This window comes from Lysobacter sp. yr284, from assembly GCF_900107375.1.
In the GTDB taxonomy this organism is placed as follows: Bacteria; Pseudomonadota; Gammaproteobacteria; order Xanthomonadales; family Xanthomonadaceae; genus Lysobacter.
In genome coordinates, this window is the sequence record NZ_FNPT01000001.1 from 454631 (window position 1) to 566858 (window position 112228).

General features: G+C 70.5%; 103 protein-coding genes, 7 tRNA genes and 2 pseudogenes (2 of these 112 cut by a window edge). 48 read left to right on the plus strand and 64 right to left on the minus strand.

The features are described from left to right. The 3 genes from BLV01_RS01775 to BLV01_RS01785 all read left to right on the plus strand — a co-directional run. On the plus strand, positions 1–500 hold the 3' portion of the coding sequence (locus tag BLV01_RS01775) for a thioredoxin family protein (RefSeq protein ID WP_091793508.1). The gene continues 73 nt to the left of window position 1, outside the view; the window shows 500 of its 573 coding nt (coding positions 74–573); its start codon lies beyond the left edge, outside the window; it ends in the stop codon at positions 498–500. Positions 501–676: 176 nt separating this feature from the next. Beyond that, a complete protein-coding gene (locus BLV01_RS01780; RefSeq protein WP_091793509.1) occupies positions 677–1417 on the plus strand; it encodes a response regulator in 741 nt (246 codons plus the stop codon). Next, positions 1414–2754: a sensor histidine kinase gene (locus tag BLV01_RS01785; RefSeq protein WP_091793510.1), complete on the plus strand. Its 1341-nt coding sequence runs from the start codon at positions 1414–1416 to the stop codon at positions 2752–2754. The genes BLV01_RS01780 and BLV01_RS01785 overlap by 4 nt, the downstream gene beginning before the upstream one ends. A gap of 30 nt (positions 2755–2784) precedes the next feature. Here the strand turns inward: BLV01_RS01785 and BLV01_RS01790 are convergent, their stop codons facing one another. Continuing rightward, positions 2785–3816 (minus strand): saccharopine dehydrogenase NADP-binding domain-containing protein, encoded by a 1032-nt coding sequence (locus BLV01_RS01790; RefSeq protein WP_091793511.1) that lies wholly within the window; start codon positions 3814–3816, stop codon positions 2785–2787. A 20-nt stretch (positions 3817–3836) separates the two neighbouring features. Between BLV01_RS01790 and BLV01_RS01795 the strand changes: the two genes are divergently transcribed. The 5 genes from BLV01_RS01795 (at position 3837) to BLV01_RS26025 (ending at position 9084) form a co-directional block, all read left to right on the plus strand. Next, positions 3837–4259 carry a hypothetical protein gene (locus BLV01_RS01795; RefSeq protein WP_139178387.1) on the plus strand — a complete coding sequence of 141 codons (423 nt, stop codon included), beginning with the start codon at positions 3837–3839 and terminating at the stop codon, positions 4257–4259. 362 nt (positions 4260–4621) lie between these two features. Beyond that, entirely contained in the window at positions 4622–4969 is a 348-nt protein-coding gene (locus BLV01_RS01800; protein ID WP_139178389.1) for a hypothetical protein, read from the plus strand. Further along, on the plus strand, positions 4966–6549 hold the full coding sequence (locus BLV01_RS01805) for a zeta toxin family protein (RefSeq protein ID WP_091793514.1): 1584 nt from the start codon (positions 4966–4968) through the stop codon (positions 6547–6549). Before BLV01_RS01800 ends, BLV01_RS01805 begins: the two co-directional genes overlap by 4 nt. A 235-nt stretch (positions 6550–6784) precedes the next feature. Then, the gene (locus BLV01_RS26020; RefSeq protein WP_175485734.1) at positions 6785–7642 is read left to right on the plus strand and encodes a lysozyme family protein; all 858 of its coding nucleotides are present in this window, start codon (positions 6785–6787) and stop codon (positions 7640–7642) included. After that, complete coding sequence (locus BLV01_RS26025) at positions 7639–9084, plus strand: caspase family protein (protein ID WP_175485735.1); 1446 nt, start codon at positions 7639–7641, stop codon at positions 9082–9084. The genes BLV01_RS26020 and BLV01_RS26025 overlap by 4 nt, the downstream gene beginning before the upstream one ends. 3 nt (positions 9085–9087) lie before the next feature. On the opposite strand, the gene BLV01_RS01815 is transcribed toward BLV01_RS26025, so the two are convergent. Continuing rightward, positions 9088–9177 (minus strand) — tRNA-Ser (locus BLV01_RS01815). Positions 9178–9267: 90 nt separating this feature from the next. Further along, a complete protein-coding gene (locus BLV01_RS01820; protein ID WP_091793515.1) occupies positions 9268–10290 on the minus strand; it encodes a LysR family transcriptional regulator in 1023 nt (340 codons plus the stop codon). Positions 10291–10413: 123 nt separating this feature from the next. On the opposite strand from BLV01_RS01820, the gene BLV01_RS01825 reads away from it, so the two are divergent. After that, the gene (locus BLV01_RS01825) at positions 10414–10992 is read left to right on the plus strand and encodes an FMN-dependent NADH-azoreductase (RefSeq protein WP_091793516.1); all 579 of its coding nucleotides are present in this window, start codon (positions 10414–10416) and stop codon (positions 10990–10992) included. A 178-nt stretch (positions 10993–11170) separates the two neighbouring features. On the opposite strand, the gene BLV01_RS01830 is transcribed toward BLV01_RS01825, so the two are convergent. Then, a complete protein-coding gene (locus BLV01_RS01830; RefSeq protein ID WP_091793517.1) occupies positions 11171–11572 on the minus strand; it encodes a hypothetical protein in 402 nt (133 codons plus the stop codon). 214 nt (positions 11573–11786) lie between these two features. Then, positions 11787–13079 (minus strand): serine--tRNA ligase, encoded by a 1293-nt coding sequence (serS, locus tag BLV01_RS01835; protein WP_091793518.1) that lies wholly within the window; start codon positions 13077–13079, stop codon positions 11787–11789. A gap of 176 nt (positions 13080–13255) precedes the next feature. Between serS and BLV01_RS01840 the strand changes: the two genes are divergently transcribed. Further along, on the plus strand, positions 13256–13930 hold the full coding sequence (locus BLV01_RS01840; protein ID WP_139178393.1) for an energy transducer TonB: 675 nt from the start codon (positions 13256–13258) through the stop codon (positions 13928–13930). Between the two features lie 179 nt (positions 13931–14109). After that, a complete protein-coding gene (locus tag BLV01_RS25105; RefSeq protein ID WP_139178395.1) occupies positions 14110–14697 on the plus strand; it encodes an energy transducer TonB in 588 nt (195 codons plus the stop codon). 238 nt (positions 14698–14935) lie between these two features. Here BLV01_RS25105 and aroA read toward each other — a convergent pair whose 3' ends face one another. The 4 genes from aroA to serC form a co-directional block, all read right to left on the minus strand. Then, positions 14936–16255 carry a 3-phosphoshikimate 1-carboxyvinyltransferase gene (aroA, locus tag BLV01_RS01850; RefSeq protein WP_091793521.1) on the minus strand — a complete coding sequence of 440 codons (1320 nt, stop codon included), beginning with the start codon at positions 16253–16255 and terminating at the stop codon, positions 14936–14938. After that, positions 16252–17415, minus strand: coding sequence for a histidinol-phosphate transaminase (gene hisC / locus BLV01_RS01855; protein ID WP_091793523.1), 1164 nt, complete (start codon positions 17413–17415; stop codon positions 16252–16254). The genes aroA and hisC overlap by 4 nt, the downstream gene beginning before the upstream one ends. Next, on the minus strand, positions 17412–18662 hold the full coding sequence (pheA, locus tag BLV01_RS01860; RefSeq protein WP_091793525.1) for a prephenate dehydratase: 1251 nt from the start codon (positions 18660–18662) through the stop codon (positions 17412–17414). The genes hisC and pheA overlap by 4 nt, the downstream gene beginning before the upstream one ends. A 65-nt stretch (positions 18663–18727) precedes the next feature. Further along, the gene (gene serC, locus BLV01_RS01865; protein WP_091793527.1) at positions 18728–19813 is read right to left on the minus strand and encodes a 3-phosphoserine/phosphohydroxythreonine transaminase; all 1086 of its coding nucleotides are present in this window, start codon (positions 19811–19813) and stop codon (positions 18728–18730) included. A 196-nt stretch (positions 19814–20009) separates the two neighbouring features. Here serC and msrP point away from each other — a divergent pair, with 196 nt between their 5' ends. Together msrP and msrQ are read left to right on the plus strand one after the other, a co-directional pair. Next, the gene (msrP, locus tag BLV01_RS01870) at positions 20010–20981 is read left to right on the plus strand and encodes a protein-methionine-sulfoxide reductase catalytic subunit MsrP (RefSeq protein WP_091793529.1); all 972 of its coding nucleotides are present in this window, start codon (positions 20010–20012) and stop codon (positions 20979–20981) included. 80 nt (positions 20982–21061) lie between these two features. Then, positions 21062–21667: a protein-methionine-sulfoxide reductase heme-binding subunit MsrQ gene (gene msrQ, locus BLV01_RS01875; RefSeq protein WP_254782506.1), complete on the plus strand. Its 606-nt coding sequence runs from the start codon at positions 21062–21064 to the stop codon at positions 21665–21667. A 626-nt stretch (positions 21668–22293) separates the two neighbouring features. Here msrQ and BLV01_RS01880 read toward each other — a convergent pair. Then, positions 22294–23097 (minus strand): FHA domain-containing protein, encoded by an 804-nt coding sequence (locus BLV01_RS01880; RefSeq protein ID WP_091793533.1) that lies wholly within the window; start codon positions 23095–23097, stop codon positions 22294–22296. Positions 23098–23285: 188 nt separating this feature from the next. Between BLV01_RS01880 and BLV01_RS01885 the strand changes: the two genes are divergently transcribed. Together BLV01_RS01885 and BLV01_RS01890 are read left to right on the plus strand one after the other, a co-directional pair. Beyond that, a complete protein-coding gene (locus tag BLV01_RS01885) occupies positions 23286–23561 on the plus strand; it encodes a polyhydroxyalkanoic acid system family protein (RefSeq protein WP_091793535.1) in 276 nt (91 codons plus the stop codon). Positions 23562–23571: 10 nt separating this feature from the next. Further along, a complete protein-coding gene (locus BLV01_RS01890) occupies positions 23572–23886 on the plus strand; it encodes a hypothetical protein (protein WP_091793537.1) in 315 nt (104 codons plus the stop codon). Between the two features lie 105 nt (positions 23887–23991). On the opposite strand, the gene BLV01_RS01895 is transcribed toward BLV01_RS01890, so the two are convergent. Then, entirely contained in the window at positions 23992–24714 is a 723-nt protein-coding gene (locus BLV01_RS01895; RefSeq protein WP_091793538.1) for a DUF8198 family protein, read from the minus strand. Positions 24715–25079: 365 nt separating this feature from the next. On the opposite strand from BLV01_RS01895, the gene BLV01_RS01900 reads away from it, so the two are divergent. The 3 genes from BLV01_RS01900 to BLV01_RS01910 all read left to right on the plus strand — a co-directional run bounded on the left by BLV01_RS01900 (position 25080) and on the right by BLV01_RS01910 (position 28572). Beyond that, the gene (locus tag BLV01_RS01900) at positions 25080–26417 is read left to right on the plus strand and encodes a patatin-like phospholipase family protein (RefSeq protein WP_091793540.1); all 1338 of its coding nucleotides are present in this window, start codon (positions 25080–25082) and stop codon (positions 26415–26417) included. 164 nt (positions 26418–26581) lie between these two features. After that, positions 26582–27175 (plus strand): phasin family protein, encoded by a 594-nt coding sequence (locus BLV01_RS01905; protein WP_091793542.1) that lies wholly within the window; start codon positions 26582–26584, stop codon positions 27173–27175. Positions 27176–27558: 383 nt separating this feature from the next. After that, positions 27559–28572 (plus strand): restriction endonuclease, encoded by a 1014-nt coding sequence (locus BLV01_RS01910; RefSeq protein ID WP_091793544.1) that lies wholly within the window; start codon positions 27559–27561, stop codon positions 28570–28572. 367 nt (positions 28573–28939) lie between these two features. On the opposite strand, the gene BLV01_RS01915 is transcribed toward BLV01_RS01910, so the two are convergent. After that, complete coding sequence (locus BLV01_RS01915; protein ID WP_091793546.1) at positions 28940–30928, minus strand: SDR family oxidoreductase; 1989 nt, start codon at positions 30926–30928, stop codon at positions 28940–28942. A 155-nt stretch (positions 30929–31083) separates the two neighbouring features. Here BLV01_RS01915 and BLV01_RS01920 point away from each other — a divergent pair, with 155 nt between their 5' ends. The 3 genes from BLV01_RS01920 to BLV01_RS01930 all read left to right on the plus strand — a co-directional run bounded on the left by BLV01_RS01920 (position 31084) and on the right by BLV01_RS01930 (position 32436). After that, positions 31084–31341, plus strand: coding sequence for an acyl-CoA-binding protein (locus BLV01_RS01920; protein ID WP_091793548.1), 258 nt, complete (start codon positions 31084–31086; stop codon positions 31339–31341). 37 nt (positions 31342–31378) lie between these two features. Further along, positions 31379–32005, plus strand: a complete 627-nt coding sequence (locus BLV01_RS01925; protein ID WP_091793550.1) for a TetR/AcrR family transcriptional regulator — start codon at positions 31379–31381, stop codon at positions 32003–32005. A gap of 233 nt (positions 32006–32238) precedes the next feature. Beyond that, the gene (locus BLV01_RS01930) at positions 32239–32436 is read left to right on the plus strand and encodes a hypothetical protein (protein ID WP_091793552.1); all 198 of its coding nucleotides are present in this window, start codon (positions 32239–32241) and stop codon (positions 32434–32436) included. Positions 32437–32517: 81 nt separating this feature from the next. On the opposite strand, the gene BLV01_RS01935 is transcribed toward BLV01_RS01930, so the two are convergent. Further along, on the minus strand, positions 32518–32949 hold the full coding sequence (locus BLV01_RS01935; protein WP_254782478.1) for a hypothetical protein: 432 nt from the start codon (positions 32947–32949) through the stop codon (positions 32518–32520). A gap of 188 nt (positions 32950–33137) precedes the next feature. On the opposite strand from BLV01_RS01935, the gene BLV01_RS01940 reads away from it, so the two are divergent. From BLV01_RS01940 to arsC, 3 genes are all read left to right on the plus strand, one after another. Continuing rightward, complete coding sequence (locus BLV01_RS01940; protein WP_091793554.1) at positions 33138–33992, plus strand: tetratricopeptide repeat protein; 855 nt, start codon at positions 33138–33140, stop codon at positions 33990–33992. A gap of 515 nt (positions 33993–34507) precedes the next feature. Beyond that, positions 34508–34582, plus strand: a tRNA-Val gene (locus BLV01_RS01945). 150 nt (positions 34583–34732) lie between these two features. Continuing rightward, entirely contained in the window at positions 34733–35098 is a 366-nt protein-coding gene (arsC, locus tag BLV01_RS01950; protein WP_091793555.1) for an arsenate reductase (glutaredoxin), read from the plus strand. 208 nt (positions 35099–35306) lie between these two features. Here arsC and BLV01_RS01955 read toward each other — a convergent pair whose 3' ends face one another. The 4 genes from BLV01_RS01955 to BLV01_RS01970 all read right to left on the minus strand — a co-directional run bounded on the left by BLV01_RS01955 (position 35307) and on the right by BLV01_RS01970 (position 40100). Then, entirely contained in the window at positions 35307–36932 is a 1626-nt protein-coding gene (locus BLV01_RS01955; RefSeq protein ID WP_091793557.1) for an FMN-binding glutamate synthase family protein, read from the minus strand. 338 nt (positions 36933–37270) lie between these two features. Next, positions 37271–38560 (minus strand): nucleotide sugar dehydrogenase, encoded by a 1290-nt coding sequence (locus BLV01_RS01960; protein ID WP_091793559.1) that lies wholly within the window; start codon positions 38558–38560, stop codon positions 37271–37273. 116 nt (positions 38561–38676) lie between these two features. Next, a complete protein-coding gene (locus BLV01_RS01965; RefSeq protein ID WP_091793561.1) occupies positions 38677–39036 on the minus strand; it encodes a hypothetical protein in 360 nt (119 codons plus the stop codon). Then, complete coding sequence (locus tag BLV01_RS01970; protein WP_091793563.1) at positions 39033–40100, minus strand: diguanylate cyclase; 1068 nt, start codon at positions 40098–40100, stop codon at positions 39033–39035. The genes BLV01_RS01965 and BLV01_RS01970 overlap by 4 nt, the downstream gene beginning before the upstream one ends. A 497-nt stretch (positions 40101–40597) precedes the next feature. Between BLV01_RS01970 and BLV01_RS01975 the strand changes: the two genes are divergently transcribed. After that, complete coding sequence (locus BLV01_RS01975) at positions 40598–42109, plus strand: S8 family serine peptidase (RefSeq protein WP_091793565.1); 1512 nt, start codon at positions 40598–40600, stop codon at positions 42107–42109. Positions 42110–42290: 181 nt separating this feature from the next. Beyond that, positions 42291–42638 carry a hypothetical protein gene (locus BLV01_RS01980; protein ID WP_091793566.1) on the plus strand — a complete coding sequence of 116 codons (348 nt, stop codon included), beginning with the start codon at positions 42291–42293 and terminating at the stop codon, positions 42636–42638. A 189-nt stretch (positions 42639–42827) separates the two neighbouring features. Here the strand turns inward: BLV01_RS01980 and BLV01_RS01985 are convergent, their stop codons facing one another. The 5 genes from BLV01_RS01985 to BLV01_RS02005 form a co-directional block, all read right to left on the minus strand. Beyond that, entirely contained in the window at positions 42828–43283 is a 456-nt protein-coding gene (locus BLV01_RS01985) for a macro domain-containing protein (RefSeq protein ID WP_091793568.1), read from the minus strand. A 177-nt stretch (positions 43284–43460) separates the two neighbouring features. Then, on the minus strand, positions 43461–44180 hold the full coding sequence (locus BLV01_RS01990; RefSeq protein WP_091793570.1) for an SDR family oxidoreductase: 720 nt from the start codon (positions 44178–44180) through the stop codon (positions 43461–43463). Next, positions 44180–44740 carry a 2-amino-4-hydroxy-6-hydroxymethyldihydropteridine diphosphokinase gene (locus BLV01_RS01995; RefSeq protein WP_091793572.1) on the minus strand — a complete coding sequence of 187 codons (561 nt, stop codon included), beginning with the start codon at positions 44738–44740 and terminating at the stop codon, positions 44180–44182. Before BLV01_RS01995 ends, BLV01_RS01990 begins: the two co-directional genes overlap by 1 nt. 189 nt (positions 44741–44929) lie before the next feature. Then, positions 44930–45913 (minus strand): NAD-dependent epimerase/dehydratase family protein, encoded by a 984-nt coding sequence (locus tag BLV01_RS02000; protein ID WP_091793574.1) that lies wholly within the window; start codon positions 45911–45913, stop codon positions 44930–44932. Between the two features lie 314 nt (positions 45914–46227). After that, the gene (locus BLV01_RS02005) at positions 46228–46407 is read right to left on the minus strand and encodes a hypothetical protein (RefSeq protein ID WP_091793576.1); all 180 of its coding nucleotides are present in this window, start codon (positions 46405–46407) and stop codon (positions 46228–46230) included. A gap of 352 nt (positions 46408–46759) precedes the next feature. Between BLV01_RS02005 and BLV01_RS02010 the strand changes: the two genes are divergently transcribed. The 5 genes from BLV01_RS02010 to BLV01_RS02030 all read left to right on the plus strand — a co-directional run bounded on the left by BLV01_RS02010 (position 46760) and on the right by BLV01_RS02030 (position 52133). After that, complete coding sequence (locus tag BLV01_RS02010) at positions 46760–47887, plus strand: hypothetical protein (protein ID WP_091793577.1); 1128 nt, start codon at positions 46760–46762, stop codon at positions 47885–47887. 12 nt (positions 47888–47899) lie between these two features. Then, positions 47900–49126 (plus strand): toxic anion resistance protein, encoded by a 1227-nt coding sequence (locus BLV01_RS02015; RefSeq protein WP_091793579.1) that lies wholly within the window; start codon positions 47900–47902, stop codon positions 49124–49126. A gap of 232 nt (positions 49127–49358) precedes the next feature. Next, positions 49359–50978: a substrate-binding and vWA domain-containing protein gene (locus BLV01_RS02020; protein WP_091793581.1), complete on the plus strand. Its 1620-nt coding sequence runs from the start codon at positions 49359–49361 to the stop codon at positions 50976–50978. Continuing rightward, on the plus strand, positions 50978–51646 hold the full coding sequence (locus tag BLV01_RS02025) for a hypothetical protein (RefSeq protein WP_091793583.1): 669 nt from the start codon (positions 50978–50980) through the stop codon (positions 51644–51646). Before BLV01_RS02020 ends, BLV01_RS02025 begins: the two co-directional genes overlap by 1 nt. Positions 51647–51656: 10 nt before the next feature. Beyond that, a complete protein-coding gene (locus tag BLV01_RS02030; protein ID WP_091793585.1) occupies positions 51657–52133 on the plus strand; it encodes a DNA-binding protein in 477 nt (158 codons plus the stop codon). A 39-nt stretch (positions 52134–52172) separates the two neighbouring features. Here BLV01_RS02030 and BLV01_RS02035 read toward each other — a convergent pair whose 3' ends face one another. Then, complete coding sequence (locus tag BLV01_RS02035; RefSeq protein ID WP_091793587.1) at positions 52173–53045, minus strand: helix-turn-helix domain-containing protein; 873 nt, start codon at positions 53043–53045, stop codon at positions 52173–52175. Between the two features lie 175 nt (positions 53046–53220). Between BLV01_RS02035 and BLV01_RS02040 the strand changes: the two genes are divergently transcribed. Beyond that, complete coding sequence (locus tag BLV01_RS02040; RefSeq protein ID WP_091793589.1) at positions 53221–54249, plus strand: VOC family protein; 1029 nt, start codon at positions 53221–53223, stop codon at positions 54247–54249. 108 nt (positions 54250–54357) lie between these two features. Continuing rightward, positions 54358–54444: transfer RNA gene (locus BLV01_RS02045), tRNA-Leu, on the plus strand. A 199-nt stretch (positions 54445–54643) separates the two neighbouring features. Here the strand turns inward: BLV01_RS02045 and BLV01_RS25110 are convergent. The 25 genes and pseudogenes from BLV01_RS25110 to BLV01_RS27030 form a co-directional block, all read right to left on the minus strand. Continuing rightward, positions 54644–54853 (minus strand): hypothetical protein, encoded by a 210-nt coding sequence (locus tag BLV01_RS25110; RefSeq protein ID WP_139178397.1) that lies wholly within the window; start codon positions 54851–54853, stop codon positions 54644–54646. A 332-nt stretch (positions 54854–55185) separates the two neighbouring features. After that, on the minus strand, positions 55186–55527 hold the full coding sequence (locus BLV01_RS02050) for a DUF5713 family protein (protein WP_175485736.1): 342 nt from the start codon (positions 55525–55527) through the stop codon (positions 55186–55188). 239 nt (positions 55528–55766) lie between these two features. Continuing rightward, positions 55767–55842: transfer RNA gene (locus BLV01_RS02055), tRNA-Gly, on the minus strand. A gap of 113 nt (positions 55843–55955) precedes the next feature. After that, positions 55956–56031, minus strand: a tRNA-Gly gene (locus BLV01_RS02060). 43 nt (positions 56032–56074) lie between these two features. Next, positions 56075–56148 (minus strand) — tRNA-Cys (locus BLV01_RS02065). A gap of 155 nt (positions 56149–56303) precedes the next feature. Next, positions 56304–56379, minus strand: a tRNA-Gly gene (locus BLV01_RS02070). Between the two features lie 114 nt (positions 56380–56493). Beyond that, positions 56494–57066 (minus strand): CDP-diacylglycerol--glycerol-3-phosphate 3-phosphatidyltransferase, encoded by a 573-nt coding sequence (gene pgsA, locus BLV01_RS02075; RefSeq protein ID WP_091793591.1) that lies wholly within the window; start codon positions 57064–57066, stop codon positions 56494–56496. 134 nt (positions 57067–57200) lie between these two features. Next, positions 57201–59102: pseudogene (gene uvrC, locus BLV01_RS02080) on the minus strand (excinuclease ABC subunit UvrC); the annotation flags it as partial. A gap of 495 nt (positions 59103–59597) precedes the next feature. Further along, a complete protein-coding gene (locus tag BLV01_RS02085) occupies positions 59598–60074 on the minus strand; it encodes a low molecular weight protein-tyrosine-phosphatase (RefSeq protein ID WP_091793595.1) in 477 nt (158 codons plus the stop codon). A gap of 3 nt (positions 60075–60077) precedes the next feature. Then, positions 60078–60878, minus strand: a complete 801-nt coding sequence (kdsB, locus tag BLV01_RS02090) for a 3-deoxy-manno-octulosonate cytidylyltransferase (RefSeq protein ID WP_091793597.1) — start codon at positions 60876–60878, stop codon at positions 60078–60080. A 173-nt stretch (positions 60879–61051) separates the two neighbouring features. Further along, positions 61052–62089 carry a tetraacyldisaccharide 4'-kinase gene (lpxK, locus tag BLV01_RS02095; RefSeq protein WP_091793599.1) on the minus strand — a complete coding sequence of 346 codons (1038 nt, stop codon included), beginning with the start codon at positions 62087–62089 and terminating at the stop codon, positions 61052–61054. Positions 62090–62273: 184 nt separating this feature from the next. Beyond that, entirely contained in the window at positions 62274–64028 is a 1755-nt protein-coding gene (gene msbA / locus BLV01_RS02100; RefSeq protein ID WP_254782479.1) for a lipid A export permease/ATP-binding protein MsbA, read from the minus strand. Next, complete coding sequence (locus tag BLV01_RS02105; protein ID WP_091793601.1) at positions 64025–64486, minus strand: ExbD/TolR family protein; 462 nt, start codon at positions 64484–64486, stop codon at positions 64025–64027. Before BLV01_RS02105 ends, msbA begins: the two co-directional genes overlap by 4 nt. A gap of 12 nt (positions 64487–64498) precedes the next feature. Next, positions 64499–65161, minus strand: a complete 663-nt coding sequence (locus tag BLV01_RS02110) for a MotA/TolQ/ExbB proton channel family protein (protein ID WP_091793603.1) — start codon at positions 65159–65161, stop codon at positions 64499–64501. 27 nt (positions 65162–65188) lie between these two features. Further along, positions 65189–67594: a ComEC/Rec2 family competence protein gene (locus tag BLV01_RS02115; RefSeq protein WP_091793605.1), complete on the minus strand. Its 2406-nt coding sequence runs from the start codon at positions 67592–67594 to the stop codon at positions 65189–65191. 458 nt (positions 67595–68052) lie between these two features. Beyond that, positions 68053–68838, minus strand: a complete 786-nt coding sequence (locus tag BLV01_RS02120) for an ATP-binding cassette domain-containing protein (RefSeq protein ID WP_091794603.1) — start codon at positions 68836–68838, stop codon at positions 68053–68055. A 79-nt stretch (positions 68839–68917) separates the two neighbouring features. Continuing rightward, positions 68918–70162 carry a lipoprotein-releasing ABC transporter permease subunit gene (locus BLV01_RS02125; RefSeq protein ID WP_091793607.1) on the minus strand — a complete coding sequence of 415 codons (1245 nt, stop codon included), beginning with the start codon at positions 70160–70162 and terminating at the stop codon, positions 68918–68920. Between the two features lie 101 nt (positions 70163–70263). Beyond that, the gene (locus BLV01_RS02130) at positions 70264–70770 is read right to left on the minus strand and encodes a hypothetical protein (protein ID WP_254782480.1); all 507 of its coding nucleotides are present in this window, start codon (positions 70768–70770) and stop codon (positions 70264–70266) included. Between the two features lie 70 nt (positions 70771–70840). Then, entirely contained in the window at positions 70841–71113 is a 273-nt protein-coding gene (locus tag BLV01_RS02135; RefSeq protein ID WP_091793609.1) for an FAD assembly factor SdhE, read from the minus strand. A gap of 47 nt (positions 71114–71160) precedes the next feature. Next, positions 71161–71583 (minus strand): MAPEG family protein, encoded by a 423-nt coding sequence (locus BLV01_RS02140; protein ID WP_175485738.1) that lies wholly within the window; start codon positions 71581–71583, stop codon positions 71161–71163. 253 nt (positions 71584–71836) lie between these two features. After that, positions 71837–72625, minus strand: a complete 789-nt coding sequence (locus BLV01_RS02145) for a succinate dehydrogenase iron-sulfur subunit (RefSeq protein WP_091793612.1) — start codon at positions 72623–72625, stop codon at positions 71837–71839. 15 nt (positions 72626–72640) lie between these two features. Further along, entirely contained in the window at positions 72641–74395 is a 1755-nt protein-coding gene (gene sdhA, locus BLV01_RS02150; RefSeq protein WP_217633443.1) for a succinate dehydrogenase flavoprotein subunit, read from the minus strand. Between the two features lie 42 nt (positions 74396–74437). Then, the gene (sdhD, locus tag BLV01_RS02155; RefSeq protein ID WP_091793616.1) at positions 74438–74836 is read right to left on the minus strand and encodes a succinate dehydrogenase, hydrophobic membrane anchor protein; all 399 of its coding nucleotides are present in this window, start codon (positions 74834–74836) and stop codon (positions 74438–74440) included. Then, the gene (sdhC, locus tag BLV01_RS02160; RefSeq protein ID WP_091793618.1) at positions 74833–75228 is read right to left on the minus strand and encodes a succinate dehydrogenase, cytochrome b556 subunit; all 396 of its coding nucleotides are present in this window, start codon (positions 75226–75228) and stop codon (positions 74833–74835) included. The genes sdhD and sdhC overlap by 4 nt, the downstream gene beginning before the upstream one ends. Positions 75229–75340: 112 nt before the next feature. Then, entirely contained in the window at positions 75341–75568 is a 228-nt protein-coding gene (locus BLV01_RS27030) for a DUF1674 domain-containing protein (protein ID WP_175485739.1), read from the minus strand. A gap of 30 nt (positions 75569–75598) precedes the next feature. Here BLV01_RS27030 and BLV01_RS02170 point away from each other — a divergent pair, with 30 nt between their 5' ends. After that, positions 75599–76474 (plus strand): CAF17-like 4Fe-4S cluster assembly/insertion protein YgfZ, encoded by an 876-nt coding sequence (locus tag BLV01_RS02170; RefSeq protein ID WP_091793620.1) that lies wholly within the window; start codon positions 75599–75601, stop codon positions 76472–76474. A gap of 216 nt (positions 76475–76690) precedes the next feature. Here BLV01_RS02170 and asnB read toward each other — a convergent pair whose 3' ends face one another. The 6 genes from asnB to BLV01_RS02200 form a co-directional block, all read right to left on the minus strand. After that, positions 76691–78670 carry an asparagine synthase (glutamine-hydrolyzing) gene (gene asnB, locus BLV01_RS02175; protein ID WP_091793622.1) on the minus strand — a complete coding sequence of 660 codons (1980 nt, stop codon included), beginning with the start codon at positions 78668–78670 and terminating at the stop codon, positions 76691–76693. A gap of 5 nt (positions 78671–78675) precedes the next feature. After that, entirely contained in the window at positions 78676–80970 is a 2295-nt protein-coding gene (locus tag BLV01_RS02180; protein WP_091793624.1) for a thiamine pyrophosphate-dependent enzyme, read from the minus strand. Positions 80971–81051: 81 nt separating this feature from the next. After that, positions 81052–81702, minus strand: a complete 651-nt coding sequence (locus BLV01_RS02185; protein ID WP_091794607.1) for a glutathione S-transferase family protein — start codon at positions 81700–81702, stop codon at positions 81052–81054. Beyond that, on the minus strand, positions 81699–82262 hold the full coding sequence (locus BLV01_RS02190) for a GNAT family N-acetyltransferase (protein WP_091794609.1): 564 nt from the start codon (positions 82260–82262) through the stop codon (positions 81699–81701). Before BLV01_RS02190 ends, BLV01_RS02185 begins: the two co-directional genes overlap by 4 nt. Before the next feature lie 180 nt (positions 82263–82442). Further along, positions 82443–83606 (minus strand): acyl-CoA dehydrogenase family protein, encoded by a 1164-nt coding sequence (locus BLV01_RS02195; protein WP_091793626.1) that lies wholly within the window; start codon positions 83604–83606, stop codon positions 82443–82445. 380 nt (positions 83607–83986) lie between these two features. Then, a complete protein-coding gene (locus BLV01_RS02200; protein ID WP_091793628.1) occupies positions 83987–84826 on the minus strand; it encodes a glycine zipper 2TM domain-containing protein in 840 nt (279 codons plus the stop codon). A 213-nt stretch (positions 84827–85039) separates the two neighbouring features. Between BLV01_RS02200 and BLV01_RS02205 the strand changes: the two genes are divergently transcribed. Both BLV01_RS02205 and BLV01_RS02210 read left to right on the plus strand, forming a co-directional pair. After that, a complete protein-coding gene (locus BLV01_RS02205; protein WP_091793630.1) occupies positions 85040–85267 on the plus strand; it encodes a DUF6116 family protein in 228 nt (75 codons plus the stop codon). A gap of 11 nt (positions 85268–85278) precedes the next feature. Beyond that, the gene (locus BLV01_RS02210; protein ID WP_091794611.1) at positions 85279–86040 is read left to right on the plus strand and encodes a TatD family hydrolase; all 762 of its coding nucleotides are present in this window, start codon (positions 85279–85281) and stop codon (positions 86038–86040) included. Between the two features lie 135 nt (positions 86041–86175). Here the strand turns inward: BLV01_RS02210 and tcdA are convergent, their stop codons facing one another. Beyond that, the gene (gene tcdA, locus BLV01_RS02215; RefSeq protein WP_091793632.1) at positions 86176–87003 is read right to left on the minus strand and encodes a tRNA cyclic N6-threonylcarbamoyladenosine(37) synthase TcdA; all 828 of its coding nucleotides are present in this window, start codon (positions 87001–87003) and stop codon (positions 86176–86178) included. 229 nt (positions 87004–87232) lie between these two features. On the opposite strand from tcdA, the gene BLV01_RS02220 reads away from it, so the two are divergent. The 3 genes from BLV01_RS02220 to BLV01_RS02230 all read left to right on the plus strand — a co-directional run bounded on the left by BLV01_RS02220 (position 87233) and on the right by BLV01_RS02230 (position 89778). Then, entirely contained in the window at positions 87233–87685 is a 453-nt protein-coding gene (locus BLV01_RS02220) for a cytochrome c (protein WP_091793634.1), read from the plus strand. Positions 87686–87922: 237 nt separating this feature from the next. After that, positions 87923–88438, plus strand: coding sequence for a glycine zipper 2TM domain-containing protein (locus BLV01_RS02225; protein WP_091793636.1), 516 nt, complete (start codon positions 87923–87925; stop codon positions 88436–88438). A 233-nt stretch (positions 88439–88671) separates the two neighbouring features. Next, complete coding sequence (locus tag BLV01_RS02230) at positions 88672–89778, plus strand: M35 family metalloendopeptidase (protein ID WP_091793638.1); 1107 nt, start codon at positions 88672–88674, stop codon at positions 89776–89778. Positions 89779–90393: 615 nt separating this feature from the next. Here the strand turns inward: BLV01_RS02230 and BLV01_RS02235 are convergent. Continuing rightward, complete coding sequence (locus tag BLV01_RS02235) at positions 90394–90603, minus strand: cold-shock protein (RefSeq protein ID WP_057948016.1); 210 nt, start codon at positions 90601–90603, stop codon at positions 90394–90396. Positions 90604–90818: 215 nt separating this feature from the next. Here BLV01_RS02235 and BLV01_RS02240 point away from each other — a divergent pair, with 215 nt between their 5' ends. The 3 genes from BLV01_RS02240 (at position 90819) to BLV01_RS02250 (ending at position 93822) form a co-directional block, all read left to right on the plus strand. Beyond that, positions 90819–91304: a DUF456 domain-containing protein gene (locus BLV01_RS02240; RefSeq protein WP_091793640.1), complete on the plus strand. Its 486-nt coding sequence runs from the start codon at positions 90819–90821 to the stop codon at positions 91302–91304. A gap of 122 nt (positions 91305–91426) precedes the next feature. After that, positions 91427–92584 carry a phospholipase A gene (locus tag BLV01_RS02245; RefSeq protein WP_091793642.1) on the plus strand — a complete coding sequence of 386 codons (1158 nt, stop codon included), beginning with the start codon at positions 91427–91429 and terminating at the stop codon, positions 92582–92584. A gap of 239 nt (positions 92585–92823) precedes the next feature. Beyond that, on the plus strand, positions 92824–93822 hold the full coding sequence (locus BLV01_RS02250; RefSeq protein ID WP_091793644.1) for a patatin-like phospholipase family protein: 999 nt from the start codon (positions 92824–92826) through the stop codon (positions 93820–93822). A gap of 209 nt (positions 93823–94031) precedes the next feature. On the opposite strand, the gene BLV01_RS02255 is transcribed toward BLV01_RS02250, so the two are convergent. Next, the gene (locus BLV01_RS02255) at positions 94032–95546 is read right to left on the minus strand and encodes a fumarate hydratase (protein WP_175485740.1); all 1515 of its coding nucleotides are present in this window, start codon (positions 95544–95546) and stop codon (positions 94032–94034) included. A gap of 145 nt (positions 95547–95691) precedes the next feature. Here BLV01_RS02255 and BLV01_RS02260 point away from each other — a divergent pair, with 145 nt between their 5' ends. After that, a complete protein-coding gene (locus BLV01_RS02260; RefSeq protein WP_091793647.1) occupies positions 95692–96054 on the plus strand; it encodes a hypothetical protein in 363 nt (120 codons plus the stop codon). A 63-nt stretch (positions 96055–96117) separates the two neighbouring features. Here BLV01_RS02260 and BLV01_RS02265 read toward each other — a convergent pair whose 3' ends face one another. Together BLV01_RS02265 and BLV01_RS02270 are read right to left on the minus strand one after the other, a co-directional pair. After that, positions 96118–96345, minus strand: a complete 228-nt coding sequence (locus BLV01_RS02265) for a hypothetical protein (RefSeq protein WP_254782481.1) — start codon at positions 96343–96345, stop codon at positions 96118–96120. 73 nt (positions 96346–96418) lie between these two features. Next, a complete protein-coding gene (locus tag BLV01_RS02270) occupies positions 96419–96655 on the minus strand; it encodes a hypothetical protein (protein WP_091793649.1) in 237 nt (78 codons plus the stop codon). 224 nt (positions 96656–96879) lie between these two features. On the opposite strand from BLV01_RS02270, the gene BLV01_RS02275 reads away from it, so the two are divergent. Together BLV01_RS02275 and BLV01_RS02280 are read left to right on the plus strand one after the other, a co-directional pair. Then, positions 96880–98778, plus strand: a complete 1899-nt coding sequence (locus BLV01_RS02275) for an ABC transporter ATP-binding protein (RefSeq protein ID WP_091793651.1) — start codon at positions 96880–96882, stop codon at positions 98776–98778. A gap of 247 nt (positions 98779–99025) precedes the next feature. After that, positions 99026–100222: a PQQ-dependent sugar dehydrogenase gene (locus tag BLV01_RS02280; protein WP_091793653.1), complete on the plus strand. Its 1197-nt coding sequence runs from the start codon at positions 99026–99028 to the stop codon at positions 100220–100222. A 399-nt stretch (positions 100223–100621) separates the two neighbouring features. Here the strand turns inward: BLV01_RS02280 and BLV01_RS02285 are convergent. Continuing rightward, positions 100622–102811, minus strand: a pseudogene (locus BLV01_RS02285) (Tex family protein); the annotation flags it as partial. 267 nt (positions 102812–103078) lie between these two features. Between BLV01_RS02285 and BLV01_RS02290 the strand changes: the two are divergent. Both BLV01_RS02290 and BLV01_RS02295 read left to right on the plus strand, forming a co-directional pair. Then, entirely contained in the window at positions 103079–103888 is an 810-nt protein-coding gene (locus BLV01_RS02290) for a ferredoxin--NADP reductase (RefSeq protein WP_091793655.1), read from the plus strand. Positions 103889–103892: 4 nt separating this feature from the next. Beyond that, positions 103893–104471, plus strand: a complete 579-nt coding sequence (locus BLV01_RS02295) for a TlpA family protein disulfide reductase (RefSeq protein WP_175485741.1) — start codon at positions 103893–103895, stop codon at positions 104469–104471. 36 nt (positions 104472–104507) lie between these two features. Here the strand turns inward: BLV01_RS02295 and BLV01_RS02300 are convergent, their stop codons facing one another. Continuing rightward, positions 104508–105431, minus strand: a complete 924-nt coding sequence (locus BLV01_RS02300; RefSeq protein WP_091794617.1) for a LytTR family DNA-binding domain-containing protein — start codon at positions 105429–105431, stop codon at positions 104508–104510. Between the two features lie 154 nt (positions 105432–105585). On the opposite strand from BLV01_RS02300, the gene BLV01_RS02305 reads away from it, so the two are divergent. Beyond that, positions 105586–106779, plus strand: a complete 1194-nt coding sequence (locus BLV01_RS02305; RefSeq protein ID WP_091793659.1) for an acyltransferase family protein — start codon at positions 105586–105588, stop codon at positions 106777–106779. A gap of 167 nt (positions 106780–106946) precedes the next feature. On the opposite strand, the gene BLV01_RS02310 is transcribed toward BLV01_RS02305, so the two are convergent. The 3 genes from BLV01_RS02310 to BLV01_RS02320 form a co-directional block, all read right to left on the minus strand. Next, complete coding sequence (locus BLV01_RS02310) at positions 106947–107432, minus strand: glutathione peroxidase (protein WP_091793661.1); 486 nt, start codon at positions 107430–107432, stop codon at positions 106947–106949. A gap of 308 nt (positions 107433–107740) precedes the next feature. Then, positions 107741–109879 (minus strand): TonB-dependent receptor, encoded by a 2139-nt coding sequence (locus BLV01_RS02315; RefSeq protein WP_254782508.1) that lies wholly within the window; start codon positions 109877–109879, stop codon positions 107741–107743. A gap of 745 nt (positions 109880–110624) precedes the next feature. Continuing rightward, positions 110625–112228: the 3' portion of an amidohydrolase family protein gene (locus tag BLV01_RS02320; RefSeq protein WP_091793665.1), read on the minus strand. It continues 469 nt past the right edge of the window; only the last 1604 of its 2073 coding nucleotides appear in the window; its start codon lies beyond the right edge, outside the window; the stop codon is at positions 110625–110627.

Sequence of the window (112228 nt, forward strand, 5' to 3'; positions counted from 1 at the left end):
GCGCGGTCGCCTGCACGCCCGGCGCCCAGGCCGAACCCGTGCAGCCCACCGCGCGCCAGCCGGCGCCGCCGGCGCCCGACTTCCAGGGCATCCACCGCTGGATCAACAGCCCGCCGCTGCGCATGAGCCAGTTGCGCGGCCAGGTGGTGCTGGTGGAGTTCTGGACCTACGCCTGCATCAACTGCCTGCACGTGCAGCCGCACATCAACCGTTGGCATGCGCGCTACCGCGACCAAGGCCTGGCCGTGGTCGGCGTGCATACGCCCGAATACGACTACGAGCATCTCACCGGCAACGTCCAGAGCGCGGTGAAGCGCCTGGGCATCGAGTATCCGGTCGCGCAGGACAACGACTACGCCACCTGGAACGCCTACGGCAACCGCTTCTGGCCGGCGCTGTACCTGATCGACCGCGACGGGCGCATCGTCTACCGCCACTACGGCGAGGGCGACTACGAGCAGACCGAGGCGATGATCCGCGAACTGCTGGCGCAGCGTTGAGCCGCGGGCCCGGCCAATGGCGCCCGCGTCGCTCCCTCGCCCTCGTCTTTGACGCCTTCATTGCGGCAAAGCCGGAATGAGGAAATCAATCCCCACGCCACCTGGATTCGCACGCCCCACCCACCTGCCTCCACCGCCCCGTGCATAATCGCCACGCACCGCCCCCTGGACCGGCCATGAAACCCAGCGACCACATCCTGATCGTCGACGACGACCGCGACATCCGCGACATGGTCGCCGACTACCTGCGCAAGAACGGCCTGCGCGCCAGCACCGCCGCCGACGGCCGCGAGATGCGCGCGGCGCTGGAAGCGCAGGACATCGACCTGATCGTGCTCGACCTGATGCTGCCCGGCGACGACGGCCTGGTGCTGTGCCGCAACCTGCGCGCCGGCCCGCACAAGGCGATCCCGGTGCTGATGCTGACCGCGCGCGACGACGCCACCGACCGCATCGTCGGCCTGGAAATGGGCGCCGACGACTACCTGGCCAAGCCGTTCGCGCCGCGCGAGTTGCTGGCGCGGATCAATGCGGTGATCCGGCGCACGCGCATGCTGCCGCCGAACCTGCGGGTCAGCGAGGCGACGCGGTTGATCGCGTTCGGAAGCTGGCGCCTGGACACCACCGCGCGCCACCTGCTCGATCGCGACGGCACCGCCATCGCGCTCAGCGGCGCCGAGTTCCGCCTGCTGCGGGTGTTCCTCGACCATCCCCAGCGCGTGCTCAGCCGCGACCAGTTGCTCAACCTCACCCAGGGCCGCGACGCCGAACACTTCGACCGCTCCATCGACCTGCTGGTCAGCCGCCTGCGCCAGCGCCTGCAGGACGACGCGCGCGACCAGAGCTACATCAAGACCGTGCGCAGCGAGGGCTATGTGTTCTCGCAAGCGGTCACCCTGGTCGGCGAAGACGCATGACCGCCGCCGCCCCCGCCGAAAAGCGCAAGCGCGGCTGGCTGCCGCGCAGCATGGCCTCGCGCCTGTACCTGATCCTGTTCGCCGGGCTGGCGTTGGCGCACGCGCTGTCGTTCTCGCTGCTGTTCTACGAACGCTACGTCACCGCGACCTCGATGATGCTCGGCAACCTCGAGCTCGACGTGCGTACCGCGGTCGCGGTGATCGACCGCCTGCCCGCGGACGAGCGCGCGCAGTGGCTGCCGCAGTTCAAGCGCCGCACCTATCACTATCTGCTCGGCCCGGGCGAACCCGGCCGGCCGCAGCTCAGCGCGCGCGCCCAAGACATCGTCGGCATGGTCGGCGGCGCCCTCGGCGCCCGCTACCCGCTGCGCGCGCAAACCGTCGGCACCCGGCCCGAGCGCTTCCAGATCCACCTGACCCTCAGCGACGGCCGGCCGCTGACGATCGAAGTGATCCCCTCAACCATGCCGATCGCGCAATGGCTGCCGTACGTGCTCGCCGCGCAGTTGGCCTTGCTGCTGCTGTGCGCGTGGCTGGCCGTGCGCCAGGCCGCGCGCCCGCTCGAACGGCTGGCCCAGGCCGCGCAGGCGCTGAGCCCGGCCGGCGACGGCAAGCGCCTGGGCGAGACCGGCCCGACCGAAGTGGCCCAGGCCGCGGCCGCATTCAACGCCATGCAGGACCGCATCGGCGCCTACCTGCGCGAACGCCTGCAGATCCTCGCCGCGATCTCGCACGACCTGCAGACCCCGATCACCCGCATGCGCCTGCGCACCGAAGCGATGGACGACTCGCCCGAACGCACCCGCCTGCTCGAAGACCTCGAACAGATCCAGCACCTGGTGCGCGAAGGCATCGCCTACGCCCGCAGCGCCCACGGCAACGCCGAAAGCGCGATCAAGCTCGATCTAGACGCCTTCCTCGACAGCCTGGTCTGCGACTACCAGGACACCGGCAAAGCCGTATCCCTGAGCGGCCGCGCCGATGCCGCGCTGGTGACCCGCGCGCACGCGCTGCGGCGCGTCGCCACCAACCTCATCGACAACGCGGTGAAGTACGCCGGCGCCGCCGAAGTGCAGGTTTCGCGCGACGCGGACGATGGTTTCCTGATCGAAGTGCTGGACCGCGGGCCGGGGATTCCGGTCGAAGAACTCGATGCGGTGATGCAGCCGTTCTATCGGCTGGAGGCTTCGCGCAATCGCGACACCGGCGGCACCGGGCTGGGCCTGGCCATCGCCCAGCAACTGGCGCTGTCGCTGGGCGGGCGGCTGAGCCTGTCGCAGCGCGAAGGCGGCGGGTTGCGCGCGGCGTTGTGGTTGCCGGCGCAGGGGCGCGACTGAGGGTCCCTCCAGGGCCGCTCGCCGCCGAGGTCAATCCTCGCCCAGATACAGGCGCAACGGCTCCGGCGCCAACGCGGCGAGAAAGTCCGCCGCATCGAAGGCATCGCCCGCGGCGCGCACGCCGGCGCCGCGGCAGCGGCCGTCGAGCACCCGCTCCATCGCTTCCACCAGCAGCGGCGCGGTCGCCGCGTAGATGTCGCGGCCGGACGCGCCGAGCGCGCGGATTTCGCCGCCGCGCCGCACCCGCGCCTCGATCGCGAACACCTGCGCCGAACGGCCGCTGGCATCGGCCGCGACCGGCGCCGGCGTGGCCGGGTCGCGCACATCGCGCAGCGAGCCCTGGTCGAGATAAGCGACCGCGTCGCGCGTGCGCAGATGCCGCGACAGCAAGGCGATCTCGCTCATCGGCACGGCCGCGACCGGCTGCGTCCCGAACGCCGCGCCGAAGGTCCAGTCGCGCGTCGGCGGCGGGCTCGGCGCCTCGATCAGGGCGCCGTTTTCGAGCACCAGGCGCTTGGCGGTATTGCGCTCGCCGGTGATGCGCGTGCCCGCCGTTGGATGCCAAGCGTCCAGCGCCACCGCGATCTCGACCGCATCGGCGCGGTCCCAGTCGCCCATCGCCGCGGTCGCGAGCAGGTCGCCCAGGCCGCCATAGAACGCCATCGCCGGAACCACGGCGATGCCGGCCGCGCGCGCGGCCGCATCGAAGCGCTCGAACGCCGCCAACACCGGTTGCTGTTCGGCCGCGGTGTCGAGGTAGGCGATGCGGGCGCGCAAGGCCGCTTCGATCAGCGGCGCGGCGGTGTCGGAAAACGGCCCGGCGCAGTTGAGCACCGCGGCGCAGCCGGCCAGGGCGGCGTCGAGCGAGGCCGGATCGTCCGCCCGCGCCGCGCACGTTTCGCTGTCGGGCCACGCGGCCGCCGCCTGCGCCAGCCGCGCAGGATCGCGCCCGCACAGGCGCGGCCGCCAGCCGCGCTCGCGCAGGCGCGCGACGACGAAGCGGCCGGTGTGGCCGTATGCGCCGAATACGGCGATCGACAGCGAGGGGGCGATTGCGCTCATGGCTTGCTCCGGGCGATGGGATGCGCGTATTGCACCCGCACCGGCACCGCAGCGCTGTCGAAATCTTTAGCGTCCGCGCTGCGCTATCCTGCGCCGACCCAACTCAGCCGAGCCCGCTCATGGACGCCCCGCTTCCGCCGATTCCGCCGCGCCTGCGCGAAGCGTTCGCCGACCGGCCGCAACGGCTCGAACGCCTGCAGCGCGCATTGGCGGACGCATCGGATTTCGAAGCCGCCAGATCGCGTCTGCAAGACCTGCTCAGCGCCTTCATCGCAGAGGCTCGCGACGCACTCGAAGCCGCGCAGGCGCAGGCCGATCCCGCCGCCATCGCGCGCGCCGAGCGCGATCTGCAAGGCCTGTTCGTGGCGCGCTCGGCGAACGGCGGGCTGGGCGATCTCGACGAACTGTGGCGGCACTTCCACGGCGAATCCGGCGCGCGCTGACGCGCTCGCCCGCATCGCCCCGGCCACGGCCGCGTTGGCCGCGGACGCAGCACCGGCTTAGAAATTACGCCGAAACTCCGGCATTTCGGCCATGCGCCGCCCTGACGACGCACTGCGCGCAGGCAAGCGCGGCCGACTGCAGCGGCAAGTTTCGAATTTGCGACGCACTGCCGCCGCAGGCCGCCATCGGCCTGTCCTGCGGCCTCGATCTTCGGCGTTAGTTCCTGCAACCGGCGCACGGACGGACCCTCGCGCCATGCGCGCAGCGCGCGATGCCGACGCAGGAACGCGTCGCGGCCCCCGCAGGCGGGCGTATTCGACACCGCGTCCGCCTCGTTCCACCCGAACCGAGGAACTTCGCCTTGCACACCTCATCGCCCCCGCTGCCGCAGCGCTTGCGCGATCTGCTGCACGAGCACCCCGATCTGATCGACGCGCTGACCGGCTCGCTGCATAGGGCCGTCAGCCAGTCCTACGGCACACCGCCGTTCGAACGCGCCGCCGCGGCGCTGGAAGACGCGCTCAGCGGCTTCGTCGCCGACGCCCGCGACGCGCGCGACGCGGCCGAGGCCAGCGGCGACGCCGATGCGCTGCTGCGCGCCGACGAACGCCTGCGCCTGATGTTCGCCGCGCGTTCGCGCAACGACGGCCTGCGCGACCTGGACGAATTGTGGGACTACTTCCACGCCGGCCGGCAGGCGCGGTCATGAGCGCGGTCATGTTCGACAGCGAGCGCAACAAGAAGATCTATCAAGCCGAGATCCTGCCGAGCAAGCACCTGGAGGGGCTCAAGTCGCACGACGTCCCCACCGCCATCATCCTGGCCGGACAGCCGGGCGCGGGCAAAGGCGGCGTGGCGCGGCTCAGCCTCAACGATCTGGGCAAGGACGCCTTGATCATCGATCTGGACGAGTTGCGCGATCACTTTCCGGGCGTGAACAAACTGCGCCGCGATCACCCCTACACCTGGGCCGACGCCACCCACCGCGACGCCCAGGAATGGACCACGCAACTGCGCAACGATGCGATCGCGGGCCGCAAGAACGTCATCATCGACGCGACCCTGGGCAACGGCAATCGCGCGGTCGAATTGATCGACAATCTGAAACAGAGCGGCTATCGGGTCGAGGTTCGCGCGGTCGCCGCGCACAAGCTGGAAAGCGAGCTGGGCGTGGACCAGCGCTTCAGCAGTTCGCTCGACAAGAACGGTTTCGGCCGCTACGTACCGCAGGATGTGCGCGACGCGGTCTATGCCAAATTGCCGGCCAACCTCGACCAAGTGCATGCCCAGGCCAAGGTGCCGGTCTGCGTTTACAGCCGCGACGCCGAGTTGGTCTACGACAGCCGGCACGGCGGGCGCACGCCCGGCGAAGCGCTGGCCGCGGCCCGCGAGGCGCGGCTGGCCGACCCGAGAATCGCCGAGGGCCAGCACAAGGGGTGGCACGACAGCGCCGCCTGGCATGGGGCGCTGCCGAAACAACTGCAAGAGCCCGCGCATCCCGCCCATTCCAGCGCCGCGGCGCTGCTGACGCAGCGCGCCGCGCTCAAGATCGAGGCGGGCGTGGCGAACAACGCCGACTTCGCCGCGGCGAACCTCGCGCGGCTGCACGCGCCGGCCCAGGCGCGACCCGAGCCGCTGCCGATGCCCGCGGCGGGCGCGCCCGCTCACTCGCCGCCGGCGGCGGCGAGTTCGACTCAGTCGCCACCGGCGGCCGGCGCGGCTCATTCGCCGCCCGCAGCGGCCAGTTCGACTCAACCGCCACCGACCGCGGCCGGGGCGGCCCACTCGCCGCCGGCCACGGCCAGTTCGACCCCTTCGCCGCCGCCTGCCGCAGCCGCGAATACGCCCGCCCCCACCGCGCACACGCCGCCCGCCTCCGCTGCTGCGCATTCGTCGCCCGCAGCGGCCAGTTCCTCCGGCCCGCCGGCACCGCAAGCAGCCGGGCGGCCCGAACCGATCCTGCCGACGCATCCGCAGTACCCGGTCTACCAGGCGCTGCGCGGCCAGTTGCCCGATCGCATCGGCAACGACAAGGTGCTGGAGCTGGCGGTGCGGGCCTCTACCACCGGCGGCATCCGCGATCCGGGCGACATCGACAAGGTGATGGTGAGCAACGGCAACATCTTCGTCTCCGGTCGCACGCCAGGCCAACTGGCCACGGTCGGCGAAACCACACCCTCGCCCGCGCCGGACGTCCTGCTGCAGCAGTCGGCCGCCTTCCACGAAGGCCAACAGAACCCGCAAGCGCAGGGGCCATCCCAGCACCCGCCCACTGCCGCCAAGCTGTGAATGCATCGCCCTGCGCTGGCGCGTCCGCGCTGGCGCAGGGCGGCGGGAAGCGGCGGCGGACCGGCCGCCGGATTCCCCAGCCTTCACCCGCGCCGCGCTGTCGGACCGCGCGCATTGCCGGGTTCGCCCGGGTCTTGCGTTGATACCGGTAGGCGGCGCTGTGGCCGGCCCCCGCCTTCCCCAGGCAGTCCCGGACAGGGATCGATCGCCGGTGCCGATGCGAAGGACCGATACCATGCACAGCAGACGCGAATTCCTCGCCAGCGCGCTCGCGCTGGGCCTTGCCGCTCTCGTCCCCGATCGCGCCGTACGCGCGCAGGACGCCTCGTTCCGATCGCTGTTGCAGGCCGCCGAGCAGGATCTCGACGCCCTGGATGCGACCCGCGAAGTGCGCGAAGGCCTGCTCAGCCAACGCGCCAGCCGCGCCATCGCGCCGAACCTCAAACCCTCCGATCGCGCGGTGTCGGAAGACGCCATGCGGTTGATCGTGCTGTTCGAGGTCACCAGCCAAACCCGCTACGAGCAGAAATTCCAACGCCCGATCTGGCCGCACGGCGAATCGGGCATCACGGTCGGCGTCGGATACGACGCCGGCTACGTCGATCCGGCCTGGTTGCGCAGCGACTGGCGCGAGTATCTGTCGGAACGCGAACTGGCCTTGCTCGTCCCCGCCTGCGGCCTGACCGGGCAAAAGGCGCGCGACGCGCTGGCGAATTTTCAGGCGCTGTCGATTCCCTGGGCCAAGGCCAACGCCCAGTTCCGCGTGCGGGTGCTGCCGCGATACGTCGCGCAAACGCTCAAGTCCGTGCCCAAGGCGGCCGGGCTGTCCGACGATGCGCTGGGCGCGCTGGTCTCGCTGGTCTACAACCGCGGCGCGAGCTTCCGCAAAAACGGCGACCGCTACAAGGAAATGCGCGAGATCCACCAACTGATCCAGGACGGCCGGCCCGAAGGCGTGCCCGAGCGGATCCGGGCGATGAAGCGCATCTGGGCCGGAAAACCGGAGCTGCGCGGACTGCTGACCCGCCGCGACCTGGAAGCGAAACTGTTCGAACAAGGCCTGCGCGCGGGCGCGCCCGGGGCGACGTCGTGACCCCGCTGCGGCCGCTGTGGATCGCGCTCGCGTCGCTGGCTTGCCTGTGCGCGGCGCCCTGCGCCCTGGCCCAGGACGCGCAGCCGCGGCGGGTCGCCTTGCTGGTGGGGAACTGGGACTACAACGGCAACAGCCAGTTCGACGACGGCCCCAGCGAACCGTTCGCATCCGACTTGAGCAACCCCTGCCGCGACATCGAGCGGCTGCGCCCGGTGCTCGAATACAACCGTTTCCAGGTGCACGAATACTGCAACAACGACCGCAACAAATTCGAGGCGAGCGTGGATGCGTTCTCCCGCGCCACCGCCGACCTGCCCAAGGGATCGATCGTCTTCGTCTACTACGCGGGCCACGGCATCCAGTACCTGGGGCAAGCGTTCGCGCTGCCGGTCCTGATCAAATTCGACCTGCAGACGCTGCAACAAAAACACACCAAGGAACGGCTGAAATTCTTCAAGGACAACGCCAACAGCATCGCGCGCCTGCTGGATCGGCTCAATTCCGACGACGGCATCGCCCTGGTCGTGGCGCTCGACAACTGCCGCAATTCGCCGTTCGAGGAAAGCGCCGACGAGCGCGTCGACGACGAGGCGGTCTACAACAACGCAGTCTCCATCCGCACCCGCCCCAACACGCTCATCCAGTACGCCACGACCGCCGGCGACCGCGCCGGCGATCGCGATCCCGACGACTCCGGCAACAGCCCTTACGCGATGACGCTCAGCCGGGAGTTGGCCAAAGGCGGAGACATCGGCGACGTCATGTCGCGCGTGGACGTGGAGATCTACAAACGCTACGACAGCGGCAAACTCGACGCCTATACCGAGAGCAACGCAGGCCCGGCGTTCATCGCCCTGAAGCACGCGCCCGAGCGCGCGCTGGCGGCGTTCGTCCCGGCCGCGATCGACGCTGGCGTCGCAGCGGCCTCGCCTGCAGGCGGCGCGCCTCCTGCGGCGGCGGCGGCGGTCCGGCCGACGGCCGCAGCCGCGTCTGCGGCGCCGGCCATGGCCGAACCGCGCAGCGCCGGCGCAGCGCCGGTCCGGCGCAAGCAAATAGTGCGCAACGTCTACGACGGGACCAGCCTGGACATCATCTGGTGCGAAGGCCCCGGCGAAGAAGAGCGCTATCGCTTCGCCGCCTGGATCGCCGGCGACCTCGCCGCACGCGCGAAAGAACTGGGCGTCGGCCGCATCCAGGTCAAGCCGTTGGCGCAGGACAAGAACGAGAACGGCCGCTACAACGTCTACCGCAATCTGATGCGTTACGACATCGAACATCCCGACGAGCGCAAGGTCCTGCGCCGCATCGCCGCAGCCTATCCGCAGGGCCACTTCCTGCCCCAACGCGGGATCGGCGTGGGCGGAAAACCGACGCCCAACTATGTATCGGCCTTCGTCTGCGAGCGTTCGGCGACGGCCGTTACCGGCGCGGGCGCTGGGTGAAAGTGGCGGAGAGAGTGGGATTCGAACCCACGGAAGGTTTGACCCTTCGGCGGTTTTCAAGACCGCTGCCTTAAACCACTCGGCCATCTCTCCGTAAAAAACCGCGAACCCGCTGAGTCCGCCGAGCCGCCCTGGAAACGAAGCGGCCATCGCGCCCGGCCTTGCGCCGGGCGCGGCATTGTCTCACGCCTGGGCCGGGACGCCAGCGGCCTTGTCGGCCTTCTTGCCGGCCTTAGCGTCGCGCGCGGCGACGCTGTCCGGGCACGGTTGGCCGCCCTTGATGTCGCTGCACTGCAGGCGCGCGGATTCGACCAGCGACGGCGCTTTCTCGGCGAGGAAGTCGATGAACACCCGCACCGCCGGCAGCAGGCCGCGGCGCGAGGCGAACACGGCGTGGAAGATGCCCTGCGGCAGGCGCCAGTTCGGCAGCACCACTTCCAGCTCGCCGCGGCGCACGGCTTCGGCGCAGACGGTCTCCGGCAACAGGGTGATGCCGACGCCCTGTTCGGCCAGCGCCATCAGCATCGGGAAGTCGAAGCCCATGACCCGCGGCTTGAGTTCGACCTTGCGCACTTCGCCGTCGGGGCCGTGCAGTTCCCAGCGCTGGCGCGCGTCGTCTTCGCTGATGCTCAGGGTGACGTGCTCGGACAGTTCGTCGGGATTGCTCGGCCGGCCCATGCGGTTGAGGTACTTGGGGCTGGCGACCAGCAGCTCCTGGATCTGGCCGAAGCTGCGCATCACTAGGCTGCCGTCGTCGTCGAGCTTGGAGCGCACGCGCAAGGCCACGTCGACGCCTTCGTTGATGATGTCGACGCGGCGGTTGCTGACGTTGAGCTGCACCCGCACCTGCGGGTACTTGGCCAGGAATTCCGGCAGCAGCTTGGGAATCTGCTGCTGGGCCAGGCCGACCGGAACGCTGACCCGGATCACGCCGCGCGGTTCGGCGCTGAGGCGGTCGACCACTTCGCGCGCGGCCTGGGCCTCGGCCAGCATCGACTGGGCGTGGCGATACACGCTGTTGCCGACTTCGGTGACGGCGAAGCGGCGGGTCGAGCGCTGCAGCAGGCGCACGCCCAGGTCGGTCTCCAGTTGGCTGATGCGCCGGCTCAGGCGCGACTTGGGAATGCCCAGCGCGCGCTCGGCGGCGGCGAAACCGGCGTGGTCCACGACCATCGCGAAGTAGTACAGGTCATTCAAATCGTGCATGACGATAGTTCCAAGATTAGAACAGCGAGTGATATTGAACCAACTTTATCCCATGGCCGCAACGATCCAGACTTTGCTCCAACGCGGCAAGGCCCGCATAGAACGACCCGATGAGGTCCCGACATGAAGCTTCTGCACATCGATTCAAGCGCCATGGGCGCAAATTCCGTGACTCGCGAGCTGTCTGCGGCGGTCGCGGCGCGCTGGCAGGACGATCTGGCGGGCCTGGCTGTGGAATACCTCGACCTCGACGCCGATCCGATCCCCCATCTTACCGGCCGTTCCCTGGCGAAGGACGATCCGGCCGAAAACGACCGATCCGAGCGCATCCTGCAACAATTCCTGCAAGCCGACGTGATCGTGATCGGCGCGCCGATGTACAACTTCGGCATCCCTTCGACGCTGAAAGCGTGGATCGACCGCATCGCGGTGGCCGGCAAAACCTTCCGCTACACCGCCGAAGGGCCGGAAGGCCTGGCCAAGGGCAAGAAGGCGATCGTGGTCAGCGGCCGCGGCGGCCTGCACAGCGGCCAGCCCAGCGATTTCCAGGAGACCTATCTGCGTCACGTCCTGGGCTTCATCGGCGTGACCGATGTCGAGTTCGTGCGTGCCGAGGGTGTGTCCTACTCGCCCCAGCACCGTGCCGACGCGCTTGCCGCCGCGCACGCTTCGATTCCGCGGCCGCAGCGTCTGGCGGCCTGAACCCGGAGGTCGCCGGCGGCATGGCCGGCCGACTCCGCGCAGTCCTCCGGCGCTCCCTCCCCCGCGCCGGGATTGGCCGGGCCCCGACGGGCCCGGTTTTTTTATTGTGTCGCCTGCGGCGGGGGGCCGATGCCGAAGACTCGGCCTGCGGCGGCTTTGCCGGCCGCGATCGCGATGCTTACGCCTCGCCGGCCGTGTCCGCGGCGGGTTCGGCCACAGGCCCCGGCGCCGGCTCGGCCCCGGGCTGCGCGCGCAGCACCCAGCGGCGGGCCAGCCGGAACCCGCAGAAGATCGCCGCCGCCAAACCGGCCGGCAGCGACAGCAGGATCACCAAGAAGCCCGCATCGCTGACCCGGTCGCCGGTCGAGAGCATCGCGCCCGCGATCACCACGATCAAGGCCGAGCCCAGCGCGGCGCCTGCGAGGACGCCCAGCAGCGCGCGCCAGAGCAGGCCCGCGTTCGCCAGCGGCTGCGCGCGGCGGCGATTGGCCGGGCCGAGCGCGGCGTACTGCACCGCCGTCCACAGCGCCAGCGCCAGCAGTACCTTGCCTCCGACCGTGATCAGCAAGAACGAATCCATACCACCGCCCTCCGTGGTTGTCGCTGCGCTGGCGACCATCGCGCCGGCCGCGCAGCGCCGGGCCCGATCTATCGGCGTCGGCCGGTCAAGCGCCGGCTAATCCGGTTCCAGCCGCTCCGGCCTCGGCCGGCCCGTCCCAATCGTTCCAGCCCCGCTCGGTCCAACGCCGGGCGCTTCAGCCGCGCCCGCTCCAGTGGGCGCGAAGACGTCGCGCTCAGGCCAGGACGTCGATCCCGCCCATGTAGCGCCGCAGCGCCTCGGGTACCGCGATCGAGCCGTCGGCGTTCTGGTAGTTCTCCATCACCGCGATCATGGCCCGGCCGATGGCCACGCCGGAACCGTTGAGGGTGTGCACCGGCTCGGGCTTGCCGGTCGCCGGGTTGCGCCAGCGCGCCTGCATGCGCCGGGCCTGGAAGGCTTCGCAGTTGGAGCACGAGGAGATCTCGCGGTAGCGGTTCTCGCTCGGCAGCCACACTTCCAGGTCGTAGGTCTTGGCCGCGGCGAAACCCATGTCGCCGGTGCACAGCAGCATGCGCCGGTACGGCAGGCCGAGGGTTTCCAGCACCACTTCGGCGCAGCGGGTCATGCGCTCGTGCTCGGCGTAGCTCTCCTGCGGGCGGGCGATCGCGACCAGCTCGACCTTCTCGAACTGGTGCTGGCGGATCATGCCGCGGGTGTCGCGGCCGGCGCTGCCGGCCTCGGCGCGGAAGCACATCGAGTGCGCGGTCATGCGCAGCGGCAGCGCGGCGTCCTCGACGATTTCCTCGCGCACCACGTTGGTCAGCGGCACTTCCGAGGTCGGGATCAGGTAGCGCTTGCTCGCCGCCTCGCCCTCGCCGACCACGGTCGCGAACAGGTCGTCCTCGAACTTGGGCAACTGGCCGGTGCCGCGCATCGAGTCGGCGTTGACCAGCAGCGGCACGCTGGTTTCCTGGTATTCGTGCTGTTCGACGTGCAGGTCCAGCATGAACTGGGCCAGCGCGCGGTGCAGCCGGGCCAGGCCGCCGCGCAGCACGGTGAAGCGCGCGCCCGACAGCTTGGCCGCGGTCTCGGCATCGAGCCAGCCGTGGCGGGCGCCGAGTTCGACGTGGTCCTTGACCGCGAAATCGAATTCGCGCGGCGTGCCCCAGCGGTGCTGTTCGACGTTGCCGGCCTCGTCGGCGCCCACCGGCACCGAGTCGTGCGGCAGGTTCGGGATCGCCAGGGCGACGGCCTCGATCTCGGCCTTGATCTCGTCCAGGCGCGCCTCGCCGCGCTTTTGCTCGTCGCCGGACGCGGACACCTGGGCCATCAGCTCGGCCACGTCCTCGCCCTTGCTCTTGCGCTTGCCGATCTCGCCGGACAGCTTGTTGCGCTGCGCCTGCAGTTCCTGGGTGCGCACCTGCACCATCTTGCGTTCGGCCTCCAGCGACGCCAGCGCGTCGGCGTCCAGGGCGAAACCGCGGGCGGTGTGCAGGCGGGCGGCGACTTCGGCGGGCTGCTGGCGCAGCAAATTCGGATCGAGCATGGTGTGCCGGTATCGGGATGCGTGGCGGAAGAACCGCAGATTATCGCGTCGCGCGGGCTTTTTCGCGAATCGCGCGCGCGCCGGCGCCGCCGCCGTGCGCGATCGGGCCGGCGCGGCGCGGCGTTTCGTTGCAGAATGCACGCCATCACGCATTGGACTTGCGAGCCTGCCGCCCTATGTCGACGCCCTCTCCCGCACCGCGCCGTTCCCTCAACCTCGCCGCTTGGCTCCCTTCGGGCAAGGCCTGGCTGTGGGTGGCGGGCGCGTTCGCGATCGGGCTGGCGCTGTTCGCCTGGGTCTGGCAGAGCAACCGCGGCAGCGGCGACGGCTTCTATCGCGCCCAAGGCACGCCGCCGACCAGCGAGCAGCCGTTCTACGCGCCGCTGCCGGCGCCCGCCCCGGCCGACGGCAGCGCGGCCCCGGCCCCGGCGCCGCAGCAGCAATTGCCCGAAGCGGCCCAGCCGGGCGGCGACGAGCGCCCGCAACTGCTCGAGAACCCCAGCCCGCCGCCCCCGCCGCAGGCCTCGCCGAACGCGCCTGCGCCGGCGCAGGCCCCGGCCGCGCCGACCGGCGCCTACGTCGCCGCCGCGCCGCTGTCGGCCAATCGCGCCCCGCAGTATCCGCCCGCCTCGCTGCGCCGCGGCGAAGGCGGCACGGTGCGGGTGCAGGTGCGGGTCGGCGAGCAGGGCGAGGTCGAAGACGCCGAAGTGGTCCAGGGCAGCGGCGTGCGCGCGCTGGACCGCGCCGCCCTCGGCGCCGTGCGCGCCTGGCGCTTCCGCCCCGCCACCCGCGGCGGCCGCCCGGCGGTGGATACGGTGATCGTGCCGATCACCTTCAATCCGAATCAGTGAAGCGATAAGCCCGCGCACAACGCCGATGCGGCGGCCAAGCGGCGCCCGCCAGCGTTGCTGCGCAGGCTTCTAAATCCGTGCTGAACCGAATCCACGCGCCGTTCACCCACGGGTAACGCCGCCGCTCGGAAGCTCGCCCTCCGCGAACCATCCCCCGGGTTCGCCGAAAGGAGGCCAGCATGAGCACTGCATCACATTCCATCGATCCCGCGGCGCGCCAACACGAGGCGCCCGCCATCGCCACCGGCGAATCTCCGGGCCGTACCGGCCTGTGGTTGTTGCTGATCCTGCTCGGCGCGGCGTTCCTGGGTTGGTACTTCTACGGCAAGCGCCCGGTGCAGCAGGCGCCCGCGCCGCTGGCGCCGGTGTTGGCGCTGCCGCCGGTCGAGCGCACGCCCGGCACCGCCGCGGACCTCGACAAGGCCCAGGCCGCCGCGGCCAAGGCCGTGGCCAAGGGCGCGCGAGAGAAGCCCGCCGCGGCCAAGCCGCGCGCGACCGATGCGCGCGCGCTGGCGCGCAATCCGCAACCGCAGTACCCGACCGCGGCGCTGCGTCGCGGCGAAGGCGGCACGGTGGTGTTGCGGGTCAACGTCGGCGCCGACGGCAAGGCCGACCAGGTCGCCCTCGCCCGCCGCAGCGGCTCGCGCGATCTCGACCGCGCGGCGATGGTCGCGGTGCGCGATTGGCGCTTCAAGCCGGCCACGCGCAACGGGCGCGAGGTGGCGTCGGTGGTGGAGCAGCCGGTCGAGTTCCGGCCGATGCAGTGAGGTTCGAGGCGAACTGAGCGCAAGGCGTCGGGACTGAAGTCCCTCCCACAAGAGCGGTCGCTTCTCCCATAACAGCGATTCTGCTTTCGCAGCCATCGGCTGTTGTGGGAGGGCCTTCAGGCCCGACGCTTTCCGGTCGGATCGCCGCAAACTGCAACCAAAGCATCGGGCCTGAAGGCCCTCCCACGAAAAAGGCGGCCCGCGGGCCGCCTTTTTCGTTCGCATCGCCGATGCCGGCTCAGGCCGTGCCGACCCGCATCCCCGCTGTCGCCGCCAGCGCTTCGAAGCCCGGGAACGAGGTCGCCACATTGGCCACGTCGCCGATCCGCACCTCGCCCGCCGCCAGCTGCGCGGCCACCGCGAAACTCATCGCGATGCGATGGTCGCCGTGGCTTTCCACCGCGCCGCCGCGCAGGCCGCCGCCGTCGATGATCGCGCCGTCGGGCGTTTCCTCGATGGCGACGCCGAGCGCGCGCAGGCCGACGGCCATGGTCGCGATGCGGTCGGATTCCTTGACCCGCAGCTCGGCCGCGCCGCTGACCACGGTGCGGCCCTGCGCCACCGCCGCGGCGACGAACAGCGCCGGGAACTCGTCGATCATGTCCGGCACCAACGCCTGCGGCACGTCGACGCCGCGCAGGCGGGCGTGGCGCACGCGCAGGTCGGCGACCGGTTCGCCGCCTTCGCTGCGCGGGTTTTCCTCGACGATGTCCGCGCCCATCAACCGCAGCGCCGACAACAGGCCGGTGCGGCGCGGGTTCATGCCGACCGCTTCGAGCAGCAGCTCCGACCCCGGAATCACGCTGGCGGCGACCAGGAAGAACGCGGCCGAGGAGAAGTCGGCCGGCACCGCGACGTCGGTCGCGCGCAGCGCATGGCCGCCGCTCAGGCGCGCATGGCCGGGCGAGAACTCGATCGGCCAGCCGAACGCGGCGAGCATGCGCTCGGTGTAGTCGCGGGTCGGGTGCGGTTCGCGCACCACGGTCTCGCCGTGCGCGTACAGGCCGGCCAGCAGCAGCGCCGATTTCACCTGCGCGCTGGCGACCGGCAGGGTGTATTCGATCCCGCGCAGTTCGCGGCCGCCGTGGATGCGCAGCGGCGGCAGGCCGCCGTCGATGCTGTCGATGCGCGCGCCCATCGCCGCCAGCGGCTCGGTCACGCGACGCATCGGCCGTTTCGACAGCGAGGCGTCGCCGACCAGCACGCTGTCGAACGCCTGCCCCGCCAGCGCGCCGGCGAGCAGGCGCATGCCGGTGCCGGCGTTGCCGCAGTCCAGCGCCGCATCGCTGGCGCGCAGGCCGCGCAGGCCGACGCCGTGGACGATGCGCTCGCTCGCGCTCGGCGTCTCGATGCGCACGCCGAGCTGTTCGAACACCCGCGCGGTGGCGCGGGTGTCCTCGCCTTCGAGGAAGCCGGTGACCCGGGTGACGCCTTCGGCCAGCGCGCCGAGCATCACCGCGCGGTGCGAAACCGACTTATCGCCGGGCACGCGGATCGAACCGCGCAACGGCGCGCCCGGACCGGCGGTCCAGGCCTGGGAAGATTCGCTCTCGCTCATGCCAGCACTTCGTCCAATGCCGCCAGCAGGCGGCGGTTCTCGTCGGCCGAGCCGACGCTGATGCGGATGCAGTCGGCCAGGCCGTAGCCGCCCATCGGCCGCAGGATCACCCCGCGTTCGACCAGCGCGGCCTCGACCTGCGGCGTGCGCGCGCCGAATTCGGCCAACACGAAGTTGGTCTGCGACGGGAACGCGCGCAGGCCGCGCCGGGCCAGGGCCTCGGCCAGGGCGCTGCGTTGTTCGGCGTTGCGCGCGCAGGCCCAGCGCAGGTGGTCTTCGTCGCCGAGCGCGGCCTCGCACGCGGCCAGCGCCGGGCCGTTGACGTTGAAGCTTTCGCGCAAGCGGTCCATCACCGCGATCAGCCCCGGCTGCGCGATCAGGTAACCCACGCGCAGCCCGGCCAGGCCATAGGCCTTGCTGAAGGTGCGCGTCACCGCGAGGTTGGGATAGCGATCCAGCACGCTCAGCGCGCTGGCGTAGTCCGGCGCGTCGGCCATCTCGGCGTAGGCCTCGTCCATGACCACGATGACGTGGGCCGGGATCTTGTCGAGGAACGCGACCAGCGCGTCGCGGCCGAACCAGGTGCCGGTCGGGTTGTTCGGGTTGGCGACGTACACCAGCTTGGTGTCCGCGCCGACCGCCGCCGCGATCGCGTCGAGGTCGTGCCCGCACGGCATCGCCGCCTCGCGCGGCAGCGCCTCGACGATGCGCATGCGCGCGCCGGCCGCCTGGGTCGACAGCGCGAACACGGCGAAGCCGTAGCGCGAGAACACCACTTCCTCGCCGGGCCCGGCGAACACCTGGCCGAGCTGCATCAACAGTTCGTGCGAGCCGTTGCCGAGCAGGATCTGCTTGACGTCGACGCCGTGCTTGCGCGCCAGCGCGCGCTTGAGGTCGCCGCCGAGCGGATCGGGATAGCGGTGCAGCGCGTGCAGCGAATCCAGGATCGCCGCGCGCGCGGCCGGCGACGGGCCGTACGGATTTTCGTTGGAGCCCAGCTCGACCAGATGCGCCTCGCCGTATTGGCGGCGCAGCGCGACCAGGTCGTGGCCCGGGTCGTAGGCCTTGAGCCGCTGCACGCCCGGCTGGGCGCGCGCGGCGAACCAGGCTTCGTCGAACGCGGGCACGGGCGAGAGCGGCTGCATCGCCGGCTGGCTCATGCGATCGCCACCGGGTAGGAACCGAGCACCTTGACCTCGTGGGCCAGTTCCTCGAGTTCCTCCAGCGCCTCGCGCATCGCGTCTTCCTGCACGTGGCCGCCGATGTCGACGAAGAACGCGTACTGCCAGCGGCCGGTGTGGCCGGGGCGCGACTCGATCCGGTTCATGCTCAGCCCGCGCTTGGCGAACGGCGAGAGCACGTTGTACAGCGCGCCGGGCTGGTCCTTGATGAAGATCAGCAGCGAGGTGCGGTCGTTGCCCGACGGCGAGAACAGTTCGCGGCCGACGACCAGGAAGCGGGTCGTATTGTCCGGCCGGTCCTCGATCGGCCCGGCCACGCTGCGCAGCCCGTACACGTTGGCCGCGGCGACGCCGGCGATGGCCGCGGCGTCGTCGGCGTTGCGCGCGCGGCGCGCGGCCTCGGCGTTGCTCGACACCGGGATCTTCTCGGCCTTGGGCAGGTACTGGCGCAGCCAGGCCTTGCACTGGGCGAAGGACTGCGGGTGCGAGTAGACCCGCTCGATGTCCTCGATCCGGCCGCTGCGCGAGAGCAGGTGCTGGTGCACGCGCAGCTCGACTTCGCCGCTGATCTTGAGCTTGGAGGTCAGGAACATGTCCAGCGTGGACTGGATCGTGCCCTGGGTGGAGTTCTCCACCGGCACCACGCCGAAGTCGGCGTTGCCGGCTTCCACTTCCTGGAACACTTCCTCGATGCTCGACAGCGGCAGGCCGTGGATCGAGTGGCCGAAGTGCTTGTACACGGCCTGCTGCGAATGGGTGCCTTCCGGGCCGAGGAAGCCGATCTTCAACGGCTCCTGCTGGGCCAGGCAGGCCGACATGATTTCGCGGAACAGCCGCACCAGCACTTCGTCGTTGAGCGGGCCGTCGTTGCGGTCCACCACCCGGCGCAGCACCTGCGCCTCGCGCTCGGGGCGGTAGTAGTCCACCGCCGCGGCCAGCTTGCCCTTGGCCTTGCCGACCTGGTTGGCGAACTGGGCGCGCTCGGCGATGAGCTGCTGGATGTGGCGGTCGATGCCGTCGATGCGGGTGCGCAGCGTGGCGAGGTCGGGGACGCCGGCGGCGGGCGCGGCAGCGGCGGGAGCGACCGCTTCGGCGGCGGTTTCGGCCTTAGCAGCGGCCTTCTTCTTGCCGGCGGGCTTGTCGGCGGCGGTCTTCGCGGCGGTCTTGGTCTTCGCCGCGACCGGCGAGGTCTTGCCGGGCTTGGTCTTGCTGGATTTGGTGGTCATTGCCTTGGGTCTTGTCTACGGCGACCGCGGCCGGCGCCCGCGCGGGCACCGGCCGGCGCGGTCGCTCAGCCGTGTCTTTGTTGGAAATCGCGCATGAACGAGGCCAGGGCCTGCACCCCCGCCTCCGGCATCGCGTTGTAGATCGACGCGCGCATGCCGCCGAGGGCGCGGTGGCCCTTCAGCGAGATCAGCCCGGCCGCTTCGGCTTCCTTCAGGAAGGGCTTGTCCAGCGCTTCGTCCTTGAGGAAGAACGGCACGTTCATGCGCGAGCGCGCGGCGACGGCGACTTCGTTGCGGTAATAGCCGCCGGAATTGTCGATCACCTCGTACAGCAGGCCGGCCTTGCGCGCGTTGCGCCGGGCGAACTCTTCCACGCCGCCTTCGGCCAGCATCCACTTGAACACCAGCCCGGCCAGATACCAGTTCCAGGTCGGCGGGGTGTTGAGCATGGACTCGCCCTTGACGTGCGAGCGGTAGTCGAAGATGTCCGCGCGCGGCTGACCGGCGCGTTCGAGCAGGTCGCGGCGCACGATGACCACGCTGACGCCGACCGGGCCGAGGTTCTTCTGCGCGCCGGCGTAGATCACCCCGAACTTCGACACGTCCACCGGCTCGGCGGCGATCGATGAGGAAAAATCGGCCACCAGCGGCACGTCGCCGACGTCCGGGATGTCGCGGAACTCGACGCCGTGGATGGTCTCGTTGGCGGTGTAGTGGACGTAGGCGGCGTCCTTGGACAGGTTCCAGTCCGCACGCGCCGGGATGTCGCGGAAGCCGCCGGCCTCGCCGTTGGCGGCCACGTTCGCGCTGACGTAAGGCTTGACCTGCTTCAATGCGGTCTTGCCCCAGTGGCCGGTGACCACGTAGTCCACGGCCTGGCCCGGGTTGGCGAAGTTGAGCGCGATCAGCGCCTGCTGCGCGGTCGCGCCGCCCTGCAGGAACAGCACGGCGTAGTCGTCCGGGATCGCCATCAGCGCGCGCAGGTCGCGCTCGGCTTCGGCGGCGACCTGGATGAACTCGGGGCCGCGGTGGCTGAGTTCGACGATCGAGGCCCCGGCGTTGTTCCACTCCAGAAGTTCCGACTGCGCCTGCAGCAGGACCGGTTCGGGCAGGGTCGCGGGACCGGCACTAAAGTTGAAAGCGCGGGACATCGGTAGCTCCGTGGCAGTTGGGGGGTGGCCCCTGAGTATGCCGCAGTGCAGCACCGTGTGTACGTGTCGTTACCCGCGCAACTTTTGCCGCGCTGGCTGCCTCTAGGGAATGAAACGGTCCGTAATGCGTCATACGACCGTAGCCCCCTGCGCGCCCCCGTCGCGCCGCCCCGCTGGACCCGTCCGGAGCCGTCCCATGTCGTTGCGCCAAGCCTTCACCCTTCCCGCCTCGCAAATCACCGACGAGGCCGTCTACCGCGAACGCCGGCGCCTGCTGGCGGCGCTGGCGATGAGCCCGGCCCTGGGCCTGGCCGGCTGCGCCGGCGCCGAGGCGCCGCCGCCCTCGGCGGCCCGGCCGGCCAGCCCGGAACAGATCAAGGCCGGCCTGCGCACCAACGAGCCGCTGACCACCTACGCCGACGTCACCGGCTACAACAACTTCTACGAGTTCGGCACCGGCAAGGGCGACCCGTCGGCGGCCGCCAAGACTCTGCGTCTGAGCCCGTGGACGGTGGCGGTCGGCGGCGAATGCGCCAAGCCCGGCAAGCTCTCGCTGGAAGACCTGATCAAGGGCCTGGCGCCGCAGGAGCGGGTCTACCGGCTGCGCTGCGTGGAAGGCTGGTCGATGGTGATCCCGTGGCTGGGGGTGCCGCTGGCGGACGTGCTCAAGCGCTTCGAGCCGAGCGCCAAGGCCAAGTACGTCGCCTTCACCACCCTGGCCGACCGCAAGCAGATGCCCGGCATCGCCTACCCCTCGATCAGCTGGCCGTATCGCGAGGGCCTGCGCATCGACGAGGCCATGCACCCGCTGACCCTGCTCGCCACCGGCCTGTACGGCAAGCCGCTGCCGCAGCAGAACGGCGCGCCGCTGCGGCTGGTGGTGCCGTGGAAGTACGGCTTCAAGAGCATCAAGTCGATCGTCGCGATCACCTTCGTCGAGCGCCGCCCGGCGACCGCCTGGAACTCGTTGCAGCCCGACGAGTACGGCTTCTTCTCCAACGTCAATCCGGACGTGGACCACCCGCGCTGGAGCCAGAAGACCGAGCGCCGCATCGCCGGCAGCGGCAGCAAGCTGTTCGCCGAGCGCATCCCGACCCGGCTGTTCAACGGCTACGGCGAGCAGGTCGCGAGCCTGTACGCGGGCATGAACCTGAAGACCTGGTTCTGACGATGAGCGAAGCCGTCCCCGCCGCGGCCGCGGCGCCCGCCGCGCGCCGCACCGCGAGCCCGCGCAAGACCCCGCCGGGCGTGATCGCGGCCAAGGCCGTGGCCCACCTGCTGGCGCTGACCCCGGCCGCGATCCTGGGCTGGCAGGTCTGGCAGGAATTCAGCACCGGCCAGGGCGGCCTCGGCGCCGACCCGGTGGCCGAGATCGAACACCGCCTGGGCCTGTGGGCGCTGCGTTTTTTGATGATCGCGCTGGCGGTCACGCCGCTGCGCCAGCTCAGCGGCCAGCCGGTGCTGCTGCGCTTCCGCCGCCTGCTCGGGCTGTACGCCTTCTTCTACGCCAGCGCGCACCTGGCCGCCTACCTGGTGCTGGACCTGCGCGGCTACTGGACCCAGATCTTCGAGGAGATCGCCAAGCGCCCGTACATCACCGTCGGCTTCCTCGCCTGGCTGGGGCTGGTGCCGCTGGCGATCACCTCCACCCAGGGCATGATGCGGCGGCTGGGACGGCTGTGGGGCCGCCTGCACCAGTTGGTCTACGCCATCGCCGTGCTGGCGGTGCTGCATTTCTGGTGGCTGGTGAAGTCGGACATCCGCGAGCCGGCGCTGTACGCCGGCATCCTCGCGGTGTTGCTGGGCTGGCGGGTGTGGAAACGCCTGGGCAAGCGGCGGCCGAAGCCCGCTTAGGGGCGGGGCTGGCTGCGGCTGCGGGGTAGCTGGGCGCGCCGCAAGCGCACTGTCGCGGTCGCGGCTTGCGCCGCTCCTACAGGGAGCGATCCAGATCGCGACGCGTCGGGGCGGAGCCGCTGTAGGAGCGGCGCGAGCCGCGACTGCGGGGTAGCAGGTGGCGTCGCAAGCGCACTGTCGCGGTCGCGGCTTGCGCCGCTCCTACAGGGAGCGATCCAGATCGCGACGCGTCGGGGCGGAGCCGCTGTAGGAGCGGCGCGAGCCGCGACTGCGGGGTAGCAGGTGGCGTCGCAAGCGCACTGTCGCGGTCGCGGCTTGCGCCGCTCCTACAGGGAGCGACCCAGATCGCGACGCGTCGGGGCGAAGCCGCTGTAGGAGCGGCGCGAGCCGCGACTGCGGGGTAGCAGGTGGCGTCGCAAGCGCAATGTCGCGGTCGCGGCTTGCGCCGCTCCTACAAGGAGCGATCCAGGTCGCGACGCGTCGGGGCGAAGCCGCTGTAGGAGCGGCGCGAGCCGCGACTGCGGGGCAGCGGGTCGCGTCGCAGGCGTGGTGACGCGGTCGCGGCTCGCGCCGCTCCCGCAAGGGCAATCCGGCCGACGCCGCGGCAGGGGCGGAGCGATCGAGCCTCAGCGCGCGCCGTAGAGCAGCAGCAGGCCGAGCAAGCCGGCCATCACGACCGCCGCCAGCAACAGCCACGGCATGCGCCGCACCGAGGACGGCAGCGCCGACGGCGGCGTCGGCCGGTCCTCGTTGGCGGCCTGTTCCTGCGCCAGTTGCGCCTGCAGCGCGTCGGCGGCGCTGAGCCGGCGGGTCGGCGCCTCGATCACGAAGCGGTGCTGGCCGTCGAGCAGCAACTGGTCGCCCGGCTTGAGCAGCGCATGCCGCACCGGCTGGCCGTTCACCACGCTGCCGTCGACCGAGCCGACATCGCGCAGCACCACGCCGTCGGCGTGCGCTTCCAGCCGCGCGTGGCGGTCGGCGAAGGCCGGCTCGTTGATGCGGATGTCGCAGTCGCCGGCGCGGCCGATCACTTTGGGCTGCTCCAGCGTGTAGCAGCGGCCGTGGTGGACGCCGCCGACCCCGCGCACGACCATGCGCGAATCGGCCGGGATCTCGACCCCGAACGGCGGCGCCGGCTCGGGCTTGTCGGCCACCAGCAGCAGCTCGACCCCGTCGATGAAGATCGCGTCCCCGGGCCGCAGCATCGCCATGCGTTTGACCGGGCGGCCGTTGACGTGCAGCCCGTGCAGGCTGTCGCGCACCTGCAGCCAGACCCCGCGGCGGTCGACGCTGAATTGCGCGATCGCGGCGTCGGCGTCGTCGACCAGCACGGTGCGGCCGGCCGCGTCGCGGCCGATGGCATGCACGCCCGGCTTCAGCGCCAGGTCGCCATGCTCGCGGTTGGGGTATCGCAGTTTAAGGGCGCTCACCCGGCGGGAATCTAGCAGGTTGCAGCGCCAGGCACACCCGGCTGCGTCCGGCGGCGCATGAACGACAGCAACGACGCCGAGACGGATGCGCGCGGCGCGCGTCCGCGCCGGCGCCGGCGCCCGCGCCCGCAGGCTTGGATGCGCCCGCCCCTGCCCGCACAATAGCCGGCTTCCAGGGAGACCCAGACATGCCCAGCATCGACATCCGCCACCCGCACTCGCTGGCTCCGGCCAAGGCCCGCAAGGCGGTCGAGGACGTGGCCAAGAAGCTCGCCGAACGCTTCGACGTCCAATACGAATGGGACGGCGACGTGCTCAACTTCGCCCGCAGCGGCGTCGACGGCAAGATCGCGGTCGCGCCCGAACACCTGCGCGTGACCGCCCAGCTCGGCTTCCTGCTCGGCGCGATGAAGGGCCCGATCGAAGCCGAGATCCGCCGCGTGCTGGAAGAGAAGTTCAAGTAAGCCGCCGCGCGTGACCCGGGCCCGGCTGACCGAGCTCAAGCACGCCCTCGAACGCGACGGCTGGCGGATCGAGGGCGAGTCCGGCGCGGACGCGCTGTTCCATGTCGAACGCGAGCGCATCGTCTGGCGGCTGCGCCGCGGCGATGCGCGCGAGCGGCTCGATTTCCAGTTGTTCGCGCCGCTCGGCGGCCCGACCGAACGGCTGGCCGACCTGTCCCACGTCGACGCGCAGCGCAGCGGGCGCCGGCTGTATTTCGACAAGATCGCGAGCGCGCAGTGGCGCGCGAACCTGCCGGCGTTCGTAAGCGCGCTGGCCTCGCTGTAGCAGCGGCGCGAGCCGCGGCTGCAGGGTTTCCAAGTCGCCCCGCCATCGTGCGGTTCCGCGGTCGCGACTCGCGCCGCTGCTGCAAGGGGCGGACGAAACGACGCCTCAGTCGAGGCCGGGAAACGGATCGCCGTCTTCGTCGAACAGCCGCTGCGCCACATCGCGCTCGTCCGCGCCGATCTCGGCGATGAACTCGCGCACATCGCCCAGCTGCGCGAACGCGGCGAAACCGCGCTCCAGGAAGCCCTGCAACTCCGACAGCCCCGCCGCCTTGGCCGGGCCGCGCGAGAGCTTGAGCAAGGTCAGGATCCCCGGCATCCGCACTGCCTTGCCCAGGCCCAGGCCGACCGCCTCGATCAGCTCGATCTGATGCTCGCGCAGCCGCGGCAGGCCGCAGGCGCGATACGCCTGCGCGTACAGCGGCCCGTCGAGCCGGCGCCGGCGCGGCGCCAACACGTGCAGCCGCTCGCTCATGCGCAGGTCGAAGGCCTGGGTCAGCAGCCCCAGCTCGATCGCGTCGGCCACCGTCGCCAGCAACGGGCCGGGCAGCAGCTTCTGCATCATCGGCAGGACCCGGGCGATGTCGCCGTCGCGGCGGCTGAAATCGCGGTCGTTGTAGACGTCGCTGAGGAAGAACTGCGCCGCCGGCCGCCGGCGCGGGTCGCGCAGGAAACGGTCGAAACTCGCCTCCAGCCGCCGCGCCTGCCACTGGCGCAACTCCGGCAGCCAGCGCAACTGGTTGCGCGGCTCGCGCGCGGGATCGTGCAGGGCCTGGTGGCGGGCCAGCAGGCAGGCCATGCGGCGGCTGAGGTCGGCGGTCCTGGACATCGGGGTCGATGATCGCGGCGCCTGCGCGCGGCCGCAAGAGCGGCGCGCCCACGAGCCGCACGCGCGCGACGAGGCGCGACGAGGCGCTGGGTACGCGGACGCTCCAGCAGGGCTCGCCCCACCACAGCCCCATCAACAACAGCGCCCCACGAACCGCACGCGCGAGGAAGCATCGGGGCCGGGGACGCTGCGGCGGGACTTGCCAAAGGCCCGGCCCGCCGCAGCGTCCCCGGCCCCGGTGCGCCCCACCTACCTGGACTCCGGTCGCCCCCCCGCCCCCTTCGACCTTCGTACACCCCCGCTGGACGCCCCGCCCCGCTCGGCTACACTCGGCCGACTACCGTCAGGGGCGTGCCGCCGATCACATGCTGTCACTCCATTCCGCCCGCCACCGGGCGAGCCGCAAGCCGGCGGCGAAAGGAAGCAAGAACACCGGCGCCCGGAAAAACGCCCCCAAGCGCAACGGCGCCGCCGCGGCCGCCGCCCAGCGCGACCCGGCCGCGGCCCCGCGCATCGGCCTGGCCATCGCCGGCGGCGGCCCGATCGGCGGCATGTACGAACTCGGCGCCCTGCGCGCCCTGGACGAAGCCATCGACGGCCTCGACCTGACCCGGCTGGACTGCTACGTCGGCGTCAGCAGCGGCGCCTTCCTCGCCGCCGGCCTGGCCAACCGCATGGACACCGCCGAGATGTGCCGGATCTTCATCACCGGCGACAGCGGCGACGTCGAATTCCGGCCCGAGACCTTCATGCGTCCGGCCTTCGTCGAATACCTCAAGCGCGCCGCCAGCTTCCCGCGCCTGGCCACCGAGTGGTGGCGCGAACTGCTGTTCTCGCCGCTGGAGGCGCGCTGGTCCGACCTGATCACCCGCTTCGGCGGCCTGATCCCCAACGGCCTGTTCGACAACAGCGAAGTCGAACGCTTCCTGCGCGAAGTGTTCACCCGCCGCGGCCGCAGCAACGACTTCCGCGAACTCGACGCCAAGCTGTACGTGGTCGCCGTCGACATCGACAGCGGCGACGCCGTGCGCTTCGGCGGCGAAGGCTGGGACGACGTGCCGATCTCCAAGGCCGTGCAGGCCAGCGCCGCCCTGCCCGGCCTGTACCCGCCGGTGAACATCGAAGGCCGCCACTTCGTCGACGGCGCCCTGCGCCGGACCATGCACGCCTCGGTGGTGCTCGAACGAGGCATCGACCTGCTGATCGGCCTCAACCCGCTGGTGCCGTTCAACCACAGCCACGGCGCCGCGGTGGCCGAGGACAACAGCCTCGCCGCCGGCGGCCTGCCGGCGGTGCTGTCGCAGACCTTCCGCACCCTGCTGCAATCGCGCATGCAGGTCGGCCTGGCCCGCTACGCCCAGCAGTATCCCGACATCGACCAACTGGTGTTCGAGCCCAACGCCGAAGACCGCGAACTGTTCTTCACCAACGCCTTCAGCTTCTCCGCGCGCCGGCGCATCTGCGAGATCGCCTACCGCAACACCCTGGCCGACCTGCGCGCGCGCGCCGATCAGCTGGGGCCGATCCTGGCCGCGCACGGCCTGCGCTTGCGCGAGGACGTGCTCGCCGACCCCGAGCGCTCGATCCTCGACGGCCTCGCCCCGCCCGCGCGCGACAGCGAGACCACCGCGCGGCTGCGGCGCGCGCTGGACGATGTCGACCGCCTCGTCGCCCAGCGCAGGCCGCGGCGCCCGGCCGCCTGAGCGGCTGAAGAAACAACGCGGGAGGAACGCGCGACGAGCGGCCTGGCGAGGCCGGCGCGTTGCGGGTTCCTCCTTTCTCGTTTCTGCGCCCTGGCTGGTGTGAATACTCTAGACAGCGAGGCCATCGTGACGGCACAGCACTAACCCCAATCCACAGGACGTCCATGGCCGCCAAGTTCAAGAAGACCGCGAAGAAGACCTCGGGCAAGACCCGCTCCACCGGCGCCGCCGGCAAGGGCGCGGGTGCGCAGGAGCAGGCCGAGCGCCTGTCCAAGAGCCTGAGCGAATCGGCGCAGCAGATCTGGCTGGCCGGCGTCGGCGCGTTTGGCCGCGCCCAGGCCGAAGGCACCAAGCTGTTCGAAGGGCTGGTCAAGGAAGGCCTGACCCTGGAACAGGCCACGCGCAAGTTCACCGGCGGCCAGGCCGGCGCCCTGCGCGACGCGGTCGAGTCCAAGGTCGGCCAGGCGCGCGAACGCGCCGCCGACACCTGGGACCGCCTGGAGAAGGTGTTCGAAGAACGCGTGCAGCGCGCCCTGGTCAAGCTCGGCGTGCCGGGCCGCGAGGACCTCGCCGAACTCAGCGAGCGCGTCGACGCGCTGACCGCCGAGCTGCGCCGCCAGGGCGGCGCCGCGCCGGCGCGCAAGAGCGCCGCGCGCGCCGCCAAGCCCAAGGCCGCCAAGGCCGCCGCGGACAAGCCGGCCAAGGCCAAGGCGCCGCGCAAGGCCGTGGCCAAGCCGAAACCGCCGGTCGCGCCGTAATCCGGTTTCACGCGCCGGTCGCGCCAGCGTCCTAACCGCTGACACGAACCGGCGCTATCGATACACGTTCCAGGCTTCACCGTTGCATCGCATCGCGCCGCCAGGCCGCGACGCCCGTTTAAGCCCGCCAGTCCGCGCTTCCGTATGCTCCCCTCCCCTTACGGTTTCGGACTGGCGGGCTTTCTTGTTCCGGCAGCGAACGCTGCCCGCGCAGCGCGCCAGCGCTAGCGCTCCCGACGCCTTTCACAACCGCGCCGCGGTCGCGTTTGCTCGTGAACGGCAGATTCCACACACATCGATTCCGTGAATTGCGTCGCAATTCTTGTGGAATTCATGTGTCTGAAGCCGTATATCCTCAGCGTCTTTTATGGGCTTAGCGTTACATGTCGAGTTTCTCCCTGTGGGCCGCCGCCGCCGTTGCGCTGACGGTCGGGCTGGGGTCCACCGCTTACCTGTGGTCGTACCGTCGCCATCGCACTGAAGTCGCCACCGGCATCGCCGGGCTGGCCAAGATGCGCTGGCGCGAGTTCGCGCGCCTGATCGTCGAGGCGCTGCGCGAGCGCGGGTTCGAGGCCGAATCGGTGGAGGAATCGCTCGCCCGCGGTACCCAGGCCGAACTGCGCCTGGTGCGCGCCGGCAAGCCCTGGCTGTTGTCGTGCAAGCTCGGCGACGGCGACTACAAGGTGCCGGCCGCGACCGTGGCCGAACTGGCCGACGCGGTGCGCTTCCACGGCGCCGCCGGCGGCCTGCTGGTCACCACCGGCCGCTTCGACGCCAATTCCGAACGCGTCGCCGACGGCCTGGACCTGTACAGCGGCGAATCGCTGTGGGAACTGGTCGAGCCGCAGCTGCCGGCCTCGACCCGGCACGAAATCATCGCCGCGGCGCAGAAGCGCAGCGTCCAGACCATCGTCGGCGCCTGGGGCGCGGCGATCGCGCTGGCGCTGATCGCCGGCTTCGCCGTGCCCGCGCTGCTGCCGCAGCCGGCGCCCGCGAACGACAGCGGCAAGGACCCGGCCGGCACCGATATCGCCGCCGCGCCCACGGCACCCGCCGCCGCGCCGCCGGCCGCGGTTCCGGCGCCGGCCCCGCCGGCCCCGCCCGCGCCGGCCCCGCACGTGGCCGCGCCGGTGCCGTCGGCCTCCAGCAGCGACGCCGACGCCGACCGCGCCGAGGTGATCCGCACCGTCGGCGCGCTGTCGGGCACCGAACGCGCCGCCTGGTCGACCGCCTCGAACCTGCTGATCTACCGCCACACCGACGCGCAGAAACCCGACGTCGACGCGATCTGCCAGGTGCTCGAGCGCTATCCCGAACTGCGTTCCTCGCGCGTGCAGTTGCAGCCGCCGGCGGGCAGCAGCAGCCGGGTGCGGTTCTTCCAGTGCAAGGCCTACTGAATTAGCGGCAAGCCGTTGCAGGAGCGGCGCTAGGCGCGAGCGCGGGGGTGCCGGGTTGCGCCACAGGCCCAGTGTCGTGGTCGCGGCTTGCGCCGCTCCTACAGGAAGCCCGGGCGGAATTGGCAGGGTCCGCAACGACGAAGCCCGGCCATGCCGGGCTTTGGGCGCAGGACGCAACGATACGGCCGCAAGCCGCTGTAGGAGCGGCGCGAGCCGCGACCGCGGGGTTGCCCGGTTGCGCTGCAGGCGTGGTGTCGCGGTCGCGGCTTGCGCCGCTCCTACAGGGAGCTCCGGCGGAATTTGCACAACCCCCAACGACGAAGCCCGGCGAGTGCCGGGCTTCGTGCGTGTGCGGGCGCGACCGGATTTACCAGTGCACGCCGCGCATCAGCGCCGCGAACGCGATCTGTTCGTTGCTGGCGTGCTCGTCCTTGAGCCCCTTGCGGTCGCCCTTGGCCGCGGCCGAGTCGGGGAACAGTTCGAACGCGGTGCTCATCACCACCTCGTAGGCCTTCGGCGCGAGCGCGTTGACCACCGAGGCGAAGATGCCCAGGCGCGTGGCGATGCGGCTGGGCCGCTCGATGATGCCCTTGACCACCAGGTCGGCGGCCTCGTCCGGGCTCAGCGTCGGGATGCTGTCGTACATCTTGGTCGGCGCGATCATCGGCGTCTTCACCAACGGCATGTTGATGGTGGTGAAGCTGATGCCCTTGCCCGACAGCTCGCCCTGGGCGCAGCGGCTGAACGCGTCCAGCGCGGCCTTCGACGCCACGTAGGCCGAGAACCGCGGCGAATTGGCCAGCACGCCGATCGAGGAGATGTTGATGATGTGGCCCTTGCGGCGCTCGGTCATCTTCGGCATGAAGCCCATGATCAGGCGCAGGCTGCCGAAGTAGTTCAGCTGCATGGTCCGCTCGAAATCGTGGAAGCGGTCGTAGCTGAGCTCGATCGAGCGGCGGATCGAGCGGCCGGCGTTGTTGACCAGGATGTCGACGTGGCCGTGCTCGGCCAGGATGGTCTTCACCAGCCGGTCGCAGTCGGCCATGTCGGCCAGGTCGGCGGTGTAGGCGAACACCTTGCCGCCGCCGGCCTTCATCGCGTCGCGCGCCTTGAACAGTTCTTCCTCGCCGCGCGCGACGATGATCGTGACCGCGCCCGCCGCCGCCACCTTCTCCGCGGTCGCAAGGCCGATGCCCGAGGAGCCGCCGGTGATCACCACGACCTTGTTGCGGACCTTGCCCTTGAGGGTGCGGTCGACGAACAGGTCCGGATCGAGGTGGCGCTCCCAGTAATCCCACAGGCGCCAGGCGTAGCTGTCCAGGTGCGGCACCTTGATCCCGCTGCCGCGCAGCGCGCGTTCGGTCTCGCGGTTGTCGAAGCGGGTCGGATAGGTGATGAACTTCATCACCTCCTTGGGGATCTTGAAGTCGCGCAGCAGCATGCCGATGAAGCGCTTGACCGGCGGCAGGTTGCTGACCGCGCCGCGGATGCCGGCCGGCACGAACGCAAACATGCGCGCGTCGATGCGCATGGTCATCTCCGGCGTGTGGCCGGCGCGGGCGAAGGTGTTGAGCACCTCGCCGACGCGCTGCGGCTCCGGGTCGGTCAGGTGGAAGCAATGCCCGTCGAGCTTGGGCTTGTGCGCGATGTGGTCCATCGCATCGACCACGTAGTCGACCGGGATGATGTTGATGCGGCCGCCTTCCAGGCCCAGCATCGGCATCCACGGCGGCAGCATCTCGCGCAGCTTCTTGAGGAAGGTGAAGAAGTAGTACGGGCCGTCGATCTTGTCCATCTCGCCGGTCTGCGAATGGCCGACGACCATGCCCGGGCGGTAGATCCGCCACTTGATCCGCTTCTCGGCGCGGACCAGGCCTTCGGAATCGTGCTTGGTGCGCAGGTAGGGATCGTCCAGGCCCTCGGCCTCGTCGAACATGTCCTCGCGGAACACGCCCGGGTACATGCCCGCCGCGGCGATGGAGCTGGTGTGGTGGAAGCAGCCGGCATTGATCGCCGCGGCCAGGTCCAGCGCGTGCTGGGTGCCGTCGATGTTGGCCGCGCGCTGCGCCTGGGCGCTGGCGGTCAGGTCGTAGATCGCGCCGAGATGGAAGAAATGCTTGATCTTCCCGCTCAATGCGCGGATCTGCGCGGCGCTCAGCCCGCACTTGGGCTGGGTCATGTCGCCCGCCACGGGGATCACCCGCTTGAGGTCCCAGCCCATCTTCTTGGCCGTGGCCTCGAACTTCTTCTGCGAATCCTTGCGCACCAGCACGTGGATCGTGCCCTTGCGTTTCAGCAGGTTGCTGACGAGGAAGCGACCGATGAAACCCGTCGCGCCGGTGACGAAATAGCTCATACCCCTCTCCTGGATGGCCCCGATCGGCCGCCGTTGCGGCGGCATGACGCTACGGTGCCAGAGCGCGGGCGCGGTAACAATTCCTTTCCGTATTGACCCACCCGGGTACGCATGGTGTGATGCCGCCTCAGCTAGGCGCCCAGGAGAGGCCCGCCGTGTCCGACATCCAAGCCGCATTCGAACAAGCCGCCAAGGACGTCCAGTCCCTGCCCGACCGCCCCGACAACGACACGCTGCTGCGCCTGTACGCGCTGTACAAGCAGGGCTCGGAAGGCGACGTCAACGGCCCCAAGCCCGGCTTCTTCGACTTCGTCGGCACGGCCAAGTACGAGGCCTGGGAGAAGATCAAGGGCACCGACCAGACCGAGGCCAAGAAGAAGTACGTGGACCTCGTCAAGAAACTGCGCGGCTGACGCCGCGTCCCGGCCCCGTCCCCCGCCCGGCCGCACGATGGCGAAGCAGACCCGACAGCGCATCCTCGATGCCGCGTTGATCATGTTCAACGCGCAAGGCGAGCCCAACGTCACCACCAACCACATCGCCGACGAGCTGGAGATCAGCCCCGGCAATCTGTACTACCACTTCCGCAACAAGGACGACATCATCGAGCAGCTGTTCGCTCGGTTCGAGGAGCGCATGGATGCCGCCCTGGCCGCGCCGCAGGGCCGCCTGCCGGGGCTGGAGGACATCTGGCTGCAGCTGCACCTGGTGTTCGAGTGCATCTGGGACTACCGCTTCCTGTACCGCGACCTGGTCGAGATCCTCAGCCGCAACCGCCGCCTGCGCCTGCGCTTCGCCCGCATCCTCAAGCGCGCCGACGAGCAGGCCCACCTGGTCATGCGCGGGCTGTCGCAGGCCGGGGTCATGCGCGCCTCCGGCGACGAACTCGCCGCCACCGCGACCAACGTGCTGGTGATCGCGACGTTCTGGCTCAACTACGCCGCCGCGCGCGGCGACAAGGACGAGCACGCGGCGATCCGCGACGGCATCGTCCAGGTCATGATGCTGCTGTCGCCGTTCCTGCGCGACGCCGAGCGCATGCACCTGAACACGCTGATCCGCGCCTACCTCGACTGAGGCGACCGCCGCCGCGTGGCGGCCGCCGCACCGCGCTGAATGCGGGCGCCTGCCCCGCCGCGCGGCCGGCCTGAAGTCACGGTCGCCCCGCCTGCGTCACAGATCGGCGGCGCGGCGCCGCGCCCGGCGCCGGTTCTGTCCTAGCCTGCGCGAACCGGCCGCACCGCGGCCGGGCCGCGGTCCGCGCGTCCGGCGCGGGCCGCGCCATCACCGCGCCACCAGGAGGGAAGCGCATGAACGCCATCGTCAACAAACTGCCGCTGCTGGCCGTACTGGCCATTAGCCTGGGCTACGCGTCGATCGTCGACGCCGCCTGCAAGCCCGATTACTGCATGCAGGTCTACCGCTACTGCAACGACCAGGGCCTGCCGGCAACGATTTGCGAGGCCCGGCTGCGCAAGTGCGAACAGATGTGCGGCTTCGGCGGCTGACGCCGCGGCCCGCGGCAACGCGGGCGGAGCGGAAACGAAACAGGGCGCCGCGCGGCGCCCTGTTTCGTTGTTGCGCGGGCCTCAGGCCTTGCGCGCGCGGCGCGCGGCCGGCTTGCGCGGGGCCCGGCGCGCGGCCGGCGCCTTGGCTTTCGCCGCCGGCTTGCGGCCCTTGCGCTGCGCGCGCGGCGCGCGCTGGCCCTTCAGGCCGAGCTTGTCGAGCACCGGCGCCAGCCGCGCCTCGACCTCGGCGCTGAACTGCACCACCTTCGGCTCGACCTGGCCGCGCACGTTCTCGATCCCGTCGACGACGTTGCCGCGCGCGTCCGAGGCGGCTTCGCGCACGCGCCGCTGCAGCGCTTCGACCTGCCCGGCCGCGCGGCCGGCGCCGGTCAGCGCCTCGCGGCGCGCGATCGCCGCCAGGCCCAGACCCGCCAGCCACAGGTGCCGCAGCGTCGTGGTCGGGGTGGTGGCCGGCTTCGCCGCCGCCGGCTTGTTGCGTTTGCCCACTGCCATGATTCCGCTCCGTCGACCGCCCGGAATGGACGGTTTCGCCCGCGCACTATCGCCAGCGCCCATCGAGCAATGGCACTAGCCGCTTCAGCCTGCGCACAGCGCGCGCGGCCGGCCCGTCCCTCTTGCCAGCGCCGCGCCGCGGCGGGATGCTGCCGCTTCGATTCCCTTCCGCTCGACAAGGACAGTACATGGCCGCCAAGACCGCCTGGGCCGCGTTTCCGCACGATGCCAAGGCCTTCGCCTACGCCGGCGACGCCCTCAAGAAAGCCTGGCCCAAGCTGCACGCCGGCGATGCCGAGCCCTTCCCCGACGCCAAGCGCGCGGCCGCGCTGATCAAGGCCGCCGGCAAGGCCGCGCCCAAGGGCGTGGACGCCGACGCCCTGGCGCAGGCGCTGCAAGAGGCCTGGCGCGCGTTCCACCGCGGCGACTTCAAGGCCGCCTTCGACGCCGGCGAGAAACTCGGCCCGGTCGGCGCATCGGTCGCGGTGAAAGCGCTGGGCATCCACGCGACCTATCTGGTCGAGGACGAGGCCGAGCAGCTCAAGCGCTACCAGCAGGCGGCCAAGCTGGGCGAGGACGCGGTCGCGGCGCTGCCGGAGGAGGCCAACAGCCACTACCGCTACGCCTTCGCCCTGGGCCGCTACAGCCAGGGCCTGAGCATCGCCAAGGCGCTCAAGGACGGCATCGCCGGCAAGGTGCGCGCGGCGCTGGACGCGACCCTGGAACGCGAGCCCAAGCACGCCGAAGCGCATACCGCGATGGCGCTGTACCACGCCGAGATCATCAACAAGATCGGCGGCATGATCGGCGGCCTCACCTACGGCGCCAAGGCCGGCGAATCGGAAAAACACATCAAGACCGCGCTCAAGCTGACCCCGGATTCGCCGATCGCCCACATCGAGCACGGCAACGTGCTGATGCTGCTGCACGGCGACAAGCAGGAAGACGCGGCCGCGGCGGCGTACGAGAAGGCGGCCAAGCTCAAGCCGGCCGACGCGATGGAAGCGCTGGACGCGGCCTACGCCAAGGCGCAGCTGGAGTAAGCGCGGCCGCGGGCTTCGCGCGGGGCGTTTGCGCGGGCGCGCTTGAGCGGGCGCGTTTGCGCGGCCGTGCTTGCGCGGGAACGTTTTGGCGAGCGCATTCGAGCCGGCGTGCACGCGCCGGCCGCTGGATCCGTCCCGGTCGGTGCCGGTTCGAGCGCCGCGAATTCGCTCGCCCCACCCCGTCGCGGACGACGCCGAACCTGCCGCAGCAGGCGCCCCCGGGCAGGCTGGAGCCGGTGCGCGGGTTTGGCGACGATGCGCGCCCGCTTCGCCGCCTCCACGGTCGAACGCGCCCATCGCCGCCCCGCCGGGGGCGCGTCGGGCACGCGGTTCGCACCGGAGGGCGCGATCCGGCAGGGCCGGCCCGCTCGCAAGGGCCGGCCCGCAGTGCCGCGAATCCCTGCGCCACTGGTGTTTTCGCGCGAAAACCGGCGGCCGGAGGCCCGGAAAATTGATGGCCGCAAAGGCTTGTCAGTTCCGGATCGCGCGATTACAATTTGCGACCCGATTACATCGGGCGGTTAGCTCAGCGGTAGAGCATCGCCTTCACACGGCGAGGGTCGCAGGTTCGAACCCTGCACCGCCCACCAGTTGCAAGAAACGAGCCGGCGCAAGCCGGCTTTTTTCGTTGTGCGGCGCGCGCCGCGGCGTGGCCGCGTACGCATCCGGCGCCGCCGCGTTGGCGATACGCTGCGTCCGCGCCGATCCGGCCCGCGCCGTCCCGTTCCAGGAGCCCGCCCATGTCCGACGCCCATCGCGCCCCTACCCGCCTCTACCACAACCCACGCTGCTCCAAGTCGCGCGGCGCGCTGGAGTTGCTGCGCGAACGCGGCATCGAGCCGGTCGTGGTCGCCTACCTGGAAACGCCGCCCGACGCGACGGAACTGCGCGAACTGCTGGGCCTGCTCGGCGTCGGTGCGCGCGAACTGCTGCGCAGCGGCGAGGACGAATACAAGCAACTCGGCCTGGACGACGCCTCGCTCGGCGACGACGCGCTGATCGCGGCGATGGCGGCGCATCCGCGGCTGATCGAGCGGCCGGTGTTCGTGCATGGCGGACGCGCGGTAATCGGGCGCCCGCCGGAGCGGGTGCTGGAGTTGCTGTAAGGCCACGGGCGTGGCGCGTTGCTGCACCGCCGAAGCTGCAAAAAGCGAAAGTCGAAATGGATTGCGGCTTTCGCCGCAATGACGGGATCCGGAAGGCTGCGCAACTCCCCGCCCGTCATTGCGGCGAAAGCCGCAACCCATTTCGATCTTGCTTGTGCGGATCGATCTTGCTTGTGCGACCGCCGCGACCCGCCGCGCGCCGCAACGCTCAGAACGACTTGCTCGCCCGCATCGCCAGCACCCGTTCCGGCGCGGCGAAGGAATCGCTGCGCGCGCCCGCCCAGAACGACTGGAACACCGCGTGCGCCGGAATCTTGCCGAGCAGGTCGCCCGGAGCGAGGAAGTTGTACAGCGCGCCGAGCGAACGCACTTCGGTCGGCGTCACCCGGCGCAGGATGTGCTCGGGCCCGATCTGCGAGGTATGCCGCAACCCGGCCGCGCACAGCAGGTCGCGCAACGCCTTGAGCGTGTTCTCGTGGAAGTGGAACACGCGCGCGGACTTGTCCGGCACGTCGAGCTTGTTCCAGCGGTTCGGATCCTGAGTCGCGATGCCGGTCGGGCAGCGGTCGGTGTGGCAGCTCTGCGCCTGGATGCAGCCCAGCGCGAACATGTAGCCGCGCGCGGCGTTGCACCAGTCCGCGCCCATCGCCAGGGTGCGGGCGATGTCGAAGGCGCTGGTGATGCGGCCGGCCGCGCCGATCCGGATCTTGTCGCGCAGGTCCAGGCCGACCAGGGTGTTGTGCACCAGCATCAGCGCCTCGTGCATCGGCACGCCGACGTGGTCGATGAACTCCGCCGGCGCCGCGCCGGTGCCGCCTTCGGCGCCGTCGACGACGATGAAATCCGGCAGCAGCCCGCTTTCGTGCATGGCCTTGGCGATGCCGAACCACTCCCACGGGTGGCCGATGGCGAGCTTGAAACCGACCGGCTTGCCGCCGGACAGTTCGCGCAGCCGCGCGACGAACTGGAGCAGCCCGATCGGCGAATCGAAGGCGGTGTGGGCGGCCGGCGAGACGCAGTCCTGGCCCATCGGCACGCCGCGCGTGGCGGAGATTTCCGCGCTGACCTTGGCCGCCGGCAACACCCCGCCGTGGCCGGGCTTGGCGCCTTGCGAGAGCTTGATCTCGATCATCTTCACCTGCGCGTCGCCGGCGTTGGCGACGAAACGCTCTTCGCTGAAGAACCCGCGCTCGTCGCGGCAACCGAAATAGCCCGAGCCGATTTCCCAGACCAGGTCGCCGCCGTTTTCGCGGTGGTAGGGCGAGATCGAGCCTTCGCCGGTGTCGTGGTAGAAGCCGCCGAGCTTGGCGCCCTTGTTGAGCGCGCGGATGGCGTTGGCCGACAGCGAACCGAAGCTCATCGCCGAGATGTTGAACACGCTGGCCGCGTACGGGTGGGCGGTGTTCTCGCCGATGGTCACGCGGAAATCGTGGGCGACGTGCGCGGTCGGCGCCAGCGAATGGTTGATCCATTCGTAGTCGAGACCGTACACATCGACTTGGCTGCCGAACGGACGCACGTCGTTGACCGACTTGGAGCGCTGGTAGACCAGCGCGCGCTGTTGCCGCGAGAACGGGACCTCGGCGGTGTCGGCCTCGATGAAGTACTGGCGCATTTCCGGGCCGATCGACTCCAGGCCGTAGCGGAAGTGGGCCAGCACCGGATAGTTGCGGCGCAGGGTGCTGCGGGTCTGCAGCAGGTCGGCCGTGCCCAGCGCGGCGATCGCGCCGAACGCGGCCAGGCCCCAGAGCCAGTACGGGTGGTGCAGGACGACCAGGATCGCGCAGACCAGGGTCAGGACCAGGCTGGCGACGTAGGCGGCATAACGCATCATGGCGATCGGAAGGTTCACGGGCTGGGGTCGAGCATACCCGCGGCCGCGTGCAAGGTCTGTACGGGCGCGGGCGGATCGCTGCGCCGCGAGGCCGGGGGCGGTGTTGTGGGAGGGCTTCGGCCCGGAGGCTTTCCGTTCCGCCGCTGCGCGCCGACCGGGTCGAACGGCGTCGGGCCTGAGGGCCCTCCCACAACAGCGCATCGCGGCACAGCGAAGGCTAAAGCCGGCGGCGTTTGTGGGAGGGGCTTCCGCCCCGATGCTTTGCTTTCCGACACCGCGCCGCGACCGGATCGGAAAACATCGGGCCCGAAGGCCCTGCCGCTACAAAGGCCCAACCACTACAGCCGCGCGTCGACGTCTTCGCGCGGGTACAGGCTCTTGATGTCGTACAGCAAGGCGCCGGGCTTGCCGTAGGCGCGCGCGCCGGCGGCGCCGAGGGCGCGGAACTGTTCGTGCGCGACCGCGATCACCACCGCGTCGTAAGTGCCGGGCTCGGGCGCCTCGACCATGTCCAGGCCGTATTCGCGCCGCGCTTCCTCGGCGTTGGCCCAAGGGTCGCAGATCTCGACCCGCGCGCGGTATTCGCCGAACTCGCGCGCCAGGTCGATCACCCGGGTGTTGCGCAGGTCGGCGCAGTTTTCCTTGAAGGTCAGGCCGAGGATCAGGATGCGCGAGCCGGCGATGGCGACGCCGCGCTGGATCATGCGCTTGATCACCTCCGCCGCGACGAAGCCGCCCATCGCGTCGTTGATGCGCCGGCAGGCCAGCAGGATGTCGGGGTAGTAGCCCGCGCTCTGCGCCTTTTGGATCAGGTAGTACGGGTCCACGCCGATGCAGTGGCCGCCGACCAGGCCGGGGCGGAACGGCAGGAAGTTCCACTTGGTCCCGGCCGCTTCCAGCACTTCGGTGGTGTCGATGCCCAGGCGCTGGAAGATCAGCGCGAACTCGTTGACCAGGGCGATGTTGGCGTCGCGCTGGGTGTTCTCGATGACCTTCGAGGCCTCGGCCACGCGCAGGCTGGAGGCGCGGTGGGTGCCGGCGGGAATGATGCTGCGGTAGAGCGCGTCGACGCGCTCGGCGGCGGCGGGACTGGAACCGGAGGTGACCTTGGGAATATCGACCAGGCGGCGCTGGCGGTCGCCCGGATTGATCCGCTCGGGGCTGTAGCCGACGAAGAAATCCAGATTGCAGCGCAGCCCGGACACGCGTTCCAGCTCGGGGATGCAGATCTCCTCGGTCGCGCCGGGGTAGACCGTGGATTCGTAGATCACCGTGCCGCCGGCCTTGAGCACGCCGCCGAGCGCGCGGCTGGCCAGGATCAGCGGGGTGAAGTCGGGCCGCTTGTGCTCGTCCACCGGCGTGGGCACGGTCACCACGAACACGTCGCGGTCGCCCAGGTCCTCCAGCGCGGCGCTGAAGCGCAGGCGCAAGGCTGCGCGGATCTCGTCGGCGCCGTGCTCGTGGTGGCGGTCCTCGCCGGTGCTGAGCTGGGCCACGCGCACCGGGTCGATGTCGTAACCGACGGTGTCGTAGCGCTTGCCGAACTCCAGCGCCAGCGGCAGGCCGACGTAGCCCAGGCCGATCACGCCGATGCGCGCTTGCGCGACGCTGTTGTCGTTGTCTGCCATACCCTGCCTTGGTGATAACCGCTGCGCCGGTGCGGCCCGATCCGGCAGTGCGGGGATTCTAGAGAGCGGGCTCGCGCGCTGGCAAATACCGGCGCCGCGGTCGCCGGCGGCCGCGCCTAGCCGGTGTCGGCGGTGGGCGTTCGCGGGGTCAGGCCGAACGATGCGGCGATTGCGAGCAGATGCCGCAGCGCGCCGCCGCTGCCGCTGGTCTGCAACTCGGCGAGGCGGTCGCCGCAATAGCCGATCAGGATCGCGCTGCCGTCGGCGCAGCACTCCCACACGGTCAGGTGCTGGCTGAAGTTCATGCAATGCCACTGCCCGCCGGCTTCCGACAGGTCCTCGCAGAGCGCGCTCCACAACGCGGCTTGGTCGGCGTATCCGGCCCATCCGCCGGCCGGCGCCCAGTCGGTCCAGGTCGCGGCCTCGCTGTCGTACGGCTCGCCCGGTGGCGGCCCTGCGCGCTTCGCCTCGCTCATTCCGGCGCCACCTCCACCGCGTTGCGGCCCGACTGCTTGGCACGGTACAACGCCGCGTCGGCATGGCGCATCCACATCGCCGCGGTCACGGTGCGGGCGCCGGTGGCGGCCACGCCGATGCTGACCGTGCAGCGCAGTTCCGGCGCCTCGTCGAAGCGCGCGTCGGCGACCGCGCAGCGCAGGCGCTCGGCGATCGCGCAGGCGCCGGCGCCGTCGATGTCCATCACGATCAGGGCGAACTCGTCGCCGCCGATGCGGCTGGCGGTGTCGGTCATGCGCGCGGTGCGGTGCAGCACGTCGGCGATCCGGCGCAGCACCGCGTCGCCGACCTGGTGGCCGTGGTAGTCGTTGATCTCCTTGAACCGGTCCACGTCGATCAACACCAGCGCGGCGCGCTTGCCGCTGCGCGCGCAGTGGGTCATGGTCGCGCTGGCCGAGTCGTCCCAGTGCAGGCGGTTCTGCAGCCCGGTGAGCGGGTCGGTGCGGCTGAGGTGGGCGAGCTGGCGGTTCTGCCGCACCACCTTGCGCGCCAGGCCATAGGCGGCGCTGCTGATCGCCATCGGGTAGACGAACATGAAAGGCAGGCAGGCCAGGATCACCATCATCGAGCTGTCCGGTGCGAAGCCGAAGCCGAGCGCGGCCCAGGCCACCGCGCAGGCCAGGGCCTGGACCGCGGCGGTGCGCAGCAGGAAGCGCCAGCCGCCGACGCCGATCTTGTCGGCCGAGAGCATCACCGCCAGCAGCGCGCTGGGCACCACGTTGAACTGCATCGCCGCGATCCACACGCCGCCGACCGCCGAGTCGATCAGCAGGTTGCGGTACTCGGCGTATTCGGGATCGCGGCTGCGCGAGGCGATCAGGTACGCCGCCGACGGCCACAGGAAGCCGTTGCCGAACAGCGCCGCCCACGCCCACCACGCCGCGCCGTGTTCGTAGAGCACGCCGGCGACGGCGAAGAAGCCGACCCCCAGGCCGAGGCTGCGCATGCGGTAGATGCGGCCGACGAAGCGCAAGTGTTCGCTGGCGCGGCCCGATTCGTAGGCGCTGGGGTCGGTTGCCGTCACGCGCGCTCCATGGTGGCCCGGCAGCGGCGCCGCGCGGGGCGGCGTGGGTGCCGCGCATCGCGCGGCGATGCCGCCTACCCTGAGCCTTGCCCCGGCACGGCGCAATATGCGCCGCGCAAACGCATCCGGCGCGAATGCTTGCGCGGCGATCCGGCCTGCCGCGCGCGGCCGGGGGCGCCGCCGCGCGCGCCGCGCACGGCTGCGCGCAACCGAAACGTGGCCGCAGCGTCCAACGGTGCGCGCGATCACTGATTGCGCTTGTTTTCAGGCGGTTTTTGCGAGTCCCGGCACGACCGGGCGCCTACAGTGGGATCGGGCCGCGCCCTGCGGCCGCGCCGATCCGCCGCCTGCGCAGCGCGCTGCGCCGCGGCCGCCGACCGGCGTGCGCGGCCGGTCTTGCCGGCCCGACGCCGGGCCGACCGCCCCGGCCGGACGCCCACCGCGCCCGGCCCCTCCCCGCCGCCGCCCGCGGCCCAGCCAACGTGAGGACTTCGCCGATGTCGTACCCGACCCTGCAACGCCTCCTCCCCGCCTCTTCGCCCCGCCCCGGCCTGCGCCCGCTCGCCGTGGCCACCGCCGCGCTGCTGGCCGCGGTCTGCGCCGCGCCCGCCGCAGCCGCCACGGTCAACCTCGCCGGGCTGCAGGCCGGCGGCAGCTACGACCAGTTCATCGTCAAGTACCGCGCCGGCAGCAGCGCCCGCGCCAGCGCCGCCGGCTTCGACGCCGCGCTGGGCCGCGCCGCAGCCGCCCTGCCGGCGGCCAAGGGCCAGCCGCGCCCGGGTTTGTCGCACCTGCGCCGGATGGCGATGGGCGCCGACGTGATCCGCAGCGACCGCGGCCTCGACCGCGCCGAGGCGACGGCGCTGATGAAGCGCATCGCCGCCAATCCCGAGGTCGAGTACGTCGAGCCCGACCTGCTGATGAGCGCCCTGCTCACCCCCAACGACACCCGCTTCAACGAGCAGTGGCATTACGCCGACAGCGCGGTCGGCATCAACGGCCCCAGCGCCTGGGACAAGGCCGACGGCGCCGGCGTGGTGGTCGCGGTGGTCGACAGCGGCTATCTCTCGCACACCGACCTCAACGCCAACCTGCTGCCGGGCTACGACTTCGTGACCTCGGTCAACGGCCTGGGCCTGGCCTGCCTGTTCGCCGGGCTGCCGTCGAACTGCGGCGGCGGCAACGACGGCAACGGCCGCGACAACAACGCCACCGACTCGTCCAACATCAAGCACGGCACCCACGTCTCCGGCACGGTCGCGGCGGTCACCAACAACGGCGCCGGCGTGGCCGGAGTCGCGCGCAACGCCAAGATCCTGCCGGTGCGCGTGCTCGGCAACAGCGGCGTGGGCGCCACCTCCGACATCGCCGACGGCATCGTCTGGGCTTCCGGCGGCACGGTCGCCGGCATTCCGGCCAATCCCAATCCGGCCGACGTGATCAACCTCTCGCTCGGCGGCGCCCAGGCCTGCAGCCAGACCCTGGCCTATCGCGATGCGATCAACGCCGCCACCGCCAACGGCGCGATCGTGGTGGTCGCCGCGGGCAACAGCAACAACGACGTGTCGGGTTTCACTCCGGCCAGCTGCCCGAACACGATCACGGTCGCCGCCAGCGACATCAACGGCAACCGCGCCTGGTACTCGAACTACGGCACCGGCATCGACATCGCCGCGCCGGGCGGCGAGACCTGCTCGCCGGCCGCCGAGTTCCTGGCGCTGGGCGAATCGGTCAGCGGCAAGTGCACGCAGAACCATCCGACCCGCGGCGTGCTCTCCACCGTCGATGCCAACGGCTACGACTTCTACCAGGGCACGTCGATGGCGGCGCCGCACGTGGCCGGCGTGGTGGCGCTGATCAAGTCGGTCAAGCCGGCGCTGAACACCGCCCAGGTGCAGGCGATCCTGAGCAACACCGCGCGCCCGATCGCCGTGGCCAAGTGCCCCGGCGGTTGCGGGCCGGGCTTGATCGACGCCAACGCGGCGGTGACCGCGGCGCAGGGCCCGTAACGGCCGGGCGCCCGCTGCGCAATGCCTCGCCCGGCCGGACTTGTCCCGGCCGGGCGGTTGCGTGCAGCAAATCGTTGCCCCATTCACAATTCACGCAACGCGAATCATTCGTAACGGACAACTAACGTCACCGTGGGCTAAGTTTGCGCGCACAGGGGGTTCCCGAAGCGGAGCCAGAGCGATGACGACCACCCTGCAAGGCCGCCCCACTCCGACCACGCCCGGGCTGAGCTATTGGGCCAGCCACTATCGCGAGGCGGAGTTCTATCGCGAAGGACTGCATTTCAGCGACTACGCACCGGCGTTCTACGTCGGCATCTCGGTGCAGCTCGAACATCCCGGCCGCGATTTCGACGACCCGGCGCTGGACCTGCGCGGGCGTTACCAGCGCATCCGCCTGGGTTCGGCGCTGAGCTGGGAACAGGCCCGCGGCGCCGCGCGCGCATCGTGGGAACGCGCGCGCGACAACGCCGAGGCCGGGCGCCGGCGCATCGCCCAGCACATGGCGGAGTTGGCGGCGCAGGTTTGAACCGGCCGGGCTTGGACCGGCGTGCGCTGTCGCAAGAATCCCGCGGTGCCCCACACCGCGGGAGATCGCGGCGAACCGAATGAAAAGCATCGGGCCTGAAGGCCCTCCCACAAGCGCCAAAGCCGGGCCCGTTCTTGTGCGAGGGCCTTCAGGCCCGACGCCTTTCGACCCGATCGCCGCGCGCCTTCCTCAACCGGCGAATTCGACCAGGGTGTGGTCCTCGCCGGCCAGCGCCTCTTCGATGATCGGCGCGATGACGTTCCAATCGCCCTTGGCCAAGCCCGCGCCGATCAGCGGATAACCGATGCGCTTGCCGTGGAACTCGCGCGCGATCGAGCGCATCGCCCGGCCGATGGCCTCGTAGTCGGCCAGCACGCCCGCGCCTTTCCAGTGGAACTGGGTGTAGGCGTTGACCACGACGAAGCGGTGGCCGTTCTCCTCCACCGATGCCTGGCTGTAGCCGCCGAGCTTGCCGCGCTCGGCCGGCACCGTGCGCTGGTCGGCCTGCCAGGCCGCGGGGAAGCGTTCGCGGATGCTCAGGGCGATGCCGCGGCCCATCCGGCACTGGCAGTTGCAGCCGTGCACGATGACGTCGAAACGGCCTTCGGCGGCCAGTTGCAGCAGGTCGCCGCAGATGATGTTCATGGTCTTCTTCGATTCGTGAGGGTGATGCGCAAGCGCACGGACGGTCGGCGCCCGAAGCGCCGCGCCCTGTGCAGGAGCGGCGCGAGCCGCGATCGCGACAACGCCACTACGTCGAAGCGTTCGCAACGGCTGCGTTGTCGCGGTCGCGGCTCGCGTCGCTCCTACAGAGCGGGATTTCTAGAGTTTGAAGCGGCCGCCGTCGACGCGCAGGATTTCGCCGGTGACGTAGGCCGCGTCGCGCAGGTACATCGCGGCGTCGACCACGTCGTCGACCGCGCCGATGCGCCCGAGCAGGGTCCGCGCCTTGATCGCGTCTTCCTGTTCGGCGCGCTGGGCCGGGTCGCGCACCGACGGCAGCACCGTGCCCGGCGCGACCGCGTTAACCCGGCACGGCGCCAGTTCCGTCGCCAGCGCGCGCACCAGCCCGGCGCCGGCGGCGCGGCTGACCTGGTAGGCGGCATGGCCCGCGAACGAACGGTCCAGGTAGGTATCGAGCAGCATCGTCACCGAGCGCAGCGGCCGCCGCGCGTTGAGCCGCACCGCCAGTTCCCACGGCGCCAACAGGTTGACCTGCAGGTGGCGGGCGAAGCGCTCGCGTTCCTCGGCGCTGGCGCTGCCGGCGCCGCCGTCGGCCGACAGCGCGTTCCAGGTGTGGCCGCGCTCGAACAGCGAGGCGCTGAGGATCAGGTGGTCGATGTCCTGCGCCGGCAACGCGTCCAGCGGCTGCTGCATGTCCCAGCACCACGCGTCCACCGGCGCGGCGAACGGCGCCGGCACCGCATCGGCGCTGCGCCGGTGCGCGACCACGCGTTCGCCGCGCGCCAGGCAGGCTTCAGCCAGGGCGCGGCCGATCCGGCGCGAGGCGCCGGTGACCAAGGTGGTGGTGGCCTGGCTCATCAACCGGCCTCCCGTTGCCCGGCATCGCGCAGTTGCGCGGCGCGCTCGAGCAGGTAGCGGCGCACGAAGCCGGCGCCGGCATAGGGATAGAAGCCGTGCGCGTTGTCCTCGCCACGGAAACCGCGCTGGCGCTGCAGTGCGTCCAGCGCGGCCTGCAGCGGCGCCAGCGGCAGTTGGCTCAAGCCGTGGAACAGGTAGCCGCGGCCGGGATCGTAGCGCGACTGCCACTGCGGGCCATCGGCGTCCAGCGCGCCGAGCAGGTCGATGTCCAGCGGCACCGGCATGCGCCGGCGCGGGTCGCGTTGGCGGCCGAAGCCGGCTTCGATGCGCTTGAAGCGCCGTTCCAGCGCCTGCGGCTGCGGCGGGTCGCGCCAGTCCAGCGCCAGCACCAGGTTCAAGGTGGCGTCGCCGGTGTGCAGGTAGTGGCGGTCGCCGTACAGCCCGGACACCGCCGCTAACGCGGTGCCGGGTTCGGCCAGCAACTGCGCGCCGGCTTCGAGCAGGTTCTCCGCGCGCGGGCCGGCGCTGGCGCCCAGGCAGATCAGCGCGGTCGCGCTCATGCGCGTACTCGCGCGGCGGGCGGAGTGTGTGCGGATTCGGACATGGCGGCGCTCCCTGGCATCGGCGGCTGCGGCGCCGCGGAAACGGCGGCGCGCCCGGGCATTGTAGCCAGCCCTGCCCTCGCCGCCCGCCGCGACCGTCGCCGCCGTGCGTTGCCCGCGCCGGCCGCGGCCCGCGCCGACGCAGCTTCACGCCACCGGGTAAGGCATGTCCTCGAAGCGCTGCGCGTGATAGCCCTTGACCCCGACGTCGTGCGCCAGCGCGCTGCGGAAATCCAGTCCGCGCTCCAGGCAATCGAGCACGTAGTCGAAGCCGTAGCGCGGCTCCCAGCCCAGGTCGCGGCGTGCGGCGTCGTTGACGTAGACCCGGTCCAGGCGCGGGAACAGGTTCCAGCCCTTGGCCGCATACAGCCCGCCGCAGCGCGGGAACAACCGCCGCACCACCGCCGCCGCATCGACGCCGAGTTCGGCCAGGTGCTCGCGCCGGAACGGCGTGGTCGCCGAGACGATGTAGCGGCCGAAGCCCAGCGCCGGCGCGCGCTCGATCGCGCACAGGTGGGCCTGGGCGACATCGTCGATGTCGGCGCGGCGGTACAGCAGTTCGTTGGCCTGGCTGTTGGCGGTGTCGTACTCGGCGCGGCGCGCCGCATCGTCGTCGTCCTCGGGGAAGAAGCGCGAGGTGCGCAGCACCAGCACCGGCAGCCGGTGGCGGCGGTGGAACAGCTCGCACAGGCCCTCGGCGGCGACCTTGGTGGTGCCGTAGATGTTCTTCGGAATCGGCGCCACGTCTTCGTCGATCCATCTCGCCGGCTCGCCCGGCGCCGGCGTCAGGGCCGCGCCGAACGCGCTGGTGGTGCTGGTGAACACGAACGAGCGCACGCCGCGTTCGTGCGCGGCCTGCAGCAGGTTCAGCGTGCCGGAGACGTTGGTGTCGACGAAGTCCTGGTAGCGGTGGGTGGCCACGTGCGGCTTGTGCAGGGTCGCGGCGTGGATCACCGCATCCACGCCCTGCATCGCCTCGGCGACGAACGCGGGATCGGCGATGGAACCGGCGAAGTCGGTGAACGCCGAGGGCTTGAGGTCGATGCCGCGCGCCGCGCGGCCCTGTGCGCGCAACAGGCGCATCAGCCCTTCGCCGAGGTGGCCGGCGCTGCCGGTGACGAGAACGCTCATGCGATGCAACCTGCGCTGGGAGGGAAAAACGCCGGCGCGCCGGCGTTGCGGGCAACCTCGGCGCGGTCGATGGCGGGTGGCGCCAGGGTACAAGCGCTCTGGCCCTGCGGCCACCGACGAATGTCACACCGCGCTGTGCGCCCGGCGCGAGACGAATGGCTTGGTCCGTTGGGGGTGCGCGATGTCGGGCTGGCGAATCCGGATCGGGCTTGCGGCTGCCGGAACGCGTTGGGCGTCGGAACCGGAGCGGGGAATCGGGCGGCCGCGATTCGCGGCGAAGGCGGGCGCCTATCGCGAGGGCTGCGCCTGCGCAGTCAGGCTTCGATCCAGGCGCGTTCGCCCTGTTCCTGCGGCGCGGCGGCCGCAACGGCCGGCTCGTCGTGCGCAGCGCGCGCGGCGGCGACGATGGCCTCGGCCAGCGCCTGCGGGTCGCGGATGCGCGAGAGCTCGACGGCCAGGCGGTCGTAGCGGCGCGGATCCTGCGGCTGGCTCATGCGCGTGGCGTCCTCGGGCGGGTGGCGGGCGGCTTGGGCTGGGACGATGCTGCGCCGGGGGATGTTGGACCAATGTCGGAACCGCGTCGGCGGGCGCGGCCGGGGTTCAGTGTGCGGGCGGTGGATGACAGGGGCGTGGCGCCTGTTCAGGCGGCGGGTCGGCCGCGTCGGAGCCGAAAGCGTCGGGCCTGAAGGCCCTCCCACAAGAGCGGGTCCAACCTCGGCTCTTGTGGGAGGGCCTTCAGGCCCGACGCTTTTCCCTCCGCCACCGCGCTCCCCCCACCCGGCCCCGGACTGTCAAACATAGGTCATACATAGCCCATACGCTGCCGGTGAATAAGGAGGTTCGCCAATGAGGAAGATCCTCGGCCCCGCGATCGCGGTGGTGCTGCTGCTCGGCGTCGTCGCCGGCATCGTGATGTCCTTCAACGGCAAGCGCGCCGACGACCGCGCCGCCGCCGAAACGCGCAAACAGCAGGCCGACACGGCCGCGCGGATCACCGTGCGCGTGCTCACCGGTTCGGAGAAGCTCGATTTCCTGCGCGATCCCGAGCTGGCCCAGGTCCTGCTCGCCGACAACATCGTGCTCGACGTGCAGAAGGCCGGTTCGCGCGAGATCGCCACCCGCCCGGACCTCAAGAGCTTCGACGCCGCCTACCCCGCCGGCACCGCCGCGGCGCGCAAGATCGCCGACGCCACCGGATCGCGCCGCATCTACAACGGCTTCTACACGCCGATGACGGTGGCCAGCTGGAAGCCGCTGCTGCCGACGCTGGAAGCCAACGGCATCGTCGGCAAGCGCGGCAACGCCTACTTCATCGTCGACATGCGCAAGCTGGTGGCGCTGATGGAGAGCGGCGCGCGCTGGAAGGACCTGCAGCCCAACCCGAACTACGCGGTCGGCAAATCGGTGCTGATCACCAGCACCGACGTGCGCACCAGCAATTCGGCGGCGATGTACCTGGCCCTGGCCAGCTACCTGGCCAACAACGACGACGTGGTCGCCAGCGACGCCGCCGCCGACCAGGTCGCCGACCGGCTGGTGCACCTGTTCTCCAAGCAGGGCTACCAGGAATCGAGCTCGTCGGGGCCGTTCGAAGACTACGTCACCATGAAGATGGGCAAGTCGCCGCTGGTGATGATCTACGAGCAGCAATTCCTGGAGTACGCGTTCAAGCACCCGCGCGTGGACCCGGACATGCTGCTGCTGTATCCGCAACCGACCGTGCTGACCAAGCACACCATCGTCGCCCTCAACGACAAGGGCGCGCGTTTCGCCGAGGCCTTCGAGCGCAACCCCAAGGTGCGCGCGATCGCCGCGCGCTACGGGTTGCGCGGGCCCGACAACGCGACGCTGTTCGCCGACGCCGGCAAGCGCGGCATCGACATGCCGCAACAACTGGTCGACGTGGTCGATCCGCCGACCTACGACCTCCTCGAACGCATGATCGGCCGCATCGAATCGCGGCTGGGCCACTGAAGGAACGACGCCATGAGCACGCCCCAGACTCCCGCCGCGCCCACCACCCTCGCCGAGCCCATCGCCCCGCTGACCCTGGACATGCCCGAGCCGGCGATGCCCGTCGCCGGGCCCGACCAGGCCGCGGCGATGATCCCGTTCAAGGACGAGACCCGCATCCAGGTGTTGAGCCAGGCCGACCAGTTCATCGCCGACCTGCTCGCGCTGGACCCGCACTCGGAGGATTTCCGCAGCCGCGTGGACAGCGCGTTCCGCCTCGGCCGCAAGGAGATCGGCGACAGCACCTTGCTCACCAACAAGTTCCTCGACCGCAACTTCGTCGCCGACGCCGACAGCCCGGCGTTCAAGGTGATGAGCGAAATGCGCATCCTGTTCGAGGACCTCAACCCGTCCAAGGAAGGCGACCTGCTGGCCGCGCACAAGCTGCTCGGGCTGATCCCGTTCGGCAACAAGCTGCGCGCCTACCTGCAGCGCTTCGACTCGGCCGGCGACTCGATCCGCAAGACCATCGACAGCCTCTACGCCGTGCAGGACGAACTGGCGCGCGACGACCAGGCGCTGTACGCGACCATGCAGAAGCTGCTGGAGGCGCTGACCCGGCTCAAGGCCGCCGACGTGTTCGCCGAGCAGCTCGACGGCAAGCTCAGCGCGGCGCTGGAGTCGCTCAAGGCCGCCGACCCGGCGCGGGCCAAGGCGGTCGAGCAGGAAGTGCTGTTCTACGTGCGCCAGGCCAGCGTCGACATCAAGACCCAGATCCTGGTGTGCATCAACGGCTACAAGATGCTCGAAGGCCTGCGCAAGACCGGGCGCGAGCTGCGCAACGGCTGCGACCGCATGGCCACCATCGGCATGTCCAGCCTGTCGATCGCCGCGACCCTGGCGCGTGCGCAGGGCTACCAGTTGCAGGTGATGGACGCGCTGAAGTCGTCCTCGCGCGCGATCGAGGGGCTGATCGCCTCGACCTCGTCCCAGTTCGGCCAGCACGTCGACCGCGTCGCCGAGTTCCAGAGCAACCCGCTGATCGGCGTGCAGACCCTGCAGAACGCGTTCGACACCACCTTCGCCGCACTCGACCGCATGGACGAGTTCCGCAGCAAGGCGATCGGCGCGATGGGCAGCAACATCGAGCAGTTGCGCGGCCTGATCGCCAAGGGCGAGGCGCGCATGAACCGCGAGCGCGAGGCGGTGGCCGCGGTGCGCCACAGCATCGCCGCGCCGGCCGGGCCGGTGTCGCTGTAACCCGGCCGCGGCCCGCCCTTACCCCGATGAACCCGCGCCGTACCCGCCCCGTCGTTGCGGCGAACGCCGGAATCCATTTCGATCTTGCCGTTGCTTTTGCCTTGGCGCGTGCGGAAAAGAGCAACGTCAAAACGGATTCCGGCGTTCGCCGCAATGACGGGGTGAAGCCTTGGACGCCGCCTGTTCCCACTGATCGATCTCCCGTAACGCTCCGCCACAGGAAGGCCCAGCCATGACCCGATTCGCGCACCGCGCTTTGCTCGCCTTCGCCGCGCTGCTGCTCGCGTCCTGCGGCGGCGGCAACGGTTCCGGCGACACCGCCGGCGACGGCGGCGCCGCCCGCACCGACGATGCCCCGGCCTTCACCGTGCTGGCCGGCTCCGAACTCAAGGACATCGACGCCCAGCTCGGCGACGAGATCGCCCAGGCCACCGGCGTGCGCCTGCGCTTCACCTACGCCGGCACCCTCGACGCGATCGACCGCCTCGCCGCGGGCGAGAAGTTCGACGCGGTCTGGGTCAGCCACGGCAAATACCTGGCGATGAATCCGGCGCTCAAGCAGCGCCTGCTCGCGCAGGAAAAAATCATGCTGTCGCCGGTGGTGCTGGGGGTGAAGACCTCCAAGGCGCGCGAACTGGGCTGGGACAAGGCCGACCCGACCTGGAAGGACATCGCCGAGGCTTCGCGCGCGGGCCGCTTCAGCTTCGGCATGACCAACCCGACCTCGAGCAACACCGGCTTCACCGCGCTGATCGGCATCGCCTCCGCGCTGGCCGCGAACCCCGACGCGCTGACCGAGGCCGACGTCGCCAATCCCGCGCTCAAGGCCTTCTTCCAGGGCCAACGCATGACCGCCGGCTCGTCGGGCTGGCTGGCCGACACCTATGCGCGCGAACAGGGCAAGGTCGACGGGCTGATCAACTACGAATCGGTGCTGCTGAGCCTCAACCGCGACGGCCGCCTGGGCGAGCCGCTGACCCTGGTCTATCCGAAGGAAGGCATCGTCACCGCCGACTATCCGCTGATGCTGCTCGACGCCGGCAAGCGCGCCGGCTACGACAAGCTGGTCGCGTTCCTGCGTTCGCCCGCGTTCCAGACGCGCCTGTCGCAGACCACCCTGCGCCGTCCGGTCAATCCCGAGGCGCAGGCCGCCGCCAGCATCCCGCAGCGCACCCTGATCGAGCTGCCCTTCCCCGGCCAGCCGCAGGTGATCGACAGCCTGCTGCAGGGCTTCCTCGCCGACGTGCGCATCCCGGCCAGCTCGCGCTACGTGCTCGACCTGTCCGGCTCGATGGGCAACGACGGCCGCATCGAGGCGATGAAGGCGGCGATGGACACCCTCGCCGGCGGCAACGCCGCTTCGCTGACCGACCGCTACGCGCGCTTCCAGAACCGCGAGCGCATCGGCGTGCTGACCTTCTCCAGCCGGCCCGAGCGCACCCGCCTGTTCGACATGGGCCGCGACGCCGCCGGCAACGCCGCCGCCTTGCGGGCGATCCGCGCCGAGATCGCGCCGCTGCAGCCCGGCGGCGGCACCGCGATCTTCGACAGCGTGCGCCAGGCGCTGACCGAACTGGCCGCCGACAAGCGCGCCGCGCGCGAGCCGCGCTACTACACGGTGGTGCTGATGAGCGACGGCGAGAACACCGAAGGCAGCGACCTGCGCGCGTTCCTGGGCTGGTACGCCGCCCAGGACGAAGCGCTGCGCTCGATCCGGGTGTTCCCGATCCTGTTCGGCGACGCCGACCCGGACGAGATGAAGTCGCTCGCGCAGGCCACCGGCGGCCAGGTCTTCGACGCCAAGAGCAAGTCGCTGACCCTGGTGTTCAAGGACATCCGCGGGTACCAGTGATGACGCTGCCGGTCGCGCCGCCGCCGACGACGCCGACGCTGGGCCAGCGCCTGCGTTTGTACCTCTACAGCAACCGCAACATCGCCGGCTGCGCGCTCGGCCTGGTCGGGCTGGGCCTGCTGTTCGCCGGGGTGATCGCGACCGGTTGGCCGCTGATCGTGCTCGGCCTGTACGGCGTCGGCGCGCTGGCGTGGCCGCGCGACCGGCTCGGCGAGCGCGTGGCCGAAGCCGAACTGCCGGTGGAGGCGCTGATCGAACACCTCGACCGCCTGGTCGGCGAAGTGGCCAAGCGGGTGCCGGCCGAGGCGCTGGCGAGCCTGCGCAACATCCAGCAGACCCTGGGCGAACTGCTGCCGCGGCTGCACGAGCTGCGCGGCTCCGGCGCGCTGTCGGCCTCGGCCGCGTTCGCGGTGCAGGAAAGCCTGCGCCGCTACCTGCCGGACATGCTCGGCGGCTACCTCAAGCTGCCGCCGGTGTTCGCCCGCACCCAACCGCTCAAGGACGGCCGCACCGCCGCGCAGACGCTGTCGCAGCAACTTGAGCTGCTCGACCAGTCGCTGCAGCGCATCTCGCGCGAGGCCTTCGCCGGCGACGCCGAATCGCTGCTGCTGAGCGAACGCTTCCTCAAGGAAAAGTTCGACGCCGCTGCCGCGTTCGAACTGGCCTAGGCGCGCGACGATGGCGACCGACCAGGACGCGCTGTGGCAGATCCGCCAGTCGTTGGCCGAGGAAGGCCGCCTGGGCGGCAAGCGCGGGCCGCAGGAGCGCGTGCCGCTGGACCAGGGCCAGCTCGAGGACATCGCCTGGCGCATGCTCCGCGCCGGGGTCCAGCCGACCGTGGAAGCCATCCGCGCGGTCTACGGCAGCGGCTCGCCCAATCGCCTGCATCCGATGTTGCGGCGCTTCTACGCCGGGCTGGCCACGCGCCTGCAACTGGCGCCGCTGGCCGACGACGTGCCCGCGCCGCTGCGCCAGCTGTGGTTGCAGGCGCTGGATCTTGCCAGCGACGCGGTGCGCGAGCGCCACGACGCCCAGGCCGAAGCCCTGCGCCAGCGCGTGGCGGAACTGGAGAAGCGCGAGGCCGCGCTGGAACGCAAGCTCAAGCGGCTGCGGCGCGACGGCGCGGCGCCGCGCGCGGACGGCGCGGCCGAATAGCCGGCGATCGCCGCACGCGCAGCGGCCTCGCGGCCGCCGTCAGCCGCGCGCCTGGCGCAGTTGCAACGGACTCACCCCGAGCAATCGGCGCATGCAGCGCGCCATGTGGCTGGCATCGGCGAAGCCGGTGTCCAGCGCGATCTCGCTCAATCCCGCCGCGCCGTCCAGCACCCGCTGGCGCGCGCGCTCGACCCGCCGCTGCAGCACGAAGCGGTGCGCCGGCAGGCCGGTCGCGCGTTTGAACAGCGGCTTGAAGTGCGACACGCTGAAACCGGCGACGGCGGCGAGTTCGGCCAGCGACAGGTCCGCCTCCAGGTGCGCCTCGATGTAGTCGATCACCCGCGCCAGCCGCCACCCCGGCAGCGCCCGCGCCGTCGCCGCGGGCGCGCGCGCGAAGCGGTGCAGCGCCAGCAGGCGCGCGGCCAGCGCATCGGCCAGGGCATCGACGAACAAGCGCCCGCTGGGGTAACGCTCGCGGTCCTCGGCCTGCATCATCCAGCCGATGCGCTCGATCTGCGCGTCGCGCAGGTGCGCGGCCGGCGCCAGTTCGACCGCGCCGCCGCCCGAGCCCATCGCCTGCGCGGTCTCGTCGATCAGTTCCGGCGCCATCCGCAACAACAGCGAGGTCGCCGGCCCCGACATCGTCCAACGGGTGCTGGCGTTGGCCGGCGACACGCAATACTGGCCCTGCAGGCGCACGCCGCGCCGCTCATGGCGGCCTTCGCGATAGCTCACCGGCACCGCCCCGCCCTGGTGCAGGCACAGCACGTGGCGGCGGTCGAACGGGGTGTCGAACAGGCCTGGCGGCACCGGCACGGTCAGCACGTCCAGGCGCGGTGCGGCGGCCACGGCGTGCTCGCGCGGCCGCGCCGCCGCAGGCAGTTCGGGATAGCACGCAGGACGGTCGGCCATGGCGCGATGCTCGGCGCCGGCCGGCGCCGCCGGCAGAGGCGAAAGTCATCCTTTCGTACTGACGGCCGGCCGTTCCTGCGCGCGCGGCGGCGACGGCGGCGCCAGCCTGTACGGGTCCGCGGCGTTGCGGCGCGATGCCGCCCGCCGATTCCATCCGCCCTTCCGAGCCGCCCGCATGCGCCTGTTTCCCCGCCTCGCCGCCGCCGTCGCGACCCTGTCGCTGTCCGCCCTCGCCCTCGCCGCTCCCACGCCGCGCCCAAGCGCCGGCGAGCGCCTCGACCACGCCCTGCTGTGGGGCCGTAGCCTCGACCAGATCACCGCGGCGATGACCGTCAAGCTCGGCTTCCAGGTCGCGCCCGGCCGGCCGCAAGGCGCGCTGGCCAACCGCTACGTGCGCCTGGACGGCGAGCGCTTCATCGAACTGCTGGGCCTGACCGGCGCCGACGCGCCGCTCGACCCCGGCGCGCAGGCCGACCAGGCCGCGCTGCACGGCGCCGCCGGCGCGCGCACCTTGGTCCTGCACAGCGACGCGCTCGACGCCGCGCGCGCCGCGCTGCTCGCCCGCGGCCTCGCCGCCACGCCGGTGTTCTCCGCCGCGCCCGACGATCCCGACGGCACCGGCCCCGGCACGCCGCCGCGCTGGAGCCTGTTCGCGGTCGATCCCTCGCCGCTGTCGAGCCGGCTGTTCTACATCCGCTACGCGCCGGTGCGTCCCGACATCGCCGCCGACCGCCGCAGCGCGCGCGAGCACCCCAACGGCGCGCGCGAACTCAGCGCGCTGTGGCTGCTCTCGGCCGACGCCGAAGCCGACCGCGCGCAACTGGCCAGGCTCGGCTACGACCGCGCCACGCCGGTGCGGCTGGCGCAGATCGGCGCGCGCGGCTATTGCGTGGCGATCGGCGCCAGCGCGTTGCTGGCGCTGCAGCCCGACGGCGCCGGCGCCGCGGCCGACGCGCTGGCCCAGGGCGGCGCGCAGATCGCCGGAATCAGCATCGGCGTAGCCGACCTCGAACGCGCCCGGCACCTAGTCGGACGCGGCTACGAACGCACGCTGGAGCGCTATCGCGGGCTCGCCGGCGCGTCGTTCCTGGCGCCGAGCCGCGACGACCTCGGGCTGTGGATCGAGTTCCATGCGCGCGACCGCGCAACCGGCCCCTGCGGCGCGGCCGCGGCCGGCGCCGCCAGCGCGAACGCCGGGCGCTGAACCGCAACGCCCGCGCACGCTCGGCTGCGCCGCGCGACGGCGGCTCGCCTCGCCGCGCGAGCCAGCCGCGCGAGCGGATCGGCTAGACTAGCCGCGTCACCGCATCCTGCCCGGATGGCGAAATCGGTAGACGCAGCGGACTTAAAATCCGCCACCCGCGAGGGTATGCCGGTTCGAGTCCGGCTCCGGGCACCACGGCTTGCAGCGATTCGGACGAACGCGAATCCCGGACCGTGCCGACGCCGCTGCGCAGTTCCGTCCGGCGCTGCATCGGCCGCATTCGCCGCCTCCCACGCCTCCACCCGCCTGTGTCCACGCGCGCGTCCGCCGCGCGCGCCGACAGCGAGCCGATCGCACGCAGCCTGCGCGCGCGTTCGCGCTTGCGCACGACGACTCAATGGCGCGAACGCGGCTGCGTGATCGGCCCGTCACAACCCAACCGCGGACATCGTTCGCACCCATCGCCGCGAAATTTTTCGCGCATGCGCAGGTCGCACGCATGCAGCGCGAACGTTGCCACCGCCGATGCCGCATCGCCGCTGCCTTTCTCAAGATGCCCGGCGATTTGAAAGAAGCGCCTTTTTCCTGCGGTCGTTCCCAGCAACGCGGAACTCCGGGCTCCATCGCGACATGGCGCTGAAGTCTATGGATCCCCGCCTTCGCGGGGATGACGGTCTGCGAGAGGCGCGGAGAAACCTGGCTACCGTCGTTCCTGCAAAAGCGGGAACCCAGGCTTCATCGCGACATGACGCTGAAATCTCTGGATCCCCGCCTTCGCGGGGATGACGGCCTGTGAGAAGCGCGGCGATACCCAGCTATCGTCGTTCCCGCGAACGCAGGAACCCAAGGCTTCATCGCGGCATGACGCTCACAACCCTGACCCCCGACGTTCCCGCGAATCCAGGATCGCAAGCGTTGCGGGAAACCCCGCATCCCTCACCAATCGCGCGGCGCGATCAGTTCCTCGACATCCGCCGAGTCGAAGCCGTACGCGTGGGCGATGACCTCGAAGTCGCCGCCGATGTTTTCGCGCGCGGCGGTTTCGATCTCGCTGTCGTGGCGTTCGAACTCTGCGGCGAGCCGGTTGAATTCCTCGGTCGCGGCATGGGTCAGCAGGTACAGCGCATCCAGCGACGGCGGCGGCTCCGCTTCGATGGCCTCGCACAGGCGGATCAGGATCTGCCGTCCCTTCGCCACCAGAAACGGCGGGAAATAGGCGTCGCTCTGCATGTCGGCGAGAAAGTCGTACTGCTGCAACTGCGGGTTGGCGATGCTCACTGGGGCGCTCCTTGCGCCGGGTCGATCCTGCGATGGTACGTCACCGAAATCGCGTGCCCCAACACTTGCGCTGCGGCGCGCGTGCGCCAGCGCCGCCGGCGTACGCGGATTCGCAGTGCGCTGCAAAACCACTTGGCCACCCTGTCCCGGCTCCGGCCTCGAGCGCGCAAAGAAAAAACGGCCGGCTTGCGCCGACCGCTTGGTTCGCTGCTGTGCGCCGCCATCGCGTCGCATCGGTTTGGAGCGGGAAACGAGACTCGAACTCGCGACATCTACCTTGGCAAGGTAGTGCTCTACCAACTGAGCTATTCCCGCTGATTTTTAGCTGCCGCCCCGGCGCGCCGAAGCGGGCCGGGGAAACAAAAGGCGGCCGGCTCGGCCGGACGCCTTGGATGCCGCGGATGCGTCGCCGGGGCGAGGCATCGATCTGGAGCGGGAAACGAGACTCGAACTCGCGACATCTACCTTGGCAAGGTAGTGCTCTACCAACTGAGCTATTCCCGCTGATTTTTTCGACTCCGGCGATGCAGCTGCCGAGGTCGCGAATTGGAGGCCGAGGTCGGAATTGAACCGGCGTACGCGGATTTGCAGTCCGCTGCATAACCACTCTGCCACCCGGCCGGTGACGTCGATACATGTTGCCTTAACACTACGATCGCTGGCAATCCCGAATGTCGCTGGGCGCCGGCTCCCGTCCTAAAAAAACAAACCCCCGCGAGGGGGTTTGATTTCAAGGCGTTCCGTCGCCGGAAACCGGACCGGAACGCCTAAGAATCTGGAGCGGGAAACGAGACTCGAACTCGCGACATCTACCTTGGCAAGGTAGTGCTCTACCAACTGAGCTATTCCCGCTGAGGGAACCGATATTTTAGGCATGGAAAGAAAACTGTCAACTGCTTTCTTAACGGGGCTGCGGTGCCCTGCCCCGCCGCGGTTGCCGCCGCGAACCGCCCCCGGCGCGGCGCCTCAGCGCGGCCCGCCGGTGTCGGCGCGCATGATCGGCCAGGCCGCGCGCAGGTAGGAGAACCCCGACCACAGCGTCAGCAACGCCGCCGCCGCCAGCAGCCATTCGCCGATCTGGAACACCGGCAGGCCGAAGATGCGCTCCTGGTACAGCAGGCACACCAGCGCGACCATCTGCACGATGGTCTTGATCTTGCCGATCGCGGCGACCTTGACCGCCGCGCGCTGGCCCAGCTCGGCCATCCACTCGCGCAGCGCCGAGACCGCGATCTCGCGGCCGACGATGACCGCGGCCCACAGCGTCATCCACACGGTCGGGTGCTTCTGCACGATCAGCAGCAGCGCCACCGCGACCATGAGCTTGTCGGCGACCGGGTCGAGGAAGGCGCCGAAGGCCGAATACTGGTTGTAGCGGCGGGCGATCCAGCCGTCGAGCCAGTCGGTGACCGAGGCGAAGGCGAAGATGAACGCGGCCGCGAGGTTGGTCCACGGGTAATCGAGGAAGAACACCACCACCAGCACCGGGATCAGCACGATCCGCGCCAGGGTCAGCATGGTGGGTATGGTCAACTTCATCCTTCGCTCCGCTTCGGGTCCGGCTCGGCGGCCGCACGTTGCTTCTTGGCCTTCGACGCCTTTGGGGCGGCATCCGTTCCCGGCGCGAGCGCCCCCGGACCGGCCGCGACCGGCCCGGCGCCCGGCGCCGCCGCGGCCTCTTCCGGCGCATCCAGCCCGTGCAGGGCGGCGTAGATGCGCTCGGCCAAGGCCTCGTTGACGCCTTCGACCCGGGAAATCTCTTCGATCCCGGCGGCCTTGAGCCCGCCCAATCCGCCGAAATGCCGCAACAGATTAGCGCGTCGGCGCGGGCCGATGCCGGGAATGTCTTCCAGCCTACTGCTGTTGCGGGTCTTCTGGCGCCGCCCGCGGTGGCCGGTGATGGCGAAACGGTGCGCCTCGTCGCGGACCTGCTGGACCAACTGCAGCGCCGGCGACTCGGCGCCGGGGTGCACGGTGCGCCCGTCGGGCAGCAGCAGTTCCTCGTCGCCGGGGCGCCGCGCCGGGCCCTTGGCCACGCCGACCAGGAGCACGCCCTCCACCCCCAGCTCGCTCAGCGCGGCGCGCGCCTGCGCGACCTGGCCGGCGCCGCCGTCGATCAGCAGCACGTCGGGCATGACCCCGTCTTCCTCCACCGCGCGGCGGAAGCGCCGGGCGATGGCCTGGTTCATCGCCGCATAGTCGTCGCCCTCGACGATCCCGGCGATGTTGTAGCGGCGGTACTGGCCGCGCACCGGGCCTTGCGAATCGAACACCACGCACGAGGCCACGGTGGCCTCGCCCATGGTGTGGCTGATGTCGAAGCACTCGATGCGTTGCGGCAGCGCCGGCATCTTCAGCAGGTCGCGCAGCGCTTCGGCGCGGGCCAGCTGGGCGGCGTGGCTGGTCATCTCGGTGGCCAGCGCCATCTCGGCGTTGCGCCGGGCCAGATCGACATAGCCGGCGCGCTCGCCGCGCACGCTGCTCTTGATCTGCACGCGGCGCTCGCCGGCGGCGGAGAAGGCCTGTTCGAACAGTTCGCGGTCGGGCAGGTCGCGGTCGAGCACGATCTCGCGCGGCGGGGTCTGCTCGCCGTAGTACTGCGAGATGAAGGCGGTCAGCACTTCCTCGGGGTTGTCGCTGCCACGGGTCTGCGGGAAGAACGCGCGGGTGCCGAGGTTGCGGCCGTCGCGGAAGGCCAGCAGCAGCACGCAGGCGGCGGCGCCGGACATCGCCAGCGCCAGCACGTCCAGGTCGGCGGCGCGGCCGTCCACGTACTGGCGCGCCTGCAGGCTGCGGATGCCGGCGATCAGGTCGCGCAGGCGCGCGGCGTCCTCGAAGTCCAGGCGCGCGCTGGAGGCTTCCATGTCGCGGCCGAGTTCGTCGGTGAGCTCGTCGCTGCGGCCCTCCAGGAACAGGCCGGCGCGGCGCACGCTCTCGGAATAGTCGCGCGCCGGCACCAGGCCGACGCAGGGCGCGCTGCAGCGGCCGATCTGGTGCTGCAGGCACGGCCGCGAGCGGTTGCGGAACACGCTGTCCTCGCAGCTGCGCAGGCGGAACAGCTTGTGCATGAGGTTGAGCGTGTCGCGCACCGCGCCGACGCTGGCATAGGGGCCGAAGTAGCGCCCGGCGACCGCGCGCGGGCCGCGGTGCATGGCGATGCGCGGCCACGCCTCGCCGGTCATCAGCACGTAGGGATAGCTCTTGTCGTCGCGCAGCAGCACGTTGTAGCGCGGCTTGAGCGACTTGATCAGCTGGTTCTCCAGGATCAGCGCTTCGGCCTCGGTGCGGGTGACCGTGACTTCCATGCGCACGGTCTGCGCCAGCATCGACATGATCCGCGCCGACTTGGGCGTGGCGTTGAAATAGCTGGAGACGCGGTTCTTCAGCGCGCCGGCCTTGCCGACGTACAGCGGCTTGTCGTCGGCGCCGATCATGCGGTAGACGCCGGGCGCGGTGCTGAGCCGCTTGACGAAGGCCTTGCCGTCGAAAGCGGCGGGCTTGGCGGGCGCCAGCGGTTGCGCCGGCTCGGCGGATGCGGGCGTGGCGTTCGCGGCGGGCCGGTCAGCGGCGCTCATGCGCGCGCGCTCCCCGACGCCGTCGCGCAGGCAGCGAGGCCCGCGCCCACGCCGGCGCGGCGGGACGAAGCAAGCAAGGCGGTGGCGGGCGTCGCGGGTGGCAGCATCGGCGGCGGCTGGCGGCCGGCCCGGCGGCCGGCGAATCGGGGCAGGAACTGAATTGGGTCGATTATGCGCGAGCGCAAGGGGCGGCGATGGGATGGGCGGCTGAATGCGCTGGGGCGGCAAGGCGTCGGAGGCGTTTTGGGGTCGGTGCGGTGGGGCGACCGGATCGGAAGGCGTCGGGCCTGAAGGCCCCGCCACAGAAGCGCCGGCATCGAAGGTTTTGCGCCACGACGGCGTGGCGCCGCAGCACCGCAGCGGCGACGGCTGTTGTGGGAGGGGCTTCAGCCCCGACGCTGTTCGATCAGTCCCCGCAATGCGACCGCAGAGCGTCGGGCCTGAAGGCCCTGCCACGAAAGCGCCGGCAGCTTGGCCCGAAGCCGCACCGCGCGCTCAGCGCTGCTGCAATTCGCGGCGCAAGCGCGCGATCGCCCCGTCGGCGGCGCGGTCGAGCAGTTGGAACACATGCTCGAACTGGGCCGCGCCGCCGGTGTAAGGGTCGGGAATCTCGCCTTCGTTCTCGGTCCCGCACCAATCCAGCAGCAGCGCGCTTCGCGCGGTCGCGTCCTTGGGCGCGCGGGCGCGCACGTCGCGCAGATTCGCGCGGTCGGCGCACAGCAGCCAGTCGCATTCGCGGTAGTCGGCGGCCGCCAGCTGGCGCGCGCGCAGGCCGGAAATGTCGACGCCGTGCTGCGCGGCATTGGCGATCGAACGCCGGTCCGGCGGCTCGCCGACGTGCCAGTCGCCGGTGCCGGCCGAATCCAGTTCGATCAGCCCGCGCAGCGAGGACGCCTCGATGCGCGCGCGCAGCACACCCTCGGCCACCGGCGAGCGGCAGATGTTGCCCAGACATACCACCAGCAGGCGCACGGCTTACCCGTCCTTGCCGGCTGCGCCCTCGCCCGCCGCGCCCTGCGCGGCCAGGAAGGCCTCGGCGCGGGCCAGGTCCTCGGGCGTGTCGACGCCGGGCGGGAAGGCTTCCGGGGTAATGCCCACGGCGATGCGGTAGCCGGCTTCCAGCGCGCGCAGTTGCTCCAGCGATTCGATCTGCTCCAGCCGGCCGGGGCGCATCTTGGCGAACTTGCGCAGGAAACCGGCGCGGTAGCCGTAGATGCCGATGTGGCGCAGCCAGTCGCCGCCGCCGGGCATGCGCTCGCGGTCCTTGGCGAAGGCGTCGCGCGGCCACGGGATCGGCGCGCGGCTGAAGTACAGCGCATCGCCGTTGCCCGCGCGCACCAGCTTGACCGCGTTGGGATCGAACAGGGTCTCGACCTCGGTCACCGCGACCGCCAGGGTCGACATCTCCGCGCCGCTGTCGCGCAGCGCGTCGGCGACGGCGACGATGCCGGCGGCCGGCGCGAACGGCTCGTCGCCCTGCAGGTTGACCACCACGGTGTCGTCGCGCCAGCCGGCGATGTCGGCGCACTCGGCCAGCCGGTCGGTGCCGGAGGCGTGGTCGGGCGAGGTCATCGCCACCTGCACGCCGCAGTCCTTGAGCGCATCGGCGATGCGCGCGTCGTCGGTGGCGATCCACACCTCGCGCGCGCCCGCGGCCAGCGCGCGGCGGGCGACGTGCAGCACCAGCGGCTCGCCGGCAAGTTCGCGCAACGGCTTGCCGGGCAGGCGCGAGGCGGCGTAGCGGGCGGGGATGGCGACGACGAAGTCCTGGCTCATGGTTGGCTCCGGAACGGTGGGGCGCGATGCGTACGGCGAGTATCGGGGAGGCGGCGTGATGGCGGCGCGCGATGGCGGTGGCGGCGTCGCGAGCGTTGGGTCGCGGTCGCAGCTTGCGCATCTCCTACAGGCAGCCCATGCGGGAGCCGCGAGCGCGTAAGGCGGCTATGGCGTCACTTGCGCTTGAACGCCTGCAGCTTGTCCAGCAACGACACCCAGAACGCCTCGGGCAATTCCGCCCGCACCGGCACGCTGTAGTACGTTTCCGGATCGAAGCCGCCCTGCCCGTCCAGCGGGATCTTGACCGCGTCCTTCTCGGTCAGCAGCACCGGCAGCTTGCTGCCGAAGGCGAAGTCGGCGGCGTGGTAGCGGTGGTGGTCGGGAAAGGCGTGCGGGACGATGGCGATGCCCAGCGCGCGCAGCATGGCGAAGTAGCGCTCCGGGTCGCCGATGCCGGCGACCGCGTGCACGCGCTGGCCGGCGAAGGCCTCGAGCTTGAGCGGACGCGCGCCCAGCAAGGGCTGGGCCTGGTCGGCGACCAGACGCATCGGCCATTCGCCGAAACCCGCGCCGGGCGCGGCGTCGCCGCCGGCGGACTGGGGCAGGTTGATCACCCGGAAATCGCAGCGCGCGCCGCGCTCGGGCGGCTCGCGCAAGGGGCCGGCCGGCAGCAGTTGGCCGTTGCCGTAGCGGCGGCGGCCGTCGACCACTTCGATCTCGATGTCGCGCGCCAGCCGGTAGTGCTGCAGGCCGTCGTCGCAGACCACGATGTCGCAACCGGCCTCGGCCAGCGCGCGCGCGGCGCTGGCGCGGTCGCGGTCGGCGCGGACCTTGGCGCCGGTGCGGCGCGCGATCAGCACCGGCTCGTCGCCGCCCAGGCGCGTATCGGTGTTGCGTTCGACCCACAGCGCGGTGGCGGCGTCGTCGCGGCCGTAACCGCGGGTGGCCACGCCCGGGTTCCAGCCTTCCTGCTTCAGCCGCTGGACCAGGGCGATGGTCAGCGGGGTCTTGCCGGCGCCGCCGGCGGTGATGTTGCCGACCACGATCACCGGCACGCCGGGATGGCGGCGGCGCTTGAGGCCGCGGCGGTAGAGGCTGCGGCGCAGGCCGGTGACCGCGGCGTACAGCGCCGCGAGCAGGCGCGCGTGCGCCGGCACCGCGCTGTCGTCGTACCAATAGGCGGGCGGGCCGCCGCGACGCTCGCCGCTCATCGCGCGCTCCGGGCAGTCGGGGCAGCGGTTGCGGCCGCGCGTGCGCGGGCCGTGCGCGCCGGCTTGACGACGCCCGCTACGCGTGCGGCCCCGACGTCCGCCGCGCATGGCAGCGCGCAGCGCGGCGCCGCGCTGTTCATGGCGCCGGGATTCGCGAGGCCGGGCATCGGTCGTGGCGCCACGTTCACTCGGCCTCGCGGAACTGCATGCGGTGCAGATGCGCGTACAGCCCGCCCTGGGCGAGCAGTTCGCTGTGCGACCCGCGTTCGACGATGCGGCCCTGGTCCATCACCAGCACCTGATCGGCGTGTTCGATGGTCGACAGGCGGTGGGCGATGACCAGCGTGGTGCGGTCGGGCATCAGCCGCTCCAGCGCGTCCTGCACCAAGCGTTCGGATTCGGTGTCGAGCGCGGCGGTGGCCTCGTCGAGGATCAGGATCGGCGCGTCCTTGAGCATGGCGCGGGCGATCGCCAGGCGCTGGCGCTGGCCGCCGGAGAGCTTGCCGCCCTTGGCGCCGATCGCGGTGTCCAGGCCCGCGGGCAACTGGTCGACGAACTCGGCCGCGTTGGCGCCCTGGATCGCGCGCGCCAGCGCGTCGGCGCCGGCGTCCTGCATCTCGCCGTAGGCCACGTTGGCGGCGATGGTGCCGTCGAACAGCATTACCTGCTGGCCGACCAGGGCGATCTGCCGGCGCAGGTCGGCGAGCTTGTAGTCGGCCAGGTCGTGGCCGTCGAGCAGGATCTGCCCGGCCTCGGGATCGTAGAAGCGCGGGATCAGCTTGATCAGGCTCGACTTGCCGCTGCCGGAACGGCCGACGATGGCGGTGACCGTGCCCGGCCGGGCGAGGAAGCTGACATCGGCCAGCGCCGGACGCTCCTGGCCCGGATAGCGCGCGGTGACGCCACGGAACTCGATCAGGCCCTGGCTGCGCGCGAGCGCGCGCTCGCCGCTGTCGGGCTCTTCGGCCGCGTCGAGCACCTCGAACAGGCGCTCGGCCGAAGCCACGCCGCGCTGGAGCATGTTCTGCACGTTGGTGAGCTGGCGCAGGTTCGGGATGATCGCCATCATCGACACCATCAGCGTGACGAAACCGCCGGCGTCCAGGCGCCCGGCGAAGGCCTCGCGCCCGGCCACGAACAGCAGCAGCGCCAGGCCGACCGAACCCATCAGCTGGACCATGCCCGAGGCAATGGAACGGGTGGATTCGACCTTGAGGCTGAGCTTGAGGTAGTGGTCGGCGATCTCGCCGTAGCGGTCGAGCTCGGACTTCTGCGCGCCGTAGACCTTCACTTCCTGCTGGTTCGACAGCGCCTGGTCGGCGGCGAGCAGCAGTTGCGCCCCGCTCTCCTGGATGCGGTGGCTGATGCGGCGATAGCGGCGGCCGACCTTGTCCATGACCCAGGCCAGCGGCGGCGCCATCAGGAACACCGCGACGGTGACCTGCCAGCTCGTCCACAGCATCACCACCAGCAACGCCAGCGCCTGGGTCGATTGCTGCACCATCACCTTCATCGCATCGACCGAGGCCTGCGCGACCTGGTCGCTGTCCGAGCCCAGCCGCACCAGCATCGACGGCACCGGCTCGGTGTCGAATCGCGAGCCCGGCAGGCGCAGGTACTTGCCCAGCACCTGCACGCGCAGGTCGCGGGCGACGCCGCGGCCGGACTTGGCCATGTAATAGTCGGTGACGTAACCGGCGATGCCGCGCAGCACGAACAGGCCGACGATCGCCGCCGGCAGCCACATCGCCACCGACGTGTTCTTGGCGATGAAGGTCTGGTTGATGATCGGGTCCATCAACTTGGTGAAGCCCGCGCCGGCGACGGCTTCGATCAGCATGCCGATCCCCGCCAGCCACAGCAGGCCGCGGTAGGGCAGCGCGAAGCGCAGCAGCCGGCGGTAGGTCTGCCACGGCGAGGCGTCGGAATGCGCCGTCACCGGGCCGTCCCTGCCGGCGCCGCGGCCGGCTTGGCGGCGGCGCCCGGCGGCGGCGCGGTCGCGCTCATGATCTTGCGAAAGCCGAGCTGGCCGAGCGCGTCGTAGACGGTGACCACCGCCTGGTACGGCGTGCGCGCGTCGGCGCGCAGCATCACGGTGCGGTCGCGGTCGTCGCCGGCGATTTCGGCGATGGTGGTCTTGAGCGATTCCAGATCGTCGCGCAGCACTTCGCGGTCGCCGACGAAATAACGGCCTTCGGCGTTGACCAGCACCACCAGCGCCTGGCTGGCGTCGCCGGACGGCTCGCCGGTGGCGCGCGGCAGCTCGAGCTTGAGCACCGAGCGCGCGTCGAAGGTGGCGGTGACCACGAAGAAGATGATCAACACAAGGATCACGTCGATCAACGGGACCAGGTTGATCTCCGGCTCGTCGTCGGCGCGGCGGTCGCGGATGCGCATGCCGGCGGCGCCTCAGCCCTGGCCGCCGGCCAGGCGCACCGGACGAGGCTCGCCGCTGGCGCGGCCTTCGCCGGGGTGCTGCTGCAGCACGTCGACCAAGGCGATGGCTTCGTGCTCCATCGCCACGATGTATTCGGAGATGCGGCCGCGGAACCAGCGGTGCGCCATCAGCGCCGGGATCGCCACGATCATGCCGGTGGCGGTGCACACCAGCGCCTTGCCGATGCCGCCGGCGAGCTGGTTGACGTCGCCGATGCCGTGGTCGTTGATGACCAGGAACATCTGGATCATGCCGACCACGGTGCCGAACAGGCCCAGCAGCGGGCCGGCCGCGGCGATGGTGCCGAGCGTGTTCAGGTAACGCTCCATGCGGTGGACCAGATGCCGGCCGACGTCCTCGATGCGTTCGCGGATTTCCTCGCGCGGACGGCCGCGCACGTCGAGCGCGGCCGCCAGCAGCGCGCCCAGCGGCGCGGTCACGCGCAGCGATTCGATGTGGGCCGGGTCGAGCTTGCCGCCGGCGGCCCAGGCGCGCACTTCCTGGCCCAGGTTCGGCGGCAGCACCGCGCGCCGGCGCAGGGTCCACAGCCGCTCGATGATGATCGCCAGGGCCAGCGCCGACAGGATCAACAACGGAATCATCGGCCAACCGCCGGCCTTCACCAGTTCCAGCACTCGCGAACCCCCGGCCCATGGCCGACTTCAATCCGGGCGATAGGATAGCCCAGGCGCGCGCCGGGCCGCGTCCCACAGCCGCGGGTGTGTCTGGCGTCGCGATTCCAGGGCCGGGCCCGCCGCGCTCGCGCGCCCCTGCGGCGGCGCGCCCAGCCTGATCCGCAGGGCGCCGTCCGCGGCGGTGTCGGCGATCGTCGCGCCGGCCTGGCGCCAGCGCCGCAGCACGTCCGCGCGCGGATGCCCGAAACGGTTGCCGTGGCCGCTGGAGACCACGGCGTAACGGGCGCCGGTGGCGCGCACGAACGCCGGATCGGAGGATTCGGCGCTGCCGTGGTGGGCGATCACAACCACATCGGCGCGCACGCTGTCGGCCGCGGACAGGGCCGCGCGCCGGACCAGATCGCGCTCGACCACCTCGCCGATATCGCCGGTCAGCAGCGCGCTGCCGTGTTCGCCGTCGATGCGCAGCACGCAGCTGGACTCGTTGCGCAGATAAGGAAAGTGCGCGGGCGGATGCAGGAAGCGCAGGCGCACGCCGTCCCAGCGCCATTCGCGGCCGGCCTCGCAGGCCTGCAGGCGCAGGCCGCGCAGCGCCTCGCCTTCGACCTCCGGCGGCGCCCACCGCAGCGGCGCGGGAAACGCGCGCAGCACCGCGGCCAGGCCGCCGGCATGATCCTGGTCGCCGTGGCTGGCGACCGCCGCGTCGAGCCGACGCACGCCCAGCGCGCGCAGCGCCGGCACCACCGCGCGTTCGCCGGCGTCGAAGCCGTCGCGCACCGCCGGGCCGGCATCGAACAGCAGGCTGTGGTTGGCGGTGCGCACCAGCACCGCCAGCCCCTGCCCTACGTCGATCACCACCAGTTCGGCCTCGCCCGGCGCGGGCAGGCGCCGGTCCGGCCAGAGCAGCGGCAGCCACAGCAAGACCGCCAGCGCCTTGCCCGGAGTGCCGCGCGGCAGCAGCAACCAGAACGCGCCGAGCAACGCCAGCGGCAAGGCGAACCCGCGCGGCTCCGGCAGCCACCACAGCGCCAGACCGCTGCCGGCCAGGGCCTGGAACCCTGGCCAGCCGGGTTCGAAACACGCCGCGGCCCAGCGCCAGGCGAATTCGCCGGCGCCCGCGCGCAGGGTTTCCAGGCCGGTGCCGAGCAGGGCCAGCGGCACCACCAGCAGGCTCCACCACGGCACCGCGATCAGGTTCGCCAACGGCCCGGCCAGCGAGGCCTGGCCGAACAGCGCCACGCACACCGGCAGCAAGCCCAGGCTAGCCACGCCCTGGGCGGAAACGAATCCGCCCAGGCGCTGGCGCCAGCCGCCCTCGCCCATCGCCGGCAGGCACCACAACAGCCAGGCCACGCCGAGGAAGCTGAGCCAGAATCCGGCGCCGAGCACGGCCAGGGGATCGGCCAGCACCACCGCGATCGCGGCCAGCGCCAACCCATCGACGCCGTGACCGCCGCGGCGCGCCAAGCGCAACCCGGCCACCACCGCGATCATTAGCCAGGTGCGCACGGTCGGCAGGGCGAAGCCGGCCGCGGCCGCGTACAACAAGCCGCCGAGCATCGCCGCGACCGCCGCCGCGGCCACTGCCGGCACGCGCCGGCCCAGGCCCGGCCACAGCCACCACAGGCCGCGCACGACCAGGGCGAAGAAGCCGGCGACCAGACCGACATGGAAACCGGAGATCGCGATCAGGTGGGTCAGGCCGTTGCCGCGCAGCACCTCCCAGTCGGCGTCGTCGAGGCCGCGGGTGTCGCCGAGCGCGAGCGCGCGCACGAAGCGCGAACCCGGCGTGGCCACCGCCGCGGCGATGCGCCCGCACATCGCTTCGCGCCAGGCGTCCAGGCCGGCCGCCGGCGCCAACAGGCGCGCCTGCGTCGCCGGATCGCGCAGGTAGCCGTTCGCGCCCAGGCGCTGCGCCAACGCGTATTTCTCCGCATCCGGGCCGCCCGGGTTGCGCAATCCGCGCGGCGCCCGCACCCGCGCCTGCAGTCGCCAGCGCTGGCCGGCCTTCAGCGCCGCGCGCGGTTGCGGGTCGTCGTCGTACCACGCCAGCCGCAGCAGGCGCCCGCGCAGCGGTGGCGGCTGCGTCGCGTCGTCGTCGACGCGGAAGCGGAACTGAGTGCGGCGCGCCTCGTGCGTGGGCAGGTCGACGATGCGGCCGCTCACGACGACGTCGCGCTTTTCCCAGTCCGGCGGCAATTGCAGCGCCAGCGCGTGGGCCGCATGCAGGCTCGCCAACGCGAAGCCGAACGCGAACGCGGCCGGCGCGCGGGCGCGCCGCAACCGCCACCAAGCCGCCGTCGCCGCAGGCAACAACAGCGCCATCGCCTGCCAGGGAAGCAGCCGCGGCGAGGCCAGCGCCGCGCCGATGCCGGCGAGCAGCGCGACCGCGACGAACTTCCCCAATGGCGGCGTCCTTGCCGCGTCGAACATGGCATCGCTCCTTCGCCGTTTGGACTACGCCGCTACGCGTTGCAACCCGCGTGCGCGGCCGCGGACTGCGTCAGTCGGCGTGGGGAACCTTAGCCTTGCGGCGAAGGCGAGCGCATCGCCTGAAGTCCGGAGCGGGTGTAGGCGGTCGGCTCGGCGGCGGGTCGGAAAACGGCGATGAAGGTTGGGCCGGAGATACCGGCACGGCATCGCTGCAAGCCGGTGGCCGGCGCTCGCATCGGGGCGTTCGTCGTCGCGCCGTTGTCGCGGTCGCGGCTTGCGCCGCTCCTACCGTCGGATTGCGAGGCCAGCGCGAGACAAGTCATCGCGCAAGGACTCTAAGCAGTGCTCGCAACGATTGGGACCGACACGGCCACTGCGGCGCTCGCCGTCGTTCTGTAGCCGCGGTCGCGGCCAGCGCCGCGCCTACCGCCCGATCGCGCCCGCCGCGCGGGCGCGGATCAGACCTCGCCCGGCGGCAACTGCCGCAGCTTGCCTTCGTGCAATTCCATCACCCGGTCCAGGCGCCGGGCCAGGCGGCGGTCGTGGGTGACCATGACCAGGCTGGTGCCTTGGTCGCGGTTGAGCGCGAGCATCAGCTCGAACACGGTCGCGGCGGTCTTCTCGTCGAGGTTGCCGGTGGGTTCGTCGCCGAGCACGCAGGCCGGGCGGTTGACCAGGGCGCGCGCGACCGCGGCGCGCTGGCGCTCGCCGCCGGACAGTTCGCCGGGCTTGTGATTGAGGCGATGGCCCAGGCCCACCGATTCGAGCAGGCTGCGCGCGCGTTCGCGCGCTGCTTCCACTTCGGAGTACGAACGCGTCAGGTAACGCGGCAGGTCGTAGAACAGGAAACCGGGGATGCCGAGCAGGATCGCCCCTACTCCCGCGGCTCCGGTGCGCCCCCCGAACCACCAGTCGCGCAATCGCAACGGCTGGCCGCTGAGCAGGATCGGCAGCATCACGTTCTCGAGCGCGGTGAACTCCGGCAACAGATGGTGGAACTGATAGACGAAGCCCAGCGACTCGTTGCGCAATATGCCGCGCGAGCGATCCGACAACGTGCTCATCCGGTGGCCACAGACGTAGACCTCGCCGTCGGTAGGCTTGTCCAGTCCGCCGAGCAGATGCAGCAACGTGCTCTTGCCGGCGCCGGATGCGCCCAGGATCGCGACGGTCTCGCCGCGCCGCACCGACAGTTGCAGGCCGTCGAACACCGGCGTGTGCAGCTTGCCTTCCGAATAGGTCATCGCCAGTCCTTCGCAGGACAGCACGATGTCGTCGGCCGTCGGGGCCGCGGCCGGCGCGTTTGCCGACTGGATGCGCTCGTCACTCATAACGCAGCGCCTCGGCCGGGGCCGTGCGCGCGGCGCGCCAGGCGGGATAGATGGTGGCCAGGAACGCCATCGCCAGGGCGACGCAGGCGATGACGGTCACGTCGCTCGTGCGCAGGTCGGTCGGCAGGCCGGTGATGTAGTAGACGTCCTCCGGCAGCAGCTGCACGCCGAGCACGGCCTCGATGGCCTTGAGGATGTGTTCCAGGTTCAGGGTCAGCACGATGCCGCCGATCACCCCGAGCACGGTGCCGATGATGCCGATCAGGGTGCCCTGGACGACGAAGATGCGCATCACGCTCATCGGGGTGAGCCCGAGGGTGCGCTGGATCGCGATGTCGGCCTGCTTGTCGGTCACCAGCATCACCTGCGAGGACACCAGGTTGAACGCGCCCATCGCGATGATCAGCGACAGCAGGATCGCCATCACCGTCTTCTCCATCTTCAGCGCGCGGAACATGTTGGCGTTGTCGCTGCTCCAATCGGTGACCCGGTACGGGCCGCCGAGGTTGACCGCGAGGTCGCGCGCCACATCCCAGGCCTGGTCCATGTCGTGCAGCTTCAGGCGCACGCCGGTGACACCCTCGCCCATGCGCAGCACCCGCTGCATGTCGTGCATGTTGGCGACCGCCATGCCCTTGTCGTATTCGTTGTAGCCGGCCTCGAAGATGCCGCTGACGGTGAAGCGCTTGAGCTGCGGCATCGCCCCCATCGGCGTGCTGCGGCCGTCGGCGGTCATCACCACCACGCTGTCGCCGACCTGGGCGCCCATCCACAGCGCCAGTTCCTTGCCGAGCACGATGTTGAAGCTGCCCGGCTCGAGCGAATCGAGCTTGCCCTGGACCATCTTGTCGGCCAGCACCGAGACCCGCCCTTCCAGGGCCGGATCGACGCCGCGCACGATCGCCGGCTGCTGGCGCGCGGCCGAGAGCAACGCCTCTTTCTCGACATACGGCGCGGCGCCGGCGACGCGCTTGTCGGCGCTCGCCATCTCGACCGCGTGGCGCCAGTCCTGCAAGGGTTCGCCGTAGGCGCTGACGGTGGCGTGCGCGGCCATCTGCAGCATGCGGTCGCGGATCTCGCGCTGGAAGCCGCTCATCACCGCCAGGGTGGTAATCAGCGCGGTCACGCCCAGGGCGATGCCGGCGATGGAGGCGAGCGAGATGAAGGAGATGAAGCCGTTGCGGCGCTTGGCGCGCAGGTAGCGCAAGCCGATGGCGACTGAGATGGGTTTGAACATGTAGCCAGGAGTGGGGATTAGGGATTGGGGATTGGGCGGAACTCCGGGGCCGGCGCGGCTGGCCGCGTGGCGATCCCGGGACCTGGACCCCTAATCCCCGCTCATGGTGCCACCGAACGCGGTGCGGGCGTATCGATTGCGACCGCGGCGGCCAGCCGGAGTTCACGCCGGCCCTGGGCGTCGAGGCTGTCGGGCCACCACAGCAGGCGCCCGCGGCGGCCCTGGGCGTCGCGGAACTCCAGCCGCGCCAACGGTCCGCGCCAGTACAGGCGGGCCTGCGCGATCGGCGCATCGTCCAGCCACGCGCGGGCACCGGCCAGGCGCAGGCGGCGCGGCGGGCGGCGCAGTTCGAGCCGGGCCAGGGCCGCGCCCCACCCCGCCGCCAGCGCGGCCACCGGCCAGGCCAGGCGCGCCGGCGCTTCGCTGGCGAGCGTAGCGGCGCCGGCCAGCACGCCGAGCGCGGCCAGCGCGACGGCCAACAGCCGCGAGGCCCGCCAATCGACACAGCCGGGCGCGGACCCGGCGACCGGCATCGGGACGAACGCCGCGGCGAGGCCCGCCCGCAGCGATCCGGCCAGCCGTCCGCCGGCCTGGGCGATGGTTCGCATCGCGGCGCCGACAGCCGCGCCGCCGCGCGCGCGATCCGATGCCGGCTTCGACTGCGGCCGCGATCGCGCCTCAGACCGGCAGGTTGCGGATCTTCTCCACCAATGCCTGCAGTTGCGCATCCTGCGCTTCCTCGTGGCCCATGAACCAATGCCAGAGCTTATCGTCCTCGGTTTCCAGCAGGCGTAGGAAAATCCCGCGTTCGTCCGCGGGCGATTGCCGCCACGCGCGGTCGAGATAGCGGCCGAACAACTGGTCGAGTTCGCGCATGCCGCGGCGGCAACGCCAGCGCAGCCGGCGCAGTTCGAGTTCGTCGCCGTCGTCGGCGGATGGGGTGTCGCTCATTGGACTCTCCTACCGGGTGTTTCGCCTGCGGCCGCCGCGTGCGCGGCTCACTGCGCCAGCAGGCCGGCGCCGATCCGCGCCCACAGCAGCCACAGCGCCGCGCCGCCGCCGGCATAGGCGTAGAAGCGGTGCATGACCTTGTTGTAGCTGCACTGGATCGCGCTGTGGGCGATGCGCAAGGCGACGAACAGCCAGGCCAGGACCAGGGTCGCGGTGTCGTGGAAGCCGTTGAACGCGGCCACCGTCAAGGCCACGTAGAACAGCACCGGCAACTCGAACAGGTTGCGGAAATTGTCCGCGGCGCGCGATTCGGTCAGCTTCGCCACCGCCTGCGCCGAGGTCGCCACCGCCTGCGGGTGGATGCGCTCGCGCTTCATCTGGCCGATGCGCACGTAGAACATGCGCAGCCACACCAGGCAGGTCAGCGCGGCCATCGCCAGCGCGGGAAGGAAGATCGCTTTCGTGTCCATCGGTCGGTCGCTCCCTGGAGGGCCGCGCGCGGCGCGGCGATGGCGGCGTTCAAGACGATGCCGCAGACGGCGCGACCCGGCCGCGCCAGCGCGCATCCTCCGCCAAACGCGGCGGCGCCGCCACTGGACCTGCGGCCGATGCGGCGCGCCCGCACGGCCGCGGCCGCAGCGCGCGCACGAAAACCGCGGGCGAAAAAACGCCGCCGCCCGCAAGCGGACGGCGGCGTGGGTTCGCTGCCTTGGGACGGGCCGGTCAGACCCGGCGCTGCAGCATCAGCTTCTTGATCTCGCCGATGGCCTGGGCCGGGTTCAAGCCCTTCGGGCAGGTCCGCGCGCAGTTCATGATGGTGTGGCAGCGATAGAGCTTGAACGGGTCTTCCAGATCGTCCAGGCGCCCGCCGGTGTCCTCATCGCGCGAATCGATGATCCAGCGATAGGCCTGCAGCAGGATCGCCGGGCCGAGGTAGCGGTCGCCGTTCCACCAATAGCTCGGGCAGCTGGTCGAGCAGCACGCGCACAGGATGCACTCGTACAGGCCGTCGAGCTTCTCGCGGTCGGCCGGCGACTGCAGGCGCTCGCGGTCCGACGGGGTCGGGCTCTGGGTGCGCAGCCACGGCCGGATCGAGGCGTACTGGGCGTAGAAGTGGGTCAGGTCCGGAACCAGGTCCTTGACCACGTCCATGTGCGGCAGCGGGTACACCGGCACGTCGCTCTTGGCGTCGCCGCAGTCGGCGATGGCGCGGGTGCACGCCAGGGTGTTGGTGCCGTCGATGTTCATCGCGCACGAACCGCAGATGCCCTCGCGGCAGGAGCGGCGGAAGGTCAGGGTCGGGTCGATCTCGTTCTTGATCTTGATCAGCGCGTCCAGAACCATCGGCCCGCACGTAGCCAGATCGACTTCGTACGTATCGACGCGCGGATTCATGCCGTCGTCGGGGTTCCAGCGGTAGACCTTGAAGGTGCGCGGCTGCTTGGCGCCCGGTGTCGCCCAGTGGCGGCCCTTCTGGATCTTGGAGTTCTTAGGCAGTGAAAATTGGGCCATGTCGGCGGCTCCTGATCAGTAGACGCGCTTGGCCGGCGGGATCGATTCGACATCCCCCGACATCGGCTGCATGTGGACGGGGCGATAGTCGATGCGGGTATTGCCCTGCTCGTCCACCCAGCACAGCGTGTGCTTCTGCCAGTGCGCGTCGTCGCGCTCGGGGAAGTCCTCGTGGGCGTGCGCGCCGCGCGATTCCTTGCGGTTCTCGGCGGACACGATCGTCACCAGCGCCTGGTCGAGCAGGTTGGCCAGCTCGAAGGTCTCGATCAGGTCCGAGTTCCACACCATCGAACGGTCGGTGACCTTGACGTCGGCGAACGAGGCATGGATCTCGCGCATCTTGGCCACGCCCTCGGCGAGGGTCTGGCTGGTGCGGAACACCGCCGCGTCGGCCTGCATGGTGCGCTGCATCTTGTCGCGGATGACCGAGGTCGGGGTGCTGCCGCTGGCGTTGCGCAGCTTGTCCAGGCGCGCCAGGGCGATGTCGCAGGCGTCCGCGGCGAGCGGCGCCTGCTTGGCGTCGGGCGTGATCGTCTCGGCGCAGCGGTTGGCGACCGCACGGCCGAACACCACCAGGTCGAGCAGCGAGTTGGAACCCAGGCGGTTGGCGCCGTGCACCGACACGCAGGCGGCTTCGCCGATCGCGTACAGGCCCGGCACGACCGCGTCGGGGTTGCCGTCGCGCAGCTGCACCACTTCGCCGTGGTAGTTGGTCGGGATGCCGCCCATGTTGTAGTGCACGGTCGGGATCACCGGGATCGGCTGCTTCTCCACGTCCACGCCGGCGAAGATGCGCGCCGATTCGGCGATGCCGGGCAGCTTCTTGTGGATCACTTCGGGGCCGAGGTGGGTAAGGTCGAGCAGGATGTGGTCCTTGTGCTCGCCGACGCCGCGGCCGTCGCGGATTTCCATGGTCATCGCGCGGCTGACCATGTCGCGCGGGGCGAGGTCCTTCACGCTCGGCGCGTAGCGCTCCATGAAGCGCTCGCCGCTGCTGTTGCGCAGGATGCCGCCTTCGCCGCGCACGCCTTCGGTGATCAGGCAGCCGGCGCCGTAGATGCCGGTCGGGTGGAACTGCACGAACTCCATGTCCTGCATGCCCAGGCCGGCGCGCAGGGCCATGCCGCCGCCGTCGCCGGTGCAGGTATGGGCCGAGGTGGCGCTGAAGTAGGCGCGGCCGTAGCCGCCGGTGGCCAGCACCGTGCCCTGCGCCTTGAACAGGTGCAGGGTGCCTTCGGCCATGTCCAGCGCGAGCACGCCGCGGCAGGCGCCGTGCTCGTCCATAATCAGGTCGAGGGCGAAGTACTCGATGAAGAACTGCGCGTCGTGCGCCAGCGACTGCTGGTACAGCGTGTGCAGGATCGCGTGGCCGGTGCGGTCGGCCGCGGCGCAGGTGCGCTGCGCCGGCGGGCCCTTGCCGAACTTGGTGGTCATGCCGCCGAACGGACGCTGGTAGATCTTGCCGTCGTCGGTGCGCGAGAACGGCACGCCGTAGTGTTCGAGTTCGATGATGGCCGGAATCGCCTCGCGGCACATGTACTCGATGGCGTCCTGGTCGCCGAGCCAGTCCGAGCCCTTGACGGTGTCGTAGAAGTGGTACTTCCAGTTGTCGTCGCCCATGTTGGCCAGCGCCGCGGCCACGCCGCCCTGCGCCGCCACGGTGTGCGAACGGGTCGGGAACACCTTGGTGATGCAGGCGGTCTTCAGGCCCTTCTGGGCCAGGCCGAAGGTGGCGCGCAGGCCGGCGCCGCCGGCGCCGACCACGACCATGTCGAAGGTGTGTTCTTGGATCTTGTAGGCAGAGGCCACGGATCAGGCTCCCAGCGCGATGCGGATGATGGCGAGCACGCTGGCCAGGGCCGCGAGTGCGCAAACGAAAACGACGGCGATCTGCGAGGCCATCGCCAACAAGGGGGCGTGGACGTAGTCCTCGATGACCACCTGCAGGCCCAACCGCGCATGCCAGAACATCGCGATCACGAACGCGCTCAGCAGCACCGCGTTGCAGGGATTGGCGACGCTGGCGCGGACGCTGGCGTAGTCGCCGCCGATCCACGACACGATCAGGCCGATGGTGTACAGGCTCAGGAAGATCAGCGCGATCGCGGTGACGCGCTGGACCACGAAGTGGTGGCTGCCGTACTTGGCCGAGCCCAGGCCGCGCGCGGACTTGAGCGCGGTGCGCGCTTCCTTCTGGGTGAAGATGCTCATGCGCCACCTCGCGACATCATGGCGACGATCCAGATCAGCGCGGTCAGCACCAGGCTGCCGACGATGCTGACCCAGCTGTTGCGGATGAAGGTCTGGACCTTGAAGCCGAAGCCGGCGTCCTGGACCAAGTGGCGGATGCCGTTGAGCAGGTGGTAGGCGAAGGCCCAGGTCCAGCCGAACAGGATCAGGAAGCCCAGCGGCGAGCGGGCGCAGGCGATGAAGCTCGCCCATGCGTCCGGCCCGGCGGCCAGGGCGGTGAGGCCCCAGGCGATCAGCAGGGCGCCGATGGAAAGGATGACACCGGTCGCGCGGTGCAGGATCGAGGTCACCATCTGTACCTGCCAGCGGTAAACCTGCAGGTGTGGCGACAAAGGTCGTTCGCGGTTCGCCATGAGGGTATGGCAATCTCGGCTGGGCGGCGGCGCCGCGTGGCGGGAAGCGTGCGGACACGCCGGTGTGGGGGTGGGGACGGTGCTTGAAAAGCGAACGAGGCGGACCGATCGACTAGAAATCGATGCAGCGTCCGTTCTTTTCCCAGTCGCCGTAGCGGGTCGGTTCGAGACCGTCGCGACCACCGTGCTCCTTGGGCGGCTGCGTTTTCGCAGCGGGCTCAACCGGAGCGTCCTTGGCGGAAGGCGATGCGCCTCCCGTCTCGGCCGCGCCGGACACGGGGGTCGCCGGGGTCTCGGACGCGTCGTCCGAACGTGCTTCCGGGGTGGTTTCGCCTATCATCACAGCGTTAAATATTAATTCCCGCCCCCCATGCCTGACAACCCGCACGCCTTGCCCGGACAGGTCTTCGCCCTGCCCGGCCAACGCCTCATCGCCCTGGAAGGCCGCGACGCCGCGGTCTTCGCCCAGGCGCAATTCATGAACGACGTCAAGGCCCTGGCCGACGGCCACTGGCAATGGAGCGGCTGGCTGACGCCCAAAGGCCGGGCGATCGCCCTGTTCGCGCTGCTGCGCCTGTCCGACCAACGGGTCTGGCTGGCCATGCCCGACGCCGACGCCGACGCGCTGGTCGAGGCGCTCAAGCGCTTCGTGTTCCGCAGCAAGCTCGCCCTGTGCGTGCGTGAAGACCTTGTGATCGAAGGCCGCTTCGGCGCGCCCGAGCGCGCGGCCGGTCCGGCGATCGGCGGCGATGCCGACGGCATCGTCGAGCTCGACCTGAGCGGCGATGGCGACGCGCGGACTTTGCGGATCGTGCCGGCAACGCAGGCCGCCGCGGCCGACGAAGCCCTGGCCGCGCGCTGGGCGCTGGCCGACCTGCGCCACGGCCTGCCGCGCCTGCCCGCCTCGCAGGCCGGGCAATGGACCCCACAGCAACTGTCGCTGGACCGGCTGCGCGGCTACAGCGTCAAGAAGGGCTGCTACCCGGGCCAGGAAATCGTCGCCCGCACCCACTTCCTCGGCAAGGCCAAGCGCGGGCTGGCCTTGTTCGCCACCGCCGCGCCGGTCGCGGCCGGCACGGAGGTACGCGGCGAAAGCGCGGCGCTGGGCACCGTGGCGGCCAGCGCCAGCGACGGCGCGACCCATCTGGCGCTGGCGGTGCTGCCGCTGGAGCGCGCCGAGGGCAGCGCCTGGATCGATGGCCAACCGGCGCAAGAGATCGCGTTGCTGGACGGTCTGGCGCGCTGAGCGGGCTTGCTGCAGCAGCGGCGCGCATCGCCGCTTCGGCCGCTTTCTGTAGGAGCGGCGCAAGCCGCGACCGCGCCAATGCGGCTACGGCGCAAGTTTCCTAGCCAGATCGTTGGGTCGCCCGCGACGGCATCGGCCGTTCCGTCGTAATCGCATTGCCGCGGTCGCGGCTTGCGCCGCTCCTACAGAAAGCGGCGCAAGCCGCGATGCGCTCGGCTACAAGCCGCCCTCGCCGCTCGTCGCCTGGATCAGCGCCGTTCCGGCCTGGTTGCGCTGGGCGCGCCAGTGTTCGTGCCAGGCCTGGAACATCAGCACGTTCCACAGATGCGTGTGCCAGCGCTTCTCGCCGTCGATGAAGGCGCGCCACAGGCCGTGGACCAGGTCGGCGTCGAAATAGCCCTGCGCGCGCAGCCGGTCCGGGTCGAGCAAGGCCTGCGCCCACTCGCGCAGGTCGCCGCGCAGCCATTGCGAGACCGGCGCGCCGAAGCCGCGCTTGCCGCGGTCGACCATCGCGTCGGGCAGGTAGCGCTTGAGCACGCGCTTGAGCAGGCGCTTGCTGTCGCCGTCCGCGTCGCGCTTGTATTGCAGCGGCAGCGACCAAGCGAACTCGGCGACCTGGGTGTCCAGCAGCGGCGCGCGCGCTTCCAACCCGACCGCCATGCTGGCGCGGTCGACCTTGCACAGCAGATCGTCGGGCAGGTAGACGCTGTAGTCGGCCAGCATCATCGCGTCGGCCGCGGTGCCGCGGCCGTCGAGCGGTTCGGCCAAGTCGTACAGGGTCGGCGGCAGTTGCGCGCCGGGCACCGCGGCCTGCGGGAAGCGCCAGCGCACGATGCGGTTGCGGTAGACGTCGCCGATCCCACGCGCGCCCATCTCGGCCGCGAACGCGGCGAAGCCGCCGGCGCGCGAGGCTTCGCCGTGGTCCTGGGCGCGCCCGGCCAGCCAGCGCCGCAGCGGCGCCGGCACCCGGTGCAGCAGGCTCAGGTTGCGCAAGGCGCGCTCGTAGCGCTTGTAGCCGAAGAACAGTTCGTCGCCGCCGTCGCCCGACAGCGCCACCGTGACCAGGTCGCGAGCGAGCTTGCACACCAGCGCGGTCGGCACCTGCGAGGCGTCGGCGAAGGGTTCGTCGAACATCGCCGGCAATCGCGGCACCACCGCCAGGGCGTCGCCGCCGCTGACGTACAGCTCGGTATGCGCGGTGCCCAGGTGCCGCGCCACTTCCAGCGCCAGCGGCGCCTCGTCGTGGTGCGAGCCCTCGAAGCCGATGGTGAAGCTCTGCACCGGCTTGGCGCTGAGCGCCTGCATCAGCGAAGTCACCACCGACGAATCGGTACCGCCGGACAGGAACACCCCGACCGGCACGTCGGCGACCATGCGCAGGCCGACCGCCTCGCGCAGCAGTTCGTCGAGGCGGTCCTCGGCGGCATCGATGTCGCCTTCGAACGGATCGGCGATCGCCGCGCGCATGCGCTCGGTGGCGTTCCAGTAGCGTTGCTGGTCGCGCGCCGGATCGTGCGCGCCGGGGCCGCGGGCGATGGCCGCGGCGTCCAGGCGCAGCAGCGCGCCCGGCGCCAGCTTCCAGGTATCGGCGTGGATGCAGTACGGCGAGGGCACGTAGTCGTAGCGCAGCAGCAGCGCCAGCGCGTCGCGGTCGACGCCGTTGTCGAACTGCGGATGCCGCCACAGCGCCTTGAGTTCGGAGCCGAACACCAGGGTGTCGCCGGCCCAGCCGTAGTACAGCGGCTTCTTGCCGACCCGGTCGCGCGCCAGCCACAGTTCGCCGCGCTCGCGGTCCCACAGGGCGATGGCGAACATGCCGTTGCAGCGCGCGATCGCCGCCTCCACGCCCCATTGCGACACCGCCGCCAGCAGCACTTCGGTGTCGGAATGGCCGCGGAAGCCGTGGCCCAGGCCGAGCAGTTGCTCGCGCAGTTCGGCGAAGTTGTAGACCTCGCCGTTGTAGGCGATCACGTAGCGCCCGTCGGCCGAGGCCATCGGCTGATGGCCCAGCGGCGACAGGTCGAGGATGCTCAGCCGGCGATGCGCGAGCGCGATGCCGGCCTGCGGGTCGGCCCAGACGCCGCCGTCGTCGGGGCCGCGGTGGTGCAGCGCCTCGCCCATCGAAGCGGCGAGCGCGCCCAGGTGCTCCTGGTCGAGATCGTTGCGCGGACGCAGCAGTCCGGCCAGGCCGCACATCGGCGTCAGCCCTTCGCCAACGCGTCCGCGGCGCGGACGATGTCGTCGTCGCCCGGGATCACCAGGAACGCCGCGCCGGCCAGCGGCGTGTAGGTGTCCACGCCGACCACGCGCTGCAGCGGCACCCCGCCGAAACCGGCCTCGGCCAGCGCGGTGATCACGCCCTCGCCCACGCCGGCGCTGCGGCGGCCTTCGTCGACCACGATCGCGCGCTTGGCGCCGCGGGCCTGCTGCGCGATGTAGGCGTCGTTGAGCGGCACCAGCCAGCGCAGGTCGACCACGCGCGCCTTCCAGCCGTGCGCCTGCTCGATCCGGCGCGCGGCGCGCAGGCTCATCGGAACGCCGTTGCCGTAGGTGAAGATCACCAGGTCGTCGCCTTCGCTGCCGTCGTCGGGCGCATACACCCTGCCCTCGCCCAGCGTCATGGCCTGGTCCGGCGACGGATACGTCGTCAGCCACTTGCCGTCGCCGGCCTCGTACAGGTCCTTGGTCATGTACAACGCGATCGGCTCCAGGAACACGGCCACGCGGCCGTCGACCTTGGCCAGCGCGGTCAGGGTGCGCAGCATGGTCGCCGCGTCGTCGCCGCGCGAGGGGCAGCCGACCACCAGGCCGGGAATGTCGCGCAGCGCGGCGATCGAGTTGTCGTTGTGGAAGTGGCCGCCGAAGCCGCGCTGGTAGCCCAGGCCGGCGATGCGCACCACCATCGGGTTGCGGTACTGGTCGTTGCTGAAGAACTGCAGCGACGCCGCCTCGCCGCGCAGCTGGTCGCAGGCGTTGTGGAAGTAGGCCAGGTACTGGATTTCCGGGATCGGCAGCAGGCCGACGTTGGCGAAGCCCTGGGCCAGGCCGAGGATCATGGTCTCGTCGAGCAGGGTGTTGAACACCCGGCGCGGGCCGAACGCCTTCTGCAGGCCCTTGGTGACGGTGTAGACGCCGCCCTTCTGGGCCACGTCCTCGCCGAACAGCAAGGTCTCGGGGTACTTGGCGAACAGGTCGTGCAGGGCGTTGTTGATCTGGATCGCCAGGTGCCGCGGCGGCTGCGCCTCGGGCAGCTTGGCCTCGCTGCCGAAGGCCTGCAGGCGGCGCTCGGCGTAATCGGCGCGGGTGGCCTCGGCCTGGACCGCGGCCGGCGTGTACGGCGCCAGCGGCGCGATCACGTGTTCCAGCGTCTCGATCTTGGGCCGGCGGTCGGCGTCCTCGGCCGCGGCGAAGCAGCGCCGGCGCGTGGCCTCGTACAGCGCGAGCACTTCGTCCTTCGACATCAGCCCCGATTCCAGCGCGATCGCCGCCGAGCGCAACAACGGGTCGCTGGCCTCGACCGCGCACAGTTCCTCGACCGAACGCCACTCGATCTCGAAGTCGGTGCCGGCGTGGCCCATGATGCGGGTGGTGCGCAGGTGCAGGAAAGTCGGCCGGCGGGTGCGGCGGCAATGCTCGACCGCGCGCTGCACGTCGGCGTAGCCGCTGGCGAGGTCGAGGCCGTCGGCGGCGAAATAATCCAGCCCGTCCATGGTGCGGAAGCGGTTGCCGATCCAGCCGCCCGGGGTCTTCACCGAGATGCCGATGCCGTTGTCCTCGCACACGAACAGCACCGGCGCCGGCAGCTTCTGGTAGGCGGTCCAGGCGGCGGCGTTGAACGCGGTCTGGGCGGTGGCGTGGTTGGCGGAGGCGTCGCCGAACGAACAGATGGCGATGCTGTCGTCGGGGATCGGCAACGCGTGGCCGAGGCGGCGCGCGGTCTCGATGGCGACGGCGGTGCCCAGCGCCTTGGGCAGGTGCGAGGCGATGGTCGAGGTCTGCGGCAGCACCCACAACGGCTTGCTGCCCCACACCTTGTGGCGGCCGCCGGAAGCGGGGTCCTCGGCGCTGGCGGCGAACGACAGCGCCGAATCCATCACCGGGTCCATGCCCGGCAACTTGCGGAAGCGTTCGGCCATGAAGCCGCCGCTGCGGTAGTGCAGGAACGCCGGATCGGTGTGGCGGGTCGCGCGGGCGACCATCGCATTGCCTTCGTGGCCGCTGGAACCGATGGTGTAGAAGACCTTGTTCTGCACCCGCAGCACCCGCGCCATCAGGTCCAGGTGGCGGCTGATCAGCTGCGATTCGAACAACTCGCGAAAGCCGCGCGCGTCCAGCGCGCTGCCGTCGAGCACGGCTTCGCCGGGCGCCGGGCGCGCGTCGCTGCGGCCGTTCCAGGCCTTCACGAACTCGACGAAATTGAGGTCGCAGATCTCGGCCCGGTTGAGGCCCTTCATGCGCGCCGGGATCGGGCTCGCGACCGGGTTGAAGTTCGGCATCTGGCTGAAGATCGAAGACTGCGGTTGCGCTGACATCAGGGACTCCGCCGCCCTGTCCGGGCCGGCTCGACTAGGGGGAATTCAGGAGGAGCGATTGCTTTCGGCGATCCGCTGCGCGGCCTGCGCGTCGGGTTCGGGCAAGGCCACGAAGCGCGGCGTGGCGCGCACCCGCGCCAGCCACGAGGCGATCGCGGGATAGCCGTCCAGGCCGATGCCGCCGTGCGCGGCGACGTCGGTGTAGGCGAACAGGGCGATGTCGGCGATGCCGTAGCGCTCGCCGGTGAACCAGGCCGTACCCTGCAGGTGGCGCTCCATCACCGCCAGCGCCTGGTGTCCGCGCTCGCGCAGCGCCGGCAGGTCGGCGCGGCGCGGCGAATCCAGCGGCGTCCAGCCGGCGATGAAGCGGGCCACGGCGATGCTCGGCTCGTGGCTGTACTGCTCGAAGTTCATCCAGCTCAGCGCCTGCGCGCGCTGCCACAGATCGGCCGGCAGGAAATCGCTGCCGTCGGCCAGGTAGTAGAGGATCGCGTTGGATTCGCTGAGCGTGCGGCCGTCGCCGAAATCCACCACCGGCACCTTGCCGTTGGGATTGAGCGCGAGGAACTGCGCGGTGCGGGTCTCGCCGCGGCTGCTGTCGACTTCGACCCAGCGATAGCGTTCGCCGAGCTGCTCCAGCAGCAGGCGCAGCTTGTGGCAGTTGCCGGAGGGCGAGAAACCGTGGACGGTGATCATGCCGGCCCGGCTCCGCCCGCCTTGCGCCGCGCGCGCCATTCCTCGCGGCTCTGGCCCCAGACCTCCACTTCTTTCTCGTGGAAGGGTTCGGGCAGGCGGTCCTGGCGCAGGTAGCGCGAGCCGAGTTTGCGCGCCACGCCCTTGGAAGCGAGGTTGCCGGCGTCGATGGTGTGGATCACCTCGCTCCAGCCCAGGTGGTCGAAGGCCCAGTCGATGCTCGCGGCCGCGCCTTCGCTGGCGTAGCCCTGCCCGCCCGCGCTCTCGACGATGCCCCAGCCGACCTCGGTGCCCGGCCAGCCGTCCGGCTGCCACGGGCCGAGCCGGCCGATCCAGCGGCCCGAGGACTTTTCGAACACCGAGAAGAAACCGTAGCCGAGCGCGGCCCAGGAGCCGATCACCGACATCAGCCCGCGCCAAGCCACCGGCCGCGGCTGCGGGCCGCCGATGTACTGCAGGTAGTCGCCGGCGCTCATGAACTGCGCCCAGGCGTCGAAATCCTCCAGCCGCGGCGGGCGCAGGAGCAGGCGCGGGGTTTCCAGTTCGATGTCGGCGATCGTCATCATGGATCGGTTCCCCAGGAGCTCGCTTGGCGTTACTAAGCCCCGCTCCCGCTTGCGGGAGAGGGGTTGGGGTGAGGGCGCGCCAGCGCGCCGCGCGCCCTCATCCGGCCCTTCGGGCCGCCTTCTCGCGCAGGCGGGAGAAGGAAAAACCGCAATGCTCCCGCGTGCGGGAACGGTGCTTCAGAACGCGTTGATCCCGGTCAGCTCGCGGCCCACGACCAGCTGGTGCACGGTCTCGGTGCCCTCGTAGGTGATGACCGATTCCAGGTTCAGCGCGTGGCGGATCGCGCCGTGCTCGGTGGTGATGCCGGCGCCGCCGAGCAGGTCGCGGCACTCGCGCGCGATGTCGATGGCCATGCGGCAGTTGTTCCACTTCGCCAGGGAGACCTGGGTCGGCTGCATGTTGCCGGCGTCCTTCAGACGCCCCAACTGCACGACCAGCAGCTGCGCCATGGTGATGCGGCGCGCCATCTCGGCCATCTTGATCTGCGCCGACTGGGTCGCCGCGACCGGACGGCCGAACAGGATGCGCTCCTTGGTGTAGCCCAGCACTTCGTCGAGGCAGGCGATGGCCGCGCCGACCGGGCCCCAGGTGATGCCGTAGCGGGCCTGGGTCAGGCAGCCCAGCGGGCCCTTGAGGCCCTTGACGTTGGGCAGGCGGTTGGCGTCGGGCACGCGCACGTTGTCGAAGAACAGCGACGAGGTCACCGACGCGCGCAGGCTCATCTTGTGCTTGATCTCCTGGGCGGCGAAACCGGGCATGCCCTTCTCGACCACGAAGCCCTGGATGCCGTCCTCGGTCTGCGCCCAGACGATGGCGATGTCGGCGAGGTTGCCGTTGGTGATCCACATCTTGGAGCCGTTGAGGATCCAGTCCGCGCCGTCCTTCTTCGCGTTGGTCTTCATGTTGGCCGGGTCGGAACCGCCGTGCGGCTCGGTCAGGCCGAAGCAGCCGATGATCTCGCCCTTGGCCATGCCCGGCAGCCAGCGCATGCGCTGCTCTTCGCTGCCGTAGGCGTAGATCGGGTACATGCACAGCGAGGACTGCACGCTGACGAAGCTGCGGATGCCGCTGTCGCCGCGCTCGAGTTCCTGGCAGATCAGGCCGTAGCTGACCGCGTTGAGGCCGGCGCAGCCGTACTGCTCCGGCAGCGAGGAACCCAGCAGGCCGAGCTCGGCGATTTCCGGAACCAGCTCCTTGGGAAAGCGGCCCTGGTCGAAGGCGTCGCCGATGATCGGGATCACGCGTTCGTCGGTGAAGCGCGCCACGGTGTCCTGTACGGCGCGCTCCTCTTCGCTGAGCAGGGAACGGACGTCGTAGAGATCGTAGGGATGCAGGGCCATGGCGCGCCGGAGACCTGTTTTGGGCAGAAAGACGGCCATTGTAATGGTCGGGCGAAGCCGGGGTAAGGCCAGGGCTGGCGAATGGCCGGGCGCGACGCGCATGCGCCGGCGCACGTAAGCGGTTTCCGCGCGCGCCGGCGCACTCCGCGCCGACGCGCGGCGACGCTGTTTTCAAGGGGTTTTCGCCACACTCGCGAGCCGCCGCGAAATCGCGCCGACGCCCTGGCGCGGACCGCGCCGCGGTGCCGAAACGCATACCGCGGCGCCCTGCCGCGCAGAAAATTCATTCTTTCTCGAGGCCCTTGGCGCAAAAAAAAACGAGGCCGGTCGAGCCGGCCCCGTATTTGCGCGTTGGCTGCCGCGTCTTGCGCGGGCTTCGCTCAGCCGCGGCCCGGCGCCGCCAGCGCGGCGGTCTGGGTCACGACCTGACCGTTGACCACCGGCAGGCGCTGGGTCGGGCGCTCGTCCATGCGGACGGTCTGCTCCTGGCCCTGGTAGCGATAGGTCACGTTGTAGCCGACCACCTTGTTCTCCGAGCCCAGCGAAATGCGGCTGCCCGGCTTGGATTCGGTGCGCATGGTGCCGGTGGTGCCGTCGGGATTGCGGTAGGTCACGTTGTAGGCGACGACCTTGCTCGCCTGCGAGGTGTCGGACACGGTGTGGCACTGGCGCTCGGTGCGGTTGACCACGCGGCCGCCGACATGGTTGCGGTCGACGCGGTTGCCGATGAAGCCGCCGGCCACCGCGCCCGCAGCGGTCGCGGCCTTGCGGCCGTTGCCCTTGCCGACCTGGTTGCCGAGCAGGCCGCCGACCACCGCGCCGACCACGGTGCCGCCGACGTTGCCGTCGCGCTCGGGCAGACGTTCTTGCACCACTACGTCCTCGCATACTTCGCGCGGGGTCGAGACGGTGTTGGTCTCGCGCACCGGATCGGTGCCGATCACGGTCGCGTACAGCTTTTCCTTCTGGTTGATCGGCTTGACGTTGACTACGTCGGCGTAATCGACCTGCGGCTGGGTGTTGATCGCGCCGCTGGCGGCGAGGTCGCCGGCCGGGGTCGCGCCGTTGACGGCGTTCGGCATCTCCTGGCCCGGCGCGGGGGCCGGGGTCAGCGCCGCGACAGGAGCGGCGGCGGGCCCGCGGAAGCTCTGGAAAGCCGCGACCGCCACGCCGCCGACCAGCAGCGACGCGATAGCGACAGCAATCATGTTCTTGTTCATTTGGAGCCTCCTGCAGCGGGGGAACCGCGGTGGTCGTCGGTACGATCCTTACCGAATGTAAAGATCGCGTTGGGCTGGGTCATTCCACCACCGGAAAGCTGAACCGGTGCCTATTGAATCGAGTCTTTTTAGCGCCAATCTGTCCCCCGTATGAACCCTTCCGCCGGCACGTGCTAGCGTGTTTGCCAACTGCATCACAACCCGTTCACCGCCATGGCCAATCCGCTGCTCGCTCCCCTGATGGGTTTCCTCGGCCGCCTGAGCTATCCGCGGCTGTTCGTGCTGACCGCGACGCTGTTCGCGGTCGACCTGGTCGTTCCCGACTTCATCCCCTTCGTCGACGAACTCCTGCTCGGCCTGGGCACCCTGCTGCTGGCCAACTGGAAGAACCGCAAGCAGCCGCAGGCCGGCCGCATCGAGCCGCCGCCGGCGCCGCGCTGAGCGCCGCGGTGCTGATCGACAGCCACTGCCACCTCGACGCGCCCGAATTCGATCCGGACCGCGCCGAGGTGGTCGCGCGCGCCCGCGCCGCCGGCGTGGACGCGCAGGTGGTGCCGGCGATCGACGCGGCCGGCTGGCCGAAGCTGCGCGAAGTCTGCGCGGCCGCGCCGGGGCTGCATCCGGCCTACGGCCTGCATCCGATGTTCCTGGACTCGCACCGCCCCGAGCACCTGCCGCTGCTGGGCGAATGGCTGCAGCGCGAGCGCCCGTGCGCGGTCGGCGAATGCGGGCTGGACTACTACATCGAAGGGCTCGACCGCGAAACGCAGTCGCGGTACTTCGACGGCCAACTGGAACTCGCGCGCGAGTTCGACCTGCCGGTGATCGTGCATGCGCGCCACGCGGTCGACGCCACCCTCGCCGCGATCCGCCGGGTCGGCGGGCTGCGCGGCGTAGTGCACAGCTATTCGGGCAGCCAGGAGCAGGCGCAGCAGTTGTGGAAGCTCGGCTTCCTGCTCGGGCTCGGCGGCCCGGTCACCTACGAACGCGCGCAGCGGCTGCGGCGGATCGCCGCGACGATGCCGCTGGAATTCCTGCTGCTGGAGACCGACGCGCCGGACCAGCCCGATGCGGACATCCGCGGGCAGCGCAACGAGCCGGCGCGGCTGGCGGGGATTTGCGACACCATCGCGCAACTGCGCGCGGTGCCGGCCGACGAGATTGCGCGGGCGACGTCGGACAATGCGCGGCGGTTGTTCGGGCTGGATTCGTAAGCGCTCAAAGAAAAGCATCGGGACTGAGGTCCCTGCCACAAGAGCGAGCGACAGGCCCAAGCTCTTGTGGCAGGGACTTCAGTCCCGACGCCTTGCGCTCCGCTCGCCGCGAATCGAGCCGGAATCGAGCAGGAATCAGGCCGCCTGCGCCTTCGGCTTCAACAGGATCTCCAGCGCCCGCCCCACCGCCGCGAACGCGAACACCCCGGTGATGTGCGTCGCCGCGCCCAGCCCCGCGCCGCAGTCGAGCTTGAGCGCGGCATCGCCGTCGAGCTTGGGCCGCAGCCCGCACACCGTGCCGTCGGGCTGCGGGTACTTGACGTTCTCCAGCGAATAGATCGCCGACACGCCGAAGTAGCGGCTGGCGTTCTTGGGGAAGTTGAACTCGCTGCGCAGCTTCTTGCGGATCAGCGCCAGCATCGCGTCGTGCTCGGTGCGCGAGAGGTCGCGCACTCGGATCAGGGTCGGGTCGGTGCGGCCGCCGGCCGAGCCGACCGCGATCACCGGCAGCTTGCGCCGCCGGCACCAGGCGATCAGCTCGACCTTGCTGCGGAAGCTGTCGCAGGCGTCCAGCACAAGGTCGAAGCCGCGGTCGAGCAGTTCCGACAGGTTGGACGGGGTCAGGAAACTCTGCACCGCATCGACCTCGATCCCGGGATTGATCGCGCGGCAGCGCTCGGCCATCGCCTCGACCTTGGCCCGGCCGTACTGGCCGGCCAGCGCCGGCAACTGGCGATTGGTGTTGGACACGCACAGGTCGTCGGCGTCGATCAGGGTCAGGTGGCCGATGCCGGTGCGCGCCAGCGCCTCCACCGCCCACGAGCCGACCCCGCCCATGCCGACCACGGCCACCCGGCACTGGCGGAAGCGGGCGACGGCGCCCTGGCCGTAGAGGCGGTCGATGCCGGAGAAGCGTTCTTGCCAGAGGGTGTCGGCGGCGGATTCGGAAGCGATGGCGTTCATCGCGCCATTGTAAAGGCCGCGGCCACGCGCGCCCGCCGCGGCGGCGGAAAGCAGCGAGCCATCGGCGCGGCCGCTGGCGCCGCTTCGCGCCGCGCGCGCCGGCGCCCCGCCCGCCCGCAGGCCTGCGCCGACGCCGGCCGCCGCGGGCGCGCAGCGCCGCGCGCCCGTGTGATCGGAAGCTCACATCCGCGCGTGCTATCGTGCCGCGATCTTGGATGGAGGCCAGGCAATGAGCGACACCCAGCCCACCGCCGCCGCGCCGAAGCGCAAAGGCAATGGTTCGAAGTATCTGTTCCTGTTCCTGATCGGCCTGGTCGGCGGCGTCATCGCCACGGTCATGGCGATGCGCGCGCTCGACCAGCGCAAGGACCATTTCCCCGACAGCGTCATGCACGTGCAGGCCTGGCACCTGGGCGAGCTCAGCGGCAAGGTCAAGCAGAACCGCTGCGCGGCCACCGACACGCTGCCGCACATCAAGGCGCTGCGCACGATGGCCGACGACCTCGATCCGGCCTTCCCCTCGCTCAAGGACGACCAGCGCTTCTCCCAGCATTCGGCCAAGATGCGCGCCGCGCTCGACAACGCGCTGGCCAATCCGCCGGTCAGCTGCGCCGGCGTGACCACGGTGGCCGAGCAGATCGGCGAAGCCTGCAAGGCCTGCCATCAGGATTTCCGCGGCTGAGCCGGGCGCGCATCCGCGATTGAACCGGTAGCGACGAACGGCGCGGCCCTTGCGGGTCGCGCCGTTCGCTTGTGCGTCCGCGCGGCGTTGCGCCGCCGCCCCGCTTCAAGCTGAACGCGCACTCAAACCGGTGCTCGCGGGGCGCCGAAATTGAACACCTGTTCACGCAACGACTTATAGCTTGGCAAGCGCGTGGCGACGGTCGCCACATCGCATGCACAAGCGCAGGAGCCTGGAATGAATACCAAGAACATCCGTTTGTTGGGCGTCGCGGCTGCGGCTTCGCTCGCCCTCGCCGGTTGCGCGACTTCGCCGGGCTATGGTGGTGGCGGTTACGGCGGCGGCGGCGGCGGTTACAACAACTATCCGCAGCAGCCGCAGCCCGGTTACGGCGACCAGAACCGCTGCTACGACTGCGGCGTGGTCACCCGGATCGAACAGATCAGCACCCAGGGCACCGCGCCCAGCGCCACCGGCGCCGTGCTCGGCGGCCTGGTCGGCGCCGTGGCCGGCCGCAAGATCGCCGACGACCACACCGACAGCAAGGGCCGCAAGAACAGCGCCACCGTGGCCGGCGCGGTCGCCGGCGCGGTCGCCGGCAACGCGATCCAGAACCGGGTCGGCGCGCCGAGCTACAACGTCTATGTGCGCATGGACGACGGCCGCACCCAGGTGGTCACCCAGAAGGACCTCGACGGCATCCGCGAGAACACCTACGTGCGCGTCGCCAACGGCCGCGCCTACATCCGCTGAGCCGCGCGCCTGCGCGGCGCGCGATGAAACAATGTAACGAAGAAAAACGGCCCGCATCACGGGCCGTTTTTCTTGTGCGTCCGCGAAGTTTCCGGTTCACGAAGGCCATCACGATTGGCCGCGGAACTAATGCACCAAACGCCGTGCGCCCCCGATTGCGCCTGCGCTAGCGTCGTGCGGTCCGCGCCGCGGGCCCAGCCAACGCAAGTCAACGCAACACCGGGAGAGTCGCAATGAAACTTCGCATCGTGCATGTGGTTTCCGTGGGCGCCGTGTTGTCCGGCGCGATCGCCGCCGCCGTCGCCACGCCGCCGTCGGCGACGCAGAACAATCCGCTGCGCATCGGCATGGTCGCGGTGACCGGCAACGCCGACGACTTCCTGGGCGCGGTCGAGGTCAGCGTGACCAACACCAGCAAGAAGGCGGTACGCCTGCCCAAGTGGCAGCTGCCGTCGGACGAGTTCGACGCCAAGCTGTTCTCGATCAGCTACAACGGCGCGCCGGTCGCCTATGAAGGCCGGATGGTCAAGCGCGGCCTGCCGACCGCGGCGGACTTCGCGATCCTGCAGCCGGGCGAGACCGTGCGCCGCATCGTCGACCTCTCGGCCGGCTACGACCTCTCGCGCACCGGCCAGTACGTGGTGACCTTCCGCGCGCCGCTGCAGCACGCCTCCACCTCCGACCGGGTCATGCTGCAGCAGGCCAACGGCCTGCCGATGAGCGCGCAGAGCGCGCCGCTGCAGCTGTGGGTGGACGGCATCGACCAACTCGGCGGGGCCAAGGTCGCCGCGGCGAAGAAGCCGGTCGGCCCGACCGCGGTCGTCAACGGCGTCAACTACGTCGGCTGCACCACCGCGCGCACCAGTTCGGCCGGCCAGGCCGTGGTGCAGGCGCGCGCCTACGCCGAGAACGCCAAGGGCTATCTCAACGGCGGCACCGTCGGCCCGCGCTACACCACCTGGTTCGGCGCCTACACCTCCAGCCGCTACTCGACCGCGCGCTCGCACTTCCAGGCCATCGACACCGCGCTGGACCAGAACAACGGCCAGATCACCATCAACTGCGGCTGCACCAGCAGCGCCTACGCCTACGTGTATGCGAACCAGCCGTACCAGATCTACGTGTGCAACGCGTTCTGGAACGCGCCGCTGACCGGCACCGACTCCAAGGCCGGCACCCTGGTCCACGAGATGAGCCACTTCACCGTCGTCGCCGGCACCGACGATCACGCCTACGGCCAGGCCGCGGCCAAGAGCCTGGCGACCAGCAACCCGACCAACGCGCTCGACAACGCCGACAACCACGAGTACTTCGCCGAGAACACCCCCTTCCAGAACTGAGTCGTCCCCACAAGCCACGCGCGACCGGCGGCCGATGCCGTCCGCCGCATCCAGGCTGCCAGCGGCCCGCCGTGTGCGGGCCGCTTTTTTTGTGCCTGGCCTCAACCCCACTGCGCAGTACTGGACGTTGGATTTCCACGAGCCGACGCAGGGATGCGCACAGTCCGCAGGAGGCGGCGGGAACGACGCGGGAAACGAGGCCCGCGACGTGCCCGCAGACAGGCTCGGCGTGCAAGCGAGGGCACGCAGCGATACCGGTGCGGGGCGAGGACGGGTCGCCGGGATCGCATTGAGCGGCACAGGGAAGGTGCTGGCGGCCATGGACGGCCGCTGCGGCCGCCGGGGACCAGGACGGTCCCCGGCGCTTTTGTCTCTACGGTGCGCACCGACCGATACGACCCACGCCGGCGGCCGTTCGCAGCACGGGCGAGAGAGACGTCGGCGGCGGCCGATGCCGCTTCGCGAACGCGGCAACAGCGCCGCGAGCGCCGGCCGCGAAATCCGCATTTGTGATAGCGATCAAGAGTATACGAAAAGAAAAACCCGGCCGAAGCCGGGTTTCCCTAAGTTGCGCGCCGAACGTGCGGCAGCGCAGCATCGCACCGATGGTGCGTCTTACATCGGCTCGACCGCGTCGGCCTGCAGGCCCTTCTGGCCCTGGACCACGGTGAACGAGACCTTCTGGCCTTCCTTCAGGCTCTTGAAGCCCTGGGACTGGATCGCGCGGAAATGGACGAACACATCTTCGCCGTTTTCGCGGCTGATGAAGCCGAAACCCTTGGCGTCGTTGAACCACTTGACGGTTCCGATCTCTTTACCGGACATCGCTACTCTCTCCTTGATACGTGGTGTTGTTGGCGCGAACGCGCGCGTGCTGGTTGCAAGGAGGAAGCGAGGTGCAACGATGTAGCGGATCGGTGGATCAACCGCATCGGGCCACGATTCACGGTGACCCTTGGCAAACGCAGCGCCCGCAACGTACCCCGACATGGGCCAAAATGCAAACCACTTCGGACCGCCTGTCCGCTTAGGGATTACGCATGAATTTGGATGGCTTTTATTACATTCTCGCCGCGTTTCTGGTGCTGGTCGGCATCGCCGGGACGGTCCTGCCGGCACTGCCCGGCCTGCCCCTGGTGTTCGTCGGGATGCTGCTGGCTTCGTGGGTGTCCAAGTTCGAAAAAGTGGGCTGGATCACATTGACGATCCTGGGCCTGCTGACGGTGCTGTCGATGGTGGTCGACTTCGCCGCCACCGCGATGGGGGCCAAGCGGGTCGGGGCCAGCAAGCTGGCGATCGTCGGCTCGGTGATCGGCACGTTCGCCGGCTTGTTCTTCGGCCTGATCGGGGTGTTCGTCGGCCCGTTCGTGGGCGCGCTGGTCGGCGAGTGGATCCACACCCGCCAGCTCGACCAGGCCACCAAGGTCGGCATCGGCACCTGGGTCGGGATCATCGTCGGCACCGTGTTCAAGCTCGGGCTGGCCTTCGCCATGGTCGGCGCGTTCGCCATCGCCTGGTTCGTGTGAGCGCGGCCCGCGCCGCCGATCCGCATTAACGGTTCACACCGCATTCGCGCGGCAGTGCAAGACTCCTGCTCCGCAGGCCGAGCGCCTGCGTTCGAACGCCTCTTCACCGGACGCCCCACCCCATGCGCTATTCCCGCTCCTTCCTGACGACCGCGCTGGCCGCCGCGCCGCTGCTGGCGCCGGCGCAGACCGCGCCGCAACCGGCCACCGCGCAGGCCTGCGTGGCGATCACCGTCGACGCCGACCGCCTGGCCTGCTACGACGCGGCGCTGGGCCGGCAAGGCGGCGACGTGCGCAACGCCGACATCGCCGCGCGCGAAGCCAAGGCGATCCAGCGCAATCTCGAACTCGGCGACGAACTCGCCGGCCAGCCCAAGCCCGGCGTGGTCGAGCGCGCGCGCCAGGCCGCCGCCGGCGGCGTGTTCGCGCACGACGCGCCGCTCGCCGACGCCATCGCCAACGCCGGCAAGGGCGGCCTGCTCGACAGCCGCTGGGAACTGGCCAAGGACTCCAAGCTGGGCCTGTTCAATTTCCGCGCCTACAAGCCGGTGTACCTGCTGCCGGTGTTCTGGAACGACAACCCGAACACGCGGCCGCACTCGCCCAACCCGCGCAACACGGTGAGCGAGCCGCAGTCGCTGGACAGCGTCGAGACCAAGTTCCAGATCAGCTTCAAGACCAAGGCGGTGGAGAACCTGTTCGGCGACAACGGCGACGTGTGGATGGGCTACACCCAGTCCTCGCGCTGGCAGGTCTACAACGCCGAGGACTCGCGTCCGTTCCGCGAGACCAACTACGAGCCGGAAGTGTTGCTGGTGTTCCGCAACAACTACCGCATCGGCGACTGGAAGGGGCGCATGTTCGCGGTCGGCCTGAACCACCAGTCCAACGGCCGCGCCGACCCGCTCTCGCGCAGCTGGAACCGGGTGATGTTCAACATCGGCCTGGACCGCGAGGACTGGGCGCTGACGCTGCGGCCGTGGTACCGCATCTCCGACGGCAACGACGACGACAATCCCGACATCGAGGACTACATGGGTCGCGGCGACCTGACCCTGGTCCATCGCCGCGGCGGCCACGAGTTCTCGCTGATGGCGCGGCATTCGCTGCGCGGCGGCGACCGCTCGCACGGCGCGCTGCAGTTCGACTGGGGCTTCCCGATCCACAACCAGCTGCGCGGGCACCTGCAGGTCTTCGACGGCTATGGCGAGAGCCTGATCGACTACAACCACAAGGCCACTTACATCGGCCTGGGCATCTCGTTGCTCGAGTGGTACTGAACCGGCCGTAGTCCCCTGTAGGAGCGGCGCGAGCCGCGACCGCGACAACGCAGCTGCGACGAACGTTGCGGCGTGGTTGCATTGTCGCGGTCGCGGCTCGCGCCGCTGCTACAGGGGCGCGTCCGTCGACGCCGGCGAAACGATCGCCGCCGCGCGGACAAAACACAGGAACTGCGACACCGTCGGCCCTGCCGCGCAGGTAGCCCGCGCTACCCTGCCCCGCCCTGACGGAGATCCCGATGAAGATGCGGCGCATCCTCTGCCTGGACGGCGGCGGCATCCGCGGTCTGGTGAGCTGCCACTGGCTGGCCGGCGTCGAGCAGGCGCTGGCGCAGGCGGGAAAGGCGCAGGCCGCGCAGACCGGCGAGCGCGCCGGCGGCCGCCGCCACGGCCTGCTCGACCGCTTCGACCTCCTCGCCGGCAGCTCCACCGGCGCGCTGGTGGCCTGCGGGCTGGCGGCCGGCTTCTCCCCCGACGCGCTGGCGCAGCTGTACCGCGACCAGCGCCATACGATCTTTCCCAATCTCGCCGGGCGGTTGTGGTCGCGCGCCAACCGCCTGGTCAGCGACGGCTTCTCGGCGCCGCGCTACGACGGCACCGGGATCGAACAGGTGCTGCGCAAGGTGTTCGGCAAGACCACGCTGGGCCAGCTCAAGGCGCCGGTGCTGGTGACCAGCTACGACACGATCTCGCGCACGCCGGTGATCTTCAAGAGCTTCGACCCCAAGCACCGCGACCTGCCGGTGTGGGAGGTCTGCCGCGCCTCGACCGCGGCGCCGACCTATTTCCCGGCGCACCCGATGAAGGTGGAAGGCCGGCACTGCGCGCTGATCGACGGCGGCGTGGTCGCCAACAATCCCACCGCCTGCGCGATCGCCGAAGCGCTGCGCAAGGACGCCAAGGTCGACAACAGCCGCGATCTGGTGGTGCTGTCGGTCGGCACCGGCGAGCGCACCCGCAGCATCAGCCTGGAGTCGGCGCGGACCTGGGGCGCGCTGGAATGGGCGGTGCCGATCATCGACGTGCTGTTCGACGGCAACACCGACTCGGTGGATTACATCGCCCGGCAGTTGGTCGGCGATGGGTACTACCGGATGCAGGCCGAGCTGCTGGTCGGGCTGGACGATCTGGACGACACCAGCGAGACCAATGTGCTGGCGTTGGAGACGTTGGCGAAGGAGTACCTGACCCGGCCGGCGACGAAGAAGATGTTGGCGCAGTTGGCGAAGAAGCTTTAGCCGTCGCGCAGGCGCCGCTTCAATCGGTGGTCCGCGGTGGTTGGATTGGCGCGGTCGCGGCTTGCGCCGCTCCTGCATGGCCTACCTGTAGGAGCGGCGCAAGCCGCGACCGCGAATCGGCAACTGCTGCGAGACCGGCTTCTTGCGCCGAAACGACGACACCCGGCCTAGGCCGGGCGTCTGGCAATCGCATCGCGGTACGGTCGAACTTACTCGACCACCACCGGAATCTTGCCGATCCGCGCCTGCCACTCCTTCGGCCCGGTCTTGTGCACCGATTCGCCGGTGCTGTCGACCGCGACCGTCACCGGCATGTCCTGCACGGTGAATTCGTAGATCGCTTCCATGCCCAGGTCGGCGAAGCCGACCACGCGCGAGGCCTTGATCGCCTTCGACACCAGGTACGCCGCGCCGCCGACCGCCATCAGATACACCGAGCGATGCTTCTTGATCGCATCGATGCCGGCCGGGCCGCGTTCGGCCTTGCCGACCATGCCGAGCAATCCGGTCTGCGCCAGCACCTGTTCGGTGAACTTGTCCATGCGCGTGGCCGTGGTCGGGCCGGCCGGGCCGACCACTTCGTCGCGCACCGGATCGACCGGGCCGACGTAATAGATGAAGCGGCCCTTGAAATCGACCGGCAGCGCTTCGCCCTTGTTGAGCATGTCGACCATGCGCTTGTGCGCGGCGTCGCGGCCGGTCAGCAGCTTGCCGTTGAGCAACAGCACTTCGCCGGGCTTCCAGCTTGCGACGTCGTCCGGGGTCACCGTGTCGAGGTCGACGCGACGGCCCTTGGACGCGTCGTAGGTCAGCGTCGGCCAGTCTTCCAGCGACGGCGGGTCGAGCATCACCGGGCCGCTGCCGTCGAGGGTGAAGTGCGCGTGGCGGGTGGCCGCGCAGTTCGGGATCATCGCCACCGGCAGGTTGGCGGCGTGGGTCGGGTAGTCCTTGACCTTGATGTCGAGCACCGTGGTCAGGCCGCCCAGGCCCTGCGCGCCGATGCCGAGCGCGTTGACCTTTTCGTACAACTCCAGGCGCAGTTCCTCGGCGCGATTGCTCGCGCCGCGGGCCTGCAGCTCGACGATGTCGATCGGCTCCATCAGCGCTTCCTTGGCCAGCAGCATCGCCTTCTCGGCGGTGCCGCCGATGCCGATGCCGAGCATGCCCGGCGGGCACCAGCCCGCGCCCATGGTCGGCACGGTCTTGAGCACCCAGTCGACGATGGAATCGGATGGGTTGAGCATCGCGAACTTCGACTTCGCCTCCGAACCGCCGCCCTTGGCCGCGACGATGACGTCGACGGTGTTGCCCGGCACGACCTTGACGTTGACGACCGCCGGCGTGTTGTCGCGGGTGTTGGCGCGCTTGCCGGCCGGATCGGCCAGCACACTCGCGCGCAGCTTGTTGTCGGGGTGGTTGTAGGCGCGGCGCACGCCCTCGTTGACCATGTCCTCCACGCCCATGGTCGCGCCGTCCCAGCGCACGTCCATGCCGATTTCCAGGAACACGGTGACGATGCCGGTGTCCTGGCAGATCGGCCGGTGGCCCTCGGCGCACATGCGCGAGTTGATCAGGATCTGGGCGATGGCGTCCTTGGCCGCCACGCTTTCCTCGCGCTCGTAGGCGGCGGCGAGGTTCTTGATGTAGTCGACCGGGTGGTAGTAGCTGATGTACTGCAGGGCATCGGCGACGGACTGGATCAGGTCGTCCTGGCGGACGACCACGGGGCCGCGGGAAGCGGTCGAAGACGAAGGTGCGGTCACGGCGGGCGTAAGGCTGGCGGTGGGGACGGCTATTCTACCCGTCCGGCCTTGCCGGCGGCCCCGGCCGCCTGATTTGGGCCCAGCCCTCTGCGGAAAACAACGTCCCATGAGCTATCAGCCGCCGAAATCGCCGACCTCCGCGCCGGCCCAGTCCCCGTTCAACCCGGCCTGGCTGCTGGCCGGGCTGGTCGCCAGTTCCATCGCCGGCGTCGGCTCGCTGCTGCTGGTGCCGCAGTTCAGCCAGGTCTGGGCTTCGTTCGGCGCCGAGTTGCCGGCGCTGACCGCCTGCTTGCAGGCTTACCCCTGGGCGCCGTGCCTGTTGCCGGTGGCGGTGCTGGCGGTCTGGGTCGCCGCGCCACGCGCGCGGCGCGACCGCTGGGCCTGCGCGTTCGGCGTTTTCGCGGGCATGGCGGCGATCGCGCTGATGCTGGTGGCGCTGTATCTGCCGATCTTCGTGCTCGCCTCATAGATCTGAGCCGCGTCGATCCAGCCAGGAAGCGGCCCGCCCCGACCGGAGCGGGCCGCGCCGGCATCACTGCGGGCAGGCGTCGAGCACGCAGGAACGCCACTGCAGTTCGCAGTAGTACGCGCCGGCGCCGTGTTCCTGCTCGCACTCGCGCTGCATGTCGTAGCAGTACACGCCGCCGGCGCAGACGATCAGGTCGCGCGGCGCGGCGGTCGCGCCGAAGGCGAACGCGAAGGCGAACAGGGCCAGGGCGAGGCCGGCGCGGCGGGTCTTGAGCATGGCGAACGATTTCATTCGAACTCTCCTTTTCGATGACGGTTGCGGTGCGGTATGGGCCGGCCTCGGGCGCGGCCCCGGCGCTGCGGGTTTACTGCGGGCAGGCATCGAGCACGCAGCCGCGCCACAGGCGGTCGCAGAACGCCGCGCTCCTGCCCGAATCCAGGCACGGCTGGCGCACTTCGGCATCGCAGTAGACGCCGCCGCCGCAGACGATGATGTCGCGCGAGGCCGCGGTCGCGCCGAACGCGAACGCGAAGGCGAACGCCGCCAGCGCGGCGGTCGCGCGCCAGCGCTTGAGCGGCGCAGGCAGTTGCTTCAAGGTCATTCGAACTCTCCTTTTCGTGGCGAACCGGCCGAGCCGCGGCCGGGCGCTCCGCGCGGAGCGCGCAGTTACCTTACCCGCGCGCCCGCCGGGCGCGACCTGTCAGTAACCACAGCCCGAATGTTCGAAACCGCGACGGCGCGCATGAAGGCGGCGCGCGCCGCATCGCCGCCGGCCGCCACGGCGCCGTGACGCCGCCGCGCCGCGGGACTTGGCAGAATCGCGACATGAGCCGACCCGACCCCGCCCCTCCCGCACCGTCCGACCCGGCCCGCGCCGCCGGCCACGGCGGCAAGCCCAGCCTGCGCGAGCGCTTCGACGCGCTGCGCAACCTGCCGCCGTTCCTGCGCCAGATCTGGGCGACCAGCCCGACGCTGACCCTGATCACCCTCGGCCTGCGCCTGGTCCGCGCGCTGGTGCCGATCGCGACCTTGTACGTCGGCAAGCTGATCATCGACGAGGCGGTGCGCCTGGTCGCCTCCGGCGTGCACGTGGATTCGCTGGCCCAGGCCTGGAACGGCGGCCAGCTCGACACCCTGGCCGCGTTGCTGCTGCTCGAATTCGGCCTGGCGGTCGGCTCCGACCTGCTCGGGCGGGTGATCGGCTACGGCGACCAGCTGCTCTCGGAACTGTTCACCAACGCCACCAGCGTGCGCCTGATGGAGCACGCCGCGACCCTGGACCTGGAGGACTTCGAGGACCCCGACCTGCAGGACCGCCTCGACCGCGCGCGCCGGCAGACGGTGGGGCGGATGAGCCTGATGAGCCAGTTGTTCGGCCAGGTCCAGGACACCGTCACCGTGATCAGCTTCGCCGTCGGCCTGCTGGTCTACGCGCCCTGGCTGATCGCGCTGCTGGCGGTGGCGCTGATCCCGGCCTTCGTCGGCGAAGCCCACTTCAACGCGCTGGGCTATTCGCTCAACTACGCCTGGACCCCGGAACGGCGCCAGCTCGAATACGTGCGCCAGATGGGCGCCAGCGTGGAAACGGCCAAGGAGGTGAAGATCTTCAACCTCCACCGCTTCCTGATCGCGCGCTATCGCCAGCTCGCCGACAAGTTCTTCGCCGCCAACCGCGCCCTCGCTCGCCGCCGCGCGCTGTGGGGCACGGTGCTGGCCGGGCTGGGCACGCTGGGTTACTACGTCGCCTACGCCTACATCGCCTGGCGCACGGTCAAGGGCGATTTCAGCATCGGCGACCTCACTTTCCTGGCCGGCAGCTTTCGCCGCCTGCGCCAATTGCTCGAAGGGCTGTTGGTCGGCTTCTCGCAGGTCGCCGGGCAGGCGCTGTACCTCGACGACCTGTTCTCGTTCTTCCGGATCGAGCCGGAGATCGCCTCGCCGGCCGACGCCGCGGCGGTGCCGCAGCCGATCCGCAGCGGCTTCGTGTTCGACAACGTGGGTTTCCGCTATCCCGACGCCGAGCACTGGGCGCTGCGCGGGCTGAGCTTCGAGTTGCGCGCCGGCGAAGTGCTGGCCCTGGTCGGCGAGAACGGCGCCGGCAAGACCACCCTGGTCAAGCTGCTGGCGCGGCTGTACGACCCCGACGAGGGCCGCATCCTGCTCGACGGCCGCGACCTGCGCGAGTACGACCTCGACCAGCTGCGCGCGAGCATCGGCGTGATCTTCCAGGACTTCGTCCGCTACCACCTCACCGCCGGCGAGAACATCGGCGTCGGCCAGATCGACGCGATGGACGACGGCGAGCGCATCCGCGAGGCGGCGCGGCGCTCGATGGCCGACGAGGTGATCCAGTCGCTGCCGATGGGCTACGACCAGCAGATCGGCCGGCGCTTCAAGACCGGCGTGGACCTGTCCGGCGGCCAGTGGCAGAAGATCGCGATCGCGCGCGCCTACATGCGCGACGCGCAGGTGATGATCCTCGACGAACCGACCGCGGCGCTGGACGCGCGCGCCGAGTTCGAGGTGTTCCAGCGCTTCAAGGAGCTCTCGCGCGACAAGACCGCGGTGTTGATCTCGCACCGCTTCTCCAGCGTGCGCATGGCCGACCGCATCCTGGTGCTGGCGCAGGGGCGGCTGGAAGCCAGCGGCACCCACCATGAGTTGCTGGCGCAGGGCGGGCGCTATGCGGAGTTGTTCGAGTTGCAGGCGGCGGGGTATCGGTGAGCGGAGGCATGCGGCCGTTTGCGCGGCCGTTGCGGCGGTGCGGGCACAGGCGGATGGCGGCATAGGCGAAGGTTCGCGGTCGCGGCTCGCGCCGCTCCTGCAGGGAGCCCCTGTAGGAGCGGCGCGAGCCGCGGCCGCGCCGGTGCGACCGCTGCGCCCGCAGGCAAGCGCAAACACACGTCGAATTGTCCCGCCCCGCGCGCCGGGCTATGGTCGGGGCCACGCCCTCAGCGCCCTGGAGCGATGCATGACTTTATACCTACGCCGCGGCGCCCTCGCCGCCGCCCTGCTGTTCGGCCTCACCGCCTGCCACAGCGGCAACGACGCCGCGGCCGCCGCAGCCGCAGCCAAACCCGCGCCCAAGCAGGTGGCGACCCACAGCGTCCCCAGCGACCTGGGCGAACTGCGCGTCACCGAAGTCGCCAGCGGCCTGGAGCATCCCTGGGCGGTCGCGCTGCTGCCCGACGGCGGTTTCCTGGTCACCGAACGTGCCGGCCGCCTGCGCCGAGTGGGCGCCGACGGCGCGATCTCCGCGCCGCTGAAGAACGTGCCCGAGGTCTGGGCGCAGGGCCAGGGCGGCCTGCTCGACGTGGTGCTGGCGCCGGACTTCGCCAGCAGCCAGCGCATCTATCTCAGCTACGCCGAGCCCGGCCCCGACGGCAGCGCCGGCACCGCGGTGGCGACCGCCACGCTCGGCGCGGACGCGCTGGGCGAGGTGAAGCGGATCTACCAGCAGCAGCCCAAGCTGGTCGGCCCGAATCATTTCGGCTCGCGCATCGCCTTCGACGGCAAGGGCCACGTGTTCATCACCCAGGGCGAGCGCCAGCAGCGCATGGCCTCGCAGGAGCTGGACAAGCTGCAGGGCAAGCTGGTGCGGCTGAATCTCGACGGCAGCGTGCCGGCCGACAATCCCTTCGTCGGCCGCAGCGACGCGCGCGCGGAAATCTGGAGCTACGGCCACCGCAACATGCAGTCGCTGGCGGTGGACCCGCGCACCGGCACCGTGTGGGAAGCCGAGCACGGCCCGCGCGGCGGCGACGAGATCAACCTGCCGCAGCCCGGCAAGAACTACGGCTGGCCGATCGTCACCCACGGCATCGACTACAGCGGATTGAAGATCGCCGAGGCCGAGGGCAAGGAAAAGCCCGGCATGGAACCGCCGTACCACGTGTGGGAGAAATCGCCGGCGCTGTCGGGCATGGCCTTCTACACCGGGCACGCCGGCTCGGCCTGGAACGACAGCCTGTTCCTGGGCGCGCTGTCGGACGGCAGCCTGATCCGGCTGAGCCTGGACGGCGACAGGATCGTCGACGAAGAACGGCTGCTCAAGCCGCTGGGCTGGCGCATCCGCGACGTACGCGTGTCGGCCGACGGCAAGGTGTATGCGCTGACCGACGAGAGCGAGGGCAAGTTGCTGCGGATCGAGCCGCCCAAGGCGAAGTGACGGCGGTGGCGGCGCGGTAGGACGGGGGCGTCGCCGTCGGATGTTCGCGGTCGCGGCTCGCGCCGCTCCTACATGGAGCCCCTGTAGGAGCGGCGCGAGCCGCGACCGCGACAAGCCAACCACCGCGAACCTCCCGCGACCGCCAACGAAAAAGCCGCCCGCAGGCGGCTTTTTCGTTTGTACGCGACGCGACGCTCAGGACTTCTGCTTGGCCCTGGCGAACGCATCCGCCAACGCCCCGCCGAGCGGCGCGCTGCCCTTGCCCGGCGGCGCGAACGAACCGCCGCGCTGCTGCGGCTGGTCGCGACGCCCGCCGCCGCGCGGGCCGCCGCGGTCGTTGCGCGGCTCGACGCCGCCGCCGCGTTCGCCGGGCGCGCGCGGCGCCGGCACCGCGTCGTCCAGGCGCCGGGTCAGGGCGATGCGCTTGCGCGGGATGTCCACTTCCAGCACCCGCACCTTGACCACGTCGCCGGCCTTGACCACATCGCGCGGGTCCTTGACGTACTTGTCCGACAACGCCGAGATGTGGATCAGGCCGTCCTGGTGCACGCCGATGTCGACGAACGCGCCGAATGCGGCGACGTTGCTGATCACGCCTTCCAGGATCATGCCGACTTGCAGGTCCTTGAGGTCCTCGACGCCGTCGGCGAACTTCGCCGCCTTGAACTCCGGGCGCGGATCGCGGCCGGGCTTTTCCATTTCCTTGAGGATGTCGCGCACGGTCGGCACGCCGAACTTCTCGTCGGTGTACGGCTCCGGCTTCAGGCTGCGCACGAACTGCGGATCGCCGAGCAACTGCTTCACCTCGCGCCCGCACTGCTTGACGATGCGCTCGACCACCGGATACGCCTCCGGGTGCACGGCCGAGGCGTCCAGCGGCTCGTCGCCGTCGACGATGCGCAGGAAGCCGGCGCACTGTTCGAAGGTCTTCTCGCCCAGGCGCGGCACCTTGAGCAGTTCCTTGCGGGTCTTGAACGGGCCGTTTTCGTCGCGGTGGCGGACGATGTTCTCGGCCACGGTCGAGGACAGGCCCGACACCCGCGCCAGCAACGGCGCCGAGGCGGTGTTGACCAGCACGCCGACCGCGTTCACGCAGTCCTCCACGCGCGCATCCAGCGCGCGCGCCAGCCGGTACTGGTCGACATCGTGCTGGTACTGGCCCACGCCGATCGCCTTGGGCTCGATCTTGACCAGTTCGGCCAGCGGGTCCTGCAGGCGCCGCGCGATCGACACCGCGCCGCGGATGCTCACGTCCAGATCCGGAAACTCCTTCGAAGCGAATTCCGACGCCGAATACACCGACGCGCCGGCTTCGCTGACCACGGCCTTGGTCAGCTTGGCATCGGCCATCAGCTTGATCAGATCGCCGGCGAGCTTGTCGGTTTCGCGCGACGCGGTGCCGTTGCCGATCGCGATCAGCTCGACCCCGTGCTTGAGGCACAGCGCGCGCATCGTATGCAGCGACTGGTCCCACTGCTTGCGCGGCTCGTGCGGGTAGATGGTGTCGTGGGCGACGAACTTGCCGGTGGCGTCGACCACCGCGACCTTGACCCCGGTGCGCAGGCCCGGATCGAGCCCGAGCACCGCGCGCGGACCGGCCGGCGCGGCCAGCATCAGGTCCTTGAGGTTGTCGCCGAACACTTCGATCGCCTCGGCTTCGGCTTTTTCGCGCGCCTGGCCGAACAGGTCCAGCAGCAGGTGCAGGTGCAGCTTGGCGCGCCAGGTCAGGCGGCAGCAGTCGAGCAGCCAGCGGTCGCCCGCACGGCCCTCGTCGCGGATGCCGGCGTTGAACGCCACCCGGCCTTCGCCTTGCTGGTGGCCGGCTTCGGCGTCGCTGCCCGGGTCGAGGTCGAGGAACAAAATCTCTTCGCGGCGCGCGCGGAACAGCGCCAGCAAACGATGCGAGGGAATCTTGGCCAGCGATTCGGCATGGTCGAAGTAGTCGCGGTACTTGGCGCCTTCGTTCTCCTTGCCCTCGGCCACGCGCGCGCGGATCACCCCGACCTCGCTGAGCCAGCCGCGCAGTTCGCCGACCAGCTTGGCGTCTTCGGACCAGCGCTCCATCAGGATCGCGCGCGCGCCGTCGAGCGCGGCCTTGACGTCGGCGACCTGCTTCTCTTCGCTGACGAACCCGGCGGCGTAGTCCTCGGGCTTGAGCGTCGGATCGGCCAGCAGCGCATCGGCCAGCGGCTCCAGCCCGGCCTCGCGCGCGATCTGCGCCTTGGTCCGGCGCTTGGGCTTGTACGGCAGGTACAGGTCTTCCAGCCGCGCCTTGCTGTCGGCGGCCTCGATGTCGGCGCGCAGCTCGTCGCTGAGCTTGCCCTGCTCGGCGATGCTCTCCAGCACCGCGGCGCGGCGGTCTTCCAGCTCGCGCAGGTAGCGCAGGCGCGATTCCAGGTCGCGCAGTTGGATGTCGTCGAGGCCGCCGGTGACTTCCTTGCGGTAACGGGCGATGAACGGAACCGTGGCGCCTTCGTCGAGCAGGCCGACCGCGGCCTGGACCTGCGAGGTTTGGGCGCTGATCTCGCCGGCGATGAGCTGGGCGATCTTGCGGGCGATCTGTGCGGACTGCGCGTTCTGGTCTTGCATCGTTTCCAATCGTCTAGCCCCGACCGCGGGGCGCGCGGGGATTGTCGCAATGTGGGGGGGGATGGGGGAACCCGTTGACATTGCTGGGGAAAGGGGAGTGAAAGCGGCGGGCGCTGGCGGCAGCGGCCGGTTCGCCGGCGCGACGCGGGCGCGGCGGGCTGCCGGCGCGCACCGATTGCGCCCTTCCCCGCTTTTCCCGCACCCAGATAAGAATCGCTCTCATCCAATCGAGTACAATGGCCGCCCCGCTCGACACCTCACCGCGCAATGTCCTCCGCCTTTGGCACCGAGACGGTGCTGGACGTCCGTCACTGGACCGACGACTACTTCAGCTTCACCACCACCCGCGACGACGGTTTCCGCTTCGAAAACGGCCAGTTCGTGATGATCGGCCTGCAGGTGGCGAACGAGAACGGCGTGGTCAAGCCGTTGCTGCGCGCGTATTCGATCGCCAGCGCCAACTGGGAGGAGCAGCTCGAGTTCTTCAGCATCAAGGTGCCCAACGGCCCGCTGACCTCGCGGCTGAAGTCGATCCAGCCCGGCGACAGCGTGCTGGTCGGGCGCAAGCCGACCGGCACCTTGCTGATCCACGACCTGCATCCGGGCCGCAACCTGTACCTGCTCGGCACCGGCACCGGCTTCGCGCCGTGGCTGTCGGTGATCAAGGACCCGGAAACCTACGAGCGCTTCGAGAACGTCGTGCTCTGCCACGGCGTGCGCAGCGCGCAGGACCTGGCCTACCGCGACTACATCGTCAACGAACTGCCGCAGCACGAGTTCCTCGGCGAGCAGATCGCGGCCAAGCTCAAGTACTACCCGGCGGTGACCCGCCAGGACTTCGCCTTCGCCGGCCGCGACCAGCGCGGCCGCCTGACCCAGATGATGGACAGCGGCCGGATGATGGAGCAGCTTGGCCTGGCGCCGCTGGACGCCGAACACGACCGCGCGATGATCTGCGGCAGCCCGCAGATGCTCGCCGACTTCCGCGAGATCCTCGACCGCCGCGGCTTCGTCGCCGCGCCGCGCATCGGCACGCCGGGGCAGTATGTGTTCGAGCGCGCATTCGTCGAGAAGTGAACGCGTGCGCCGGCTGACGGCGCTCGCCGGCCTGGCGCTCGCGCTGGCCGGCGCGGGCGCGTTCGCGCAGCCGCCCGTGCCCGCCGCGGCGCCCGCGACGGCGCCGCCGGCCCGTTCCGCGTCCGCCGCGCCTGCGCTGGGCGACGCCGCGCCGGAGTTCCTCGGGCTCGACCGCCGCGGCCGCCCGGTCAAGGTCAGCGACTATCGCGGCAAGCCGGTGGTGATCAGCTTCTGGGCCGGCTGGTGCGCGCCGTGCCGGCGCGAGTTGCCGATGCTCTCGACCCTGCAGCGCTCGGTCGGACGCGAGCATCTGCAGGTGATCGCGGTCAACCTCAACGAGCCCCAGCGCGACTACGACGCGTTCCTGCGCCTCAACCCGGGCCTGGACCTGGACTTCATCCGCGACCCGGGCAGCGCCGCGCGCTACTACGGCGTGCGCACCGTGCCGAACCTGTTCGTGGTCGACCGCGACGGCAAGCTGGTGCAGATACACCGCGGCTACTCGCCGGAAAAGATCGAGCAGTTCGTGCGCGAACTGGCGCCGCTGCTGCCGCCGCACGCCGCGCGCAAGCCCGGCGAATGAAGCGCCGGCGCGGCGGCCTCGCCCGCCGCGCACCGCTCACCCCGCCCGCCGCTCGCGCCGCAACGCCGCGCGATAGCGCCGGCTGCACGGCACCTGGCTGCCGTCGCGCATGGTGATGCGGGCGTCGCCGCTCTCCAGCGGTTCGATTTCGCCGATGCAATCCAGGTTCACGATGTAGCTGCGGTGCACGCGCGCGAAGCGCCCCGGATCGAGCTGGCCCTCGATCGCCGCCATCGTGCTGCGCAGCGGATAGTCGCGGCCGCGCACGCGCAGGTTGACGTAGTTGGACGAAGCCTGCAGCCATTCCACTTCGTTGGCCGCGACCAGGAACTCCTTGCCGAGCTTGCGCACCAGGAAGCGCTCCGGGCGCTCGGGCTGGGCCGGCTCAGGCAGATCGTCGGGCGGCGCCAGCACGCTGGCTTCGCCCTGCAGGCGCCGCAGCAGCAGCCGGTAGCCTTCGATCCACAGCACCATGTAGCCGTAGGAACGCGCGTCCTTGAGGTATTCGTAGACCAGGTTGATGCCCCAGCCGCCCAGTTCGTAGCGTTCGCCGACGCTGGCGTAGACCGCCTGCCGGATCGCGACCATGCCGACCACGTGCAGGACCGACCAGACCACGCTGGCGAGCAGGTGCAGGGCCAGCGTCCGCCGCCAGCCGTCGAGTTGCAGCGGCACCTCGCGGGTGAACCAGACCAGCGCCGGCACCAGCGCCAGCGCGGTCGCGCAACTGCTGGTCTCCCACACCAGCGGCGCCCAGTCGGGGATGTCCAGGCCGTAGCGGTGGATGTCGATGATCGAGGTCAGGGTGCCGGCGGCGGCGTTGAGCGCGAACAGCGCGACCCAGAAAGCGATCTCGACCGGCCGGCGCCAGGGTCGGTAACGGTCCCAGGCGCCGCGCGCGGGTTCGGCGGCGGCGGCGGGCGGGACGGCGGCGAGGGCCGCGGAAGCTTCGACGTTCATGCCGCGCATTCTCGCCCGCGAGCGGGCCGGGACGGCAACCGGTCGTCCCCGCGGGCCGCGTCCCGTCCCCGCCGCGCCCCGTCCGGTCACCCCGCGGCGCCGCGCAAGTGGTTGAACCGGCAAGGTTCGCCCCTCCTCCCAGCGCGGACCGACCATGCAACGCCGCTACGACATCGACGCACTGCGCGCCCTCGCCTTCTGCCTGCTGATCCTCTACCACTGCGCCATGCTCTACGTCGCCGACTGGGGCTGGCACCTCAAAAGCGCGCACCTGTCCGAGGGCCTGCAGTGGCCGATGCTGCTGGTCAACCGCTGGCGCATGGACCTGATCTTCCTGATCTCCGGCCTGTCGGTGCACTTCCTGCTGCGCGGCACCGGCGCGGGCCGGTTCCTGGCGCAGCGCAGCTGGCGCCTGCTGCTGCCGCTGACCTTCGGCTGCCTGTTCGTGGTGCCGATCCAGCCGTACGCCCAGGGCGTCGCCAACGGCCTGGTCGAACCCGGCTTCGGCGCCTTCCTGCTGCGCTACTACCAGTTCAGGCCGTGGCCGCAAGGCGCGTTCGACGGCTGGCAGTACGGCTTCACCTGGAACCACCTGTGGTACCTGGCCTACCTGTGGGTCTACACCGTGGCCCTGACCGCCCTGCTGCCGCTGCTGCGCAGCCGCGCCGGCTCGCGCCTGCAGGCCGCGCTGGCCTCGTTGCGCGGCTGGACGCTGCTGGCCTTGCCGGCGTTGCCGTTGGCGCTGTTCTCGATCCTGCTGCAGCCGCATTTCCAGGACACCGGCGACCTGATCCACGACTGGCATCGCCACGCGATCTATTTCACCGTGTTCCTCTACGGCTACTGGCTCGGCAACGACGCCGGCCTGTGGTCCGAACTGACCCGGCTGCGCCGGCGCACGCTGGCCTTGGCGCCGCTGCTGTTCGCAGCCTACCTCGCACTGATCACGCTGCTGCCGGAAGACGTGCCCGATGGCGTGCAGTACCTGATCTGGACCTTGCGCAGCGTCTACATCTGGACCGCGCTGTGCGCGATCCTGGGTTGGTCGCACCAGTTGTTGAACCGGCCGCTGCGCTGGCTGCCGTGGGCGACCGAGGCGGTCTATCCCTGGTACGTGCTGCACCAGAGCCTGATCGTGCTGATCGCCTACTGGATCCTGCCGCTGAAGTTCGGCCCGGTCGCGGAACCGGCGATCGTGCTGACCGGCACCGTGGCGGGCTGCTTCGTACTGCACGAGATCGTCCGGCGGGTGCCGCTGTTGCGGCCGTGCTTCGGCTTGAAGGCGCGCAGGCAGCGCGTGCCGGCGGGCCTGGGCGCGGCTTCGGCGCCGGCGCCGAAGCCGGCTTGAGGTGCGCAACCTTTCATGATGCGTCGCAACCGCCGGGCGTCGCGCGTGGCCGCCGTCATGCCCGCGAACGCGGGCACCCTGGGCTTCATCGAGACATGACGCTGAAGTCTCTGGATCCCCGCGTTCGCGGGGATGACGGCTTGGAGCAGGCGCCAATTCCGGTGGCGTCAGGCCGCCAGCGCTTTCTCGACGTCGGCGGCGATCGACTCGGGCTTGTCGGTCGGCGCGTAGCGCTTGAGCACGTGGCCGTCGCGGCCGACCAGGAACTTGGAGAAGTTCCACTTGATCGCGTCGATGCCGAGGAAGCCGCCCTTCTCGTCCTTGAGCCACTTCCACAGCGGATGCGCCTTGTCGCCGTTGACGTCGATCTTGGCGTACATCGGGAAGCTCACGTCGTAGGTCAGCGCGCAGAACTCCTTGATCTCGGCCTCGTCGCCCGGCTCCTGGTGGCCGAACTGGTCGCAGGGGAAGCCGAGCACGTCGAAGCCGCGGCTCTGGTAGTCGCGCTGCAGTTTTTCCAGGCCGGTGTACTGCGGGGTGAAGCCGCACTTGGAGGCGACGTTGACGATCAGCAGCACCTTGCCGCGGTAACGGTCGAGCGACTGGTCGCGGCCGTCGATGTCGACGGCGGAGAAATCGTAGGCGGTGGTCATGGCGGCGCTCGCGGTCGCTGGGGAGATGGCGGAACGATAGCGCGTCGGCGCGGGCTCTGCCCGGCGCGCGGCGCGGACGGCCACTGCGGTCACGGTTCGTTTCGGTGACCGCGGTCGGGTCCCGAGGGGCCAGTGCCGTGCTTTTGTGGGAGGGCCTTCAGGCCCGATGCTCTTGTCGCAGGTCGCGGCGATCTGGCACAAGAGCGTCGGGCCTGAAGGCCCTCCTACAAGAGCAGCCCCGTGCCCAAAAAAAACGGCCCGCCGAAGCGGGCCGTTCGCTGCGATCGCTCGCGAAGTTCGGGGCGCGATCAGAACTGCGCCTTGAACTCCACGCCGACGATGCGCGGGTCGTTGACGAAACCGACCAGGTTGTTGAAGTCGATGCCGCCGACCGCGCGCACATCGTCGAGGATGTTGCGCCCGTACACGGCCACGTCGTAGCGGCCGTTGTCCCACATGTAGCCCACGCGCAGGCCGCCTTCGGTCAGCGACTTGCCGCGGAACTCGCGCGACTCGTACAGGAAGAAGTTCACTTCGCTGCGGTAGGCCCAGTCGGTGAACACGTAGAACTCGTTGCCGTTGGCCAGCGGCACGCTGTAGCGCGCGGTCAGGTTGTAGACCCACTTGGGCGCCTGCGGCAGCGGGTTGCCGTCGATCGCCGCCAGGGTCTGGCCGTTGCGCACCACCAGCGGATCGGTGACGGTGCAGCCGCCGCCGCACGGGGCGACGAACAAGTTGGCGTCCTTGATCTCGGTGTCGTTGTAGCTGGCGCCGAAGGTCACCATCAGGTTGTCGGTGACATAGGCGTCCAGGTCGACCTCCACGCCCTGGCCGACGGTCTTGTCGGCGTTGAGCAGGATGGTCTGGTTCAGCGCGCCGCCGACTGCGTTGATCTGCTGGTTGTCGACGTTGTAGCGGAACAGCGCCACGCCCAGGCGCGCGCGCTTGTCGAACAGGTCGGCCTTGATGCCGGCCTCGTACGAAATCACCTTCTCCGCATCGGCCACCGAAGGCTGCGGCGGGGTCTGGAACAGCAGGCGGCCCTGGATGCTGGGCGCGCGGAAGCCCTTGGCGACGCGGGCGTACAGGTTCACCTCGTCGGTGGCCTGGAACACGCCGCTGATATCCCAGCTGACGTCGTCGACGTCGGTCTTGACCTTGAACGGGCCCGACACCGGCGCGCCGAACGGCGCGCTCTGCAGCACGCTGGCAGCGAAGTCCTTCTTGTCCTGGGTGTAGCGCAGGCCGCCGCGCAGCTTGAAGCGGTCGGTGACCGCGTACTCGACCGAGCCGAACGCGGCCCAGGCCTTGTTGCGCTGCTTCTGCTGGGCGTGGCCGGCCTGGATGCCGCCGGCCAGGGTGTCGTAGTTGAGGCTGTCGACGGTGATGTCTTCGTCGAAGTAGAACAGGCCGGCCTGCCAGTTGAACGGGCCGCTGTAGTTGGATTCCAGGCGGAATTCCTGGGTCCACTGGCGGTGGTCGGGCAGGCCGTCGGCCGACTCGGCGGTGAACGGAATGCCGGCCGGGGTGCTGCCGCCCGGCAGGAACGCCGCGCCGACGCCGCCGTCGATGTCGCCGCGGCTCAGCGATTCGGCCGACTCGTAGCCGGTGATCGAGTACAGGGTCAGTTCGTTCGACAGGTCCCAGCTCAGCTTGGCGCTGGCGCCGTGGGTCTTGAGGTTCTGGAAGTTGCGCCCGTCGATGCCGACCTTGTCGACGTCGAAGCCGTCGAACAGGTCGTTGGTGCCTTTCTTGAACAGCATCGCGCGGAACAGGCGCGCGGTGCCGTTGAGGCGGCGCGCGTGCACGTTGAACAGCGCGTGGAAGGTGTCGCTGCCGTCGTACTGCAGCTGCAGGCGCAGCGCGGATTCGTCGTAGCCTTCCAGCTTGCGGTTGGGCGCGCCGGGGTGGGTGTTGTCGACCCAGTCGTCGCGGCGCTGGTACATGGCCGAGGCGCGGCCGGACCAGTTCTGACCCAGCGGGCCGCTGATCGCGCCTTCGAAGTTGGTGGTGCCGTAGGTGCCGTAGGAAATCTGGCCGTAGCCGGTCAGGTCGCGGGTCGGCTTGGCCGATTCGAACTTGACCACGCCGGCCGGGGTGTTGCGGCCGAACAGCGTGCCCTGCGGGCCGCGCAGCAGTTCGACGTTCTCCAGGTCGAACACCGGGAAGCCCTTGAGCAGCGGGTTCTCGAGCACGATGTCGTCGTACACCAGCGACACCGGCTGCGATGCGTTCAAGTCGAAGTCGGTGTTGCCCAGGCCGCGGATGTAGAAGCGCGGGAAGGCGCGGCCGAACGAGGATTCGATGTTGAGGCTGGGCAGCCGGCCGGACAGGAAGCGGATGTCGCCGCCGCCGGAGCCGAGCACGTGCAGCTTCTCGCGGTCGACGGTGGTCAGCGCGACCGGGACGTCCTTGGCGCGCTCGACCTTGCGCTGGGCGGTCACCATCAGCGCGTCGAGGGTCTTGGCCTCGCCTTCGGCCGGCGCCGCGGCGGGCGCGGCGTCCTGGGCGACGGCGACGCAGGAAGCGAAAGTCAGGCCGACGGCGAGCGCGAGCTTGTGGCTGCGCAGGGTACGGCGGCGGAGAGCACCAAGGTGCTTGGGCATGGACGGGTTTCTCGGTGGACGGCGCGTGGGGCGCCAGTGCTTGGGAAACCGCCGCGACGTCGCTCCCTGGCTACGGGGGATGGGACGCGAGCGCTGGACGGCGAAGGTCGATCGGACCGCCCCTTGGCGGTCGTGACGCGGATCGGCCCGCGCCGTGGTCGGCTCATTGGCCGGCGGATGTTACCAAATCATTAAAGAGCCTGTGCTCGAACCGGCGATGCGGCGAAAAAGCCAGCCGGGTCATAGGTTTGCCGGGACGAGGAGCGACGGCGAAAAATCAAGACGGGTTCCGGCGTTCGCCGCAATGACGGGGTCGAGGCGACGGGCCTGGGGATCAGCCGGAACGACGAGGTTGGAATGTGACGGGCCCCAGGCATCCGCCGGGATCGCGGGGCTCGCAGAAGCGCAGCGCAGCAGACTCGCCGTCCTGCTCCCCTTGCCGTAGTTCCGGCGAACGCCGCAATCCCTTTCGATCTCGCTTGCCCCCTGCCCGGCCGCGCGTCTGCCCGGCCGGCTCTGCGCCGCAGCCCGGACCGGGCCGCGGCGGAGCAACCGAAGCGACGGGCACGCCCCGCGCCCGCAGCGCTTACTTCGCCGCGGTCACCTTCGCCGCCGGCGCGAACGGCTTCACCCCCAGCTCGGCGTAGACCTCGCTCGGGAAGTACGCGGTCTGCCCCTGCAGCACCAGCGCGATCTTGCGGATGTCGCCGATGTCGCGGGTCGGATCGCCGTCGACCAGGATCAGGTCCGAGCGCTTGCCCGCGCTGACCGAGCCGCGGTCGCCGTCGACCCGCGCGACCTTGGCCGCGTCGCGCGTGGCCACCTGCAGCGCCTGCGCCGGGGTCAGGCCGGCGCGCACGTACAGCGCCAGCTCGTGCTGCAGGGTGAAGCCGGGAACTTCGTCGGTGCCGGCCAGCAGCGGCACGCCGGCCTTGTAGGCGCGGCCGACGAACTCGACCAGCTTGTCGTAGGACTTGTTGTAGCGCTGCCAGGTGGCGTCGTCGGGGATGTTCATCTCGGCCGCGCGGCGGCCGCGCTGCACGTCCGGCGGCAGGTGGGTGTCGACGGCGGTGAAGATCGGCGACAGCTCGCCCTCGCGCTGGTGCAGGAACTCGAACGTGGCCAGGGTCGGGTCGATCGCGATCTTCTTCGTCGCCAGGGTCTGGATGAAGTCCTGCACCGGCTTGGAATCCAGGTCCAGGTCGGCGGTCTTTTCGGCGACGAGGTAGAAGCGCTGCAGCGTGCGCGTGTCGGTCTTGTCGTCGACGAAGAAGTTCAGCATCAACTGGTTGATGTGCTGGATCTCGTCGAAGCCCTGGTCGACCACGTCCTGCGCGCGCAGGAACGCCGGCACGTGGCCGCTCACCCGCATGCCCTTGCCGTGGGCGTAGGCGACGGTGTCGCGCAGCACCGCCTTGGGGAAGGAATTGTAGATCTTGATCTGCGGGTAGCCGTGTTCGGAATACCAGTCCACCGCCTTCTTGGCTTCGTCGAGGTTCTTGATCACGAAGCCGTTGCGCGCGGAGTAGTCGCTCTCACCCTCGATGAAGCCGGCCGGGACCACGTTCGGCGACATCAGCGTGCCGCCCTGGATCTCGCCGATCATCTGCTGCAAGGTCGCATTGTCGTTGCCCATGTCGCGCACCGTGGTCACGCCGGCGGCGATGTTGAGCCCGCCGTCCCAGCGCGAGACGTGGCCGTGCATGTCGAACAGGCCCGGCAGCAGGGTCTTGCCCTTGCCGTCGACGATGCGCGCGGCCTGCACGTCCTTGCCGGCCTTGCCGACCGAGACGATCTTGCCGTCGCGCACCAGCACGTCGGTCGGCGCGCCCAGCGCCGCCTTCTCGCTGTCGAACACGCGCACGTCGCGGATCAGGGTGGCGCCGGCGAAATCGTGGCCGAGCTTCTTGCGCAGGTCGACCAGCAACTCGCCCTCGGCGGCCTTCTGCCGGGTTTCCAGGTCGCTGGCGTTGGCCTGCCAACCGTCCTGGATCAACTGCAGGAAGCCCGGATAGATCAGCGCGAACACCTGCGGCTGCGCTTCGACCGTGGCCCAGACGAAGTTCGGGGTGAAGCCCTGGCCGGTCAGCGCCAACAGCTGCACGGTCTGGCGCTTGCCGTCGCGCACGACGCTGGCCTCGCCGAGCTTGCGCGAGCTCAGGCTGCCGCCCGGCAGCAGCGGCAAGCGGC

Bases quoted from the DNA above. Each gene is read 5' to 3' on its own strand.
- BLV01_RS02200 (WP_091793628.1), bottom strand. From the start codon at position 84,826: ATGAACAAGAACATGATTGCTGTCGCTATCGCGTCGCTGCTGGTCGGC.
- BLV01_RS02310 (WP_091793661.1), bottom strand. From the start codon at position 107,432: ATGACCACCGCCTACGATTTCTCCGCCGTCGACATCGACGGCCGCGAC.
- BLV01_RS02265 (WP_254782481.1), bottom strand. From the start codon at position 96,345: ATGAAATCGTTCGCCATGCTCAAGACCCGCCGCGCCGGCCTCGCCCTG.
- BLV01_RS01905 (WP_091793542.1), top strand. From the start codon at position 26,582: ATGGCCGCCAAGTTCAAGAAGACCGCGAAGAAGACCTCGGGCAAGACC.
- BLV01_RS01960 (WP_091793559.1), bottom strand. From the start codon at position 38,560: ATGGCAGACAACGACAACAGCGTCGCGCAAGCGCGCATCGGCGTGATC.
- BLV01_RS02275 (WP_091793651.1), top strand. From the start codon at position 96,880: ATGAGCCGACCCGACCCCGCCCCTCCCGCACCGTCCGACCCGGCCCGC.
- serS (WP_091793518.1), bottom strand. From the start codon at position 13,079: ATGCTCGATCCGAATTTGCTGCGCCAGCAGCCCGCCGAAGTCGCCGCC.
- BLV01_RS02245 (WP_091793642.1), top strand. From the start codon at position 91,427: ATGCGCTATTCCCGCTCCTTCCTGACGACCGCGCTGGCCGCCGCGCCG.
- BLV01_RS01975 (WP_091793565.1), top strand. From the start codon at position 40,598: ATGTCGTACCCGACCCTGCAACGCCTCCTCCCCGCCTCTTCGCCCCGC.
- BLV01_RS01805 (WP_091793514.1), top strand. From the start codon at position 4,966: ATGAGCGCGGTCATGTTCGACAGCGAGCGCAACAAGAAGATCTATCAA.
- BLV01_RS02010 (WP_091793577.1), top strand. From the start codon at position 46,760: ATGAGGAAGATCCTCGGCCCCGCGATCGCGGTGGTGCTGCTGCTCGGC.
- msrP (WP_091793529.1), top strand. From the start codon at position 20,010: ATGTCGTTGCGCCAAGCCTTCACCCTTCCCGCCTCGCAAATCACCGAC.
- BLV01_RS01990 (WP_091793570.1), bottom strand. From the start codon at position 44,180: ATGAGCCAGGCCACCACCACCTTGGTCACCGGCGCCTCGCGCCGGATC.
- BLV01_RS02250 (WP_091793644.1), top strand. From the start codon at position 92,824: ATGAAGATGCGGCGCATCCTCTGCCTGGACGGCGGCGGCATCCGCGGT.
- BLV01_RS01955 (WP_091793557.1), bottom strand. From the start codon at position 36,932: ATGATGCGTTATGCCGCCTACGTCGCCAGCCTGGTCCTGACCCTGGTC.
- BLV01_RS01840 (WP_139178393.1), top strand. From the start codon at position 13,256: ATGTCGACGCCCTCTCCCGCACCGCGCCGTTCCCTCAACCTCGCCGCT.
- BLV01_RS02040 (WP_091793589.1), top strand. From the start codon at position 53,221: ATGCGCCTGTTTCCCCGCCTCGCCGCCGCCGTCGCGACCCTGTCGCTG.
- BLV01_RS02180 (WP_091793624.1), bottom strand. From the start codon at position 80,970: ATGCCGAACTTCAACCCGGTCGCGAGCCCGATCCCGGCGCGCATGAAG.
- asnB (WP_091793622.1), bottom strand. From the start codon at position 78,670: ATGTGCGGCCTGGCCGGACTGCTGCGTCCGCGCAACGATCTCGACCAG.
- BLV01_RS02030 (WP_091793585.1), top strand. From the start codon at position 51,657: ATGGCGACCGACCAGGACGCGCTGTGGCAGATCCGCCAGTCGTTGGCC.
- sdhD (WP_091793616.1), bottom strand. From the start codon at position 74,836: ATGAGCATCTTCACCCAGAAGGAAGCGCGCACCGCGCTCAAGTCCGCG.
- BLV01_RS01795 (WP_139178387.1), top strand. From the start codon at position 3,837: ATGCGCGTATTGCACCCGCACCGGCACCGCAGCGCTGTCGAAATCTTT.
- BLV01_RS01790 (WP_091793511.1), bottom strand. From the start codon at position 3,816: ATGAGCGCAATCGCCCCCTCGCTGTCGATCGCCGTATTCGGCGCATAC.
- BLV01_RS01910 (WP_091793544.1), top strand. From the start codon at position 27,559: ATGTCGAGTTTCTCCCTGTGGGCCGCCGCCGCCGTTGCGCTGACGGTC.
- BLV01_RS01830 (WP_091793517.1), bottom strand. From the start codon at position 11,572: ATGGATTCGTTCTTGCTGATCACGGTCGGAGGCAAGGTACTGCTGGCG.
- BLV01_RS01985 (WP_091793568.1), bottom strand. From the start codon at position 43,283: ATGAACATCATCTGCGGCGACCTGCTGCAACTGGCCGCCGAAGGCCGT.
- BLV01_RS02185 (WP_091794607.1), bottom strand. From the start codon at position 81,702: ATGATCACCGTCCACGGTTTCTCGCCCTCCGGCAACTGCCACAAGCTG.
- BLV01_RS02195 (WP_091793626.1), bottom strand. From the start codon at position 83,606: ATGGCCCTGCATCCCTACGATCTCTACGACGTCCGTTCCCTGCTCAGC.
- BLV01_RS01820 (WP_091793515.1), bottom strand. From the start codon at position 10,290: ATGCACGATTTGAATGACCTGTACTACTTCGCGATGGTCGTGGACCAC.
- BLV01_RS02300 (WP_091794617.1), bottom strand. From the start codon at position 105,431: ATGAACGTCGAAGCTTCCGCGGCCCTCGCCGCCGTCCCGCCCGCCGCC.
- BLV01_RS02000 (WP_091793574.1), bottom strand. From the start codon at position 45,913: ATGAGCGTTCTCGTCACCGGCAGCGCCGGCCACCTCGGCGAAGGGCTG.
- BLV01_RS01935 (WP_254782478.1), bottom strand. From the start codon at position 32,949: ATGGCAGTGGGCAAACGCAACAAGCCGGCGGCGGCGAAGCCGGCCACC.
- BLV01_RS02270 (WP_091793649.1), bottom strand. From the start codon at position 96,655: ATGACCTTGAAGCAACTGCCTGCGCCGCTCAAGCGCTGGCGCGCGACC.
- BLV01_RS02025 (WP_091793583.1), top strand. From the start codon at position 50,978: ATGACGCTGCCGGTCGCGCCGCCGCCGACGACGCCGACGCTGGGCCAG.
- BLV01_RS02145 (WP_091793612.1), bottom strand. From the start codon at position 72,625: ATGGCCCAATTTTCACTGCCTAAGAACTCCAAGATCCAGAAGGGCCGC.
- BLV01_RS26020 (WP_175485734.1), top strand. From the start codon at position 6,785: ATGCACAGCAGACGCGAATTCCTCGCCAGCGCGCTCGCGCTGGGCCTT.
- BLV01_RS01980 (WP_091793566.1), top strand. From the start codon at position 42,291: ATGACGACCACCCTGCAAGGCCGCCCCACTCCGACCACGCCCGGGCTG.
- BLV01_RS02135 (WP_091793609.1), bottom strand. From the start codon at position 71,113: ATGAGCGACACCCCATCCGCCGACGACGGCGACGAACTCGAACTGCGC.
- kdsB (WP_091793597.1), bottom strand. From the start codon at position 60,878: ATGAGCCAGGACTTCGTCGTCGCCATCCCCGCCCGCTACGCCGCCTCG.
- BLV01_RS01940 (WP_091793554.1), top strand. From the start codon at position 33,138: ATGGCCGCCAAGACCGCCTGGGCCGCGTTTCCGCACGATGCCAAGGCC.
- BLV01_RS02115 (WP_091793605.1), bottom strand. From the start codon at position 67,594: ATGTTCGACGCGGCAAGGACGCCGCCATTGGGGAAGTTCGTCGCGGTC.
- BLV01_RS02170 (WP_091793620.1), top strand. From the start codon at position 75,599: ATGCCTGACAACCCGCACGCCTTGCCCGGACAGGTCTTCGCCCTGCCC.
- BLV01_RS27030 (WP_175485739.1), bottom strand. From the start codon at position 75,568: ATGATAGGCGAAACCACCCCGGAAGCACGTTCGGACGACGCGTCCGAG.
- BLV01_RS02225 (WP_091793636.1), top strand. From the start codon at position 87,923: ATGAATACCAAGAACATCCGTTTGTTGGGCGTCGCGGCTGCGGCTTCG.
- BLV01_RS01885 (WP_091793535.1), top strand. From the start codon at position 23,286: ATGCCCAGCATCGACATCCGCCACCCGCACTCGCTGGCTCCGGCCAAG.
- BLV01_RS01965 (WP_091793561.1), bottom strand. From the start codon at position 39,036: ATGAGCGAGGCGAAGCGCGCAGGGCCGCCACCGGGCGAGCCGTACGAC.
- BLV01_RS02290 (WP_091793655.1), top strand. From the start codon at position 103,079: ATGTCCTCCGCCTTTGGCACCGAGACGGTGCTGGACGTCCGTCACTGG.
- BLV01_RS02015 (WP_091793579.1), top strand. From the start codon at position 47,900: ATGAGCACGCCCCAGACTCCCGCCGCGCCCACCACCCTCGCCGAGCCC.
- lpxK (WP_091793599.1), bottom strand. From the start codon at position 62,089: ATGAGCGGCGAGCGTCGCGGCGGCCCGCCCGCCTATTGGTACGACGAC.
- BLV01_RS02220 (WP_091793634.1), top strand. From the start codon at position 87,233: ATGAGCGACACCCAGCCCACCGCCGCCGCGCCGAAGCGCAAAGGCAAT.
- tcdA (WP_091793632.1), bottom strand. From the start codon at position 87,003: ATGAACGCCATCGCTTCCGAATCCGCCGCCGACACCCTCTGGCAAGAA.
- sdhC (WP_091793618.1), bottom strand. From the start codon at position 75,228: ATGGCGAACCGCGAACGACCTTTGTCGCCACACCTGCAGGTTTACCGC.
- BLV01_RS01925 (WP_091793550.1), top strand. From the start codon at position 31,379: ATGGCGAAGCAGACCCGACAGCGCATCCTCGATGCCGCGTTGATCATG.
- BLV01_RS01995 (WP_091793572.1), bottom strand. From the start codon at position 44,740: ATGAGCGCGACCGCGCTGATCTGCCTGGGCGCCAGCGCCGGCCCGCGC.
- BLV01_RS25105 (WP_139178395.1), top strand. From the start codon at position 14,110: ATGAGCACTGCATCACATTCCATCGATCCCGCGGCGCGCCAACACGAG.
- BLV01_RS02130 (WP_254782480.1), bottom strand. From the start codon at position 70,770: ATGCGAACCATCGCCCAGGCCGGCGGACGGCTGGCCGGATCGCTGCGG.
- BLV01_RS02235 (WP_057948016.1), bottom strand. From the start codon at position 90,603: ATGTCCGGTAAAGAGATCGGAACCGTCAAGTGGTTCAACGACGCCAAG.
- BLV01_RS01915 (WP_091793546.1), bottom strand. From the start codon at position 30,928: ATGAGCTATTTCGTCACCGGCGCGACGGGTTTCATCGGTCGCTTCCTC.
- BLV01_RS01825 (WP_091793516.1), top strand. From the start codon at position 10,414: ATGAAGCTTCTGCACATCGATTCAAGCGCCATGGGCGCAAATTCCGTG.
- aroA (WP_091793521.1), bottom strand. From the start codon at position 16,255: ATGAGCGAGAGCGAATCTTCCCAGGCCTGGACCGCCGGTCCGGGCGCG.
- BLV01_RS01785 (WP_091793510.1), top strand. From the start codon at position 1,414: ATGACCGCCGCCGCCCCCGCCGAAAAGCGCAAGCGCGGCTGGCTGCCG.
- BLV01_RS02240 (WP_091793640.1), top strand. From the start codon at position 90,819: ATGAATTTGGATGGCTTTTATTACATTCTCGCCGCGTTTCTGGTGCTG.
- BLV01_RS02120 (WP_091794603.1), bottom strand. From the start codon at position 68,838: ATGACCTATTCGGAAGGCAAGCTGCACACGCCGGTGTTCGACGGCCTG.
- BLV01_RS01895 (WP_091793538.1), bottom strand. From the start codon at position 24,714: ATGTCCAGGACCGCCGACCTCAGCCGCCGCATGGCCTGCCTGCTGGCC.
- BLV01_RS02305 (WP_091793659.1), top strand. From the start codon at position 105,586: ATGCAACGCCGCTACGACATCGACGCACTGCGCGCCCTCGCCTTCTGC.
- BLV01_RS02005 (WP_091793576.1), bottom strand. From the start codon at position 46,407: ATGAGCCAGCCGCAGGATCCGCGCCGCTACGACCGCCTGGCCGTCGAG.
- BLV01_RS02205 (WP_091793630.1), top strand. From the start codon at position 85,040: ATGGCCAATCCGCTGCTCGCTCCCCTGATGGGTTTCCTCGGCCGCCTG.
- BLV01_RS01780 (WP_091793509.1), top strand. From the start codon at position 677: ATGAAACCCAGCGACCACATCCTGATCGTCGACGACGACCGCGACATC.
- hisC (WP_091793523.1), bottom strand. From the start codon at position 17,415: ATGAGCCAGCCGGCGATGCAGCCGCTCTCGCCCGTGCCCGCGTTCGAC.
- sdhA (WP_217633443.1), bottom strand. From the start codon at position 74,395: ATGGTCGTGGTCGGCGCCGGCGGCGCCGGCCTGCGCGCCACCTTCGGC.
- BLV01_RS02105 (WP_091793601.1), bottom strand. From the start codon at position 64,486: ATGCGCATCCGCGACCGCCGCGCCGACGACGAGCCGGAGATCAACCTG.
- BLV01_RS02190 (WP_091794609.1), bottom strand. From the start codon at position 82,262: ATGACGATCGCCGACATCGAACTGGAAACCCCGCGCCTGCTCCTGCGC.
- BLV01_RS01900 (WP_091793540.1), top strand. From the start codon at position 25,080: ATGCTGTCACTCCATTCCGCCCGCCACCGGGCGAGCCGCAAGCCGGCG.
- BLV01_RS02125 (WP_091793607.1), bottom strand. From the start codon at position 70,162: ATGTTCAAACCCATCTCAGTCGCCATCGGCTTGCGCTACCTGCGCGCC.
- BLV01_RS02280 (WP_091793653.1), top strand. From the start codon at position 99,026: ATGACTTTATACCTACGCCGCGGCGCCCTCGCCGCCGCCCTGCTGTTC.
- serC (WP_091793527.1), bottom strand. From the start codon at position 19,813: ATGTCCCGCGCTTTCAACTTTAGTGCCGGTCCCGCGACCCTGCCCGAA.
- BLV01_RS02315 (WP_254782508.1), bottom strand. From the start codon at position 109,879: ATGGTGACCGCCCAGCGCAAGGTCGAGCGCGCCAAGGACGTCCCGGTC.
- BLV01_RS02230 (WP_091793638.1), top strand. From the start codon at position 88,672: ATGAAACTTCGCATCGTGCATGTGGTTTCCGTGGGCGCCGTGTTGTCC.
- pheA (WP_091793525.1), bottom strand. From the start codon at position 18,662: ATGACCACCAAATCCAGCAAGACCAAGCCCGGCAAGACCTCGCCGGTC.
- BLV01_RS02140 (WP_175485738.1), bottom strand. From the start codon at position 71,583: ATGGACACGAAAGCGATCTTCCTTCCCGCGCTGGCGATGGCCGCGCTG.
- arsC (WP_091793555.1), top strand. From the start codon at position 34,733: ATGTCCGACGCCCATCGCGCCCCTACCCGCCTCTACCACAACCCACGC.
- BLV01_RS01930 (WP_091793552.1), top strand. From the start codon at position 32,239: ATGAACGCCATCGTCAACAAACTGCCGCTGCTGGCCGTACTGGCCATT.
- BLV01_RS02260 (WP_091793647.1), top strand. From the start codon at position 95,692: ATGAGCTATCAGCCGCCGAAATCGCCGACCTCCGCGCCGGCCCAGTCC.
- pgsA (WP_091793591.1), bottom strand. From the start codon at position 57,066: ATGAAGTTGACCATACCCACCATGCTGACCCTGGCGCGGATCGTGCTG.
- BLV01_RS02020 (WP_091793581.1), top strand. From the start codon at position 49,359: ATGACCCGATTCGCGCACCGCGCTTTGCTCGCCTTCGCCGCGCTGCTG.
- BLV01_RS02035 (WP_091793587.1), bottom strand. From the start codon at position 53,045: ATGGCCGACCGTCCTGCGTGCTATCCCGAACTGCCTGCGGCGGCGCGG.